Origin of the sequence: Paraburkholderia sp. J67 (genome assembly GCF_905220265.1) — a bacterium.
Classification (GTDB): Bacteria; Pseudomonadota; Gammaproteobacteria; order Burkholderiales; family Burkholderiaceae; genus Paraburkholderia.
The window spans coordinates 1-114,563 of sequence record NZ_CAJMZK010000024.1 but is presented as its reverse complement, the minus strand read 5'-3'; the positions used below and the strand labels follow the sequence as shown (position 1 = coordinate 114,563).

General features: G+C 63.6%; 104 protein-coding genes (1 of these 104 running past the window's edge). 56 read left to right on the top strand and 48 right to left on the bottom strand.

What is annotated here, in order from left to right; all coding sequences use genetic code 11:
- Positions 1 to 495: the end of a quinohemoprotein amine dehydrogenase subunit beta gene (gene peaD, locus U5782_RS31465; protein ID WP_322047776.1), read on the top strand. 660 nt of this gene lie to the left of the window's left edge; only the last 495 of its 1,155 coding nucleotides appear in the window; the start codon falls outside the window, past its left edge; the stop codon is at positions 493 to 495.
- 34 nt (positions 496 to 529) lie between these two features.
- Here peaD and U5782_RS31460 read toward each other — a convergent pair whose 3' ends face one another.
- The 6 genes from U5782_RS31460 to U5782_RS31435 form a co-directional block, all read right to left on the bottom strand.
- Positions 530 to 1,645 carry a purine nucleoside permease gene (locus U5782_RS31460; protein WP_322047775.1) on the bottom strand — a complete coding sequence of 372 codons (1,116 nt, stop codon included), beginning with the start codon at positions 1,643 to 1,645 and terminating at the stop codon, positions 530 to 532.
- Between the two features lie 113 nt (positions 1,646 to 1,758).
- Positions 1,759 to 2,538, bottom strand: a complete 780-nt coding sequence (locus tag U5782_RS31455) for an ABC transporter substrate-binding protein (protein WP_322047774.1) — start codon at positions 2,536 to 2,538, stop codon at positions 1,759 to 1,761.
- A gap of 33 nt (positions 2,539 to 2,571) precedes the next feature.
- Entirely contained in the window at positions 2,572 to 3,726 is a 1,155-nt protein-coding gene (locus tag U5782_RS31450; RefSeq protein ID WP_322047773.1) for a pyridoxal phosphate-dependent aminotransferase, read from the bottom strand.
- Between the two features lie 175 nt (positions 3,727 to 3,901).
- Positions 3,902 to 4,792: a LysR substrate-binding domain-containing protein gene (locus tag U5782_RS31445; RefSeq protein WP_322047772.1), complete on the bottom strand. Its 891-nt coding sequence runs from the start codon at positions 4,790 to 4,792 to the stop codon at positions 3,902 to 3,904.
- 7 nt (positions 4,793 to 4,799) lie between these two features.
- Positions 4,800 to 5,759: a substrate-binding domain-containing protein gene (locus tag U5782_RS31440; protein ID WP_322047771.1), complete on the bottom strand. Its 960-nt coding sequence runs from the start codon at positions 5,757 to 5,759 to the stop codon at positions 4,800 to 4,802.
- 114 nt (positions 5,760 to 5,873) lie between these two features.
- A complete protein-coding gene (locus U5782_RS31435; RefSeq protein WP_322047770.1) occupies positions 5,874 to 6,788 on the bottom strand; it encodes a LysR family transcriptional regulator in 915 nt (304 codons plus the stop codon).
- A 155-nt stretch (positions 6,789 to 6,943) separates the two neighbouring features.
- Between U5782_RS31435 and U5782_RS31430 the strand changes: the two genes are divergently transcribed.
- The 4 genes from U5782_RS31430 (at position 6,944) to U5782_RS31415 (ending at position 11,547) form a co-directional block, all read left to right on the top strand.
- A complete protein-coding gene (locus tag U5782_RS31430; protein ID WP_322047769.1) occupies positions 6,944 to 7,909 on the top strand; it encodes a hydroxymethylglutaryl-CoA lyase in 966 nt (321 codons plus the stop codon).
- Between the two features lie 7 nt (positions 7,910 to 7,916).
- Positions 7,917 to 9,083, top strand: coding sequence for a CaiB/BaiF CoA-transferase family protein (locus tag U5782_RS31425; RefSeq protein WP_322047768.1), 1,167 nt, complete (start codon positions 7,917 to 7,919; stop codon positions 9,081 to 9,083).
- Positions 9,084 to 9,165: 82 nt separating this feature from the next.
- Positions 9,166 to 10,605 (top strand): MFS transporter, encoded by a 1,440-nt coding sequence (locus U5782_RS31420; RefSeq protein ID WP_322047767.1) that lies wholly within the window; start codon positions 9,166 to 9,168, stop codon positions 10,603 to 10,605.
- Positions 10,606 to 11,097: 492 nt separating this feature from the next.
- Positions 11,098 to 11,547 carry an ester cyclase gene (locus U5782_RS31415; RefSeq protein ID WP_322047766.1) on the top strand — a complete coding sequence of 150 codons (450 nt, stop codon included), beginning with the start codon at positions 11,098 to 11,100 and terminating at the stop codon, positions 11,545 to 11,547.
- Positions 11,548 to 11,630: 83 nt separating this feature from the next.
- Here U5782_RS31415 and U5782_RS31410 read toward each other — a convergent pair whose 3' ends face one another.
- The 4 genes from U5782_RS31410 to U5782_RS31395 form a co-directional block, all read right to left on the bottom strand.
- Positions 11,631 to 13,574 carry an alkyl/aryl-sulfatase gene (locus U5782_RS31410; RefSeq protein WP_322047765.1) on the bottom strand — a complete coding sequence of 648 codons (1,944 nt, stop codon included), beginning with the start codon at positions 13,572 to 13,574 and terminating at the stop codon, positions 11,631 to 11,633.
- Positions 13,575 to 13,654: 80 nt separating this feature from the next.
- Entirely contained in the window at positions 13,655 to 14,140 is a 486-nt protein-coding gene (locus U5782_RS31405; protein ID WP_322047764.1) for a PaaI family thioesterase, read from the bottom strand.
- Positions 14,141 to 14,167: 27 nt separating this feature from the next.
- Positions 14,168 to 15,850, bottom strand: coding sequence for a GMC family oxidoreductase (locus U5782_RS31400; protein WP_322047763.1), 1,683 nt, complete (start codon positions 15,848 to 15,850; stop codon positions 14,168 to 14,170).
- Between the two features lie 182 nt (positions 15,851 to 16,032).
- Positions 16,033 to 18,864: a LuxR C-terminal-related transcriptional regulator gene (locus U5782_RS31395; protein WP_322047762.1), complete on the bottom strand. Its 2,832-nt coding sequence runs from the start codon at positions 18,862 to 18,864 to the stop codon at positions 16,033 to 16,035.
- Positions 18,865 to 19,335: 471 nt separating this feature from the next.
- On the opposite strand from U5782_RS31395, the gene U5782_RS31390 reads away from it, so the two are divergent.
- Entirely contained in the window at positions 19,336 to 20,457 is a 1,122-nt protein-coding gene (locus U5782_RS31390) for a porin (protein WP_322047761.1), read from the top strand.
- A 70-nt stretch (positions 20,458 to 20,527) separates the two neighbouring features.
- Here U5782_RS31390 and U5782_RS31385 read toward each other — a convergent pair whose 3' ends face one another.
- The 3 genes from U5782_RS31385 to U5782_RS31375 all read right to left on the bottom strand — a co-directional run bounded on the left by U5782_RS31385 (position 20,528) and on the right by U5782_RS31375 (position 24,424).
- Entirely contained in the window at positions 20,528 to 21,961 is a 1,434-nt protein-coding gene (locus tag U5782_RS31385) for an aldehyde dehydrogenase family protein (RefSeq protein WP_322047760.1), read from the bottom strand.
- A 39-nt stretch (positions 21,962 to 22,000) separates the two neighbouring features.
- Positions 22,001 to 23,302 carry an MFS transporter gene (locus U5782_RS31380; RefSeq protein WP_322047759.1) on the bottom strand — a complete coding sequence of 434 codons (1,302 nt, stop codon included), beginning with the start codon at positions 23,300 to 23,302 and terminating at the stop codon, positions 22,001 to 22,003.
- A gap of 129 nt (positions 23,303 to 23,431) precedes the next feature.
- Complete coding sequence (locus U5782_RS31375; RefSeq protein WP_322047758.1) at positions 23,432 to 24,424, bottom strand: nitronate monooxygenase; 993 nt, start codon at positions 24,422 to 24,424, stop codon at positions 23,432 to 23,434.
- A gap of 232 nt (positions 24,425 to 24,656) precedes the next feature.
- Between U5782_RS31375 and U5782_RS31370 the strand changes: the two genes are divergently transcribed.
- The 9 genes from U5782_RS31370 (at position 24,657) to U5782_RS31330 (ending at position 33,045) form a co-directional block, all read left to right on the top strand.
- Entirely contained in the window at positions 24,657 to 25,475 is an 819-nt protein-coding gene (locus U5782_RS31370) for an enoyl-CoA hydratase/isomerase family protein (RefSeq protein WP_322047757.1), read from the top strand.
- Between the two features lie 126 nt (positions 25,476 to 25,601).
- Positions 25,602 to 26,351: an electron transfer flavoprotein subunit beta/FixA family protein gene (locus U5782_RS31365; protein ID WP_322047756.1), complete on the top strand. Its 750-nt coding sequence runs from the start codon at positions 25,602 to 25,604 to the stop codon at positions 26,349 to 26,351.
- A 24-nt stretch (positions 26,352 to 26,375) separates the two neighbouring features.
- On the top strand, positions 26,376 to 27,308 hold the full coding sequence (locus tag U5782_RS31360; protein ID WP_322047755.1) for an electron transfer flavoprotein subunit alpha/FixB family protein: 933 nt from the start codon (positions 26,376 to 26,378) through the stop codon (positions 27,306 to 27,308).
- 63 nt (positions 27,309 to 27,371) lie between these two features.
- On the top strand, positions 27,372 to 28,124 hold the full coding sequence (locus tag U5782_RS31355) for an SDR family NAD(P)-dependent oxidoreductase (protein WP_322047754.1): 753 nt from the start codon (positions 27,372 to 27,374) through the stop codon (positions 28,122 to 28,124).
- 37 nt (positions 28,125 to 28,161) lie between these two features.
- The gene (locus U5782_RS31350) at positions 28,162 to 29,310 is read left to right on the top strand and encodes an acyl-CoA dehydrogenase family protein (RefSeq protein WP_322047753.1); all 1,149 of its coding nucleotides are present in this window, start codon (positions 28,162 to 28,164) and stop codon (positions 29,308 to 29,310) included.
- Between the two features lie 9 nt (positions 29,311 to 29,319).
- Positions 29,320 to 29,820, top strand: a complete 501-nt coding sequence (locus U5782_RS31345) for a MaoC/PaaZ C-terminal domain-containing protein (RefSeq protein ID WP_322047752.1) — start codon at positions 29,320 to 29,322, stop codon at positions 29,818 to 29,820.
- Between the two features lie 14 nt (positions 29,821 to 29,834).
- The gene (locus tag U5782_RS31340; protein ID WP_322047751.1) at positions 29,835 to 30,629 is read left to right on the top strand and encodes a citryl-CoA lyase; all 795 of its coding nucleotides are present in this window, start codon (positions 29,835 to 29,837) and stop codon (positions 30,627 to 30,629) included.
- 70 nt (positions 30,630 to 30,699) lie between these two features.
- Complete coding sequence (locus tag U5782_RS31335) at positions 30,700 to 31,893, top strand: acyl-CoA dehydrogenase family protein (RefSeq protein ID WP_322047750.1); 1,194 nt, start codon at positions 30,700 to 30,702, stop codon at positions 31,891 to 31,893.
- 9 nt (positions 31,894 to 31,902) lie between these two features.
- Positions 31,903 to 33,045, top strand: a complete 1,143-nt coding sequence (locus U5782_RS31330) for an acyl-CoA dehydrogenase (protein ID WP_322047749.1) — start codon at positions 31,903 to 31,905, stop codon at positions 33,043 to 33,045.
- Between the two features lie 101 nt (positions 33,046 to 33,146).
- Here the strand turns inward: U5782_RS31330 and U5782_RS31325 are convergent, their stop codons facing one another.
- Entirely contained in the window at positions 33,147 to 33,893 is a 747-nt protein-coding gene (locus tag U5782_RS31325; RefSeq protein ID WP_322047748.1) for an SDR family oxidoreductase, read from the bottom strand.
- A gap of 217 nt (positions 33,894 to 34,110) precedes the next feature.
- Between U5782_RS31325 and U5782_RS31320 the strand changes: the two genes are divergently transcribed.
- A complete protein-coding gene (locus tag U5782_RS31320) occupies positions 34,111 to 35,007 on the top strand; it encodes a LysR substrate-binding domain-containing protein (protein ID WP_322047791.1) in 897 nt (298 codons plus the stop codon).
- 72 nt (positions 35,008 to 35,079) lie between these two features.
- Here U5782_RS31320 and U5782_RS31315 read toward each other — a convergent pair whose 3' ends face one another.
- From U5782_RS31315 to U5782_RS31295, 5 genes are all read right to left on the bottom strand, one after another.
- Positions 35,080 to 35,901, bottom strand: a complete 822-nt coding sequence (locus U5782_RS31315) for an SDR family NAD(P)-dependent oxidoreductase (protein ID WP_322047747.1) — start codon at positions 35,899 to 35,901, stop codon at positions 35,080 to 35,082.
- 28 nt (positions 35,902 to 35,929) lie between these two features.
- Positions 35,930 to 36,346 carry a MaoC family dehydratase gene (locus U5782_RS31310; RefSeq protein ID WP_322047746.1) on the bottom strand — a complete coding sequence of 139 codons (417 nt, stop codon included), beginning with the start codon at positions 36,344 to 36,346 and terminating at the stop codon, positions 35,930 to 35,932.
- A gap of 13 nt (positions 36,347 to 36,359) precedes the next feature.
- Complete coding sequence (locus tag U5782_RS31305; protein ID WP_322047745.1) at positions 36,360 to 36,800, bottom strand: MaoC family dehydratase N-terminal domain-containing protein; 441 nt, start codon at positions 36,798 to 36,800, stop codon at positions 36,360 to 36,362.
- 28 nt (positions 36,801 to 36,828) lie between these two features.
- On the bottom strand, positions 36,829 to 38,013 hold the full coding sequence (locus tag U5782_RS31300) for a lipid-transfer protein (protein WP_322047744.1): 1,185 nt from the start codon (positions 38,011 to 38,013) through the stop codon (positions 36,829 to 36,831).
- A gap of 201 nt (positions 38,014 to 38,214) precedes the next feature.
- Complete coding sequence (locus U5782_RS31295) at positions 38,215 to 40,095, bottom strand: feruloyl-CoA synthase (RefSeq protein ID WP_322047743.1); 1,881 nt, start codon at positions 40,093 to 40,095, stop codon at positions 38,215 to 38,217.
- Between the two features lie 361 nt (positions 40,096 to 40,456).
- Between U5782_RS31295 and U5782_RS31290 the strand changes: the two genes are divergently transcribed.
- Positions 40,457 to 41,746 carry an MFS transporter gene (locus U5782_RS31290; RefSeq protein ID WP_322047742.1) on the top strand — a complete coding sequence of 430 codons (1,290 nt, stop codon included), beginning with the start codon at positions 40,457 to 40,459 and terminating at the stop codon, positions 41,744 to 41,746.
- 7 nt (positions 41,747 to 41,753) lie between these two features.
- Here U5782_RS31290 and U5782_RS31285 read toward each other — a convergent pair whose 3' ends face one another.
- Positions 41,754 to 42,446: a Crp/Fnr family transcriptional regulator gene (locus U5782_RS31285; protein WP_322047741.1), complete on the bottom strand. Its 693-nt coding sequence runs from the start codon at positions 42,444 to 42,446 to the stop codon at positions 41,754 to 41,756.
- Between the two features lie 174 nt (positions 42,447 to 42,620).
- Here U5782_RS31285 and U5782_RS31280 point away from each other — a divergent pair, with 174 nt between their 5' ends.
- The 5 genes from U5782_RS31280 to U5782_RS31260 all read left to right on the top strand — a co-directional run bounded on the left by U5782_RS31280 (position 42,621) and on the right by U5782_RS31260 (position 48,560).
- Positions 42,621 to 43,376 (top strand): class II aldolase/adducin family protein, encoded by a 756-nt coding sequence (locus U5782_RS31280; RefSeq protein ID WP_322047790.1) that lies wholly within the window; start codon positions 42,621 to 42,623, stop codon positions 43,374 to 43,376.
- 129 nt (positions 43,377 to 43,505) lie between these two features.
- Positions 43,506 to 44,393 carry an alpha/beta hydrolase gene (locus tag U5782_RS31275; protein WP_322047740.1) on the top strand — a complete coding sequence of 296 codons (888 nt, stop codon included), beginning with the start codon at positions 43,506 to 43,508 and terminating at the stop codon, positions 44,391 to 44,393.
- A gap of 232 nt (positions 44,394 to 44,625) precedes the next feature.
- Entirely contained in the window at positions 44,626 to 45,618 is a 993-nt protein-coding gene (locus tag U5782_RS31270; protein WP_322047789.1) for a D-glycerate dehydrogenase, read from the top strand.
- A 259-nt stretch (positions 45,619 to 45,877) separates the two neighbouring features.
- Positions 45,878 to 47,461, top strand: a complete 1,584-nt coding sequence (locus U5782_RS31265; protein ID WP_322047739.1) for a methyl-accepting chemotaxis protein — start codon at positions 45,878 to 45,880, stop codon at positions 47,459 to 47,461.
- Positions 47,462 to 47,678: 217 nt separating this feature from the next.
- Positions 47,679 to 48,560, top strand: a complete 882-nt coding sequence (locus U5782_RS31260) for an AraC family transcriptional regulator (RefSeq protein WP_322047738.1) — start codon at positions 47,679 to 47,681, stop codon at positions 48,558 to 48,560.
- On the opposite strand, the gene U5782_RS31255 is transcribed toward U5782_RS31260, so the two are convergent.
- The 7 genes from U5782_RS31255 to U5782_RS31225 all read right to left on the bottom strand — a co-directional run bounded on the left by U5782_RS31255 (position 48,557) and on the right by U5782_RS31225 (position 56,238).
- Positions 48,557 to 49,570 (bottom strand): D-aminoacyl-tRNA deacylase, encoded by a 1,014-nt coding sequence (locus U5782_RS31255; RefSeq protein ID WP_322047737.1) that lies wholly within the window; start codon positions 49,568 to 49,570, stop codon positions 48,557 to 48,559. The two genes, U5782_RS31260 and U5782_RS31255, sit on opposite strands and share 4 nt — an antisense overlap.
- 16 nt (positions 49,571 to 49,586) lie before the next feature.
- Complete coding sequence (locus tag U5782_RS31250; protein ID WP_322047736.1) at positions 49,587 to 50,180, bottom strand: LysE family translocator; 594 nt, start codon at positions 50,178 to 50,180, stop codon at positions 49,587 to 49,589.
- Entirely contained in the window at positions 50,180 to 51,007 is an 828-nt protein-coding gene (locus tag U5782_RS31245) for a formyl transferase (RefSeq protein ID WP_322047735.1), read from the bottom strand. Before U5782_RS31245 ends, U5782_RS31250 begins: the two co-directional genes overlap by 1 nt.
- Positions 51,007 to 53,577 (bottom strand): lyase family protein, encoded by a 2,571-nt coding sequence (locus tag U5782_RS31240; RefSeq protein WP_322047734.1) that lies wholly within the window; start codon positions 53,575 to 53,577, stop codon positions 51,007 to 51,009. The genes U5782_RS31245 and U5782_RS31240 overlap by 1 nt, the downstream gene beginning before the upstream one ends.
- Before the next feature lie 3 nt (positions 53,578 to 53,580).
- On the bottom strand, positions 53,581 to 54,585 hold the full coding sequence (locus U5782_RS31235) for a pyridoxal-phosphate dependent enzyme (protein ID WP_322047733.1): 1,005 nt from the start codon (positions 54,583 to 54,585) through the stop codon (positions 53,581 to 53,583).
- Positions 54,586 to 54,594: 9 nt separating this feature from the next.
- A complete protein-coding gene (locus U5782_RS31230; protein WP_322047732.1) occupies positions 54,595 to 55,506 on the bottom strand; it encodes a GHMP kinase in 912 nt (303 codons plus the stop codon).
- A gap of 171 nt (positions 55,507 to 55,677) precedes the next feature.
- Positions 55,678 to 56,238, bottom strand: coding sequence for a hypothetical protein (locus U5782_RS31225; RefSeq protein ID WP_322047731.1), 561 nt, complete (start codon positions 56,236 to 56,238; stop codon positions 55,678 to 55,680).
- Between the two features lie 331 nt (positions 56,239 to 56,569).
- Between U5782_RS31225 and U5782_RS31220 the strand changes: the two genes are divergently transcribed.
- On the top strand, positions 56,570 to 56,773 hold the full coding sequence (locus U5782_RS31220) for a DUF3079 domain-containing protein (protein ID WP_322047730.1): 204 nt from the start codon (positions 56,570 to 56,572) through the stop codon (positions 56,771 to 56,773).
- On the opposite strand, the gene U5782_RS31215 is transcribed toward U5782_RS31220, so the two are convergent.
- Together U5782_RS31215 and U5782_RS31210 are read right to left on the bottom strand one after the other, a co-directional pair.
- Entirely contained in the window at positions 56,770 to 57,180 is a 411-nt protein-coding gene (locus U5782_RS31215; RefSeq protein WP_322047729.1) for an SRPBCC family protein, read from the bottom strand. The two genes, U5782_RS31220 and U5782_RS31215, sit on opposite strands and share 4 nt — an antisense overlap.
- Positions 57,181 to 57,254: 74 nt before the next feature.
- A complete protein-coding gene (locus U5782_RS31210; protein WP_322047728.1) occupies positions 57,255 to 58,316 on the bottom strand; it encodes a DMT family transporter in 1,062 nt (353 codons plus the stop codon).
- Between the two features lie 159 nt (positions 58,317 to 58,475).
- Between U5782_RS31210 and zigA the strand changes: the two genes are divergently transcribed.
- On the top strand, positions 58,476 to 59,705 hold the full coding sequence (gene zigA, locus U5782_RS31205) for a zinc metallochaperone GTPase ZigA (RefSeq protein WP_322047727.1): 1,230 nt from the start codon (positions 58,476 to 58,478) through the stop codon (positions 59,703 to 59,705).
- Positions 59,706 to 59,717: 12 nt separating this feature from the next.
- A complete protein-coding gene (locus U5782_RS31200; protein ID WP_322047726.1) occupies positions 59,718 to 60,278 on the top strand; it encodes a carbonate dehydratase in 561 nt (186 codons plus the stop codon).
- A gap of 16 nt (positions 60,279 to 60,294) precedes the next feature.
- On the opposite strand, the gene U5782_RS31195 is transcribed toward U5782_RS31200, so the two are convergent.
- Positions 60,295 to 61,461 carry a rhomboid family intramembrane serine protease gene (locus U5782_RS31195; RefSeq protein ID WP_322047725.1) on the bottom strand — a complete coding sequence of 389 codons (1,167 nt, stop codon included), beginning with the start codon at positions 61,459 to 61,461 and terminating at the stop codon, positions 60,295 to 60,297.
- Positions 61,462 to 61,905: 444 nt separating this feature from the next.
- Between U5782_RS31195 and U5782_RS31190 the strand changes: the two genes are divergently transcribed.
- The gene (locus U5782_RS31190; RefSeq protein ID WP_322047724.1) at positions 61,906 to 62,697 is read left to right on the top strand and encodes an MHYT domain-containing protein; all 792 of its coding nucleotides are present in this window, start codon (positions 61,906 to 61,908) and stop codon (positions 62,695 to 62,697) included.
- Between the two features lie 60 nt (positions 62,698 to 62,757).
- Here U5782_RS31190 and U5782_RS31185 read toward each other — a convergent pair whose 3' ends face one another.
- Positions 62,758 to 63,399 (bottom strand): LysE family translocator, encoded by a 642-nt coding sequence (locus U5782_RS31185; RefSeq protein WP_322047723.1) that lies wholly within the window; start codon positions 63,397 to 63,399, stop codon positions 62,758 to 62,760.
- A 460-nt stretch (positions 63,400 to 63,859) separates the two neighbouring features.
- Here U5782_RS31185 and U5782_RS31180 point away from each other — a divergent pair, with 460 nt between their 5' ends.
- Positions 63,860 to 64,093, top strand: coding sequence for a hypothetical protein (locus U5782_RS31180; protein WP_322047722.1), 234 nt, complete (start codon positions 63,860 to 63,862; stop codon positions 64,091 to 64,093).
- Between the two features lie 142 nt (positions 64,094 to 64,235).
- Here U5782_RS31180 and U5782_RS31175 read toward each other — a convergent pair whose 3' ends face one another.
- Both U5782_RS31175 and U5782_RS31170 read right to left on the bottom strand, forming a co-directional pair.
- On the bottom strand, positions 64,236 to 64,682 hold the full coding sequence (locus U5782_RS31175) for a hypothetical protein (protein ID WP_322047721.1): 447 nt from the start codon (positions 64,680 to 64,682) through the stop codon (positions 64,236 to 64,238).
- Positions 64,683 to 64,794: 112 nt separating this feature from the next.
- The gene (locus U5782_RS31170; RefSeq protein WP_322047720.1) at positions 64,795 to 65,667 is read right to left on the bottom strand and encodes an aldo/keto reductase family oxidoreductase; all 873 of its coding nucleotides are present in this window, start codon (positions 65,665 to 65,667) and stop codon (positions 64,795 to 64,797) included.
- A gap of 104 nt (positions 65,668 to 65,771) precedes the next feature.
- Between U5782_RS31170 and U5782_RS31165 the strand changes: the two genes are divergently transcribed.
- Positions 65,772 to 66,707, top strand: coding sequence for a LysR family transcriptional regulator (locus U5782_RS31165; RefSeq protein WP_322047719.1), 936 nt, complete (start codon positions 65,772 to 65,774; stop codon positions 66,705 to 66,707).
- On the opposite strand, the gene U5782_RS31160 is transcribed toward U5782_RS31165, so the two are convergent.
- The gene (locus U5782_RS31160) at positions 66,685 to 67,632 is read right to left on the bottom strand and encodes a DMT family transporter (protein WP_322047718.1); all 948 of its coding nucleotides are present in this window, start codon (positions 67,630 to 67,632) and stop codon (positions 66,685 to 66,687) included. The genes U5782_RS31165 and U5782_RS31160 overlap by 23 nt on opposite strands.
- A gap of 118 nt (positions 67,633 to 67,750) precedes the next feature.
- Here U5782_RS31160 and U5782_RS31155 point away from each other — a divergent pair, with 118 nt between their 5' ends.
- Positions 67,751 to 68,527: a helix-turn-helix transcriptional regulator gene (locus tag U5782_RS31155; protein ID WP_322047717.1), complete on the top strand. Its 777-nt coding sequence runs from the start codon at positions 67,751 to 67,753 to the stop codon at positions 68,525 to 68,527.
- 20 nt (positions 68,528 to 68,547) lie between these two features.
- Here U5782_RS31155 and U5782_RS31150 read toward each other — a convergent pair whose 3' ends face one another.
- Positions 68,548 to 69,054, bottom strand: coding sequence for a GAF domain-containing protein (locus U5782_RS31150; protein WP_322047716.1), 507 nt, complete (start codon positions 69,052 to 69,054; stop codon positions 68,548 to 68,550).
- Positions 69,055 to 69,173: 119 nt separating this feature from the next.
- Complete coding sequence (locus tag U5782_RS31145; RefSeq protein WP_322047788.1) at positions 69,174 to 69,776, bottom strand: LysE family translocator; 603 nt, start codon at positions 69,774 to 69,776, stop codon at positions 69,174 to 69,176.
- Between the two features lie 538 nt (positions 69,777 to 70,314).
- On the opposite strand from U5782_RS31145, the gene U5782_RS31140 reads away from it, so the two are divergent.
- From U5782_RS31140 to U5782_RS31095, 10 genes are all read left to right on the top strand, one after another.
- On the top strand, positions 70,315 to 70,839 hold the full coding sequence (locus tag U5782_RS31140) for a spore coat U domain-containing protein (RefSeq protein ID WP_415914438.1): 525 nt from the start codon (positions 70,315 to 70,317) through the stop codon (positions 70,837 to 70,839).
- Between the two features lie 17 nt (positions 70,840 to 70,856).
- Positions 70,857 to 71,591, top strand: a complete 735-nt coding sequence (locus U5782_RS31135) for a molecular chaperone (protein ID WP_322047715.1) — start codon at positions 70,857 to 70,859, stop codon at positions 71,589 to 71,591.
- Positions 71,592 to 71,684: 93 nt separating this feature from the next.
- The gene (locus tag U5782_RS31130; protein WP_322047714.1) at positions 71,685 to 74,162 is read left to right on the top strand and encodes a fimbria/pilus outer membrane usher protein; all 2,478 of its coding nucleotides are present in this window, start codon (positions 71,685 to 71,687) and stop codon (positions 74,160 to 74,162) included.
- The gene (locus U5782_RS31125; protein WP_322047713.1) at positions 74,159 to 75,157 is read left to right on the top strand and encodes a spore coat U domain-containing protein; all 999 of its coding nucleotides are present in this window, start codon (positions 74,159 to 74,161) and stop codon (positions 75,155 to 75,157) included. The genes U5782_RS31130 and U5782_RS31125 overlap by 4 nt, the downstream gene beginning before the upstream one ends.
- A gap of 167 nt (positions 75,158 to 75,324) precedes the next feature.
- On the top strand, positions 75,325 to 76,224 hold the full coding sequence (gene rbsK, locus U5782_RS31120; RefSeq protein WP_322047712.1) for a ribokinase: 900 nt from the start codon (positions 75,325 to 75,327) through the stop codon (positions 76,222 to 76,224).
- Positions 76,225 to 76,258: 34 nt separating this feature from the next.
- The gene (gene rbsD / locus U5782_RS31115; RefSeq protein WP_322047711.1) at positions 76,259 to 76,657 is read left to right on the top strand and encodes a D-ribose pyranase; all 399 of its coding nucleotides are present in this window, start codon (positions 76,259 to 76,261) and stop codon (positions 76,655 to 76,657) included.
- Between the two features lie 10 nt (positions 76,658 to 76,667).
- On the top strand, positions 76,668 to 78,176 hold the full coding sequence (locus U5782_RS31110; protein WP_322047710.1) for a sugar ABC transporter ATP-binding protein: 1,509 nt from the start codon (positions 76,668 to 76,670) through the stop codon (positions 78,174 to 78,176).
- A gap of 48 nt (positions 78,177 to 78,224) precedes the next feature.
- On the top strand, positions 78,225 to 79,184 hold the full coding sequence (locus U5782_RS31105) for an ABC transporter permease subunit (protein ID WP_322047709.1): 960 nt from the start codon (positions 78,225 to 78,227) through the stop codon (positions 79,182 to 79,184).
- A 122-nt stretch (positions 79,185 to 79,306) separates the two neighbouring features.
- Complete coding sequence (gene rbsB, locus U5782_RS31100; protein ID WP_322047708.1) at positions 79,307 to 80,287, top strand: ribose ABC transporter substrate-binding protein RbsB; 981 nt, start codon at positions 79,307 to 79,309, stop codon at positions 80,285 to 80,287.
- A gap of 142 nt (positions 80,288 to 80,429) precedes the next feature.
- Complete coding sequence (locus U5782_RS31095) at positions 80,430 to 81,443, top strand: substrate-binding domain-containing protein (protein WP_322047707.1); 1,014 nt, start codon at positions 80,430 to 80,432, stop codon at positions 81,441 to 81,443.
- Between the two features lie 29 nt (positions 81,444 to 81,472).
- On the opposite strand, the gene U5782_RS31090 is transcribed toward U5782_RS31095, so the two are convergent.
- Positions 81,473 to 81,751 carry a hypothetical protein gene (locus U5782_RS31090; protein WP_322047706.1) on the bottom strand — a complete coding sequence of 93 codons (279 nt, stop codon included), beginning with the start codon at positions 81,749 to 81,751 and terminating at the stop codon, positions 81,473 to 81,475.
- A 133-nt stretch (positions 81,752 to 81,884) separates the two neighbouring features.
- Between U5782_RS31090 and U5782_RS31085 the strand changes: the two genes are divergently transcribed.
- Complete coding sequence (locus U5782_RS31085) at positions 81,885 to 82,499, top strand: HAD-IA family hydrolase (RefSeq protein WP_322047705.1); 615 nt, start codon at positions 81,885 to 81,887, stop codon at positions 82,497 to 82,499.
- Positions 82,500 to 82,567: 68 nt separating this feature from the next.
- The gene (locus U5782_RS31080; protein ID WP_322047704.1) at positions 82,568 to 83,233 is read left to right on the top strand and encodes a DUF4410 domain-containing protein; all 666 of its coding nucleotides are present in this window, start codon (positions 82,568 to 82,570) and stop codon (positions 83,231 to 83,233) included.
- Positions 83,234 to 83,272: 39 nt separating this feature from the next.
- Here U5782_RS31080 and U5782_RS31075 read toward each other — a convergent pair whose 3' ends face one another.
- The 4 genes from U5782_RS31075 to U5782_RS31060 form a co-directional block, all read right to left on the bottom strand.
- Positions 83,273 to 83,977: a glutathione S-transferase C-terminal domain-containing protein gene (locus U5782_RS31075; protein ID WP_322047703.1), complete on the bottom strand. Its 705-nt coding sequence runs from the start codon at positions 83,975 to 83,977 to the stop codon at positions 83,273 to 83,275.
- 193 nt (positions 83,978 to 84,170) lie between these two features.
- On the bottom strand, positions 84,171 to 84,785 hold the full coding sequence (gene gstA, locus U5782_RS31070) for a glutathione transferase GstA (protein ID WP_322047702.1): 615 nt from the start codon (positions 84,783 to 84,785) through the stop codon (positions 84,171 to 84,173).
- 110 nt (positions 84,786 to 84,895) lie between these two features.
- Positions 84,896 to 85,663, bottom strand: a complete 768-nt coding sequence (locus tag U5782_RS31065) for a hypothetical protein (RefSeq protein ID WP_322047701.1) — start codon at positions 85,661 to 85,663, stop codon at positions 84,896 to 84,898.
- A 113-nt stretch (positions 85,664 to 85,776) separates the two neighbouring features.
- A complete protein-coding gene (locus tag U5782_RS31060) occupies positions 85,777 to 86,709 on the bottom strand; it encodes a LysR family transcriptional regulator (protein ID WP_322047700.1) in 933 nt (310 codons plus the stop codon).
- A 138-nt stretch (positions 86,710 to 86,847) separates the two neighbouring features.
- Between U5782_RS31060 and speB the strand changes: the two genes are divergently transcribed.
- From speB to U5782_RS31040, 4 genes are all read left to right on the top strand, one after another.
- Positions 86,848 to 87,813: an agmatinase gene (gene speB / locus U5782_RS31055; protein WP_322047699.1), complete on the top strand. Its 966-nt coding sequence runs from the start codon at positions 86,848 to 86,850 to the stop codon at positions 87,811 to 87,813.
- A gap of 95 nt (positions 87,814 to 87,908) precedes the next feature.
- A complete protein-coding gene (locus U5782_RS31050) occupies positions 87,909 to 88,355 on the top strand; it encodes a nuclear transport factor 2 family protein (RefSeq protein WP_322047698.1) in 447 nt (148 codons plus the stop codon).
- Positions 88,352 to 89,863, top strand: coding sequence for an aldehyde dehydrogenase family protein (locus U5782_RS31045; RefSeq protein ID WP_322047697.1), 1,512 nt, complete (start codon positions 88,352 to 88,354; stop codon positions 89,861 to 89,863). Before U5782_RS31050 ends, U5782_RS31045 begins: the two co-directional genes overlap by 4 nt.
- Before the next feature lie 104 nt (positions 89,864 to 89,967).
- Entirely contained in the window at positions 89,968 to 91,494 is a 1,527-nt protein-coding gene (locus U5782_RS31040; RefSeq protein ID WP_322047696.1) for a purine-cytosine permease family protein, read from the top strand.
- Positions 91,495 to 91,576: 82 nt separating this feature from the next.
- Here the strand turns inward: U5782_RS31040 and U5782_RS31035 are convergent, their stop codons facing one another.
- Together U5782_RS31035 and U5782_RS31030 are read right to left on the bottom strand one after the other, a co-directional pair.
- Positions 91,577 to 92,290 (bottom strand): dienelactone hydrolase family protein, encoded by a 714-nt coding sequence (locus U5782_RS31035; RefSeq protein ID WP_322047695.1) that lies wholly within the window; start codon positions 92,288 to 92,290, stop codon positions 91,577 to 91,579.
- A gap of 104 nt (positions 92,291 to 92,394) precedes the next feature.
- Positions 92,395 to 92,814 (bottom strand): secondary thiamine-phosphate synthase enzyme YjbQ, encoded by a 420-nt coding sequence (locus tag U5782_RS31030; protein ID WP_322047694.1) that lies wholly within the window; start codon positions 92,812 to 92,814, stop codon positions 92,395 to 92,397.
- Between the two features lie 158 nt (positions 92,815 to 92,972).
- On the opposite strand from U5782_RS31030, the gene nfsB reads away from it, so the two are divergent.
- Complete coding sequence (gene nfsB / locus U5782_RS31025; protein WP_322047693.1) at positions 92,973 to 93,626, top strand: oxygen-insensitive NAD(P)H nitroreductase; 654 nt, start codon at positions 92,973 to 92,975, stop codon at positions 93,624 to 93,626.
- A 97-nt stretch (positions 93,627 to 93,723) separates the two neighbouring features.
- A complete protein-coding gene (locus tag U5782_RS31020; protein ID WP_322047692.1) occupies positions 93,724 to 94,170 on the top strand; it encodes a PACE efflux transporter in 447 nt (148 codons plus the stop codon).
- A 147-nt stretch (positions 94,171 to 94,317) separates the two neighbouring features.
- Here U5782_RS31020 and U5782_RS31015 read toward each other — a convergent pair whose 3' ends face one another.
- On the bottom strand, positions 94,318 to 94,611 hold the full coding sequence (locus U5782_RS31015; RefSeq protein WP_322047691.1) for a hypothetical protein: 294 nt from the start codon (positions 94,609 to 94,611) through the stop codon (positions 94,318 to 94,320).
- 573 nt (positions 94,612 to 95,184) lie between these two features.
- Between U5782_RS31015 and tssF the strand changes: the two genes are divergently transcribed.
- The 7 genes from tssF to U5782_RS30980 all read left to right on the top strand — a co-directional run bounded on the left by tssF (position 95,185) and on the right by U5782_RS30980 (position 102,826).
- Positions 95,185 to 97,107 carry a type VI secretion system baseplate subunit TssF gene (tssF, locus tag U5782_RS31010; RefSeq protein ID WP_322047690.1) on the top strand — a complete coding sequence of 641 codons (1,923 nt, stop codon included), beginning with the start codon at positions 95,185 to 95,187 and terminating at the stop codon, positions 97,105 to 97,107.
- Between the two features lie 13 nt (positions 97,108 to 97,120).
- Positions 97,121 to 99,763 (top strand): type VI secretion system Vgr family protein, encoded by a 2,643-nt coding sequence (locus U5782_RS31005; RefSeq protein WP_322047689.1) that lies wholly within the window; start codon positions 97,121 to 97,123, stop codon positions 99,761 to 99,763.
- An 11-nt stretch (positions 99,764 to 99,774) separates the two neighbouring features.
- Positions 99,775 to 100,749 (top strand): 3D domain-containing protein, encoded by a 975-nt coding sequence (locus tag U5782_RS31000; RefSeq protein ID WP_322047688.1) that lies wholly within the window; start codon positions 99,775 to 99,777, stop codon positions 100,747 to 100,749.
- A 2-nt stretch (positions 100,750 to 100,751) separates the two neighbouring features.
- Positions 100,752 to 101,204, top strand: coding sequence for a hypothetical protein (locus U5782_RS30995; RefSeq protein WP_322047687.1), 453 nt, complete (start codon positions 100,752 to 100,754; stop codon positions 101,202 to 101,204).
- The gene (locus tag U5782_RS30990; RefSeq protein WP_322047686.1) at positions 101,201 to 101,452 is read left to right on the top strand and encodes a PAAR domain-containing protein; all 252 of its coding nucleotides are present in this window, start codon (positions 101,201 to 101,203) and stop codon (positions 101,450 to 101,452) included. The genes U5782_RS30995 and U5782_RS30990 overlap by 4 nt, the downstream gene beginning before the upstream one ends.
- A gap of 75 nt (positions 101,453 to 101,527) precedes the next feature.
- On the top strand, positions 101,528 to 102,544 hold the full coding sequence (gene tssG / locus U5782_RS30985) for a type VI secretion system baseplate subunit TssG (RefSeq protein WP_322047685.1): 1,017 nt from the start codon (positions 101,528 to 101,530) through the stop codon (positions 102,542 to 102,544).
- A gap of 3 nt (positions 102,545 to 102,547) precedes the next feature.
- Positions 102,548 to 102,826 (top strand): hypothetical protein, encoded by a 279-nt coding sequence (locus U5782_RS30980; protein WP_322047684.1) that lies wholly within the window; start codon positions 102,548 to 102,550, stop codon positions 102,824 to 102,826.
- Between the two features lie 23 nt (positions 102,827 to 102,849).
- Here U5782_RS30980 and U5782_RS30975 read toward each other — a convergent pair whose 3' ends face one another.
- The 4 genes from U5782_RS30975 to U5782_RS30960 are packed head-to-tail and all read right to left on the bottom strand — an operon-like array spanning position 102,850 to position 112,261.
- Positions 102,850 to 104,391 (bottom strand): efflux transporter outer membrane subunit, encoded by a 1,542-nt coding sequence (locus tag U5782_RS30975; RefSeq protein ID WP_322047786.1) that lies wholly within the window; start codon positions 104,389 to 104,391, stop codon positions 102,850 to 102,852.
- Between the two features lie 32 nt (positions 104,392 to 104,423).
- Complete coding sequence (locus U5782_RS30970) at positions 104,424 to 107,738, bottom strand: efflux RND transporter permease subunit (RefSeq protein ID WP_322047683.1); 3,315 nt, start codon at positions 107,736 to 107,738, stop codon at positions 104,424 to 104,426.
- A complete protein-coding gene (locus U5782_RS30965; RefSeq protein ID WP_322047682.1) occupies positions 107,735 to 110,908 on the bottom strand; it encodes an efflux RND transporter permease subunit in 3,174 nt (1,057 codons plus the stop codon). Before U5782_RS30965 ends, U5782_RS30970 begins: the two co-directional genes overlap by 4 nt.
- Positions 110,909 to 110,926: 18 nt before the next feature.
- Complete coding sequence (locus U5782_RS30960; RefSeq protein ID WP_322047681.1) at positions 110,927 to 112,261, bottom strand: efflux RND transporter periplasmic adaptor subunit; 1,335 nt, start codon at positions 112,259 to 112,261, stop codon at positions 110,927 to 110,929.
- A 521-nt stretch (positions 112,262 to 112,782) separates the two neighbouring features.
- On the opposite strand from U5782_RS30960, the gene U5782_RS30955 reads away from it, so the two are divergent.
- Positions 112,783 to 113,700, top strand: a complete 918-nt coding sequence (locus tag U5782_RS30955; RefSeq protein WP_415914437.1) for a class I SAM-dependent methyltransferase — start codon at positions 112,783 to 112,785, stop codon at positions 113,698 to 113,700.
- A 248-nt stretch (positions 113,701 to 113,948) separates the two neighbouring features.
- On the top strand, positions 113,949 to 114,146 hold the full coding sequence (locus tag U5782_RS30950; protein WP_322047680.1) for a hypothetical protein: 198 nt from the start codon (positions 113,949 to 113,951) through the stop codon (positions 114,144 to 114,146).
- The last annotated feature ends 417 nt before the right edge of the window (positions 114,147 to 114,563 follow it).

Here is a 114,563-nt window from a genome sequence, read left to right as displayed (position 1 = left end):
AACTGGACGCGCCCGCTTTACGGCCGCCCGGATGTGCTTTACGTGTGGCCGCAACAGCGTCCGCAACATGCGTTCAATCTGCTCTACACGGCCGACCGCTTCCCCGACGAGAAAAAAGACCCGTCGAAAGCGCAGACGATGTACGGCTACGTCGATATCGACCTGAAAACCGGCAAGGCGGCGCTCACGGATTTCGCGCCGGTCACGGAGGTCTATTTCACGGGCGGTCGCTCGCCGAAGGACCCGAATGTGATGTACGGCGTGCTCAACCGGCTCGTGAAATACGATATCAAGAACGAGACGATGACCGCGAGCGCGGCGCTCGACCACTCGTATTACTGCCTGTCGCTCGACAAGGCCGGCGACAAGATCTATCTCGCGGGCACCTTCAATACCGTGGCGGTCTATGACGCCGACTCGCTCAAGAAGCTCAAGGACATACCGTTGCCCGGCGGCGATATGGCGATCACCACGGCGCAGATCTTCACGCGTTGAGCGTGCCGGTTAGCGCCGCAGTGGCGGGGGCGCGTCAGCGTGAGGGGACGCCGGCGCGCCAGTCGTCCCAGTGCGCGACGATGTCCTGCACGAGCGGATTGCCCGTGCGGTAGAGGTTTTCGAGTGCGGGTGCGAAGCCGCCCTGGCCCGCATAGCCGAGCAAGTTCGCGGCGCTCGACTGGCCCTTGTAGGGACGGTCGAAGTCCGAGCCCGCGCGCAGCACCGCCACACGGTTCAGGTTCACTCGCTGCGTGGCGGCCGCGCGCTTGAGCGCCTCGAAGGTGGCGTTGTCTTCCTGCTGCGTCATGCAGTAGACGCCTTTGTTGTCCGTGAGCTGCCGTGTGAATTCGGTTGCGCGCGCACCGAGTTCGGCGCCCGACCACCAGGTATCGCCCGCGATCGAATCGCAGCGGATCACCGTGGGCGCATGGTTGGCGGGCGCGTAGCGGTATTTCGCGCGGGCCGCCTTGGCTTCCGGGCTATCGGACAGCGCCACGTCGCGGCTCAAGTTATAGGCGGCCGAAGTCAGCTTCGCATTGAGTTGAAACACCTCGGTGCGATAGTCGAGCGCGGGCTTTTCGCCGGGGTTCTTCGTATTGATGCCGAGATAACCGGTGTGCCAGCCCTTGGGGCGATGGTCCGGGTCGATCTCCCATTGCAGGCCGAAATCCACCAGCCAGTCCGACCACGCGGCCGAGCCCACGGTGCCTTGTTGCGGATTCACGCCCGCAATGCCGGCCACGAGGAAATACGTCTGACGCAGATCGAACTGCGGCGCGAAGGCCAGCGCCATCGTCGAGGCCGCGGCATTCGTGTGGCCCATGCCGGTCGTCATTACGCAGACATCGTCGTGATTGCATTGCACGGCCGGATAGTCGGGCGAGAGACCCGCGACCGGGATGCTGTCCCACGGGCCGAGCCGGTCGAGCCAGGTCTTGGCCTCGGGCGCGAACATCGTGACGATCATGACCTTCACGGGCCGCGCGCCGGCTGGCGTGCCCTGCTGCACGAAGGCGCCCGATGCGGGCGCGGACGCCTGCGGGCCGGACGGTGTGTTGCTGGCGGCACAGCCAGCGAGAGCGAGTGCCAGTGCGGCAAAGAGGCTGGTGAGGCGAAAGCGGGTAACGAAAGGCGTGATGTTCTTGTTCATATGCGCGTTGGATTTCGTGACGTTCGAGGTCGTGGCGACCCGCCATCATATGATGCGAATGTCCCGGCGCGCTTAAAACATGCCTTCGTCCATGCTACCCACGCTCCTCGCGCTTACTTTGGCGACACGTCGATATCGCCGAAATACTTGCGCGCGAGCGACGTGACCGTGCCGTCGCTTTCGAGCTTCGCAATGGCCGCGTTCAGGCGTTCGCGCAGCGCGCTGTCGCCCTTGCGGATGCCGAAGGCCACGCCGCTGCCGAGGATCGCATCGTCGCGCACAGGCGCGCCCACGAACGCGAAGCCCCGGCCGTCGGGCTGGGACAGAAAGCCCTTCTGCCCGGCGGGCGCGAGCAGCAGCGTGGCGTCCAGCCGCCCGGAGGACAGATCGGCGTAAATCTGGTTCTGGTCCTGGTAAGGTACGACGGTCACGCCATTCGGTTCCCAATGCACCTTTGCATAGGTTTCCTGAATAGAAGATTGCAGCACACCCACGCGCTTGCCCTTGAGCGATGCTGCCGTGGCCACGAGGCCGCTGTCACTGCGGGCGATCAGACGCGTCGGCACGCGATAGATCACGGTGCTGAAGTCGATGGCTTCGCGGCGCTTCGCCGTGGCGTTCATTGCCGAGTTGATGGCGTCGAACTTGCGGCCGTTGAGCGCGGGAATCAGGCCGTCGAACGACGTCTCGACCCATTTGCAACTGACGTGCGCCGTGGCGCACACGGCATGACCGATGTCGATATCGAAGCCTTGCAGGCTGCCGTCGGCGGCTTTCGATTCGAACGGCGGATATTGTGCTTCCACGCCAAAGCGCAGGGCGTTGGTATCGGCGTGCGCAGGCAGCATGGCGAGCGCATACGCGCAGGCCAGCAGGGTCTTGAATGGCTTCATGAGGTAGTCCTGGCGAGAGTGATCGGGTCTGGATCAGATCGAGCAAAGCCGCCGCGCGCCTTCCAGCAGCGTGTCGTCGTCCTTGGAAAAGCTCAGACGGATCAGACCGTCGTCGGTGCCGTCGGAGTAGAAGGCCGAGAGCGGAATGGTCGCCACGCGCGCGTCGCGGATCAGGCGCAGCACGAAATCGCTGTCGCGCTCGTTCGAGAAGCCGCGAAAACGCGCGAGCATGAAGAAGCTGCCCGCGCTCGGCAGCAGTTCGAAGCGCGAGCCTTCCAGGGCGCGCGTGAGCAGATCGCGCTTGCGCTCGTAAAAGGCGCCGAGGCCCAGATAGCTTTCCGGCTGCGCGAGCGCGGCGGCGAACGCGTGCTGCATCGGCGTGTCCGCGGAAAACATCATGAACTGATGGACCTTGCGGATTTCCTCCATCAGCTCGGCGGGCGCGAGGCAGTAGCCCACGCGCCAGCCCGTGACGTGATACGACTTGCCGAACGAGGAGACAATCACGCTGCGCTCGGCCAGCGCGCGATGGCGCGCCATGCTGTGGTGATGCGCGCCGTCGAAGACGACGTGTTCGTAGACCTCGTCCGAGAGGATCACGATATCGGTGTCGCGCGTGAGCGCCGTGAGGCGCGCGATGTCCTCTTCGTCGAAGATCGTGGCCGTGGGATTGTGCGGCGTATTCACGATGATCATGCGCGTGCGGGGATTGATGGCCGCGGCCACTTCGTCCCAGTTCACGCGGAAGTCGGGCTGCGCGAGCTTGATCGCCACGGGCGTTGCGCCTTGCAGTCGCACGATGGGCGCGTAGCTGTCGAACGAGGGCTCGAAGTAGATGACTTCATCGCCGGCATGGACGAGCGCGCTGATCGCCGCATAGAGGCCTTCGCTCGCGCTTGCGACCACGGTGACTTCGCTGGCGGGATCGTAATGCGCGCCGTAGAGCGTTTCGGCTTTTGCGGCCAGCGCTTCGCGCAACGCATGCGTGCCGGCCATCGGCGCGTACTGGTTGTGGCCTGCGCGCATGGCGTCGGCCACGTGCTCGATCAGGTGCGGGTCGGGCGCGAAGTTCGGCGCGCCTTGCGAGAGGTTCAGCGCATCGTGCTCGGCGGCAAGCTGGCCGATGACCGTGAAGATGGTAGTGCCCACATCGGGCAGTTTCGAGCGTGAGCGGGCGGCGCTGTGCATGGAGTCGGGTTCCCTCGTGCGGGCGGCCCGGCCCGTCGGCTCGCGCGCCGCGCACCCTGCAACCGCCCAGATCGAAAGCGTCCATTAGGCCCAAATCATATTGGCGCGGCAATCGAATAATTCTCATGCGCGCCATGCAATCGGCTCATGGCGCTTCAAGGCGTATCAAGGCGTATCAGGGCCCGGCGGCGAGCAGCGTGCGGTCGTGGGCGAGCCAGTCGCAGAAACGTTGCACCTTTTGTTGCTGCGCCACGCAGTCAGGGTAGACGAAGTAATAGCGCGAGCCGGTTGGCACGGCCAGCGCGAAGGGCATCACGAGGCGCTTCGCGGCCACGTCCTCGCACACCAGCGTGCGGTCGCCGATAGCCACGCCAAAGCCCTGCATCGCCGCGCTGGTGGCGAGGTCGAGCGATTCGAAGGTGGGGCCGGCGTCGGCGTCGAGACCGCTCGCGCGCGCGTGCTTTAACCAGAGCTTCCAGTCGCGATGGTCGCGCGTGGGATGCAGCAGCGTGTGGCGCGCCAGATCCTCCAGATGTGCGAGCGGGCGCTGCTGCAGCAACTCGGGCGCGCATACAGGCGTGAGGTATTCGTCGAACAGCGGCAGGGCGTTCACGCCGGTGCCGGGGGCGCTCGCATAGACGATCGCGGCATCGAAGGGCTCGGCCTGGAAATCCACTTCGTGCTGCCAGGTGGTCGTGATCTGTACTTGCAGTTCGGGGTGCTCCGCCTGAAAGCGCATGATGCGCGGCAGCATCCAGCGCATCACGCAGGTGGGCACCTTGAGGGCGAGTTCGGTGCGCTGGCGCGTGAGCCGCATCGAAGCTTCTTCGATGCGCGCGAAACCTTCGCGCACGGCGGGCAGCAGTTGCTCGCCTTCGGGCGTGAGCGTGAGCCCCTTGGGCGAGCGGCGGAACAGCGGCAAGCGGTAGTAGTCTTCGAGCGCGAGAATCTGGCGGCTCACCGCGCCCTGGGTGAGGCACAGATGCTCGGCGGCGCGCGTGAAACTGCCGTAGCGCGCGACGGTCTCGAAGATCTGCAAGGCGTTGAGTGGCGGAAGATGTCTCATGCGGGCGCTACGGCATGTCCTTCGCGACCAGCACGACCGGCGTTTCGATGAAGTCGGAGAGGTCGTCCTGGCTGCGATGCTCCACGCAGGCTTGCAGCGCCACGTCGAGGCCGTAGACGGCCTGCTTTTCCGCGAACTGGTTGAGCGTGGCGAGCACGCGGCCGTTTTTGATCATGGGCTTGATCGCGTCGCTGTCGTTGAAGCCGGTGATGAGCACGCGACCCGTGAGTTGCGACTCGCGCACGGCGTCCACGGCGCCGCGCGCCATGTTGTCGTTCGCGCACAGGAGCGCGCGGATGCCCGGCTGCGCGGCGAGGATCGAGGCCGCCGCAAGACGCCCCTGGCCATATTCCCAGTTGCCGGCCTCGACGGCGGCGACGTCGATCTGGGCGGCCTGCATGGCCTCGCGAAAGCCCGCGGTGCGCTGCTGCGCGTTGAGATCGGTCGACACGCCTTCAATGATGCCGACGCGATCGCCCGCATGCAGGCGGCGCGCGAGATAGTCGCCCACGCGCCTGGCGGCGCGGCGGTCGTCGGGGCCGACGTAGGGCACGTGAATGCGCGCGTCGCGTAGCGCGTCCGCATCGAGCGGATTGTCGATCGCGATCGTGAGGATGCCGTGCTGCACGCAGCGGCGCGCGGCGTTGACGAGCGCGCGCGAGTCGGCGGGCGCGAGCACGATCGCGCTGACGCCCTGCTTGATGGCGGTATCGACGAGGCGGATCTGCCCGGCCGCATCGGTCTCCGACTGGATGCCGAGCACGACGAGTTTGAACGGGTAGGGCGCGTGCGCCTGGAAGACCTTGGCGGCGGCGATCATTGCCGTCGTGAACGGGTCGGGCAAGGCCTTGAGCACCAGCGCGATGGTGATGTCGCGCGTTGCGCCGTTGCCGCTGCGGGCATGCGCGGCGCCGATCGCGGCAAGCACGCTTGCAAGCACGAAACGGCGGCGTTGAGGTTGGTGCATGGCGTGGGCGGTGGTGCAGTTAAAGACGCAATTAAAGGCGCGATGGTGGAAGTGTAAACGAGGCATGCTGGCTTCGGCGAGGACCGGCTGGCCGCCGACGTGGCACGCCGCGTTTCAGGACGCCCCGGCGGCCTGCGCCCGCGCGACCAGATGCTCCACCATGCGTTGCGCCGCAGGCTGCAGGGCGTCGAAAGCGCGAAAGCAGACGATGAAGCGCCGCTGCGCCCACGCGTCGCTCAAGGGCACCAGCCGCACGTTCATGATGCGCGTATAGCTCTGGCCGACCTCCTCGGGCACGACGCTGATGCCAAGATTCGCGGCGACCACCCGGAACGCCGCGTCGAAATTCGACACGGTCGCGCGGTAGTCGACGGTGCGCCCACTGCGCGCCGCCGCGCGTTGCAGCAGCGTGTGCACGGCGGTGGAGGGCGGCAGGCCCACATGCTCGTAGCCGAGCGTATCCGCGAACGCGATCGCCTTGCGGCGCGCGAGCGCATGCCCGGCGGGCACGGCGAGCGCGAGCCGGTCGGTGCGCCACGGCCGCGCCTCCAGACCGCCCAGTTCCACGTTGTCCCAGCACACGCCCACCGACGCCACGCCGTCGCGCACGCGCTGCACGAGTTCCTTCGAGGTGCGCTCGTCAACGTTGACGCGGATGTTCTCGTGCGCGGGCAGGCGCATGAACGAGGCCAGATCGTCGAGCAGGGATTCGGCAATCGCCGAGGCCGACGCACACACGCTCACGCTGCCGCGCAGGCCGCTGCCGAACGCGGCGATGTCGCTCATCGCGCGCTCCAGCGTAAAGATCACGCTGCGCGCGTGCTCCAGCAGCGCGACGCCCGCCTGAGTGGGCTGCACGCCGCGCCGCGAGCGCGTGAGCAGCGGCACGCCCAGATCGGCTTCGAGCTGGGCGATGCGCTTGCTGATGGCCGAAGGCTCGATATGCGCGTCGCGGGCCGCGTGGCCCATGTTGCCGTGCTCGCAAACGGCCACCAGCAGGCGCAGGGTCTTGATGTCGATGTCGTGCATGAGGGTTTCCAAAGCGGAATCATGAGGCTTCCAAAATACCGCTTTATGTATGGTCGGGAATGTCTAAAGTTAGCACATCGGTCTTGAATCTAGCGACCGCGACGCGCCGGCAAATCATGAACCGGCGCTGTGCCGAATCATCAGGAGACATCCCCATGCCCCTCAACCAGGCCTATCCGGCCTATCCTGCCAGTGCCACGCTGCGCGAAGTCGGCTTGCGCGACGGCCTGCAAAGCCTCGACACCGTGCTGCCCACCGAACACAAGCTCGCGTGGCTGCGCGCCGCACACGCGGCCGGTCTGCGCGAGATCGAAGTCGGCTCCTTCGTGCCCGCGCGCCTCTTGCCCCAACTCGCCGATACGGCCGAACTGGTCGCCTTCGCGCGCTGCCTGCCCGGCCTGTTCGTCTCGGTGCTGGTGCCCAATCTCAAGGGCGCGGAGCGTGCGCTCGAAACCGGCGTCGATCTGATGCTCGTGCCGCTCTCGGCGAGCGAAGCGCATAGCCGCGCGAATCTGCGCAGGACGCCCGACGAAGTGGTCGCGGAAGTCGCGCGCATGCGCGCCGCACGTGATGCTTCGGGCGCGAAGACGTTGATCGAAGGCGGCATCGGCACGGCGTTCGGCTGCACGCTGCAAGGCCACGTGGCACCGCAGGACGTGCTGCGCTATATGCAGGCGCTGCTCGATGCGGGTGCGGACCGCGTGAGCCTCGCGGATACCGTCGGGTATGCCAATCCGCGCGCCGTGCGCGGGTTGTTCGAGCGCGCACGGGCCATCGCGGGCGAGCGACTCTGGTGCGCGCACTTTCACGACACGCGCGGGCTCGCGCTCGCCAACGTTCATGCCGCGCTGGAGACGGGCGTGACGCGCTTCGACGCGTCGCTCGCCGGTATCGGCGGCTGCCCGCATGCGCCGGGGGCGAGCGGCAATGCGGCGAGCGAGGATCTGGCCTTCATGCTCGCCGACATGGGCATCGAAACCGGCATCGACATCGACGCCTTGCTGGCGCTGCGCGCCCAGGTCGCGCAATGGCTCGCTCACGAGACGCTGCACGGCGCGCTTTGGCGTGCTGGCTTGCCCAAAACCTTTCGCGCCGCTCAGCCGGTCGATTCGTTATCCTGAGGATGATATGAACGCAGAACATAGGGACGCAGCCCGACGGCTACCGCTAGAAGGCGTGCGCGTCGTCGAATTCAGCCACATGGTCATGGGCCCGACCTGCGGAATGATCCTGGCCGATCTGGGCGCCGAAGTCATCAAGATCGAGCCGCCCGGCGGCGACAAGACGCGCAATCTGCCAGGACTCGGCATTGGATTTTTCCGCTCTTTCAATCGCAACAAGAAGAGCGTCGTGCTCGATATCAACACGGAGGAAGGCCGTGCCGCGGCGGTCGAACTGATCGGTCAGTGCGATGTGATGCTGGAGAACTTCCGGCCCGGGCTCATGCAGAAACTCGGGCTCGACTACGCCACGCTCTCGCAGCGCTACCCGCAACTCATCTACGTTTCGCACAAGGGCTTTCTGCCCGGCCCCTATGAAAACCGCCTCGCGCTCGACGAAATGGTGCAGATGATGGGCGGCCTCTCGTACATGACCGGCCCCGCCGGGCGACCGCTGCGCGCGGGCACTTCGGTCAACGACATCATGGGCGGCATGTTCGGTGCGATTGGCGTGCTGGCAGCGCTGCGCGAACGCGATTCCAGCGGGCGCGGGCAGGAGGTGCAGAGCGCGCTGTTCGAGAACTGCGTGTTCCTGAGCGCCCAGCATATGCAGCAATACGCGATGACGCACGAAGCGCCGCCGCCCATGCCCTCGCGCGTGTCGGCGTGGAGCGTGTACGACGTGTTCACGCTGGCCGAAGGCGAGCAGCTCTTTATCGGCGCGGTGAGCGACAAGCAGTTTATTACGCTATGCGAAGTAATTGGCTGCGCGGAGATGGCGCGCGAGCCGCAATATGCGAACAACGCCGCGCGCGTGGCGCTGCGGCCGGAACTGCTCTTGCGCCTGGGTGACGTGCTCAAGACCCACCGCATCGATACGCTGATGCCGCGGCTGGAAGCGGCCGGCATCCCCTACGCGCCGATCGTTCGCCCCGATCAATTGCTCGACGACCCGCATCTGAAGGCCAGCGGCGGCCTCGTGCCGATGCAGACCGACGACGGCGGCGAAACCGATGTCGTGCTGCTGCCGCTCATGATGGACGGCCGCCGCCCCGGCGTGCGTCAGCCGCTCGCGAAAGTGGGCGAGCATACGGAGGAAGTGTTGGCGCGGTTGGGCGCGCATGCGCCGGGCTAGCGGCGCGCAACGACTGAAGCGAACGACACGGTGAAACGCGGACCAAAGCAGTCCGCGCACCAGAACAACATGGAGACAGACAATGCAACGCACCCTCATTACGGACGATGCGCTAGCCTTGCCGGAACAGATCAAACCCGGCCAGGCGGCAGCGGCGGCGCTCTCCGCGCGCCTCGATCGGTTGCCCGCCACCTGGCAATTGTGGAAGCTGGTCCTGCTGATTTCGCTGGGCGGCTTCTTCGAAGTCTACGATCTGATCTTCACGGGCTATATCGCGCCGGGCATGGCGAAGAGCGGCCTGCTGCAGACCACGACGTCGAGTTTCTTCGGCTTCAATGGCATCGGCGCGTTCGTGGCCGCGACCTTCGCGGGCCTGTTTGTCGGTACCTTCTTCCTCGGCTGGTTACCCGATAGGTTCGGACGACGAAGCGTTTTTACATTCTCACTGCTGTGGTATTCGATCGGCTCGATTGTCATGGCGTTCCAGCATTCGTCCGAAGGCTTGATCCTGTGGCGCTTCATTACCGGCATCGGGGTGGGCATCGAGATCGTGACGATCGACAGCTACGTGACGGAGATGGTGCCGCAACAGATGCGCGGGCGCGCGATGGCCTTCAATCAGGCGATCATGTTTGCCGCCGCCCCGGCTTCCGCCTTGCTGTCGTGGTGGCTCGTGCCGATCGCGCCTTTGGGTGTCGATGGCTGGCGCTGGGTGGTGCTGGCGGGGGCGCTGGGCGCAGTGCTCGTGTGGTTCGTGCGCCGTACGGTGCCGGAAAGCCCGCGCTGGCTCGCCACGCACGGACACACCGAGGAGGCCGAGAAGGAGATCGCGCGTCTGGAGCAGGCCGCCGTGCGCGAGAGCGGGCGCGAGTTGCCGCCGCCCGCGCCCGTCCTGAGTCCGCCCGCGCATCGCCGCGCGTCGCTCGCCGAATTGTGGCAGCCGCCGTATCGCGCCCGCCTAATCATGCTGGTTGCGTTCAATCTTTGCCAGGCCATCGGCTATTACGGTTTCGCGAACTGGGTGCCGACCTTGTTGATCGAGCAGGGCGTGCATGTCACCCGGAGTCTGCTTTATGCCTTCGTGATCGCCATCGCGTTGCCTTGCGGCCCGCTGCTCGCCATGCTGGTGGCCGACCGGATCGAGCGCAAGTGGTTGATCGTCGGTTCGGCTTTCGCTGTGCTGGTGTTTGGGCTGCTATTTGCACAGGCACGAGGCGCGACGGCGCTGATTGTGCTCGGCATTCTGATCAGCCTCGCGGGCCAGATGATTTCGGTTTGCTATCACGCGTACCAGGCCGAATTGTTTCCGACCGCGGTACGCTGCCGCGCGAACGGCGTCGTTTATTCAGCGAGCCGGGTGGGCGCGATGATGTCGGGTTTCACGATTGCGGCGTTGTTGCGGGATTTCGGCGTGCAGGGTGTGTTCGCAGGCATTACCTGCTGCATGATCGCGGTGATGGTGTCGATCGGCGCGTTTGGGCCGCGCACGAACGGGATGTCGCTCGATGAGCTTTCACATTGAGCGACGAAGGCGATGCTCACTGGTTGCGCTCGCGTAAAGATGCAACGCAAGCCGCCGATTCATCGTTCCCGGGTTTCACTGGTACGGCTTGCACTTCCGGTAGCGAAGTTTCTTCGAGCGGCTCGATGATTGCCGCGAGTCCCGTCGCCGGTCGCGCACGGCGTTCGAGTAACGCTTTAAGTTCAGGGCGAAGTCCATCACCGCGTTGGGCTGCGAGCGAGTGAAGCGACAGTAAAGGCAACATGATTGGGCTCCTGCGACTGAAGCTAAGTCGGTCCTTACATCGGACTTTGGCTACCTCATGACCGTACGGCCACGATACGGCGGCCGCCCCGCGCGAACACTCCGATTGTTGCTGTTTAACTGGCTATTCGAATCATCGAGTGGGGTAGCAAGAAACGGGAGGCTCGCGATGGCTTGGATCCCTATCGTGCAGGCAGAGGGAAGCGATGGCGTTTCCTTCGCCCAACTTCATTCGATGAGGAATTCACCATGTCCACGCAAGATGACAACAAAGCTGTCGTGGGGCGCTGGTTCGCCGATTTCTGGGGTGAGAGGTGCAATCTCGCCGTAGTCGATGAACTCGCTGCGCCCGATATGCTGCTTCAATACTCGCTGCACGAACCGCGGCGCGGCCGCGCGGATATCAAGGCATTCATGACTGGCTTCCGCGAAGCGTTCCCGGACCTCAACTTCTGGGGCGCCGCCGATCTGATCGCAGAGGGAGACTATGTCGTGGGTCGCTGGGAAGGCGGCGGCACGCATACCGGCCCGGCGTTCAGCGATTTCCTTATCGGATCGCTACCGGCTGCGACCGGGCGGAAAATGCGCTTCACCGGCACCACGGTGCTTCGCCTCAAAGACGGCCAGATCGTCGAAGAAGTCGGGCTGGACGACGGCGTAACCGCGCTACAACAGCTTGGACTTATCAAGGTGGCGTGATAGAAGGCGACAGGCCGGGGGCGTCCCCGGCCTGTCACGTTCGCGCGGCGGCTAAGCGTTGCGTCAATGCGCTCGCAAGAAAATCACGGCTCGACAACGTTGAACTGCCCGGTGAACGTATCCAGCGAGCCGAGCAGCGCATGAAATACGCCTGCGTCGCCATCGATCAGCAGTTGGCGTTGTTCGATCGCTGCGCCGAAATTCGTCTCTCCCAGCAGGATGCGGTCGAGCGTTTGCCGCGACATCGCGACTTGAACCTGCGCTGGCCGCGTATCGGACGCGCTCGAACAGGTCAGCGCACCGTGCTGGATATTCAGCGTGTAGCGCCGGTCGGTGTCGGTAAAGCGCCAGTCAATACGTGCCGCGAGGTTCTGCACTTTCAAGCCGTCCAGACGAATCGCCAGATAGTCAAAGAACATTTCATCGGTCATCGCGCGCACCATGTCGGCGCTGCGCGAACCATAGGCCTTATCGCTCGGTAGACCCTCGCGCAACTCCCGCGCCCCGAGCAGGAACGCGTTGCGCCATGTCGCGGATTCAGCCTGAAAACCCATTTGTTCGAGCGCTGCGGCGCCCAACTCCCGCGCGGCGCGCAAGGACGGCTGCGCGAACACCAGATGATTCATGACCTGCGCAACCCAGCGATATTCGCCGCGCTCGAAGTCGCGGTGCGCACGTTCCAGAACCGCATCGGCGCCGCCCATGTAGTCGATGTAACGCACAGCGGCCATTTCCGCAGGCAATGCATTCAGGTGACTGGGATTACCGTCGTACCAGCTCAGGTAGTGCTGATAAATCGCCTTGACGTTGTGCGAGACGGTGCCGTAATAGCCGTGCGCATGCCACTGGGCGGCGAGGCTATCGGGCAAGCGCAACTGCTCCGCGATTTCGGGGGCGGTGAAGCCATGATTCATCAGGCGTACCGTCTGGTCGTGCAGATACTTGTAGAGATCGCGCTGCTGTTCGATAAAGCCGCTCAGGCGAGCGTTGCCCCAGGTCGGCCAGTGATGCTGGGCGAACACGACATCCGCGTGAGGCGCATAGCGATCGAGCGCCTGGGCGAGATAGTGCGACCACAGCTTCGCATTGCGCACCTGCGCGCCGCGAAGCGGGCAAAGATTGTGCAACGTGCGCGTGCCGTTTTCCGCCAGGTTGAGCGCGCGAAATTGCGGAAAGAAAAAGTGCATCTCCGCGGGCGCTTCGCTTTCCGGCGTCAATTGAAAGACGATTTCCACACCGTCGATCGTGTGCGTTTCGGTTTCCTCACGAATCAGCATCGTCGGCGCGATGAGCGTGAGTGTCCCGCGCGGGATGTTCTTGCCCAGGCCCGAATCGATCTGGCAGCACGCGCTTCTCGCCAGCGTATGCCCGAACTGGAATTGCGCGCGTCGCGCCATCGCTGTGCCGACCATGATCTGCTCGGAGACGGTCTCTTCCATGAAGCCGTCCGGCGCGATGATGGCGACCTTCCCGGCCTTCACATCGGCCTCGTCGACAACCCCCTTCACGCCGCCGAAGTGGTCCGTATGACTGTGGCTGTAGATCACCGCGATCACCGGTTTGGCGGGACGGTGCGCGAGGTAGAGCGCGAGCGCTGCGTGCGCGGTTTCCTTGCACGTCAGCGGGTCGATGATGATCAGGCCCGTGTCGCCTTCGATGATCGTCATGTTGGCAAGGTCGAAGCCGCGCACCTGGTAAATGCGCGAGGTCACTTCGAACAAGCCGTGATGCCGGTTCAGTCTTGCCTGGCGCCAAAGCGAAGGATGCGCGGTCGAAGGCGCTTCTTTCGCGTCGAGAAAGCCATAGTCGGCAAGACTCCAGACGAGACGGCCATAGGCGTCGCGCACTTCGGCATCGGCAATCGTGCCGATGAAGCCGCGGGTCGCTTCGGCTTCGTCCAGGCCGTCCTCGTGCGGTAGTTCAGCGAGCGCTTGGCGGTGGGCGAGAACGGTCGCGGCGGTTGCCGTACCAGTTGCAATCGAAGTGGGCGCGCAGGCGGATGGCGCGGTGTCTGGGAGAGTTTGCATGTCGGTATCGGAGGCTTTGAGCGGGAGCGCGCGAGCGGTCGCGGCGTGCTTCCCGCCTGAGTGAATGAGTTGGTGGCGTATCAGGCGTCGGCCGGATCAGGCGCAGCGTGGTGTGGCGCGCCCATATAGAAGACGCCGTTCGCGTGCAACACGGTGCGTCCCTCGGCGGTCGCGACGCATGTGGCGTTAGTGAGCCGTCTGCCGGCCTTCACGAGCGTGACGTGCGCTTCGAGCCAGACGCCCGGCCGCACGGCGGCGATATAGTCGACGCCGAGATGCACCGTGGGCGTCGCCATGCAATGTGTCTCGCGGCGAATGATGGCGCCGAACGCCGTGTCGGCGAAGGTTGCGAGGAAGCCGCCGTGGGCGATGCCGAGCACGTTGAGGTGCTCGGGCAAGACCTTGACCGCGAGAACCGGCCGCTCGCGATGCAGAAAGAATCCGCCGCAGGAAGGAATAAAACCGGTCGTCACGCGCAGGGGTTCGAAGCCTTCCGGTAGGCAACCGGACGGCGTCCCGGTATGCGCCAGCGAAGCGGGCGAGTCCGGCATAAGAAGCGTGGTCATCGAAAGTGCTCCAGTTCGGCGCGTGTTCTAGCGCGTGGCTTGTGCGAAGGCGTCGGCATTCGCGGCAACCGGCGGTGCGTTGCCGAGCATCAGATCGGCGGCCTTTTCCGCGATCATGATGGTGGGCGCGTTGGTGTTGCCGCTCACGAGCGTCGGCATGATCGACGCATCGACGACGCGCAAGCCGTCCACCCCACGCACGCGCAACTGCGTGTCGACCACCGATTCCGGGTCGCTGCCCATCCGGCACGTACCGACGGGATGAAACGCGGTTTCCGCGCGCGAGCGGATCCATGCACGGAGTGCTTCGTCGCTGCTGTCGTGCGCGTGCAGCCAGGGATCGAGAGGTTTGCCGCCGAAGCGTTGTAGCGCGGGCTGGTCGAGAATCGTCTTGAGCAGACGCACGCCGCGCACGAGCGTATCCATGTCGCGCGCGTCCGTGAGCATGTTCAGATCGATCAGCGGCGCTTCGCGGCAGTCGCCCGAGCGCAGCGTCACCTGGCCGCGGCTATGAGGCCGCAGCAGGCAGACGTGTGCGGAATAGCCGTGGCCCGACTTCATCGGCACGGTGATGGCCGCATTCGCGAAGTGCACCTGCAGATCGGGATCGGCGAGATCGGGACGGCTTTTGAAGAAGCCGCCTGCTTCGGCTACATTGCTCGTCAGCATTCCTGATCGTTCGCGACGGTAGCGCCTGAGCGCCTGCCACATGCGCAAACCGCCGCGAAGCGAAACGCCCAGCAGATCGCGGCTCGGCACGTTGCGCTGTACGAGCAGCACATCGGCATGGTCCTGAAGGTTTTGGCCGACACCGGGTGCGTCGTGGATCACCTCGATGCCGAGTTCACGAAGATGCGCCGCGGGGCCGATGCCGGATGCCATCAGCAATTGCGGCGTGCCGATCGATCCCGCGCTGAGCACGACTTCGCGGCGTGCGGTGAGCCGTACTTCGTGGCCGTCGCGCAAGATGATGACGCCCGTTGCGCGACCGTTCTCAACCAGAATGCGCATGACCTGCGTATCGGTCAGCACGCTCAGGTTCGGCCAGCGGCTGTTTGCATGGCCGTTGCTGGCCGGATCGTCTTGATGCAGATAGGCGCGCGCGGCGTTCCAACGCTCGCCGTTGCGCTGCGTGACCTGGTAGTAGCCGACGCCCAGTTGCGTCGCGCCATTGAAGTCGTGGTTGTAGGGATGTCCGGCGGCCAGGGCCGCTTCGATGAAGTAGCGCGAGAAGGGGCCGGGCGAGCGCAGATCGACGACCGATAGCGGGCCCACGCCGCCATGCAGTTCGTCTTCGTTGCGGCCCGCGAGGCGCTCGTTGCCTTCGGCGCGCTTGAAGTAGGGCAGCACGTCCTGCCACGCCCATCCGTTGCAGCCTTGCGCGGCCCACGCGTCGTAATCGGCCGCATTGCCGCGGATATACACCATCGCATTGATCGACGAGCTGCCGCCGAGGCCCCGGCCGCGCGGCACACGCACCTGGCGGTTGTCGAAATGCGGCTGCGGTGGCGTGCGAAAGCCGTAGTTGAACGGGCCGCGCTTTGGCGCCGTGAGCGCGAAGCCCAGCGGCGTGGTGATCTTCGGATGATGATCGTGCGTGCCGGCTTCCAGCAGGGCAACCGTGTGCGTCGCGCCCTGCGCGAGTCGGCCGGCGATCGCGCAGCCGGCCGAGCCGCCGCCGATCACGATGTAGTCGTAACAAGTGTCCATTGAGGTTCCGCGACGTTGAGCGTGCCGCAACGCGCAATCGAATGAGGCGTCGTTGCGGCCGATACGGCGATGAACCAGTAGACCATTGCCCCGCGCGCGCTGCCCCCACCCGAAAGCAGGGGGCGTGGCGCTGGGGGGACGGCTGTGGAAATACGGCGTTGGGTGCAGGCGCGCGCGTCAGGTCACTCGGCCGGCTTCGCGCGCACGAAGCCGGGCCCGGAACCCCACTGGATATCGCGCAGGCGGTCCAGTGCTTCGTCCCGCCCGGAAACGCCCAGCTTGCCGTAGATGTTCGCCAGGTGCCACTTCACCGTTTCGGGCGAGAGGCCGAGCGTGCGAGCGATTTTCTTGGCCGTGAAGGCTTCCGCGAGCAGGCGCACGACATCCGTTTCGCGCTGGCTCAGCTTGGGGATGCTGGCGCCTGGCGCGTGGGCGTCCGGTAGGGGCGCCTCTCGCGCCGCGCCCTGTGCGGCGCGTGCCTGGAGCCGCTCGACATAGAACGTCACCACGGGATCGGTGGCCCCGTCCTGATTCACGGCGACGATCAGGGCCAGCGCGTCGGGGGCCGCTTCCATCAGGGTTCGGCATAGCCCAAGGCGATGGCCGCGCTGCAAGGCGTCCACGACGTCGGCGCGCGCGGCGGCATGCCTTCCCAGCCGCGAGAGCGTGACGCCGCGCTGCATCAGCGCGCTGACCCGCTCGCGTTGACGCCCGTGCGTTTCGCACCAGGCGATCAAGGGGGCAAGACGCTGCACGGCCTGTTCGAGATCGCCCGTCGTAAGGCAACGCTGGATCAGCGCGCTTTGCGCGACGAAATGAATCTCGCTGAACACAGGGCCCGTGCCGCCACGATGCGCATTGTCCAGCGCGCCAAGGCGCTCGAGTGCCGCCAGCGCCGCGTTGGATTCGCCGATGGCAAGGCGGCAGGCGATCTGTGCGCCCAGGCTGTGCGCGATCAGCCGGTCGAGGCCGAGCTGGGCGGCGTACTCTTCCAGCCGCTCCAGATAGGCGAGTGCGTCGAGCCGGTGGCCGCTGCCCCAGTGCGCGTTGGCGAGCGCCATCATGATGCGCAGCACCGCATCGGGCAGCGAAACCCGTTCGAGCGTATCCACGCGGTTTTCGAGCAGGTCGCGCGCGGCGCGAAATTCATTGCGCTCGACCAGGATCTCGCCGAGCAGGGCGGTGGCGAGGTTCGCCGCTTCGTGACAGGCCCGGCCCTTCAATTGCGCGTCGCGCAGCACGGAACGGTAGAGCGGTTCGGCCTGGGCCAGGTTGCCTTCATAGGCATAGGCCAGACCCGCAAAGCAGCGTCCGAACAGCGAGCCGGCAATGCTGCCGATGAGCGGCGCACCGTCGATCGTGACCACGGGCGCATCGAACTGCACCTCACGGGCGCGTTGATATTCGCCGCGCTGCAAATAGAGCCAGCTGAACACGTGCCGGGACATCGTCGTGATGATTTGTTCGGCGGAGTCCGGGATCGCCGTGAGCGCGGCTTCGAGCCTCTGGACGCCGTCGACGTTGTCGCGGTGGATTTCCAGCCCGGCGCGCAGCACCGTCGCCGTGAAGCGCGCCCGCGTCCTGTCGGCGGACAAGGTGGCATCCAGCGCATCGAGCGTGGCGGCGCAGGCGTCGAATTCCCGCCAGTACATCTGGACATGCGCCATCCACGAACGCAGCGGCACGCTGGCCTGCACGTGCTCGTCGGGCAATTCGCGCATCAGGCGCATCAGCTTGGCGCGATCGCCGCAGAGGAACAGCGTCTGCGCGGATTGCTCGATCATGGCGGCGGCGCGCGCGGGCTCGCCCGCGCTGAGCGCGTGGCGAATCGCTTCGTCGAGGTGGCCGCGCTCGTGGAACCACTGGGACGCTTTGGCGTGGATGGCGTGGCGCGCGGCTGCGTCCCAGGCGTCAAAGCGCTCGGTCAACGACTCGCGCAGGAGCGGGTGCAGTGCGTACCACGTTTCCCACTCGCTGCGATCGACCGTCGAGACGAACAGATTGTCGGCTTCGAGGCGCTCCAGCGTTCTGTTGACGTCGAGGTTCGCGCCAGCGTGCGCGTCGTCGCGCAACGCGGCGCAGAGCGAGGCGCAAAAGCGGTTGCAGGCGCTCACGCAGACCAGCAGGTCCAGGTCGTCCGGGGCGAGACGGTTGAGCACTTCCTCGTCGAAGTAGCGGGCGAAGGCGCGGGTGTCGCGCAACTGGTTGTGGAAGAACCGGCTCGTGGCGCCAGGCTTGGGGGCGCCGCGCCGCCTGCGCTTCCAGGCGACCGAAAACAGCTGGAGCCCGGCTGCCCAGCCGTCCGTCAAGGCGTGCAGATGTTGTGCGCTGGCGTCGTCGATGGAGCCCAGTTGCGCATTGAGGAACTGCGTGGATTCCTGCTCCGAGAAGCGCAGATCGGCAGCGCCGAATTCGAGGACCTGGCCCTCGACGCGCAGGCGGTCGAGCGAAACGGGCACCGACGAGCGGGACGCGAGGACGAGATGCAGATTGTCCGGCGCATAGTCCAGCAGCCATTGCAATGCGGTGTGGATCGCACGGTCCTTCAGATAGTGGAGATCGTCGAGCACCAGCACGAGTTCGCGTCGATGCTGCGCGATACCCCGCACGAGCGCGATGACCGTGCGCTCCGCGGCGGCTTCGTTGTTGCCCGTGTCCTCCAGTTCCTCCGCTTCGCGCGTCATGGCGGGCGAGACGGCGGCCACGCTTCTCGTCACGTAGCGCAGCCAGACCGGCAGGCTGTCGTCCTCGGGGGCGAGCGACAGCCACGCCACGTCGTAGCCCAGCGGCATGAGCGAGCGGCACCAGGCGGCGAGCGTGGTCGTCTTGCCGTAGCCGGCCGGACCCTGGAGCACGAAGCAGCGTTGGCGGCGCGCCTGGGTGAGCCGCGTGAGCATCGACTCGCGCGTCACGACGCCCCGCACGATGCGCGGCGGCACGAGCTTCGTGTCGATGACGGATTTGAGCGGGGCGTCGTCCGCGGCAGACCGGGCGCCATCAGGACTCTCAGGCATGCGCGAGGGGCGCCCGTGATCGCGGCGCAAGTCATTCTGAGAAAGCAAATCTAGCATATCCGGACAGCGTTGAAGACCGGGGCTCGCGCGGCCCGGTTTGACGGCGCGCGGCAAGCGCGACATGCCGGGGCGGGCGCGCGAGGGCCCTTGCGCGCTGGGGCGCACCGGCGTGACTGGCGCGAACAGGTCGGCGCCACTGCTCCCGAGCATAAGCCGGCGGGCGCGGCGCAAACACCACCGCATTTGGGGGGGGGCGGTCCGGCGCGGTGCGCGGAGCCTGGCCGCGCAAGCCCGTCCATGCCGGTAGGGAGGAACACAGCGCGGCCCGGCGGGTATTCCCGCCCCCTCACCTTAGGTAGGTTTTTGCCGGACGCTCCCTGAAACACTGCTATCAGACGGGGCCGGCGCACGCCGGACGAGTCCGCGTGACCGGACCCCGTCGAATGCGGAAAACACAAAGAGGAGACATGCATGCGAGGTATCAGCAAGGGCAAAGGCATTTGTGGCGTGACGTTGGCTCTGATGGCGAGCGGTGCGGCGGCGCAGTCGAGCGTCACGCTGTACGGCGTGGCAGACACGTTTTTCCAGTACCTCGACAACGGCGGCAATCATGCGTATTCGATGCGCAGCGGCGGCAACTCGGGATCGATGTTCGGCCTGAAGGGCGGCGAAGATCTCGGCAATGGCCTGAAGGCCGTGTTCGATCTCGAGAACGGCTACAACGTCAACAACGGCACGTCTTTCGTGGACTCGACGGCGTTGTTCTACCGCCAGGCGTGGGTGGGCGTCGCCAGCGAAAAATATGGTTCGCTTACCTTCGGCCGCCAATATCAGCCGACGTTCTGGGCCGTGTATCCGACCGATCCGTTCCGCGCCAACGAGATCCTTTCGCCGCTCTCCGCAGCCGTGCTGGCGGTCGATCGCAACACGTTGTCGACGCAATCCCCGACGGGGCGCACGAGCAATTCGGCGCTCTACAAGTCGCCCAATGTTGGCGGGTTCCAGCTCTACGCGATGTACGGCCTGGCCGCAACGGTCACACAGCCGGTTCCCGAGAGCATCGGCAATTCGCTCGATCTGGCCGCAACGTATTCGGGCTACGGGCTCTATGCCGCGATCGGCTATCAGTATCAGCATCCGGCCACGGAGACGGTGCCGGGTTTGCCGGCCGCCTTGAACCTCGTCGGCACGCAGCACTTCATGGGCGCGCTCGCCTACCGCATCGGCATCGTGAATCTTCAGTTTAACTACGCGTATAGCCAGCCGAAGGACCCCGCCGCGCATTCGCTGGCCGCGCTGCTGGGCACGGCCAGGTCGAACAGCATCATCGAGCTTGGCGCGACGATCCAGGCGAGCTCCGCCGACACTGTGGAGATCGCCGGCATCGAGCGTGACGTGCGCGGCGTGCACGACAACACGATCGGCGTTCAGGTCGGCGCGGATCACAGTCTGTCCAAACGCACGTCGCTGTACATGCGTGCGGGCTACCTCAAGAACAACGGCGCGGCGACGATGAGCTGGCCGGGTGTGTCGGTGACGAGTCCCGGCACGAAGCAGACGCTCGTCGTGCTCGGTATGACGCATCGGTTCTGATCAAGTAGACGTTGCAAACGAAAAACGGGACCGTTGGGTCCCGTTTTTTATGATTGGGTATCCTGATGAATCAGGTGGGCGAAGTGGATGTAATCGACTTGTATTCGAGGAACTCCGCGAAGCCTGCGGCGCCGAATTCGCGCCCATTGCCCGAGCGCTTGTAGCCGCCGAAGGGCGCGGCAAGATCGAACGACGCGCCGTTGATCAGCACCGTACCGGCGCGCAGACTGGCCGCCGCACGCTGCGCGCGCGCCGGATCGCCGGATGCCACGTAGGCGGCCAGGCCATATTCCGTGTCGTTGGCGATCTCGATGGCCTGCGCTTCGGTGGCGTACGGAATCATCGCGAGCACTGGGCCGAAGATTTCCTCGCGGGCAATGCGCATGTCGTTGCGCACATCGGCGAACACGGTCGGTCGCGCGTAGAAGCCCCGCTCGATGCCGCCCGGGCGGCCAGGTCCGCCCGCCACGAGGCGCGCGCCTTCGTCGATGCCGGCCTGGATCATCGCCTGCACGCGCTCGTATTGCGCTCGGTTCGAGATGGGGCCGAGTTTCGTTGCCGGGTCGTCGGGATCGCCTGCTGTGATCGCGTTCGCCACGTCGGCGGCGATCGCGACGGCCTGCTCGTAACGGTCGAACGGCACCAGCATGCGCGTCGGCGCGATGCAGGTCTGGCCGGCGTTCGTCATGCATTGCATCACGCCGGTCGCGACGGCCGTGCGGAGATCGGCATCGTCGAGAATCACGAGCGGCGACTTGCCGCCGAGTTCCTGCGTCACGCGCTTGAGCGTCGGCGCGGCATGGAGCGCGACATCGACCCCGGCGCGTGTCGAGCCGGTAATCGACACGACGTCGACCGACGGATGAGCGGCGAGCCGCGCGCCCACGACGCTGCCTTCGCCAAAGATCATGTTGAAGACGCCGGGTGGGGTGCCTGCTTCATGAAAGATCGTTGCCAGCATGATGGCGTCGAGCGGCGCAATCTCCGATGGCTTCAGGACGACGGTGCAGCCTGCGGCGAGAGCTGGCGCGACCTTGGCCATGATCTGGTTCAGCGGCCAGTTCCACGGCGTGATCAGTGCGGCGACGCCAATCGGCTCGCGCACGACGCGGCTTCTGCCGCGTTCGGTGCTGAACGCGAAGTCGCGCAAGGTCTCGATGGCCGCGTTCAAGTGGGCGAGGCCCAGCGGCGCCTGGAGGGTGCGCGCGAGGGTGATCGGCGCGCCGATCTCCTGGCGCACGGCTTGGGCGAAGTCTTCGAGACGTGCCTGATAGCGCGCGGCGATACGTTCCAGCAACGCGATGCGGGTTTGGCGATCCGTTGCAGACCAGGCCGGGAACGCGGCGCGCGCAGCATTGACGGCGCGGTCGGCGTCGGCGCGGGTGCCCATCGCTAGATGGCCGGCCGGTTCTTCTGTGACGGGGTCGATCATTTGCCACTGTGTCGCGCCGTCGAGCGGGCTGACCCATTCGCCGCCGATATAAAACGGGTTGAGCGTTTCCAAGGCGTACTTCCTTCTGGTTTGAGAAAAGAGGGGACGTGTTCAGACCGTCGCGGCAGACGCGAGCGGGTTGAGGGCGAGCCGCGAACGCTCGGGATGCAGCCAGCACAGCGCCGCGAGCGCGGCGACGATGAGCAGCACGGCGCCGAGGGCGAAGCCAAGCTCGTAGGCATGTGCCGCGCTGGCGCTCCTCGTTTGCACGAGGTGGCCCATGACGATGGGCGCAATGGCCGCGCCGAGGCTGGAAATGGCGGTCTGGATCGCCATCAGCGCGCCGCGCCGGGATTCGGGTACGACTTGCGCGAGCAGGGGCGGCGCGAGCGAAAAGCAGAGTGTCGGCAATGCCGCTGCGATCGCGTACAGCGTGACCTTCTGAAGCGGTGACAGCGCAACGAGCAGGAGCAACGCGAACATCGCGCTGCTCGCGATGAATGCGCCCGCAACGAGTTGCACTCGCGCGCGGCGCGGGCCGATCCCGCGTTCGATCCACTTCTGCGACATCCAGCTCAGGCCGATGTTGACGGGCGAAGCCGTGCCGATGATGACCGCGAACCAGCGGCCGGATTCCAGGCTGCTGAATCCCACGCCCTTCTCCAGATAAGTGGGCAGCCAGGCGATGCCCTGGCCTAGCGCCCAGTAGGCCGCGAAGCCGAGCAGAAGGATGGACAGCACAGAGGGGTCGGCCATGATGCGCCAGTAGGACAGGCGCTCGCCGGGGGCCGCCGGCTGTGCCGCGTCATGATCGCTGCGAGGGTGCGCGCCGATGGAACCTTCACGTCCCAGGCACAGCCACAGCACGCTCCACGCCGCGCCGATGGCCGCGAGCACCAGAAAGTTGCTGCGCCACCCCCACGCGCGGGTGATCGCCGGAATGGCCAGTCCGGCGACCAGCAGCCCGAATACGGCGCCCTGGTTGACCACGGCCACGGGCAGTCCACGCTTGCTGTCCGGGAACCACTTGAAGAGCGCATGCACCGAGGTCGGGAAGGACGGCCCTTCGGCGGCGCCCAGTATGACCCGGCACGCCAGCAAGGCCGAGGCGCTGGTCGTGAGGGCTTGCGGTAGCTGCATCACGGCCCAGCTGACGCCCATGACGAGCAGCAGCCAGCGCGTACGCATGCGGTTGGAAAGCAAGCCGACAAGAATCGTCGAGGTCGAGAACAGCCAGAAGAAGCTGCCGGCAATCAAGCCGAATTGCTGCGGCGACAGATGCAGATCGGCCATCAGCGGCACGGCGATCATGCCGAGCACGACTTTGTCGAGGAAATTGATCAGCGCGAGGGCCGTCAGCAAAAGCGTCATGGTCCAGGCTGACCGTGGCGCGTAGCGGGGGGATTCGGTCATGGAGAGTCTCGATGGAAGGCCTGCGCGCAAGACGCGCTGCCGTCACTGTCACCGTTGTGAGGCGGTGATAGCGGCTGCACGCCTTCGCGCCGCGATGAAAGGCACGCTGGGTTGAGCGAACTTGAGCGATCAGGCGTAGTGATTCGTTAAGGCATCCGAAGCCTTGAGCGCGGCCCCGAGTGCTGTGCGGCACTGCGCGACCATGCGCGAGACCAGTTCCTCGCAAGACGGAATATCGTCAATCAGGCCGATCGTCTGGCTGGCGCAGATCAGGCCGCCATGCACGTCGCCGGAACGCATGGCCGCGCGGCCGCGGCTGCCGGCCAGCAGGTGCTGAATATCTTCGTAGGTGGCACCTTGCGGCCGGTGCTCCATCGCGACGATTTCCTCCGACACCGCGTTTTTGTAGAAGCGGCCCGTATGCCTGAACGTCCGCTTGATGAGGATCGTGTCCCGTTCATTCGCGCCCAGCAGCGCCTGCTTCACGTTTTCATGGATCGGCGATTCCTTCGTCATCATGAAACGCGTGCCGATATTCACGCCGTCCGCACCCAGACTCAGCGCGGCCGCCATGCCGCGGCCATCGGCAATGCCGCCCGAGGCCAGAACCGGCGCGTCCAACTGCTCGCAGGCAAGCGGCAGCAGGACCAGCCCCGGCACGTCGTCCTCGCCGGGATGGCCGGCGGCCTCGAACCCATCGATCGAGATGATGTCGGCGCCATAACGCTGCGCTGAAAGCGCATGCCGGATGGACGTGCATTTGTGCACGATCGTGATGCCGTGCTCCTTGAACGCCTCGATCAGTGCGCGAGGATTGTTGCCAGCCGTTTCGACGATCTTGACGCCACTGTCGACGATGGCGCGAACCCAGTCACCGTAGGCCATGTCGCGCGCGGCGAAGGAGAGCGTCAGGTTGACGCCGAATGGCTTGCTGGTCAGCGCCCGGGTCCGATCGATCTCGTGGCGCAATTCATCGGGAGAAGGCTGGGTGCGCGCCGTGACCATGCCGAGCGCTCCGGCGTTGGATACCGCTGCGGCTAGCTCCGCACGGCCGACCCATTGCATGCCGCCTTGAACGATCGGGTATTGAATGCCCAGTAATGCCGATAGTTTGGTTTTCACCGTCTGTCTCCCTCATTTTGTGACCGAACCGATGGCGCCCGTCGAGTGCGCGCCCCTTCCAATCTGGGCAGCCTAGCAGCGCCCGGTTGCGCGGCGACCACCCGACTGCGGTAGGTGACGCGCCTGCCTCAGGGGCCCCCATTCGAGGGGGGGGAGTGCGGTGAGAAGGGTGCGAATAATGGCTTCATCGCGCATCGCCGCAGCCCGATCTTCGCCCGATCCAGGACGCTTCATGAACGCAGCAAAAACACCGTTACGCCACGCCACGCTCGTCATCGACGATGGCATCGCCGTCTTCACGCATCAGCGCCCCGAGGCGCGCAATGCGCTCTCGCCGGAGTTGCTCGAAGACTACGCGGACATGCTCGACGCCGTGGAGAGGGACAGCAGTGTCCGCGCGCTGGTTTTAATGGGGTCCGGCGGCAGCTTTTGCGCGGGGGGCGATCTGAAGTCGCTCAAGGCCGCACAGGCTCAGCCGCCGGATGCCATTCGCCGTCGCGTCATGAATGCGCATGCCTGGATGCAGCGGTTGCGCAATCTGGAAATGCCGGTGATCGCAGCGGTGGACGGTGCGGCCATTGGCGCTGGCTTTTCAATCGCGCTGGCCGCGGACTTTATCGTGGCTTCCTCGCGTGCGCTCTTTTCATTGTCGTTCGCGAAAGTGGGACTCGTGCCCGACCTGGGCGCGGCCTATATCCTGCCGCGCCTCGTGGGTCTGGCCACGGCGAAGGAGTTGGTGCTGAGCGCGCGCCGGATCGATGCCAATGAGGCAAAGCGGCTTGGCATCGTGTACGCGATCCATGCGCCTGATCGCCTCGCCGAGGAAACCACGGCGTTCGCGCGTCGATTCGTTGCCGGGCCGCGCGAGGCGATGGGCTTCAGCAAGCGCCTGCTCAATATGAGCTTCGAGTCGCCCTACGCCTTGCTGGCGGAACTGGAAGGGGCCACACAGGCGCTCGCTTCCAGCTTGCCGTATCACGCCGCGTCGATTGCCGCGTTTCTCGACGGGCAATCGGCCCCTTACGATTGGGATCGCCAGCCAGGCGTTTGAGCACATCGACTGTACGTATTCGTAAATCAATGGAATGCCATTTAATCAGGCATCCGAATGATGTGATCGGTGAAAGGAATGCTCGTTCCGCATGCAGGGGCGGGCGAAGAACAGAGGAGACGAAGAGTGAAAGTGCTGGTTGGAGTCAAGCGGCTCGTTGATGCAAACGTGAAAGTGGGCGTGCTCTCGGACAACACGGGCGTGGACGTGTCGAACGCGAAGATGTCGATGAACCCGTTCGATGAGATCGCCGTGGAAGAAGCCGTGCGTTTGAAGGAAGCGGGCGTTGCGACGGAGGTCGTTGTGATGTCGGCGGGCGTCGCGGCATGCCAGGAGACGCTGCGCACGGCGCTGGCCATCGGCGCCGACCGCGCGATTCTCGTCGAAACCCAGCAGGATTTGCAGCCGCTGGCGGTGGCGAAGCTGCTGAAGGCGCTGGTCGACAAGGAGCAGGCGCAACTCGTGATCCTCGGCAAGCAGGCGATCGACGACGACTGCAACCAGACCGGCCAGATGCTCGCCGCGCTCGCGGGCCTGCCGCAGGCGACGTTCGCATCGAAGCTAACGATCGCTGACGGGCGGGCCACGGTCATGCGGGAAGTCGATGGTGGAACGCAAACGCTCTCGCTTCAGCTTCCCGCCGTCGTCACCACCGACCTGCGTCTGAATGAGCCGCGCTATGTGACGCTGCCGAACATCATGAAGGCGAAGAAAAAGCCGCTGGAAATCCTGAGCCCTGAAGAACTGGGCGTGGATGTGACACCGCGCGTGAAGACGTTGAAGGTGGTCGAGCCGCCGAAACGTGCAGCCGGCGTGCGGGTGCCCGACGTGACGACGCTGGTCGAGAAACTGAAGACGCAGGCCAAGGTGCTGTAAGCAAGAGAAGCGGAGACAACAGACATGACGATTCTGGTAATGGCGGAACACGACCACGTGTCGATCAAGGGCGCCACGCTGAACACGGTGGCCGCGGCGGCCAGGCTGGGCGGCGACATTCACGTGATGGTGGCGGGGCACAACGTTCAGGGGGCCGCCGACGCGGCGGCGAAGATCGTGGGCGTGACGAAAGTGCGGGTTGCCGATGCGCCGCAACTGGCCCAAGGCCTGGCGGAGAACGTCGAGGCGACCGTGCTGACTATCGCGAAGGAGTACTCACACATCCTCGCGCCGGCGACGGCCTACGGCAAGAATATCGCGCCGCGCGTGGCGGCGAAGCTCGACGTAGCGCAGATCAGCGAGATCACGGCCGTGGTGTCGGACGATACCTTCGAGCGCCCGATCTATGCGGGTAACGCAATTGCGACGGTTTGCTCGAGCGATCCCGTCAAGGTGATTACGGTGCGCGCCACCGGCTTCGACCCGGTTGCCGCCGAGGGCGGCAGTGCGCAAGTGGAAGCGATCGCAGCGGCGCCCGACGCGGGCATGTCGCAGTTCGTAAGTTGCGAAGTGACGAAGCTCGAGCGCCCCGAACTGACGAGTGCGACGACCATCGTATCGGGTGGACGAGGCCTCGGAAGCGGCGAGAACTTCGCATCGGTGCTGGAGCCGCTGGCGGACAAGCTTGGCGCCGCGCTGGGCGCTTCGCGTGCGGCAGTCGACGCAGGGTACGTTCCGAACGACTACCAGGTTGGCCAGACGGGCAAGGTCGTCGCGCCGCAACTGTACGTGGCCGTGGGCATTTCGGGCGCGATCCAGCACCTCGCAGGCATGAAGGACTCGAAGGTGATCGTCGCGATCAACAAGGACGCGGAGGCGCCTATCTTCAGCGTGGCGGACTACGGTCTCGTTGGCGATCTGTTCGCCGTGGTGCCTGAGATGACGGCAATCGTCTGACCCAAGGATCTCGCCCGCGAGCACGGGCGGCGAGTAGCAGACAGACATGAAGGAGCGGGGAACATGGATCTCGGATTGACTGGAAAGGTCGCGCTCGTGACGGGCGGCGGCCGTGGGATAGGTGCGGAAGTCGCGCGCACGCTTGCACGCGAAGGCGCGCGCGTGGTGGTGTCGGATATCGATCTCGACGCTGCCGTCCAGGTGGCCGACGAGTTGCGCGCGAGCGGCGCCGAAGCCATCGCGGTGCGCTGCGACGTGTGCGACAAGGACCAGGTGGAGAAGATGACGGCGGACGTTGCCGAAGCCTTCGGCGGCGTGGATATCCTCGTCAACAACGCCGGCTTCAACAAGGACCGTTACCTGACGAAGATGGACGAGTCCGAATGGGACGCGGTGGTCGATACGATCCTCAAGGGCGCGTTTCATTGCAGCCGCGCGGTGCTACCGGGCATGATGGCGCGCCAATGGGGGCGCATTGTCAACATCTCGTCGCGCTCGGTGTTCGGCAACCCGGGGCAGACCAACTACAGCACGGCCAAGCTCGGGCTCGTCGGCTTCACGCGGGCGCTCTCGCTTGAGCAGGCGAAGTTCGGGATCACGGTCAACGCCATCGCACCGGGCTTCGTCGAAACCGAATTGATGCGTGCCAACCCGACCTACGAAACGCTGCGCGACGCGGCGATTGCAAAGAATCCCGTCGGCTTCCTGGGCGCACCGGACGACATCGCGTCGGCGGTCGCTTTCATGGCTTCCGCGCGTGCCCGCTATATCACGGGCGTCACGCTGTACGTAACGGGTGGACGCTTCTCTTCGTGATACGTCACGTGTTTCAGGCTACAACACAGGATTACTGATGAATTTCGAGTTCGACGCGGATCAGATCACCCTGCGTGACAGCATCCGCCGCTACATGCGCAAGGAAGTGGCGCCGAGGATCGACGAATGCGAGAAGGCGCGCGGCATTCCGCTCGACATGCTTGCAGGCGTCAGCCAGTTCGGCTATATCGGCGGATTGCTGCCTGAAGACGCCGGCGGCATGGACCTCGATTTCGTCACATGGGCGATGATGCTGGAAGAGGCCGGCTATGTATGGGGCTCGCTGCGCACCATCGTCAACATCACGAACGTCTTCCTGCGACTCGTCAGCGAGTACGGCACGCCCGAACAGAAGACGCACTTCCTCGCACCGGTTCTTGCCTCGAAAAAGGCCGCATGCGTGGCCTTCAGCGAGCCGAATCACGGCTCGAATCCGGCTGGCATTGAGGCGCGGGCCGAAGACAAGGGCGACCACTATCTGCTCAACGGCAGCAAGCTCTGGATTACCAACGGCGTAGCCGCCGACTACGTGATCGTGCTCGCGCGCACCTATAGTGCGACCTCGGACGGCGGCCACACGCTGTTCCTGATCGACAAATCGGTCACGCCGATCGAGGCTCGACTCGTCGACAAGATGGTGCTCAAGGCGTCGGGTACGTCGGAATTATTTTTAGAAAATATTCGTATTCCGAAGGAAAACAGATTGGGCGCAGAGGGTAGTGCGCTCAAGTCGATGGCGATCGGCCTCAATTACGGCCGGATGAATATCGCAATGGGCGCGGTAGGCGCGGCTCAGGCGGCGCTCGATCTGTCGATCGAATACGCCAGGACGCGCAAGCAGTTCGGCAAACCCATCGGCCAGTTCCAGCTCGTGCAGAAGCATATCGTCGACATGATGGTGCGCACCGAGGCGGCGCGCGCGCTCGGCTACAAGGCTGCGGCTTCGCTGCAAAAAGGACTGCCATCGCGGGTCGAATGTTCGATCGCGAAGCTCTATGCGGCGGAGGCGGCGCACGAAGTCGCGAGGATCGCGATTGCGGTGCATGGCGGTCTGGGCTATTCGACCGAATACCCGCTCGAGCGGATTTTCCGCGACACGAGTGGCGGCGTCATTCCGGAAGGGACGGCGGAAGTGCAGACGCTCATCGTGGGCCGCGAAGTGCTCGGTATGTCGGCCATCACCTGAGGGGCCGCGATGACAACGATGAACAGTATCCCGCCCGACGCGCTTGGCGCCTTGCGCTACTACTGGGAAGACATGGCGCCGGGCCTGCAGTTCGAAACCTCGAGCCGGACCGTGACGGAAGCCGATGTCGTGAGCTTTGCGGCACTGAGCGCCGACTATAACCGCGTGCACGTGGACGCCGAGTACGCGGCTGGCACGCGCTGGGGCAAGCGTATTGCGCACGGCATGCTGGTCGCTTCGATCATGTCCGGGCTGAACACGCGCACGATCGTCAACCAGCTGCTGGAGCCCTCGCTAATTGGCATGCTGGAGGTGAGCTATCGCTTCCCGAAGCCGACGCTGATCGGCGACACCATCAAGGCGAGGATCGAAGTGACGGGGCGGCGCGAGACGTCGAACCCCTCGCACGGCATCGTCGAATTTCGCCGCGTGGCCATCAACCAGCACGGCGACGCCGTTTGCGAGTGCCAGGTAAAGATGATGGTGAGCAGAAGACCTGCGGCACATTGAATACGGAACGCCTCATGATCAAGACGGAAATTGGTTACACCACAATCGACAAGATCACCGTTCGCGAACGGGACTTGTCGAACGAGATTCTCCCGACGATGGATTTCGTCGACACGATGATGCTGACGATCCTGAATCGCGTACCCAGCGCGCAGGAGAAGCGGATGATCAACCTGATTCTCGTGACCGCATGCGACCACGGCCTCACGCCGAGCGCGATGAGTGCGCGGCTGACTTACCTCGGCGCGCCCGAGGCGATGCAGGCTGCCGTCGCGGCAGGGTTGCTCGGTGCGGGTAGCGTGTTTCTCGGCACCACGCAGAACGCGGCGGAATTGTTGATCGAAGCGGCGAAGCCTCTGGCCGACGACGCGAGCGACGAAGCGTTTCGCGAGTGCGCGCGTGCGACCGTGCTGCGGGCAAAGGACAAGAAGCAGCCGATCTACGGCGTGGGGCATCCGATCCACGTGAAGGGCGACCCGCGTGTGTCGACGCTCGCTGCGGTGTCGCGGGAGAACGGGGTCTTCGGGAAGCATTGGCGCCTCATGTACGCCATCGAGAGCGTGTTTCGCGAGGAACTGGGCAAGCCGCTACCCATCAACGCAGTTGGGGCGATCGGCGCGGTTATCGGCGACATGGGGCTCGACCCGCTGCTCGCCCGTGGGTTCATGCTCGTGGGCCGCGCGGCGGGGCTGATCGGCCATCTCTACGAGGAACGGCAGAACCCGGTGGGGCAGGCGCTGTGGGATCTCGTCCTGAGTCAGGACCCCCGTAACGAGCTACCCGTGCGCACGCCGAAGCAGGCCCGCTAGCGTAAGGCAAGATGCCCGATACGCAGGCGAAGGCATTGACGATCGCGGCGCGACGAAATAAGGATTGCATATGAAACTGGATTATTCACCGGAAGACCTTGCATTTCGCGACGAGGTCAGACGCTTTGTTCGCGCCAATTTGCCGGACTCGCTGCGCGACAAGGTGCTGGGGCACCACCATCTTGGGCGCGAGGAGCAGGTGCAGTGGCAGAAAATCTTGCATCAGCGTGGCTGGGGTGCGCCAGGATGGCCAACGTCGCTGGGCGGAACCGGATGGACGACGTTGCAACGACATCTGTTCGAGGTGGAATGCGCCATCGCGGGGGCGCCGCGGCAGTTGCCGTTTGGCTTGAGCATGATTGGCCCCGTTCTGATCAAGTTTGGCAACGAGACGCAGCAGAAGCGCTTTTTGCCGCGTATTGTGTCCTGCGACGACTGGTGGTGCCAGGGTTACTCGGAGCCTGGAGCGGGTTCCGATCTGGCTTCGCTGAAGACGCGGGCCGTTCGCTCGGGCGACCACTATGTCGTCAATGGCCAGAAGACCTGGACCTCTTTTGCGCAGCACGCCAACTGGATTTTCTGTCTGGTGCGCACCGATCCGCAGGCGAGGCCGCAAGCGGGCATTTCCCTGTTGCTGATCGACATGAACACGCCGGGCATCACCGTGCGCCCGATCACGACGCTCGAAGGGGCAAGCGACGTCAACGAAGTCTGGTTCGACGACGTCAAGGTGCCGATCGAGAACCGGGTGGGCGAAGAAAACGCCGGCTGGACCTACGCGAAATATCTGCTCGGTCATGAGCGCACGGCCATTGCCGGCCTTGGCAATTGCCGTCGCGAACTGGGCCTGTTGAAAGCGTTTGCCGCCCGCGTGCAGCAGGGCGGCAAGCCGCTGAGCGCCGACATTCGCGTGCGGGAAAAGATCGCTCGCATCGAGATGGAAATCATGGCGCTCGAAATGCTGCTCTTGCGCGTTGCCACGGAGGCCCGCAGCCGGACTGCGGGACCCGAGGCATCGATTCTCAAGATCCGCGGCTCGGAACTCCAGCAGGAAATCTCGGCGCTTCAGCTCGACGTGATGGGCCCCGATGCCTGGCCCTATGCGCCGTCGTGGCTCGCGGGAGACTTCGATGGCTGGACGCCTGGGACGCTCCACGGCGCCGGCGCCGCAAGCAGCTATATGGAAATGCGCAAGCCCACCATTTATGGCGGCACGAATGAAGTGCAACGAGAGATCATCGCGAAGGCGATCCTTGAACAGTGAGGCAGAAACATGGACTTCTCCTATAGCGAAGAACAGCGCCAGCTTTCCGACAGTCTGCGACGCTTTGTCGAAAGCCGATACACCATCGAACATCGTCGCAAGATCGCGCGGGAACACAATAGTTTTTGCCGCGATGCGTGGCGCGCGTACGCCGACTTCGGCGTGCTAGGTCTGACGATCCCCGAGGCGTACGGCGGCTTTGACGGCAAGGCCGTCGACACCTTTGTCGTGCAGTACGAAGCCGGGCGCGCGCTGCTGCTCGAGCCGATCATTGCGAGCAGTGTGGTGAGCGCGGCACTCTTTACCGAATTTGGCAACGATGCGATGAAGTCGGCGTGGCTGCCCTCACTCGCCGATGGCAGCAAGGTCGTCACGCCAGCCTGGCAGGAACGCCACGCACGTTACGATTTCGATGCGCCGCAAACCAGCGCGTCGACGCTTGGCGCGGGCTATCGGCTCGACGGTTGCAAGCTGCATGTCTGGCATGGCGGCTCGGCGGACGCTTTCATCGTTCCCGCGTGGAATACCGCATTGGCATGCGTCACGCTATTCGTCGTGCCGGCTGGCACCGCTGGCGTGACGGTTCGTGCTTATCCGACCGTGGACGGGCAAAGCGCCGCGGAAGTCAGGTTCGATTCGGTGTTCGTTTCGTCCGAAGACGTGCTAGGCGATTCGCGCGCGGGCGTCGAGATGCTCCAGGCCGGACTGGATCGCGGTATCGCGGCGCTGTGTGCGGCGTCGGTCGGGGCCATCGACAAGCTGATCGAAGCGACGGCCGAATATCTGCGTACGCGCAGGCAGTTCGGTCAACCGCTTGCGGCATTCCAGGCGCTTCGTCATCGGCTCGCGGACATGCTGGTGCAAAAGGAGCTTGCGCTCTCGATGGCGCATCTTGCAGCCGCCGCAATGGAGGCGGCGCCAATGGAGCGTCGCAAGATGATCTCCGCGGCGAAAGTGATCGTCGCAAAGGCGGGGCGCTTCGTGGGGCAGAACGCTGTGCAGTTGCACGGTGGCATCGGCGTGACGGCGGAACTGGCTGTTGGCGATTATTTCAAGTTTCTGATGGCCGCCGGGCAATTGTTTGGCGATGCTGATCATCATACGGACGCTTTTGCGAGCCTGCCGCTTGAGGAGGCGGATAGCCTGGCGTAGTGGGGCGAGGATCGGCGCGCAGGAAGGCTCGCGAGATGCCGCGTTCCTGCCTGAAAGGAAACGGCCAGGTGCCCGGCTCGTCGAGTACGGTTACGCGGGCTTCACAGCGTCTGGCCATTCTCCACTTTGATAATCTGTCCCGTCATCGATTCTGCTTTAAGCAGCATCAAGGCCGTTTCGGCAATGTCCTCCGGTGTGGAGACCCGCTGCAAGGCCAGACTTCCCGCTAGCATTCGCATTTTTTCCTCATTCCCTGCCCACCATCTTGTTGCGACTGCCCCGGGCGCCACGCAATTGACCCGGATCGCGGGAGCCAGTGCGCGCGCGAGTGATTTGGTGAGCCCATGAACGGCTGATTTGGATACCGCATACGGAAGTGAAGACCCGTAACCGGTCTCGCCGGCTATGCTGCCGATGTTGACGATGGCGCTGCCAGGGTTCTCTCTGAGGTAAGGTGCAGCGGCCCGGCAGCAATGAAACGTACCTTTCACGTTGACTGCGATGAGGGTGTCCCACGTCTCGTCGGAGATTGCATCGAGATCGTCAAAGCGAAGCTGTCGCGTGATCCCGGCATTGTTGACCAGATAGTCAATCCCACCAAAAGCGTCAACGGCAGCGAGTGTCATCGCCTGCACGGCCGATTCATTTGCGACATCCGCTTTCAGCGCGATAGCCCGGCCACCGTTTCCGGTAATCAATTCTGTGGTCTCCAACGCCTCGTGTTCGCTTTGCGAATAGACGACCGCCACGGCAGCGCCTCTCTTTGCCAGCGCGATGCTGATTGCCCGTCCAATACCTGTGCCGCCACCCGTGACGATTGCGGATTTACCGTGAAACTCATCGCGCATACTTAATCCTTGCGTTTCGATTGACTTAACGATGACGACGATGAAGCGCCTTGTTCTGAGCCTGCTTCTCGCTTGCCGCGGTGCATGTTCAGGAACGGTACGCCGGGTTCGCCGTTGGCTTCGCGGGAGAGTTGACGTCGCTATTGTTCCGCAGCATCATCATCCTGAATATCAATATTTTTTTGATGAATCGTTCGAAAAAACAGGATCAATTGAAGTGGCTCGTACTAACTTCGATATTGCCTCGCTACGCACCTTCGTGACAGGCGTGGACCTTGGAAGCTTCGCAAAGGCAGCGAGTCGCATCGGGCTTTCTACATCGGCGGCAAGCGCGCAAATCAAGAAGCTGGAAGAGCAGGCCGGAACGGCTCTGTTCAGGAAAGCGGGGCGCAACCTGGCCTTGACCGAAGAGGGCGAAACCATGCTGACCTTCGCGCGGCGGCTAATTGATCTGAACGACGAAGCTGGTGCGGCTATCCACAGTGCCGGCCTTGAAGGCTGGGTGCGACTAGGGCTTCAGGAAGAATTTGGCGAATCCATCCTTCCGGATGTGCTCGGCCGGTTCGCACGTCAACATCCGAAAGTTCGCATTAGCGCACGCGTAGCGGGCAATGCCGAGCTTCTTCAGCGCGTTGACTCAAACGAACTCGACCTGGCGCTCCTGTGGGGAAGCGCTGGTTCGCAGGGGGCGGCCCCTCGTGCGAATACGCACGTGGAGCAGATTGCCGAACCGTCTATGTGCTGGATTGGTTCGGCGGCGTTTCCGTGGCGCGCGGACTGCGGTGAGCCGTTACCGCTGGTGGGATTCGATCGTCCGTGCCGGTTCTTTGGCGAGGCGACCGCGGCGCTCGATGCCATGAACATTCCGTGGCGTTTGGCATTCACCAGTCAAAGTCTGGCGGGTTTGTCGGCAGCAGTCGCTGCGGGTCTCGGTCTGACTGTTCGCACGCGATACGGTTTAGGGGCTAACGTGCGCGTACTCGATGCCTCTGCGCTTGGGCTTCCGGCACTCCCATCCCTGCCACTCGTACTGGTGCGTAACGCGGCAATTCAAGCATCTCCAACAGAACGGCTTGCCTCCATCATTGTGGAATTGCTGCGTGACGGCCCCTGAAAAAAGCTCCGGCTGGCGTTTCATCACCAACCGGAGCGTGTGCCCGCAGAAACCCTGTCGCGTTTCGCCGCGTTATTGCAAACTGCCCGCCACGGCAATCGTCTGGCCGGTGATGTAGTTCGACTCGGGCGAGCAGAACAGATACACGCCGCCCGCTGCTTCCTCGGGGCTGCCGCCACGGCCGAGTGGGTTGCGCTGGGCATGGGCCTTGAAGAAGTCGGCGTTCAGGCCGACGCGAATATCACGCCCTTCGATCTGCACCGTTTCCGCCGCTTCGGTACTCACGGTCATGCGCGTGTGGATCAGACCGAACGCCACGCAGTTCACGTTGACGTTGAAGCGGCCCCACTCGCGCGCGAGCGCGCGCGTCATACCGATCACGCCCGCCTTGGCCGACGAGTAATTCATCTGGCCGGCGTTGCCGTTGAGCGCGGAGGTCGACGAGATGTTCACGATCTTGCGATACACCTCGCGGCCTTGCGCTACATCGGCCTGGTGCAGCGCCTTGATATGCGGATACGCAGCGCGCAGGATGCGGAACGGCGCGGTCATATGGCAATCGAGGATCGCGTACCACTGCTCGTCGCTCATCTTCTGGATCACGTCGTCCCAGGTATAGCCCGCGTTGTTGACGATGATGTCGATGCCCTTGTAGGTCTCCATCGCCGTGTTGACGAGTTGCTCGCCAAAGTCCGGCGCCGTCACGTTGCCAACACACGCCACCGCCTGCGCGCCCATTTTCCTGAGCGCTTCGACCGTTTCGTGCGCCGGTTCGGCGTCGAGATCGTTGATGACGAGGCGCGCGCCTTCGCTCGCGAGTTTTTCGGCGATTGCGCGGCCGATGCCGCGTCCCGATCCGGTGACGAGCGCCACCTTGCCGTCAAGCTTTCCCATTTTGCAGTCTCCTTTGCGTCGATGCGATTTACAAGGCAACCACGGCGTCGCCAACGACGCGCGGTTCACCATATTGATTGGATGTCTGGACTTCGAGACGCACGCGCGACTCGCCATCCACCTTGAACTTTTCGACCACGCGCGCGGTGCAGGTGATTTGATGTCCGAGATGCGTGATGCCGACGAATCGCACACCGAACTGACGCAATTGCCGCTGATCGACCCACTGCGTGAGCAGGCGGCCAAGCCACGCCATCGAGAGCATGCCGTGCGCGAACACGTCGGGCATGCCTGCTTCGCGCGCATAGTCAATGTCGATATGCACGGCGTTGTGATCGCCCGACGCGCCCGCGAAGAGCGCGAGCATCGTGCGATTCACGGGCGGCAGCGTCAAGGGCGGGAGTGTGTCGCCTGGCTGGATGTCGTCGAAGTGAATAGGGCTCATCGTATTCTCCGGTTCAGCCGTTGCGTTGCACCAGCACGCTGCGCAGATCCGCCACGTGTTCGCCGTGCTGGTTGGTCACGCGCGTTTCGCGCACCACGAATTCGAGTGCGCCGCCTTTCTTGTCGTAGATGTCCGCAATGCGGCACTGAAAGCGCAGCACGTCGCCCGCGTAAGCCATGCGATGGTAAGTAAAGGATTCCTCACCATGCAGGATGCGCGCCATCTGGATGCCGACTTCCTCGCGCCAGCCGGTGTTGGGTTGTTCGAGTTCCAGCGAGAACAGGAAGGTCGGCGGCAGTGGCAGGGCAGGGTGGCCCGCGTCGCGCGCCGCGGATTCGTCGAAGTAAATCGGATTGGTCTCGCCGGTCGCCTTCGCGAAAAAGCGCAGTTGTCCGGCTTCCGCCGCGACGCTGAATTCGGGCATCGTCTTGCCGATGAATTGCTTGTCGATCATGTCGATCGCTCCTCTAAGGCGGGGCAGGTCAAGCCGACTTGTAGACGGTCACGACGCACGCGCCGCCAAGGCCCACGTTGTGCGCGAGCGCAACCTTCGCACCCTCCACCTGACGCTGATCCGCCGCGCCGCGCAGTTGCTGCGTGAGTTCATAGCATTGCGCGAGGCCGGTCGCACCGAGCGGATGGCCCTTGGAGAGCAGGCCGCCCGACGGGTTGACGACCCACTCGCCGCCGTAGGTGTTGTCGCCGTCGTCGACGAGCTTCGCGGCTTCGCCTTCGGGGCACAGGCCCAAGGCTTCGTAGGTGATCAGCTCGTTCTGCGCGAAGCAATCGTGCAATTCGATCACGTCGATGTCCTTGGGGCCAATGCCGGCCTGTTCGTAGACTTGTTCGGCGGCCATGCGCGTCATGTCGAAGCCGACCACGCGGATCATGTCGCGCGCGTCGTAGGTACTCGGCAGATCGGTCGTGAGCGATTGCGCGGCGATCATGACGTCGGTGCGCAGGCCGCGCTTCCTCGCGAATTCCTCCGACACCACGATTGCCGCAGCGGCGCCGCAGGTCGGCGGGCAGGCCATCAGGCGCGTGAGCACGCCTTCCCACAGCATGGGGGCGGCCATGACGTCCTCGGCAGACACGATGTTGCGGAACACGGCGAGCGGATTGCGCGCGGCGTGCTGGCTCGCTTTCGCGCGGATCTTCGCGAAGGTTTCGAGCTTCGTGCCGTACTTCTTCATATGGGCGTGGCCCGCGCCGGCGAACTGGCGGATCGCGCTTGGCAGGTCGGGGCGGTCGACCAGTTCGTCGACGAGGTTCAGCGCGCGTTCGAGCGCGCGTTCACGATCGTCCCAATGGCCTTTGAGCGCACCCGGCTGCATGAATTCGAAGCCGACTGCAAGCGCGCAGTCGACCGCGCCGCTTTGCACGGCTTGCCGGGCGAGAAAGAGGGCGGACGATCCCGTCGCGCAGTTGTTGTTCACGTTGATGACCGGAATGCCGGACATGCCGACCTGGTAGAGCGCCTTCTGTCCACAGGTCGAGTCGCCGTAGACGTACCCGGCATAGGCCTGTTGCACGTCGCGGTAATCGAGACCGGCATCGGCGAGCGCCTGGCGCGTGGCGACGGCGCCCATCGTGTCGTACGTTTCGCTCGTACCGGGTTTCTTGAACGGGATCATGCCGACACCGGCGACATAGACATTTCGGCTCATGGAGCGACTCCTTCGGATTAACAGGTTAGGGTTGGAGCGGGCGCGCGGCGGCAGATGCGCGGGCCGCGGGTACTTGATCGGGTGGTCGTAATCCGTGCATCGAATCACGGAAACTGATTCGTCATCCTGATTAGTTTCGCCGGACGGTTTTTCGCAAGCCGTGTCGTGCTGTCTCGAACGACGCGGCTCGGGGCGAGGAATTTAGCGAAGGCTGGCGATATGCGCGTCGGGCTCGGCGCGATAAAGCGCTTCGACCAGATGCGCCCGGCGCGAGCGGGTGACGGCCTGATTGACGTAGCCCTTGTCGGCGATCTCGTTGGCGTCCATCGAAGGCGGTTCGTCCATCAGCATCAAACGCTCGACCCTTAGGCTCGCTGCCCCAGAGCCGGTTTTAGCCAGACGATTGCGCAGTTCGCCGACCAGCACGGGATGCCGCACGAGCGTGGCGGCGTCCAGTCCGGCGAGTTCCGGGAAGGCGCGCTGGCAGGCGCCGATATTGGGCCACGCAAGCGCCGCCAGGAAACCGCGGTCGTGGCCGCAGATCACGGCGTCGCTCAGGAGCGGCGCACATTGTTCCAGCAGCGCGAGACGCACGGCGCCGGTACGCACCCAGGTGCCGTTGGTCAGCTTGAAGTCCTCGACGACACGGCCCGCGAACACCAGGCCGGCTGAGATGTCGTCGGGATCGACGAGCCGCACGGCGTCGCCGAGGCGGAAAAAGCCTTCTTCGTCGAATGCCGCTGCGTTCAACTCGGGATTCTTGATATAGCCGCCGAATACATGCGCGCCACGCATGCGGAATTCGTAGCGTCCGTCGCCGCCGTCGAGCGGGCAGAGCTTGACCTCGGCGCCGGGCACGGGTGTGCCGATATTGCCGACGTGTTCGGTCGGCCAGCTGCAATAGGTGCCCATGCCGGTGGTCTCCGTCGCCGCGAGACCCGAGCAGAACATGATGCGCGAGCCGATCGTCTGCTCGGCGACGCGCTGGATACGCTCCCAGACGTCCGCAGGGAGGCTCGCGCCGCCGTAGCCGAAACATTGGGCGTTCGAGAACACGCTGCGGGCCAGCGCCGGGTCGCGCTCCAGTTCGTTCGCAAGCACCGCCCAGGCGGAGGGCACGCTCGTGAGCAGTGTCGGCGAGATTTCGCGCAGGTTGCGCACGGTTCGCTCGATCATGCCCGGCAGCGGGCGGCCATCATCGATGTAATGGGTTGCGCCGAATTCGACCGAGCGCCCGAGGTTCAGGACGCCGCCAAGCGCATGATGCCAGGGCAGCCAGTCGAGGAACACCGGTTGCGAATCGTGCAGCCATGCAAGATTGTCGGCGTAATAGGACGCGACCGCCCGGAAGTTACGATAGGTCAGCGCGACGCCTTTGGGCGTGCCGGTCGAACCGGATGTGAACAGCACCCGCACGGTGTCGTCGAGCCGGTTCGCGGCGTGCGCGCAAGCGACGGCGGCGCGACGCTCGGGCGTAAGTGGGGTGCCCGCGAGGGCGGCCCACGTCAGTTGGGTATCGCTTTGGCCTTCGACGGCAATCACGGGCGTGCCGTTGTGCTTGAACACCGCCAGCGCGCGCTCGAAGGCGCTCACCGACTGGACGAAGATCGCGGCGGGCGGAACGAGTTCGGCAATGCCCTTGAGCCTCGCGAAGTCCTGGCTGTGGAGCGCGTAGGCCGGGCACACCGGCGCGGTGGGCACGCCCACATATTCGGCCGCGAGGAGCAGGACGGCCTGCTCGAGTGAGTTGCCCGAAAGCAGCATGAGCGGGCGCGTGCGGCCCAGACCGAGTTCGAGCAAAGCCGCGCCAACCGCCTGGACCTGCTCCCACAGTTGCGCCCACGTAATCGCGCGCCAGGCGCCGTCCTGGGCGCGTTGGCAGAAGGCCGCCGTGTCGGCGCGCTGAGCGGCCCACTGGGGGATGAAATCGGCGAAGCTCTTCTGGCTGATATCGGGCGGCGGGTTGGCGGAGCGCAGAATCAGCGTGCCGTCCACGCGGCGCTCGACCAGCGTGCGCCGTTGAGGAAAGCGGGCCGCACGCCAGGGGGCTGCCGCGTGTTGTGGGTCGATGAGCTTGGTCACTACGCCTGTCTCCTTGGCATCCGGACGCGCCGTGTCGCGGTCCGCGTCTTGTTCTGTCCTGTGTCGCCCGTTTCACCTCTTCTGCGCCGGTTTGCGCGGGAGGCTTTACGGCTTCTAGGATAGTCGGTGCGTGGCGGGGGCGAGCCCCCCCTAAACTGGTGGTGCGGGCTGGGGGCGACTCCGACGATGCCCCAGTCCCTTTCGATACCGGGCAAACCCGCAATTGCAAACTATCTTGCAGTTGCGGGTTCAGGCCCACTCTACGCTTGCCTGACGAAATGGCACCGGCATGACGCCTGCGCCAGGATCAAGGCCCGCATAGCGGCTAGTGTGAACTGCCCATTTAACGATGGACTCCTGAATGTCAGACATTGCCGCATTCCAGTGCGCGAGTTCCTCGACGGATCTCGAAAGGATGTACCAGAAGATCACGCGAAGAATCGTCCCGTTACTCTTTCTCTGTTACCTGTTTGCCTACCTCGATCGAATCAATATTGGCTATGCGCAGTTGCAGATGCGCTTCGATCTGCATTTTTCCGATGCGGTGTATGGCCTGGGCGCCAGCATGTTCTTTGTCGGCTATGTGCTCTTCGAAGTACCCAGCAATGTACTCTTGAAGAAAATCGGCGCGCGCAAAACCGTGCTTCGCATCATGCTGTGCTGGGGGCTCGTTTCCATGAGCACCCTGTTCGTAACGAGTCCACTCGAATTCTATGTAGCCAGATTCTTCCTTGGCGTGTTCGAGGCTGGCTTCTTTCCTGGCATCCTGTTTTATCTGACGCTCTGGTTTCCAGCCGATCGCCGGGCGCGCATCGTCGCGTTCTTCATGGCCGCCACCGTCGCGGCGGGATTGATCTCGGGTCCCGTTTCCGGCTACTTGCTGCAGGGCATGAACGGCGTTCATGGGTTGCGAGGGTGGCAGTGGGTGTTTCTGTTGGAAGGCATGCCAACTGTATTGTTAGGTATGCTGACGTATTGGATGCTCGTCGATGCACCGTCCAATGCCCGGTGGCTTTCGGCCACGGAGAAAGAGGCCATTGCGCAAGATCTCGCCGATCAATCGAGCCGTGCGCCTGCTGAAACGGCTCGTATCCGCGAGGTGTTTCGCGACAAATCTGTCTACCGGCTCTCGGCGCTCTATTTTTCCATGAGTTGCGCCGCTTATGCCTTGAGCTTCTGGATGCCGTCGATGCTGGAACGAGCCGGCACGGTTGGCGTGCAACGGATCGGTTTGCTCTCTCTGATTCCCTACGCATGCGGTGTCGTGGCGATGATTGGCTACAGCCGTCACTCCGACAAGACCGGGGAACGGCGCTGGCACTTCGTGTTTGCCGTGTTGCTTTGCGCCTTGGCGCTTGTGTTCAGCAACTGGACGCACGGATTGCTGTGGCCCTCCGTCGCGCTGATTTCCGTGGCTCTCGCGGCCGTGATTTCCTCTTTTCCGGTCTTCTGGGCCGTGGCGACGTCGGTGCTGCGCCGGGAATCGGCGGCTGTCGGCATCGCCATCATTACCAGCCTGGGCGCGGTGTCGGGAATTGTCTGTCCGTATGCGATCGGTCTCATCAAGACTTCGACAGGAAGCCTCGATGCCGGGCTCTATGGCTGCGCGGTGCTACTTCTGGTGGCAAGTGTGGTCATGCTGCGTGCTTGAGACGTTTTCAGTCGTCCTCTTGCAGCGTCGAAAGGATGTCTCTCGAAAGGATCTGGATGCGGCCGTAGTGAAGGGAAATCGCGCCTTTGGCGACCATCGCCTTCAATTCGATCGCGAGCGTCTGGCGCGTGATGTCCAGCATCATCGCGAGCATTTCCTGTGACAGCGCGATCTCTTCGCGACCCGCAGCCCCCATGCTCATGTCGCCGGAGGCCAGCAGAACCAGCCTCCGGGCGATCCGTGCCCGTGTGGAATAGGCGGCGGAGTCGTCGATAATCCGATAGAGCCAGCTCGTGTGGATCGACTGTAGCTGGGCGATCGCTCGTGCAAAAACCGCATCGTTCATCAGGGTTTCGAATGCCTGAGGCCTGACCGCCAGAACGGTGGTGTTCTCCAGGGCGACGACATCATGCGCGTGGGGCGCCCCACTGATCATCGACATCTGACCAAACCAGTTGCCCGCTTCGATAACGGCGAGGATAGCCTCCCTGCCGTTTTCCCTGAGCGTCGAAGCCTTCAGGCGCCCCTTGCTGACGCAATAGAAGCCGTTACGCCGATCGCCGCGCCGAAACAGGTATTCGCCGGACTTGAGCGGAACGGTTCGGCAACCGGCGAGCAATGCGTTCTGCGCGTCCCCAGGTAGCGAGCTGTACCAGGGATTCGCGCGCATCCCGGCCGATGCCTGTGCAATGAAAGTCATTTGAAAACTCAAAAAAGCCAGAAGAGACGCGAAAAATGGAAGATATCTTGCGGTGCGAAGATAGGCGTTTTTGTACGCTATGGTCAAGCTGACGGCCGGCACAAGAGTGTTGCACCGGCGTGTTGCACCGATCCGCGAGTTCTGATTCCGCCCCCACAATTTCAAGGAGACATCATGCGAATCCCTTCGCTGAAAAATAGCGTCAGTGCTGAAGAGTGGCAAATCCGTTGTGACCTCGCGGCCTGTTATCGCCTCGTGGCGCTTCATGGCTGGACCGATCTCGTCTTTACCCATATCAGCGCGCGGATGCCCGGGCCCGATCATCGGTTCCTGATCAACCCGTATGGACTCCTGTTTGACGAGATCACCGCGTCGTCGCTCATCATGGTCAACACCGAAGGCGAGAAACTGTCGAACTCGGAGTTCGAGGTCAATCGCGCGGGTTTCGTGATCCACAGTGCGATTCATGATGCGCGCGAGGATGTGCAATGCGTTCTGCACACTCATACCCGCGCTGGCGTAGCCGTAAGCGCCCAGAAGAACGGCCTGTTGCCGATTTCCCAGCAGTCGACTTTCGTGCTCGATTCGCTGGGGTACCACGATTACGAAGGCGTCGCGCTTCGCGACGACGAAAAGCCGCGCCTCCAGGACGATCTTGGCACGGCCAACTATCTGATGCTTCGGAATCACGGGTTGCTGACGGTCGGGAAAACCATTCCCGATGCGTTCCTGAACATGTATATCTTCGAGACTGCGTGCCAGATCCAGTTGTCCGCGCAGGCGGGGGGCGAATTGACGCTGGTGGACCGGGACGTTATGGCGACCGCGTCGGCGGCGAAGGACGCGCAGACGGACGGCGTGGGTGGCAACTTCGTGTGGCCAGCGCTGATCCGCAAGCTCGATCGTATTGACGACAGTTACCGTTCGTAGGAACGCGCTTTCAGGCGAAGACGAAGCCTGTTTCGGGACCGGGCATCACCTGCCGGATGGCCGGTATGGCGATGTGCGGCCCGGAACCCAATAAAAACCCATCCGGTTTTCCATTCGGAGGAGCGAGACATGACACAGAGCACAGACGCATGGAAAGCCCAAGGTAACGAATTCATCTACCGTGGCCACAAGATTTTCTGGCGTGAAGAAGGGCGCAGCGATGCGCCTGTCCTGTTGCTGATTCACGGCTTTCCGACGGCCTCGTGGGACTGGCTCCACGTCTGGCCAGATCTGCTCAAGCGTTACCGATTGCTCACGCTCGACATGATCGGCTTCGGTTTCTCGGACAAACCGCGCAACTACCCATATTCGATCCTCGATCAGGCCGATCTGTTTGATCATTTCCTGGCATTGCGCGATATCGACGAGTTCCATATTCTGGCCCATGACTATGGCGACTCGGTCGCTCAGGAAATGCTGGCCCGGGATAGCGAGCGCGCCGGGAGGCCGAAGCTCCAAAGTGTTTGTTTCCTCAATGGCGGCCTTTTTCCAGAAACGCATCGGCGTGTGCGCATTCAGTCGCTTTTGCTCTCGCCGATTGGGCCGCTCGTGTCGTTGCTGACGACCAAAAAGAAGATTTCACAAAACATGAGTGCGGTGTTTGGGAAATCCTATCCTCCAGATACCGAAACACTCGACTCGATGTGGGATCTTTTACGCGAGCAACACGGCGAGCGAATCATGCATAGACTCATCAATTACATTCCCGATCGTATCGAGCATCGGGAAAGATGGGTAGGCGCGCTCCAAAGGGCAGATATTCCACTTAAACTGATTGTCGGTCCCATCGATCCCATCTCCGGCCACCACATGGTCGAGCGCTATCGTGAACTGGTGCCCCATGCCGACGTTTCGGAATTGCCGGGCGTCGGCCACTACCCGCAAGTTCAGGCGCCCAAGGCGGTGACCGGCTGTTACTTTGCGTTTCGCGATCGTCTTGCAACGGTGTGTTCGTGAATCCGCATTGATCGCAGTCTCAAGCGCGATTGCCACGATGGTTCTACGGCAATGCATGCGTAAAAAGCCCCGGTTTGGAAGTTTCCTTGCAGTTGTGGGGCAGGCCAAACGTTACTCTCGATACAGGCATTCAGGCTCTCGCGCAGGGATAGGCCGGCGCGGCGGGGCGAGTTTGCCGTTTCGTTTAATAGCGCGCTGCTTTTTGGCGCTGTGCGTGGTGTGGAGATCAAGCATGCAGAAGATCCTGGTAGCTGGCCCGACGTTTCCCGACGTAATCGAGCGGCTCAAGCAGTATTTCGAAGTGGACTGGAACCAGGGCAATGCGCTCAGCGGCGCTGAACTGACGCAGCGCCTGGCAGACAAGGATGGCGCGCTGACCGCGGGCGAATTGATCAACGCTGCCGTGCTCGCCGCGGCGCCACGCTTGCGTGTCGTCTCGAACATGGCAGTGGGTTTCAATAACTTCGACATGGGAGCATTCAACGCAGTCAATGTTCTGGGTACCAATACGCCGGACGTATTGAATGAATCGGTGGCCGACTTCGGCTGGGCGCTGATGATGGCCGCGGCGCGCCGTGTGGTCGAGTCGGAGCACTGGCTACGCGCCGGCGAATGGCAGAAGTTCCAGTACGACGCTTTTCTCGGGGCCGATATTCACGGCTCGACGCTCGGCATTGTCGGCATGGGCCGCATTGGACAGGCGCTGGCCCGTCGCGCGCGCGGTTTCAACATGCGCGTTGTCTACCACAATCGTTCGCGCGTGGCGCCGCAGATCGAGGCGGAGCTAAATGCGGAATATGTGTCGAAGGAAGCCCTGCTGCGCATCGCGGACCATGTCGTTCTCGTTCTGCCCTACACGCGCGAAAACCATCATACGATCGGCGCGGCTGAACTTGCGCTCATGAAGTCGGGCGCGACACTTACCAACATCGCGCGTGGCGGCATCGTCGACGATGCGGCGCTTGCCGAGGCGCTGCGGGCGAAACGTATCGGCGCGGCCGCGCTTGATGTGTTCGAGGGCGAACCGCGCGTGCATCCGGACTTGCTTGCCGTACCGAATGTCGTGCTCACGCCGCATATCGCGAGCGCCACCGAAGCGACGCGCCGCGCGATGGCGAATCTCGCCGCCGACAATCTGATGGCGGGACTCGGCGAAGGGCCGCAGGCGGGCCATCCGCCGAATCCCATCAATCCTGATGTGCTCGGCAAAGCGCGCCGGTCTTAACGACTAAAAACAAAAAAAATACATTAATTTCCACTGCCTGGCCTGCCCTAGCATGAGCCTCCAACTACAAAGGAAACAGCACCGCTGCGTGCTGTCGACCAACATTCGGGGCAATGATGAGAACCGGCTCAACAAGCAGGCCATTGGCAAATCCCATAAGCATTACAGGCATTGTTCGCGCATGCCCGGCGGCATCGAAGTCATACGATGCCGCACGGGCCAACGCGCCCCTGCGGCTTTCGACGCTACGGTGATCGACATGGCCCAGACTCGCGTTGCCACACGGCTGGCAGTTGGCTTTGGTGTCGTGCTCGCCATGCTCGTCGCCTTGTCGGCGGTGGGCATGGCCGGCATGGCCAGTATCCGCAACAAGCTCGACGACATCGTGCACGTCCATGATGCCGAGACGATGCGTGCGACGAATCTGCGTGGCGCAGTCAGCGGTATTGCGATTGCCATTCGCAACATGGCGATCATGACCAATGAAGCCGATGTCGATGCACAACAGGCGACGATCAAGGCGCTGGAGGCTTCCTATACGGAAAACTATCGCGCACTCGGTCATCTGTTCGATGCCTCGCCGCTGACTACGGCTGACGAGCGCCGTCTTTACACGGCGCTGCGTGACGAGGAGGCGCAGACTTTGCCGCTCGTCGAGAAAGAGGCCATGAACTGGGCGCTTGCCAACGATCAGGATGCCGCTCTCAAAGTACTCCTGAACGAACTGCGGCCGAAGCAGGTTGCCTGGCTGGACACGCTGGATCAATTACTCGCGCTCGAGCAGGGACGCGCACGCGATGCCGCCAATGCCGCGGCCGCAACGTGGTCGCGTCTGGCGGCAGTCACCGTGGCTGCCGTGGTTGCGGCGCTCAGCGCGGGGGTGGCGGCTGCGATCCTGATCACGCGCAGTCTGCTGCGGCAGCTTGGCGCCGATCCGGGCGAGGCGCAGCGTCTCGCCAGCGAAATAGCGGGCGGCAATCTTGCGGTCGCGGTGACGCTACGGCCCAATGACAGCCACAGCCTGATGGCCTCGCTCGAATCGATGCGTCTGCAACTGATGTCGATTGTCGGGCAGATCAAGACTTCGTCGGAATCGATCGCGGTGCGTGCGGGCGAGATCGCGGCCGGCAATATGGACCTCTCGCAGCGCACGGACGAGCAGGCCGCCGCGCTCGAACACGCTGCGGCCAGCATGGCCGAACTGACCACGGCCGTGACGCAAAGCTCGACCGATGCGGCACACGCCAGCAGTATTGCCCGCGCGGCGTCCGAAGCGGCGGGCCGGGGCGGCGAGGTGGTCGGGCGAGTGGTCTCGACCATGCAGGACATTGCGGGCAGTTCGGCGCGCGTGGCGGAGATCATCAACGTCATCGAGGGCATTGCGTTTCAGACCAACATCCTCGCACTCAATGCGGCGGTCGAGGCCGCACGGGCCGGCGCCGAAGGACGCGGATTCGCCGTGGTGGCGGGCGAGGTGCGCACGCTTGCCCAGCGTACGGCGCAGGCTGCGAAGGAGGTCAGGGCGCTGGTCGGCACATCGGCCGGGCATGTCGAGGCGGGGTCGCGTCTCGCTGCGAACGCGGGCGAAAGCATTTCCGGACTCGTGCGCTCGGTGCACGAGCTGACCGGCATCATGGGCAATATCGCCGCTGCGTGCGCCGCGCAGAAGACGGATATCGAGCAGGTCAATCGCGCCGTGACGGAAATGGACGAGGCGACCCAGCGCAATGCGGCACTCGTCGAGCAGGTCGCCGGCGCTGCGCAAACGCTTGCGGGCGGCGCGGCGGGTTTACGTACGGCGGTGGCCGTGTTCAACATCGCCGGAGTGCATCTGGAGGCATGATTTAATTGTTATGCACCCGGTATATTTTGTATTTAACGTGAAAATATCATGATGTCGGGTAGGCCGATCGAGCGGCTATGACCGGCGTTGCATGTCGCAAGGCGAGACCGGAAACTTTTTCGGTAATATGGTAGATCGCGGCATTTCTCTCCGGGTGCACCTGTTCTGGTGCGCCGCTGCCGCGCTTTCGCCTCCTGACACGACTTGCAGCGACGACATGCAGCGATCTGATTCGGTTAATTTACGGGGCGCACTGACGACGGCGGGCGCCGAACTGGTCCGTACGGCGCGCCTGCCCTCGGGCGTCGTGCTTTCCGAATGGACGGGCAGCAATACCTTTACGGCTTATGAAGGTTCGCCGGAAAATGTATTGAGCATATATTTGTCGGATGGAGAGAACTGTAGCCAGATTCGCGGCGACAAGATCGTGCGCCGTGGCTTCAAGGACGCCATCTGCCTGTTTCCGGTCGGCGAGGGGCGCTCGCAGTGGCGCATCAGCGGCCGGCTGAATTTCCTCCATCTGTACTTCGATCCGCGTGGCTTCGAAACCGGGTTGCTCGAATCGCTCGGCGGCTCGGTCGATGCGCTGCGTTTTCGCGAGGCGTTCCAGGAAGCCTCGCCGGTCATCAGTGCCGCCGCGCGCAGCGTCGCCCACGCGGACTGGAGCGATTCGTCGATGTCGCTTGGCATCGACGGCGTGGTGAGCTGGATTCTGCTCAATGCCGTCAAGGCGTATTCCTCGACAGGTCTCGAAGCGCACGGGCGCGCCGCACGCGGCTGCTTCACCCTGCGCCAGCGCGCGCTGATTCGCGACTATCTGGCCGACAATCTCGCGGAAACCGTGCGCCTCGAACAACTCGCCACGCTCGTCAACGTCAGCCGTTACCACTTCCTGCGCAAATTTACCCAGACCTTCGGTCAGTCTCCGCACGCCATGCTCACGCAGATGCGCATGCAGCGCGCGCAGGAGTTGCTCGGCACCTCGAACCTGAAAATCTCGATGATCGCGCTCGAATGCGGTTATGCGCAACATAGCCAGTTTTCCACGGCATTCCGGCGTCACTTCGGCTACGCGCCGAGCGAGGTTCGCGAGCGTTAGCCGGGTTGCGCTGCGAATGCGTTCATGGATTCGCGGATCACGCCGCGCAGATCCGGCGTGCGCAGTTTGCGGTGCGAGAGTGCAGGCACGCCCAGATGTGCCGCGAGCCGCTTGCACTGCTGCTTGAAACTCCCCTTGAGATTGTCGTGATAGGCGATGGCGTCGACGCCGCCGCGGATCGATTGCGCGCACGCGAGCAAGGCGTCGAAGCGCGCTTCGCTGTCGTACTCGTGCGCGACCAGCCAGTGGTTCGGGAGGATATGCGAGAGCGCCAGCCGCTGACTTTCGCCGTGCTCGAGCAGCAATTGCGTAAAAGCGGGCTCGAAATGGATGCCGCCCACGCAGAGCAACGAAACGAGCGCATCGGACGCCGTACTCGTCCCAATCGGCCCGATCGGCCCATCGCAGACCGCGAGCAGCGCGCGCGCAAGGACCTGGGCTGCGCGGCGGTTCGACCACGCATCCGGGGCGCTGCCGATTTCGAGGTCGATCACGGGCATGGCCAGCGCGCCGATCAACTCGCCGGGCTGCGAGGCGAACAGGGTGCCCGACCAGTGCGTCGCCTCCATCCAGGTGGAAAACGTGTCGAGTTCCGCGCGTTGGCGCTCGTGCTCGACCGCGAGGAACAGCGCGCGCGTGAAGGCCGGGTCGACGGGGCTGAACGTGCCGCTCGCCATGTCGCCGGTCGTCTGGATCGTGAAGATGTTGTCGGGTGCGCGGCTGCCCTCATGCCAGTTCACCACGACGACGGCTTCGGCGTGCGGGTAGGCGGCGGCAAGCGTTGGCGCGTAGCGGCGATAGTCGTGGCTCAGCACGGTGTCGAGCCGCAGTATTTCGAGGCGACGCCGGGCGCGCTGCGTGTAGAGCGCGGGGCGGCCATCGACGGTGACGGGGCTGTCGGTGAGCGTGGCGGCCTGTTCGAGCGCCGCAAGCACGGAGGACGCAACAGGGTCGAAGCGTTCGTCCACGCACATCGCGAGGACGAGGGTGGGGGTGGTGCGATCGGTCATGATCGGGATGATTTCATCAGTACAACAAAAAGAGAATGGACGAAGCCGTGACGAGCGCCATGACGCGCTGGAGGGAGCGGCCGCGCAACGCCTGGCGCATCAACAGGCCAAATAGCGCCCAGAGCGAATTGCAGGGAAAGAAGATCACACCGAGCGTGAGCGCGAGTATGGTTGCATCAGCAACAAAGTGGCCCGTGAGCGGCAGGAACGTCGAGCATGCGGCGAGCGCGAGCAGCCAGATTTTCGGGTTGACGATCTGCAGGAGCGCAGCCTGTGAAAACGTCACGGGACGCTCGCCGGCTTCGGCGCCGCTCGCGGACCCGCGCGCCGAAAAAAGCCGCCACGACAGATAGAGAATGTAGGCGCTGCCCACGGCCTTGAGGGCGATATGCAGTTGCGGATGCTCGATGAGCACGCCGCCCAGCCCCAGTGCGACCAGCAGGAACAGCGCGATGACGCCCGCCGACACACCGGCCAGCGAAGGCAGCGTGCGCCGGTAGCCGAAGCGCGCGCAATTGGCCGTCATCATCAGATTGTTGGGCCCGGGCGATAGCGTGAGCGGGATCGAAAACAGCGCGATCTGCGCGAGCTGGGGGATCAGCTTGTCCATCAGTGCAGGCCTTCCGTTTCGGTGCTGCCCGCGCGCGCGAGCGCACGCGCTTCGTGTCGCGGGCGACGCACGAGATGGTGGGTCAGTTCGACACGGGGACCGCGGTCGCGCATGCGCCATGTCCTGCCAACGGGCGCTTGCGCTTCGCTGGGCCAGCGGCTCACGTCGGGTTCGCGCACGAGCCGCTCGACCAGGCGGTCGATTGCGCCGCGCTCGGCGCGAGAGTAGAGCGATTCCGAACTATCGCCCGCCACGTATTGCACCGAATGGCGAAACACAATCTCGCCGGTATCGAGCCCGGATGCAACGCGATGCACGGTGGTGCTGAGTTTGTCGAGATCGCCGTGATGCAACGCGAAGAAGAAGCAGTGATTGCCTTTGTACTCGGGCAGATGGCCGCCGTGCAGGTTGACGATGTGGCGCGTGGGAATTTCGGCCAGCACGGTTTCGCCGATGCGCTTCGTGCCCATCACGATGTACGCGTCGGACTGCGCGGCGCGCAAGGCCTCGGTCACGCTTGCATGGTTGATCGAGGTGGCTTCGATGTAATGCACGCCCGGATGCGCGCGCAGTTCCCGCCATGTGCGCGGGCCGCGCGTGTGGCGGAAGTAGTCGCGCCGCAAGCGATCGTAGCCAAACAGTTTGCGGCGCAGATCGTGATAATGCGTCCAGAACCACGAACGATAGAGACCGCGGCGGCGCAGCTCGCGTGCCTGCGCATGCGATGGTTCGACGATGATGCGTAGCTCTCCGAAGGTTTCCAGAATGGCTGCGGCGAGGTACAGGTGATGGGGACCGTCGGAGCAAAGTACGGTGATGGAAGGCATCAGCTTGCAGTCCTGAATCGTTGATCGAGTGCGGCTCGCGCGGCCGCGCGGCGCGAGCGATGGGCCAGATGGTCGCGCCGCGCGGCGTGCAGGCGCGCGCCGATGCTGTCCAGATGCGCGGACGTGGGCTTGCGGCCAGGCCCTGCGCCGTAGGCCAGACGCTCGGGCAGCGTGTCGGTCTGCAAGGCGTGTTCGGCGTCGTCGAGCGCGCGCGCGGCGTCGAGCAGCAACGGCGTGGCGTCGATTTCGGCGGCCGTTGCCGTGAGCGCTTGCGCGACGGCGCCGTGTGCGTCGCGGAAGGTTGCAAAGCCTTGCTGCACGAGCGCTTCGGCCGCGAGCGTCGCGCAGGCGTTGCCGTTGAAGAGTGCGTCGCGCGCGGCATCGGCGTCGAAGCGGATGCCGTCGAGCGCATAGGTCAGCACGCTCAGCATGTCGAGCACCTGGGTGGCGATCTCGACGACCGTTTCCAGCGCCGAACGGCTTGCCTGATACGAGTTGCCGGTCGGCAGATGCGAGAGTGAGGAGATCGCCGCGATCAGCTTGCCGAAGTTCTGCTCGTGCGCGAGCCGCAGCCATTCGAGCAGCCAGGGATTGCGCTTTTGCGGCATGTTCGAGGAGCCGCCGTACATCGCATCGGGCAGCACCGCGATGCCGACTTCGCGCATGGTCCACAATTGCAGATCGCAGGCGATGCGGTTGAGATTGCCGCTCAATTCGGTCAGCGCCGCCGCGCCGCGCTGGGCGAGATTCTTGTCGCTGATGGCGGCCAGCGAGTTGAGCGGGCCGCCCGCGAAGCCGAGCAGCGCGGCGGTGCGGGCCGTATCGGTGGCGAAGCTGGTGCCCGCCCCCGCGCAAGCGCCGAGTGGCGAAGTCTGAGGTTGATCGCGCAGTGCGGTCAGCGCATCGAGTGTGCCGAGCAGGATTTCGCATTGGGCCGCCAGATAGTGCGCGACCGATCCCGGCATGGCGGTCTGGTACTGGCTGTAGATCGGCAGCAGCGTGTCGAAGCCGTCTTCGGCGCGGCGCGCGGCCGTATCGGCGAGTGTGAGCGTGCGGGCCACGACCGCCGCCAGGGCGGCTCGCAGGGTCAGGTGCAGATGCGCACTGTTGATGTCGTTGCGCGAGCGCGCCGTCTGGATCGCGCCGCCCGTGTCGCGCCCGCAGCGCGCGATCACGTAATGCTCGTAGTCGAAGTACACGCCGCGTCCCGAACGGTGGGCGTCCAGAAGCTGCGGATCGGCTTCAAGCGCAAGCAGGGCTTCGCGTAGCGCCGCGAAACGGTCGGCGTCGAGAAGCTGTTGCTCGCGCAACATTGTCAGATGCGCCTTTTCGATGGGGATCAGGCTATCGATCAGCTGTCCGAAGCGGGGCGATCGGGCGTCGTAGACGATCGAATGAATGGTTGCGGCGTCGGGCAGGGCGTCGTCGGCTTCGAGATACAGCACTTGCGTGCGATCGCGTAGCGATTCGGCGCGGTTCAGCGCTTCATCCGGCGTGCGCGCCGTGGCGATCACGTAGCCGGCGCGGTCCGAGAAGTCGAACTTGCCCACGTTGATGCCGTGCGTGGCGAATAAGCCCGCTTCGTCCGCATCGACGGGAAAGTCGAGACCCGCATAGCTGCGGCAGATCTCCGGCACGATGAACGCGACGGCGCTATGCAGCGGCGGCTCGGGCACGATGAACTGGCACTGCGCCGTGAGATGGCTGCGGATGTAGAGGTCGGGCATGCACCAACCGTACGAGCGCTCCATGAGGCGCGGAATCATGCCGCCAGCGAAGCGCGCGTTGATTTCGATGAGGGTGACGCTGGCGCCGTCGACCTTGAGTTCGGTATGCGCGGGGCCGAAGCGATAACCCACGGCGTCGAGCGCGCGGCGCACAGTGTCGGCGATGCGCGTGTGCGTCGTGTCGTCGAGTGCGGCCGGGAAGACATGCGCCAGTTCGAGGAAATGCGGCGGCGCGGTCACGCTTTTGCGCGTGACGCCCAGCACATGATGCCCGCGTGCATCGCTGAAGGTCTCCACCGAGTATTCGGCACCTGGCACGAAGTGCTGGCAGATCGTGTCGCCCCGGAAATGGCGCTCGAATTCCTGAACGGTTTCGACGAGCCGCACGCCGATGCTGCCGGTGCCCTGGCGCGGCTTGACCACGACGGGCCAGCGTAAATCCTGTGTGTCGTCGGGAGTGCGAACGGCGCGGGTCGCGGGGTAGGGCACGCGCGCTGCGCGCAGCGTGTCCTGCATCAGCAGCTTGTCGCGGCATAGCGCGACCGTGGCGGCCGGGTTGCCTGGCAGGCCCAGGCGCTCGGCTACGCGTGCGGCCATTTCGATGCAGGCGTCGCTCGTCGAGGCCACGAGGCGGATGCCGTCGAGGCGCTGGAGGACGTTCCAGACCGCATCGAACGATGTAGTGTCGCAATCGATTACGCGGATCGTCGCGTCTAGCTGCGCGCAGAACGCGTAGCGGGCGCGATCGCGCACGAGGAAATAGACGTCGTCATAGCGCGCCGACGCTGCGAGCAATTGCTGGCCGAAGCCGGTCGTGTTCGATTCCAGATAGACGATGGCCATGTCTTAGCGATAGTGGTTGATGTCCGCCCGGTTCCAGTGCATCCAGGCCCAGTGCGTGTCGGGCGCATACGCGCGCGGCTCGGCGATGCGCACGGGCACGGTGCCCGCGAATTCGGCCCCGCCGGGATCGCTTGCGTAGGTGGTGTCCACATAACGCGTGCCGTCGTCGGGGCTCAGGAACACGATCGGCTGGCCGGGGTAGTGCACGCGCGCGTAGTGGGCGGCGGCGCTGGCGGCGCCCGTCGTCGGGCCGCGAAAGTGGCCGGCTTCGCGGTAGAGCGTGCGCGTGTAATGGTCGGCGAGTTCGGCGCTGACCCAGTGCACATCGTCGAACAGCGTGTGGCGCAGGTTCTTCGGCATGATGGTGTTGCCGAGTCCACGCAGCTTGCGCGGGCCGTCGGCCTGGCCGAACAGGATGCTGTTGAAGGTGTCCACGCCGATCAGCGTGCATTGCGCACCGGACTCGCGCAGCGCCGTGGCCATGCCGCAGCTCGATCCGCCGGAGCCCACCGGCGCGACCAGCACCAGACGCGCGCCGATCGCACCGAGCAGTTCGCGCGCGACGCTGCTATAGGCGCGCGCGTTGTCCTCGTTGTCGTATTGCCGGCACCAGAACGCGCCGGGTTCGCCCGCGAGAATTTCTTGCAGACGGTCGAGCCGCGCTTGCTGATAGCCCTGGCGGCCTTTCTTGTCCGTGATGATCTCGACGCGGCCGCCGAGCATTTCGAGTTGACGCCGGTAGGCCGGGTCGATGGCCGGATCGCCGATCGCCACGAAGGGATGGCCGAGCCGGTTGCAGACGATCGCCATGCCCAGCGCGAAATTGCCGCTGGAGGTTTCCACGACCGTCGCACCCGGTTGCAGGTCGCCGCGTTGATACGCTGTCCTGATGATGTAGTTCGCCGGGACGATCTTCATTGCCTTGAACGCCAGCATATGCAACTGCGCGTCGATGGGGAACAGCGTCGCGTCGCGCATCGCGTCGAGCGATGACTCGTAGCGGAGCATGAAATCGTCCTATGCAGTGGTGAATTGGCGGGTTTCGATGCCGTGCCACGCGAGCCGATCGAGCGCGATGCTGGCCTGCTGTGCGGCCTCGCGTTCGGCGCGTTTCGTGTTGGCGTCGAGCAGCAGGCCGAGGCAGGTACCCGAATGCGTGGCCACGAGGCCCAGCGCGCCGAGGTCGGCGCAGAGCTTTTGCATCACGCCCAGATGCGGGTGAGGATTGGCCGTCTGCGACAGCTCGCAACTGCGCGTGGCGATGACGCCGATGCTTCGCATGTCGTGCGCGCGCACGGCGGTCTTCAGTCGTTCGAGCAGTTCGGCATATTCCTGCTGCACGACGGGCGGCGTTTCGCGGCGGATACGGTTGAATTGCAGCGTGTTGCATTCACCGCCGCGATCCGCGCTGACGATGGTGAAGCGCGGGGCCGGGCCGATTTTTTCGTCGAGCATCACTTCACGGTGGAAGAACGACACGATGCCGTCGTACATCACGCCGTCGGTGGGCTCGATGAAGCGCAGGATCAGCTCGATGATTTCGGGCGCGGCTTCGAGCCGGTAGTGCTTCGCGGCTGCGCGAATCGCGGCGACCATATCCGACGACGAACTCGCGAGCCCTTTGCCCACCGGCAATCCGGACATGAAATGCAGCACGCCGCCCGGCGGCATGCCGAAGATGCGCAGAAAGTCCTGCACGGCGCGGCATGACTTGGTTTTATGGCCGATGCTGGCGGTGATGCGGTCGGTGGGCGCTGGCTCGAATTCGACCACGCTGCGCGCGGCGATCGGCAGCGTGACCAGAAAATGCCGGTTGTCCGGCAACACGCCCTGCAAGAGTTCGCCAAACGTGCCGGGGCATTCCCCGCGGGTGCGCGTGGCGCAGTCCGGCTGGCGCAATGAGTCCTGTTGTAGGGATGCGGTATCCACAATCTCTCCTGAGATTCCTGCGAAAAGCGGTCTGGCGAACCGACCCTAGCTTAGGAAATGGGGTAGCAGTCCGTCCTGGGCGAGGTTGCGGTCTGCTTTGGAGAAATTGCGGTGAGGGGGAGGGTGTTTGATATCGGGCGACTGGCTAAGCCGCCCGCCTGCTCAACGGTCTCAACGGCATTGCGCCGTCTTGTCGCGTGGTCGCAGAAGCATCAGCAAGCCCTTTGCGGAGTAGAGCACGATGATCGCGCCGGCCAGATCGCCGCACACCATGACGAAGAAGCGCTCGGCGAAATGCTGTGTGTCGCCGCACAGGGCGAACCAGAGATGGTGCAGGAGCGGGCTCGCGATCGAGTAGGCGCAGGCCAGCACGAGCAGGCGTCTGGGTGTGAGATTCGCAAGCGAGGCCTTCAGGTCGAAGCGCTCCAGCGCAATCCGGTAGACCGCATACGGTGCGCTCGCGCCGATGAAGGCGCCGACGATAGCGCGCAAGGGATCATGCGGAAAGAAGTACGCGAAATCGACGATCAGGCCCGCGACCAGCAGGCCGAGCGCGCCATCCGCGCCAAGCAGCAGTGTGCTCAGCAGGCGGATGCCAGAGGGCAGGTAGATCCAGTTCACGCCGCGCACGAATTCGGAGTGCGTGAAGATCACTTCGTTGAGCCACAGCGAAAGGATGAATGCGATAGCCGTACCGGCCACCGAGGCGAAATGCAACCGTAAGCTAGACATCGGGTGAACCGGGACGGCCGTTTTGCAGAGCGTCGCATGATAGCGCGGGCTCCGAAATTTCGCGTTCGAAGACGCTGGACGTGGAGATGGGGAATGCTTGCCGTTCAGGCGAAAAGTGCAACTAACAGTCAAGCGCGCGAACCTTCCGCGAATAGGGTAAACGTAGTGGTATGCAAACGTTATTTGCACGCGTCCGTAAGGCATGCACGGCGGAACCGCGATGGACAGTGGCGGCGAAGGTACGCAAAACGCATGCGGCAATGCGTCTCTGGAGCAGCCCGGAGGGCTTCCTAAAATGAATGACTGTCCACCATGCACCCGCTTACCCATCATGGCCAAAAAGATTCCGCTTCGTCCCGCGCATCCCGAACGCGTCTGCTGGGGCTGCGATCGCTATTGCCCTGCGAACTCGCTTAGTTGTGGCAATGGTTCATCGCGCACACAGCATCCTGTCGAACTACTCGGCGAGGATTGGCTCGAACATGGCGATTGGGGTTTCGCTACCGAAGCGGAAGAAGAAAGGGCGGTGCACTAACCCCTCTCTATAGAAAGACTACGCGCTGCCGCTGCGCAGCCCGCGTCCATCAGCGGTTCGACCAGTGCGCGCCGCTCGTCGGGCAGAAAGTCGCAGACCCACAACAGGCGGCAACGCTCGCCCTGTTCGTCAGCCTCATCCGCCACTATCTGCATCGATGCCGCATGTTGCTCGAAGTTCGGCCCGCACACCGTATAGGCCACGCGCATGCGCGCATCGTCGACGGTCACGATGCGCTCCTGCACCACGTTGCCGTTCGCAAACGTCACATTGCGCATATCGCCCTCCACCTGCACGTCGGTGAGCACGCCCGCGAACACGCGCGCGATATTGCGCGAGTCGCGCAGCGTGGCCCAGGCGCGTGCCGCGTCGCTGGCCAGCGGAATTTCGCGGTAGAGGGAAGCCATTGTGGCGTTTCCTGGTCGAATGGTCCGAATGCCCGGGAAGGCGTCAGTATGCGCGCTCCGGCAGGCAGCGGCGACTAGTGCGAATGGCGGTGATGCACATCCGGAAAATGCGCATGTGTATGCGTGATCGGCAGATGCCGGTGCGCATGCGTGTGCGGTTCGGTGCCGTCCCAGTCGAAATCGTGTTCATGCCGATGATGGGCGTCGTGCCGATGTCGGTGCGTATGGTCGAGCAGATCGTGCGTGTGTTCGTGCTCGTGACGCTCACGCACGTGCAGCCAGACGCCCAGCGCCATCAGCGCCAGCGCGGCCCAGAACGTCAGCGCCGGCCGTTGCGGCCAGAGCACCAGCGAAAGCGCCACGCCAAACAGCGGCGCCACCGAGAAATACGCGCCGGTGCGCGCCGTGCCAAGGTTGCGCAGCGCGACTACGAACAGCACGAGGCTCACGCCGTAGCCCGCGAACCCCACGGCCATTGCGGCTGCGATGCGCGCGCCATCGGGCCAGTGCGCGCCCAGCCAGAAGGCCACCAGCAGATTGACTGGCCCGGCCACGAGCCCTTTGAGGCAGGCGATCGTCATGGCGTCGTTGGCGGACACCTTGCGGGTGAGGTTGTTGTCGATCGCCCAGCACAGGCACGCGCCCACCACGAACAAGGCGCCAGGCGCCACGCCCGCGTGCGGCCCGCTCCACGAAAGCAGCACGCCGCCCGCGACGATGGCGGCCATCCCCAGCGCGATCTGCGCGTCGAAGTTTTCGCGAAAGCACACCCAGGCGATCAGCGCCGTCAGCACGCCTTCGAGGTTGAGCAGCAGTGCGCTCGTGGCCGCGGGCGTGGTGACGAGCCCGAGCATCAGCAGGGCGGGGCCGGCTACGCCACCTGCGACGATTGCTCCGGCAAGCCACGGTGCTTCGGCGAGGCGCAGCGGCGCGTGGTCAGGCGGGGCGCCGACGCGGCGGCGCAACCTGCGCACGAGCATCGCGAGCGCAAGCCCGACACCGCTGCCCAGATAGAAGAGGCCGGCCACCATGAAGGGCGTCAGCGAGCCGAGCAGCGCCTTGGCGAGTGGCGTGGCGGCGCCGAACAGGGCGGCGGCGGCCAGTGCCGTGGCGATGGCGTGGAGATGCGATTTCATCGGTGTGAAGGGGGCGGCGTCAGACAGGGAGACATCAATTATCGCCGATGGGCGTGACGCGACGGGGCGTCGGCCAAGGCAAGTGGGTGGTGTTCTTTTTTGTTATGTTATAACATTTCCGAAATTGCCATCCCACACAGAACGAAAAGGAGCCGCCTCATGGACTCTCGACTGCCGGTGACGGTGCTTTCCGGCTTCCTCGGCGCCGGCAAGACCACGCTGCTGAACCACATCCTGAACAATCGCGAAGGGCGCCGCGTGGCCGTCATCGTCAATGACATGAGCGAGGTGAACATCGACGCGACGCTCGTGCGTGACGGCGGCGCGCAGCTCTCGCGCACGGACGAAAAGCTCGTCGAAATGAGCAACGGCTGTATCTGCTGCACCTTGCGCGAGGATTTGCTGCTGGAGGTCGAACAGCTCGCGAAAGCGGGGCGTTTCGACCAGTTGGTGATCGAATCGACAGGTATTTCGGAGCCGCTGCCCGTGGCCGAGACCTTTACCTTCGCCGACGAACACGGTCAGAGCCTGTCCGATATAGCGCGGCTCGACACGATGGTGACCGTGATCGACGCGTTCAACTTCCTGAACGACTATGGCTCGCAGGACAGCCTGGAGGCACGCGGCGAGTCGCTGGGCGAAGAGGATCAGCGCACCGTGGCCGATCTCCTGATCGAGCAGATCGAGTTCTGCGATGTCATGGTCGTCAACAAGATCGATCTGATCGACGCGGCTGGCCGCGCGCGCCTGATCGCCATTCTGCGTGGGCTGAATCCGCGTGCGCGCATCGAGATCGCCGAGTTCGGCCGGGTGCCGCTCGATCGCGTGCTCGACACGAAACTGTTCGACTTCGATGAGGCTGCGAAGGCGCCAGGCTGGCTTCAGGAATTGCGCGGCGAACATACGCCGGAGACCGAGGAATACGGCATCGGCAGCTTCGTCTGGCGCGCGCGTCGTCCGATGCATCCGCAGCGTTTCTGGGCGCTTGTGAATAGCGAATGGCCGGGCGTGGTGCGCTCAAAGGGTTTTTTCTGGCTCGCGAGCCGGCCCGCGCATGCGGGTTCGTGGTCGCAGGCGGGCTCGGTGTGCCGCCACGGTGCGGCCGGCCTCTGGTGGGCCGCCGTGCCGAAGGCGCATTGGCCCACCGATGAGGAGTCTCTCGCGTTCATCGACGAAAACTGGGACGAAAGCGTGGGCGATGCGCGCCAGGAGTTGGTGCTGATCGGCATCGATATGGACGAGACGGCGCTGCGCCGCCGCCTGGACGCCTGCCTGCTCGACGACGCAGAAATGGCAACCGGGCCGCAGACATGGGAGAGCTTTGACGATCCGTTCCCGGCGTGGGGCGGCACGGTGCCCGAAGCACACGCAAGCAACGTCATCTGGTGAGGACACGGAGACATGATCAGAAAGAACCCGCGTGGCGATCTGCCCGTGGTGCATGAAAGTGCATTCGTCGACCCGACCGCGATCCTGTGTGGTCGTGTAGTCGTCGCGGAAGATGTCTTTATCGGCCCGTATGCGGTGATTCGCGCCGACGAAACCGATGCGCGCGGCGAGATCGAGCCCATCGTTATCGGCGCGCATTCGAATATTCAGGATGGCGTAGTGATTCACTCGAAGTCGGGTGCGGCGGTGACGATCGGCAGCCATACGTCGATTGCTCATCGTGCGATCGTGCATGGCCCGTGCAGTGTGGGCGATCGCGTGTTTATCGGCTTCAATAGCGTGCTGTTCAATTGCTCGGTCGGCGCGGGGTGCGTGGTGCGCCACAACGCGGTGGTGGATGGCTGCGATCTTCCCGCAGGCTTTTATGTGCCCTCGACACTGCGCATCGGACCCGCGACGGATCTGGCGACGATCCCGAAGGTTTCGGCGAGCGCCGCTGAATTTTCGGAAGACGTCGCGCAGACGAATAATCGCCTCGTGCGCGGCTACCGGCGGATTGCGAACGAGCTTTGAGCGCTTGCGCGCGGGTTCAACGGTTGAGCGTCAGGCTCATCGCGGTCGACTCCTGAGCCTGCGCATCGCGCAGCAAGGCCTTGAGTCGTTCGACCGAGGCGGCATGCCTCGCATTCTTGAGCGTGGCGAGGTCGGCCATGATCAATACGGCCTGCCGCATGTCGTCGTAGTAATTCAGCTGTGCGTTGCGAAATGGCGCGAGACGTGAACCGTCCGGCAATTGAGCGTTCGAGACCATTTCGAACAGACGATTCCATTTTGGCCAGACATTCGCATGAATGAATGGGGGAATCTGATCCAGTTGATCACGCGCTTTAAGCATTGCCGCGAGCGTCGACATCTCTTGCTTGAGGGGGCTTTCGATCACCGATACCCGTTCCTCGACGAGCGCGAATGCAAGGACCTTTTGACCGTCGGGAGACGAAGTTTCGAGCAGCGCCTGGCTGCCGAGTCCGCAAATAACGATGGCCGCGATTGCGCCGGCTCGGATAGCGGTGTCGATTTTTCGTGGACGTTGGTCGATGTCCGTTGTAGAGGGCGCCAGGATCCACCCCATGATCAGGCCGGAAAACAAACCGCCGAGATGGGCCGCGACATCGACCAAAGGGCGATTGAATCCACAGAATAGCGAATAGGCAAGCATGTACAGGCCGATCCAGAAGAGCCGGTCGTGTTCCGGGCGGCGCATTGGCGAGCGGGAGTGCAGCACATACGCCACCAGCGCGCCGAGTACCCCGAAGATCGCACCGGACGCACCGACGCCGCTTAGCCAATAGTGCGCGCAAAGGCTCGTGAGACTGCCTGCCACAGCGGCAAATAAATAAATGATTGCGAATCGGGCGCTGCCATACAGTCGCTCGACCTTGCCTCCGAACCAGGCAAGAACCAGCATGTTGAAGAAGAGATGGGGGAAATTCAGATGCAGAAACTCGCCCGTCAACAAGCGCCACACTTCGCCGTTCAGCGTGTACGGGCCAAAATTCGCACCGAAAGCAATTAAGGTAGACGGGTCGATATTCCTGTGAAAGCTCGCCCCTTGAGCCATCATGAGGAGGTACACGGACACGTTCAAGGCGATGATCGTCCCGGTCATCCAGACGCGTTGCGCATTCTTCCCAGGTTGAGTGTGCGATTCCGGCGAGACGGTGTGGCTAAACGTAGGCAGTTCTTCAACCTGGTTCATCCCCAATCCCCGTTTATTTTGTGTCGTGCGGTCTGATTGCCAACGGAGGCAACTGCGCGCTTTCGGCGCGCCTTTTGGCCCGTGCTGCGCTAACGCTTCAATTCTAGACTCGCCCGCTACGCACCGCCCATCAAAACCGCGCCAATGTCATGACACGCGGCACGCAACAATTAACTAAACATCGACTGAATGCCACTTCTAAAAGATTAATGCGAGGCGCATAGAATGAGCGCCGAATCTTTCCGATACCTTTAAAAAGCGGTCATATCTACGTATTTCGGGTATTTCCAGTTGCAACTGATTCGGGTTCTGCCTTGCTATTGCGCGCAATGGTTTCTATGTATACTCATTGCGTTTCTTAAGACAAAAAAAGGACGCACGGGGAAGCAGTGATCGCGTCCTGGCCCAAGCCTCGCACACGCAGTTCACACGAGTTGAACGAAAATGACCGGCTACTACGATCCCTCGCTTGTCGTCCTCTCCTGCTTCCTTGCGATCTTCGCGTCGTTTACGGCATTGGATATATCCGATCGCCTCGACCAGATCGGCAAACGACCGCTCCTGCCGTGGATCGCATTCGGCGGTTGCATCATGGGGCTCGGCATCTGGTCGATGCACTTCATCGCGATGCTCGCGTTTCATCTGCCGATCGCAGTCGGCTACAACATTCCCGCGACACTGGCTTCGCTCCTGATCGCCATCGTTGCGTCCGCAATTGGTTTTATGCCCTTGTGCCGCTATGAGCTGAGCATGTCGCATCTTGCGGGCGCCGCCGTTGCGATGGGACTCGGCGTAGCCGGCATGCACTATCTCGGCATGTGGGCGATGGATATTTGTCCCGCCATCCACTACCAGACCTGGTTAGTCATCCTGTCCGTCATCATCGCCATTATTGCTAGCGGAGCAGCTTTGCTGCTGGCGTTCGACCTGCGTCGCCGCAGCGCGCTGCGACGCACGCGTCAGATCAGCTCGGCGGTCGTGATGGGCGTGGCGGTGTGCGGGATGCATTACTGCGGCATGGCGGCAGCGCATTTCGAGGCGGGCAGCTATTCGGTATCCGATCTGCGCAATATGCCGGTGCCGTGGCTGGCCGGTATTGTCGTGACTTTCAGCTTATTGATTTTTGGGGCGTCTATCGCGATTGCGATGCTCGATGCCCGCTCAAGCGCGAAGGCGCGGGCGATGGCCGACGCCATCCTCGACGAACATATCAATCGTCGCAGCCCGGCTCGCTGAGGTTCTACTAACGTTTTTCTAAACGTGATGAAAAGGGCGGCGCGATGCCGCCCTTTGCCATTACTGGCGGATGAGCGCCATCATCGCGCCGAAACCGACGAACACGCCGCCCGTCACGCGATTGAAGGCCTTGGCCACGCGCTGGCTTTTGAGCGTCGCGCCGATGCGCGTGCCGAAGCTCGCGTAGACCAGATACCAGCTCACTTCGCACACGGCGAAGGTCGCCACCAGCACGCCGAATTGCGGCAGCGTGGGGCGGCTCGCGTCGATGAACTGCGGCAGCAGGGCGGCGGCGAACAGGATCGCCTTCGGGTTGCTGCTCGCCACCAGGAAGCCGTTGCGAAACAGCGTGAGCGGCGCGCGCGCCGGGCGGACGGCGAGCGTTTCCGTGGCGGCATCGACGCCGTTGTTTTGCTGGACGGGCGCGCTCCATGCCTTGATGCCCAGATACACGAGATAAGCCGCGCCGATCCAGCGCAACACGTTGAACATCGTCGGCCATGCCTGCAGGAACACGCCCAGTCCGGCGGCGGATACCGCCAGCATCAGCACGAGCGCGGACAGGCAGCCGCCCATCGTCGCGCTCGTGCGGCGCAGACCGTACTGCGCGCCGTGCGACATGATGAGCAGCATATTGGGACCGGGAATGGCACAAACGAAGAAGACAGTGGCGAGGAACAGCCACCAGGTATGAAGGTTCATTGCGACGGCTTGGCAGGCAGAGAAAAAGGGAACCCGGATTATGCCAGCGCGCGCGGCGCGGCAGGGCCGTGCTCAAGGATGACGTGCGCTGCTGGCCGCCCGGCAGAAAAGAAAAAAGCCCGCGCAGAGGCGGGCTTGAACCACGTCAAGGAGACATGGAGGAGACAACTTCACTATAGGGAAGGTTTTGATGCATCGCAATAAACATACGAAGATTGAATCGTTAACCATTGTCAGATTTGGCGATTTATGATTGCTGTGCCTGCTGCGTCCATCGACAATGCATCAACGCCAGCGCCTCGCGCGAGTGGGGCCAAGGGCAGCAAACGATGGGAGAACGGTGCGCCGGCAACGGAAGGACAGGGCGGCGCACCTCGACAGGCAAAACACAGGGATGTATTGGCATGCGCTCTGGGGCCTCGCGCCCGGAACGTCAACTGGCATGAACCGGAGGGGTCAAATGGGCATTCTGGACAAGGTGGGCGAAATCGCCGGCGCAGTCGCCGCGGTCGAAGCGGCGGAGAAGGTCGATCCGGACGCCGGCTTCTTGACGAAGGCGGCCGCAGCGGTCGCGGGCTTTGAAGGCGCGGGGGCGCTGGAAAAGATGGTTGAGAAGAAAGAGGACGAAAAGCCGGCCGACGACGGTACGCAGCAAGCCGATACGGGCGACGCGTCGGCGGATCCGCAGGCCTGACTGGCGGATCGAGTGCAGTTTCCACGCGCGCCGTTTGAGGGAGCGACGCGCGCCGGATGAGAGTGGCAGCATTGGATAAACCGCGATTTCCGGATCGCGGTTTTTTTTCGTCCGCCGGTTTCTCGTTGGTGGGATCGAGTCGTTATTGCTTTGCGAACACGAAGTCGCATTTGCGCGTGGTGGTGCGTGAACCCGTGCCCGAAGTCGCATCGAAATGCGCGCTCACCTGGTACTCGTAGGGCGTGTGCGGATCCAGGTGGCCGACCACGTAGCCGGGCGCGTTCGTCAGGCCCTGGCCGATCAGCGTGGCCGTGCCGTCGGGCTCGATCTTGCCGTCGAGCTTGAACCAGCCGCCACGGTCCTTCACGCCGCGCTCGCCGTGCAGCACGCCTTCCACGACCGTCGCCGGGAAAAAGTAGGTGTAGCTCCAGGCGCCGTCCGGGCCCGTCTCGCACGTGAGCGTGACGTTCCACGTGCCGTCGAACTTGCCGGCGGCCGTCGCGTCTTGCGTGGCGAGCGCAGCAAGGCCTGACAGCGCGACCGCGAGTGCCGCCGCGCGGGCGTGCCGCCAGAGATGAAGTGCAGGCATGGTCGGTTCCTCCGGGCGTCACGCGCGAACACGCTGAAATCATTCTGGACGCAAGGTCCATACCTGCGTGTGCGGCGGCTCACCTTGGGAACGAACGATCCCGCTCGGCCTTTTAAGCCCCGATCGCGTTGAGCTTGCCGAGTACCTCGTCGCTCAATTCAAGCGTCTCGGCCCGCATGTTCTCGCGCAGATGCGCCAGCGACGAGGTGCCCGGAATCAGCAGGATATTGGGTGCGCGATGCAGCAGCCAGGCGAGCGCGACGGTCATTGGCGTCGCGTCCAGCGACTGCGCGATGTCCGAGAGCGCCGACGACTGGATCGGCGTGAAGCCGCCCAGTGGGAAGAACGGCACGTAGGCGATGCCCTGGGCGGCGAGGGTGTCGATCAGCGCATCGTCGGCGCGGTTCACGAGGTTGTAATGATTCTGCACGCAGACAATCGGGGCGAACTGGCCCGCATCGGCGATCTGCTTTGCGGTGGCGTTCGACATGCCGATATGGCGCACGAGGCCGCGCTCGCGCAGCGCGGCGAGCGCTTCCATCTGGCGCTCGATCGGGCCTTCGGACGGCTGGTGCACGTCGCCCATGATGCGCAGGTTCACCACGTCGAGCGCATCGAGCCCCAGGTTGCGCAGGTTGTCGTGCACGGCGCGTTCGATATCGGCGGGTTCGAGCGCGGGCAGCCACGCGCCCTTGTCGTCGCGCACCGCGCCCACCTTGGTGACGAGGGTGAGATCGGCGGGATAGGGGTGCAGCGCCTCGCAGATGATCTGGTTGGTCACGTGCGGGCCATAGAAGTCGCTCGTGTCGATGTGGTTCACGCCGAGCGCGAGCGCCTCGCGCAGCACCGCGACGGCCTGCGCGCGATCCTTCGGCGGGCCGAACACGCCGGGACCGGCGAGCTGCATGGCGCCGTAGCCCATGCGATTGACGGTGCGGCCGGCCAGCGTGAAGGTGCGTGCGGGGGAATTCGTCGGTTGCGACATTGCGTTCTCCTCGAAAAGGGATGGCGTAAGTATGGGCGTCCACGCGCTGTTGGATAATCCCATCCGATCTGCACGGGTTGTGCAAAATTTTGCACAATGGAGGGATGACCCAGGACACCCGCCCCCAACCGAATCTTGCGTTCGAGATGAACGACCTGGCCGCGTTCGCCGCCGTCGCGCGAGCTGGCGGCTTTCGCGACGCGGCGCGCGCAGGCGGCGTATCGGCCTCGAGTCTCAGCACCGCCGTGCGGCGGCTCGAAACGAAGCTCGGGCTGCGTCTCCTGAACCGCACCACGCGCAGCGTCGCGCCCACCGAGGCGGGCCAGCGCCTGCTGGAAACCATCACGCCGCTATTCGCGGAGATGAAAGCGGCCCTCGACGTGCTGAACGGCTATCGCGACCGGCCGGCTGGCGTGCTGCGCCTGAACGTGCCCGCCAATGTGGCGCGCAGCGTCTTGCCGCCGATCCTCACGCCATTCGCGCGGGCCTACCCCGAGATCCGCGTGGAAGTGGTCGTGGAGGACGGTTTCGTCGACGTATTGCAGGTGGGCTGCGACGCAGGCATCCGTTACGACGAGCGGCTCGACCAGGACATGATCGCGCTGCCGATCGGCCCGCGCACGCAGCGCTTCGCCACGGCGGCGTCGCCGGCCTATCTTGCGTCGCGCGGGGTGCCTAAGCATCCGCGCGATCTGCTCGAGCATGCGTGCCTGCGCATCCGCTTCGCGGGCGGCGCGATGGCGATCTGGGAATACCAGCGCGACGGCGAGGTCTTGCGGCTCGATCCGCCGGGGCAACTGGTCGTGAAGCCGGCTGGGTCGCTCGATCTCGCGCTGGAAATGGCGGTGCGCGGCGCGGGCGTGGTCGCGCTTTTCGAGGACATGCTCGAACCGCATTTCAAAAGCGGCGCGCTCGTGCCGCTGCTGTCTGACTGGTGGCCCGAGTTTTCCGGGCCATTTCTCTACTATCCGGGGCGGCGTCACGTGCCCGCGCCGCTTCGGGCCTTTATCGATTTCCTCAAATCGAACGATGCTTCGTAATCCTGCCTGATGTGGCGCGACGCCACCCGAGCGGCGCGCGCCAGGTCTGGGCGAGCAGCACGCCTGCGAGCGCCGTGGCGCCGCCCAGCAGATGGTAGGCATGCAGCTGCTCGCCGAACACGCCCACGGCCAGCGCCGCCGTGAATACGGGCAAGAGATTCATGAACATGCTGCAACGGTTTGGCCCGAGGTGCTTCACGCCCTGCATCCAGAAATACGGCAGCACGACCGAGGCGAGCGACCCCGCATAGGCGATCAGCGGCAGGCTCGCGCGATTTGGCAGCGCCTCGGCCAGCGGCAGGCGCGAGAGCGGCACGAGCATAAACAGCAGGGCCGCGATCGCCTGGCACCAGGTCGATTGCCACGACGGCAGCCCCACGTGCCAGCGCCGCAGCAGCACCCCATAGAGCGCATAGGCGAGCGCTGCGACCAGCATCAGCAGATCGCCCGTGTGCACACCGCCCGCGAGCAGCGCGGCGGGGTGGCCCGCCGTGATGAGCCAGACCAGACCCGCGAACGACAGCACGCCGCCGCCGGCCATGCCTGCGGTGGGCGGCTCGCCGAGCAGCGCGACCGAAAGCAGCATCGTCAGCAGGGGCACGAGCGCGGTCATGATCGACATGTTGGTGGCCGTGGTGGTCTTCGCCGCTGCATAGGAAAGGCACTGGAACAGCGCCATGGCGAGCAGGCCGAGAAAGGCGAGTTTCGGCAATTGCGGCAGGATCGCGGCGCGATTGCGCCAGGCGGCGACGGGCACGAACAGGCTCATCAGTGCGACGGCCAGCACGAGGCGCCAGAAGGTGATGGCGTAAGGATCAATGGTATGCGCGGAGAGCCGCGACGCCATCACGTTGCCGGACCAGAGCAGGATGGCGATGAGCGGAAAGAGCGCATGGCGCGCCGAGGTGGAAGAAGCGGTGGACATCGTGCAGGGACTCATGAGGGTCAAAAGAACCCCGATGATGCTGGCGAACAGGGGTGCCAGTCGCGCGCTAGAATGGCGAAAGATGTCGCAAAACTGCCACCTTCAAACGGCTCAACCGATGATCGCCACTCCGCCTGCCGACGTCCACCTGCCGTTCGAAGACACGCCCATGCCCGTGGCGGCGCTGGCCGCCGACTATCCGCATGGCGCGTTTATCGCCGCGCATCGGCATCGGCGCGCGCAACTGCTCTATGCGAGCGAGGGCGTGATGTTGATCGAGGCCCAGACGGGCCGCTGGGTCGTGCCGCCCACCCGGGCGGTGTGGCTCGACGCCGGGCTGGAGCATACGGTGCGCATGAGCGGCAACGTGCACATGCGCACCGTGTTCGTCGAACCGGGCGCGGCCGAGGGCCTGCCGCAAGGCAGTTGCGTGGTGGACGTCCCGCCGCTGCTGCGCGAGCTGATTCTCGCGGCCGTGGAGGTGCCGCTCGACTATGCGCCGGACAGCCGTCACGACCTGCTGATGCGTTTGTTGCTGGCGCAACTGGCGGTGATTCCGCGTCTGCCGTTGTACCTGCCGTGGCCCGCCGACGCGCGCCTGCGGCGGCTGTGCGACGCGATCGTGGCCGCGCCCGACGCCCCGCATGAAGTGGCGCACTGGGCGGGCGAACTGGGGATGGCCGAGCGCACATTGCACCGCACGTTCCAGCGCGAGACCGGCATGACGCTCGGGCGCTGGCGGCAGCATGCGCGGCTATTTCTGGCGCTGGAGCGCCTTGCGCACGGCGAGAAGATTGTGACGGTCGCGCTCGATCACGGCTACACGAGCCAGAGCGCATTTGCCGCGATGTTCCGGCGGCATTTTGGCGTCGCGCCCTCGGCGTTTTATCGCTGAGGGCGCGGCCTGGCCGGCGCTCAGCGCGCGGCAGCCTTGTTCCAGCCGAATTCGACGAACACGCGGCACAGCTCGGCCATGCCCTTCGCGTCTTCAGCGTCGAAGCGCGCCAGCAGCGGGCTGTCCACGTCCCACACGCCGATCAGCGAGCCGTCGGCGGCGACCAGCGGCACGACGATTTCCGATTGCGAGGCCGAATCGCAGGCGATATGGCCCGGGAATTCGTGCACGTCGCGCACGACCTGGGTTTCGCGCGTCTGGGCGGCCGTGCCGCACACGCCCTTGCCGAGCGGAATGCGCACGCAGGCGGGCTTGCCCTGGAACGGGCCGACCACGAGTTCGGTGCCGTCGAAGAAGTAGAAACCGGCCCAGTTGAGCCCTTCGAGCGAGTTGAACACGAGCGACGAAAAGTTCGCGGCGTTCGCGATCGCATCGGTTTCCCCCTCGATCAGCGAGCGCGCCTGGGCGGCGAGCGTCTCGTAGAGGGCGGATTTGTCGGCGGGCAGGGCGTCGGAAAGCGAAAACATGGGCGAAATACCTGAAAAACCAAGTTGAGCGGCGGCGCACAGGCCGCCGCGACGTGCGAGGGCGCCAGTTTAGGCCACTTTGAGGGTTTTTGCCGAGAGGCGTGGCGCCGCGCGGGTCACTAGCGCCCGACCAGCAGGCGTGCGCCCAGGCCCATCAACAGCGTGCCCGCTACGCTGTCGAGCACCGCTTTGCGCCGCACTAGCACGCTGCGCACCACAGGATGCGAAGCGAGCAGCGCCATGGCGCAATACCACGCGCACGACATGCCGATGGCGATCGCCACGACCGTCGCCTCGAACCACACCGGCGCGTGCGCGGGCACCATCAAGGCGAAGATGCTGCCGTAAAACGCGATCGATTTCGGGTTGGTCATGCTGACGACGTAGCCCTTCTTCGCGGCTTGCCAGCCCGATTGCGCATGAACCGCTGCGGCGGGCAGGGGATGACGTGCGGTCGCGATCATTTTCAGGCCGAGCCAGATCAGATAAACCGCACCCGCAATGCGCAACGCGAGCGCAATCCACGCAGCCTGCGCAACGAGCAGGCTCAGTCCGGCGATGGCGGCGAACGCCCAGGTGCCCGACGCCGCCGCGAGGCCGAGGCCCGTCATCACGCCGGCACGCCGCGACGCGACGGCCGTGGAAGTCACGATCACGAAATTCGGCCCCGGGCTCGCCACGCTCAAAAACAGCACGCCAGCCAGTGCAATCAGCATATTCATTTCGTTCAATGAGGGACTCCTTTTTATCGCATACGTTTGCGCCGTGGGCGCAATAAGCTAAAACGCCAAAATATGATAACCGCATGCCGCAGGGCTTTCCCGGACAGTAACTTTTTCTGGTCTTGAATATCTCTTGTGGATATCGAATCAAAACACAGATTTCGCAATCCGAATGGCATACGTCATGGTCATTTCCGTCTGACGGACTGTGAGGTGATTGGCCGAAGTGCCCGCATAAATCACGTCTAATCGCCGGACTGCACCTGAAAACTCTCCTTAGAATTCTCTAAAAGGTAGCGAAATCAAGGTGTGCGGACCACCCAGCGATGCCGGTTGATTTAAAGCCCGAGTGTGCTTTTCTTCAGGAAAAATTTTCGCACGCCGTAAACCTTGAATAGATGCGTGAGCAATCATTCCGATTCCGAACTGACGCATTATCAACCGGACGAGTTTCGTGGATTCTCCTCGATGAGAGCCGGGAAAATGAAAACATGACGCGTCGCCAAAAGACGCGGATGCCTGAGAGAGGGCCGAAGCAATGAAACAGAAACTCGTGATAAGCGCCTTGAGCGCGGCGCTCGTTTGCGGGCCGATGGCGTCGTTCGCCGACGCCGCGACCTATTCGACCGGCACCGCCACATCGACCTTCACGGTTTCGCTGACGCTGCAGGCGAACTGCACGATCACCGCCACGGCGCTCAATTTCGGCACCAATGGCGTGCTCACAACGGCGCTCAACCAGCAAACCACGGTGGCCGTCGATTGCACCAACACCACGCCGTACAACGTCGGCCTCGATGGCGGCACGGTGAGCGGTTCGACCGTGACGAACCGTCTGCTCGCGGGCACCGCGACCGGCAATACCACCACCACGGTGGCGTTCCAGCTCTATCAGGACTCGGCACACACGACGGTGTGGGGCACGACGCAGGGCACCAACACGATAGGGGGCACCGGCACGGGCAGCGTGCAGACGATTTCCGTCTACGGACAGATCCCCGTTCAGACCACGCCGAAGCCCGACACGTATCAAACGACGGTGACCGCGACGGTCTACTTCTAACCGGTGGGGAGAACAAGATGCGCGCGCTCCATCGTCTTTTGAACCTCGTGCTGGCGGCAGCGCTCACGGCGGCGTGCCTCGGCGCGGCGCAGGCCGCCACGCTGCAAATCTCGCCCGTGATGATCGACCTGCCCGCGGACGCCAACGCTTCGGGCCTCACGCTGCGCAACTCGGGCAGCAAGCCGATCTACGGCCAGGTGCGCGTCTATCGCTGGAGCCAGGCGGACGGCGAGGACGCGCTCACGCCCACCCAGGACGTGGTCGCCAGCCCGCCGCTGATCCAGATCAGCGCGGGTGCCGAACAACTCGTGCGTCTCGTGCGCACGACGCCGGCCGCGACCAACGCCGAGCAGAGCTATCGCATCCTCATCGACGAGTTGCCCGAGCCCGATGCCACGCCGTCCAACGGGGTGGCGATCCGGCTGCGCTACTCGGTGCCGGTCTTCATCGACCCGGGCAGCGGCCCGACTCGCCAACCCAATCTCGCGTGGCATGTTCGTCATGGCGAAGCGGGCTGGACGCTCGAAGTCGCGAACACGGGCGGCCGCCGCGCGCAGATCGCGGCGGTCGAGATCGTCGATGGCGCGGGCAACGCGATACCCGTCAACAAGGGGCTGCTCGGCTATGCGCTGGCCGGATCGATCCGCCAGTGGCATCTCGCGCTGCCGGTGTCCGCCGATCTCAACGGCCCGCTCAAGGTTCGCGCGGCGATCAACGCGCAGCAGACCGAAGCGGCTGTGCAGAGTCACTAAGCGCACGCGCAGGGTCGTGGGATCGCCACCCCGTCCGCTGCTTGCGATGCAGTATTGATTGGATGCCATCATGCGAAAAGGATTGCGAATCAATTGACGTGGCGCACGAGCAGTGGAACGGCGCATGAACTGAAGGCGATTGCGCTCGCCGCGGCACTCTGCTTCTTCGCGCAAATGTGCGCTCGCGCGCAGGACGCCGCAGACACGCCGGATTCGCCATCGAGCCGCGCACCCGCCGTGCTGCCCAATACCGTGCTCAATCCGCCCGCCGAACCCAACGCCTCGCTGGCGGGCGACCCGCAGCGGGACGCGCTGCCGCCGCAGGGCGATCTGTATCTCGAAGTCACGCTCAATGGCGATCACACGGCGCTGATCGCGCATTTCCGTCAACGCGACGGAAGGCTTTATGTGTCTGCCGCCGATCTCGATACCATCGGCTTGCGCGTGCCGGAACTGCCCATGGGTACAGCTGAAAAATCGCCTGGCAACGAGATCGCACTCGATAGTTTGCCGGGCCTGCGCTACCACTACGACGCCACGACCCAGTCGATCGCCATCGAAGCGCCCGACGCGTTGCGCAAGGCCTATGTGTTCGACACGCGTGCGCTCGAAAAGGCGCCGCAAGCCAGCGCTTCGCGCGGCTTCGTCTTCAACTACGACGCCTACGTGGAGCAGGCAGGCGACACCCAGTCCGCGCTCTGGTCCGAGGAGCGTTACTTCGACTCGCATGGCGTGTTCAGCAATACGGGCACCGCGTATCTTTATCGCACGATGCACCACTACGTGCGTTTCGATACCTCGTGGCAGACCTCGAATCCCGCCACGCTTTCGACCACGCAGGTGGGCGACACGATTTCGTCGTCGCTCGACTGGAGCCGTTCGCTGCGCATCGGCGGTTTTCAGTGGCGCAGTAATTTCGCACTGCGACCCGATCTCGTCACGTTTCCGGTGCCCGCGCTATCGGGTTCCGCCGTGGTGCCGTCCTCGGTCGATCTCTACGTGAACAACGTCAAACAGTATTCAGGCTCGGTGCCGGGCGGCCCATTCGTCATCAGCAACGTGCCCGGCATCACCGGCGCGGGCGAGGCAACCGTCATCACGCGCGATCCGCTCGGGCGCGCCGTCGCGACCACGGTGCCGCTCTATATCGACACGCGCCTGCTCGCGGCCGGCCTGTCGAGCTATTCCGTCGAAGCGGGCTTTCTGCGCCGCGACTACGGCGTCGAATCGTTCAGCTACGATCCGCAGCCGGTCGCGAGCGCATCGTTACGGCGCGGCATCAGCGATCGCTTGACGGTGGAGGCGCATGCCGAGGTCACGGGCGGCCTTTATGACGCGGGCGCGGGCGCGCTCGTGCGCATCGGCCAGTTCGGCGTGATCAACGGTTCGCTCGCGGCATCGACGGGCCATCTCACGGGCGCGCAGGTAGGGTTGGGCTATCAGTTGATCACACAGCGGTTCTCGGTCGAATTGAGCACGCTGCGCGCGACGCGCCATTACGGCGATCTGGCCGCGCGCGATGGCTCGCCGGTGCCGCTCGCCACCGATCGGGCGACGCTGAGTGTTCCGCTGCCGGGCGCCCAGACGGTGGCGCTCAGTTATATCGGCTATCGCTATCCGGATGTGGCGGCTTCGCATATTGGTTCGCTATCCTACACGGTTAGTCTGCGTAGCCTGGTGTCGCTGAGCCTGTCGGCGTTTCGCGATTTCTCTTCGCGTAGCTCGTCGGGCGTGTTCGTGAGCGCGAGCATGGGGCTCGGCGACAAGACCTCGATCAATGCCAGCGCGGGTCGCCAGAACGGCCTGGGCAACTGGAACGTCAACGCCTCGCGTGCGCCGGACTACGACGGCGGTTGGGGCTGGACCGTGCAGGACGGCGGCAGCAATGCGGCGCACTACCAGCAGGCGCAGCTTCAATATCTGGGGCGTTATGGCCAGGCGACGGCGCTGGGTCAGGCGCTCGACGGACGCATGGCCGGCTCGCTCGACCTGACCGGCGCGCTCGTGGTGATGGACGGCGCGGCGCTGCCCGCGCGACGCATCGACGACGGCTTCGCGCTCGTCTCCACGGATGGCCTCGCGGGCGTGCCCGTGCTCCATGAAAACCGCGTGATCGGCACGACGGATTCTCACGGCCATCTGCTGGTGCCCGACCTCAACGCCTATCAGAACAACCTCATCAGCGTGGACAGCATGGGCTTGCCCGCCGAGGAGCGTATCGCCAGCACGCGTGCGAACGTAGTGCCGCAGGCGCAATCAGGCGTGCTCGCGAGTTTCAGGATCACGCAGTACCGCGCGGCTTCCGTGATCCTGCGCGGCACGGATGGCGCGTTTCTGCCGCCGGGCACGCGCGTGCACCACGAGGAAAGCGGCACGGACACGATCGTCGGCTACGACGGCCTCACCTTCATCGAAAACCTGCAAGCCGATAACCATTTGAGCGTGACGGCGACTACGCGCGCGGGCGCGATCCATTGCACGGCCAGCTTCCGTTATGTGCGACCCACCAACGGCTCGCTGCCAACCTATGGCCCGCTCACGTGCCAGACCGTTTCCGGAGAAAAACTATGAACCGTTCCCAACATCGCCTCATGATGCTGTTCGCCAGCGTGCTGCTGTGCGTGGCGGCCACGTTCATGCCGGGCCGCGCCCAGGCGCAGACCTGCACGGCCAACGTCTCCGCGATGAACTTCGGCACGGTCAGCCCGATCACGCGCGCCGCCGTGAACGGCTCCGGCACGATCACCGTGACCTGCTACTGGACCGTGGTGTCGCTTTCGCCAACGGCGCTCGTGTGCCTGAATCTGAGCGCGGCGCAACCGCGTCTGCTGACCCAGTCGGGCGGTACGGCGACGATGCAGTACGACCTTTACAGCGATCAGGCGTATTCGATCTCGTGGGGTTCGACAGCGGCGGGGACCACGCCGATCTCCGTCAACGTTCAACAGCCCTTGCTCGGCACCAGCGCCTCGGTGACGATCCCGTACTACGGGCAGATTGCGGCGAACCAGCCCACGGTGCCCACAGTGAACAACGCGGACACGACCTATTCGCATACCTTCAGCGCGAGCGACAGCTCGCTCATGTACGGCTATTACCTGCTCGGCATTCTGGGCCCGCCTGGGTGCTCGTCGCTGACTTCGAGCGGCGGTGGACTGAACTTCACGGCGACGGCCAACGTCACCAACAACTGCAACATCAGCGCGAGCAACATCGTGTTCCCGGCGGCAGGCGTGCTTAAAAGCGCGTTGACGGCCACCGGCACGATTGCGGCGCAATGCACGAATGGCGACGCGTTCAGGATCAGCCTGAACGGCGGATCGAGCGCTCAGGTGAATGCGCGCACGATGGTGCTGTCAGGCGGCAGCGCCACAGTGGGCTATCAGATCTACACCGATGCAGCGCATACGACCTTGTGGGGCGATACGACCAACGGGACGAGTGCAGTTTATGGAACCGGTTCCGGTAATACGGCCTCCTTCACGATGTACGGCGTCGTGCCTGCGCAGAACACCCCTCAGCCTGGCAATTACAGCGACAGCGTGACCGCGACGATCAGCTTCTAGCGCGCTTTTTTCTTCGTACTTATCGGGTAATACCCTGGGATCTATTTCCCGTCCGTGAGGACTCTGGTATAAATGCGCTCCCAAGCTGAGTACGTTTTAGCACGGTAAAAATCCACGGTCTGCGACGCTCGTAAGCGAGCGGGCCGCAAGCGGTGAAGAGGAGTGCCATGGCGCGCGTGGTAGTGGTGGGCAGCATCAACATGGATATGGTCGTCACGACCGATACGTTTCCGCGACTCGGCGAGACGCTGTTCGGCACGCGTTTCGCGACCTTCCCGGGCGGCAAGGGCGCGAACCAGGCGGTGGCCGCCGCGCGTCTGGGCGCACAGGTCACGATGATCGGCTGCGTGGGCGACGATGCGTTCGGCGAGCAGATGAAGACCACGCTCGCGCGTGAAGGCATCGACATCGGCCATATCCGCACGGGCCAGGAAGCGACCGGCGTTGCGTCGATCACGCTCTCGGGCGGCGACAACGCGATCATCGTCGTGCCGGGCGCGAACAACGAACTCTCGCCCGAGGACATCGACCGCGCGAGCGAGGCGTTCGCCCAGGCCGACGTGATTCTCGCGCAACTCGAAGTGCCGCTCGACACCGTGCTGCACGCCGCGCGTCGCGCCCGCGAACATGGCAAGCCCTTCTTCCTCAATCCTGCCCCTGCGGTTGCGCTGAGCGAAGAACTGGTTTCGCTCACGACGCTCCTCACGCCGAACGAACACGAACTTGCGACCGCGTTGCAGACGCCTGCCGGCTGGTGGGCCGAAGTGCTCGCGCGCATGCCTGGCCGCATTGCAATGACGCATGGCAAGGACGGCGCGTACTACACGCAGGCCGACGGCACGCTCGTGCATCAAGGCGGCTTTACGGTCGAGGCGGTCGATTCGACCGGCGCGGGCGATACCTTCAATGGCGCGATGGCGGCGTTCTGGCATCTCGGCATTGGCGAGGCCGTGCGGCGCGCGAATGCGGCCGGTGCGCTCTCCGTGACGCGCGCGGGCGCGCAGGGCGGCATGCCCACGCTCGCCGAACTCGAACAGTTTCTGAATCAGCAGGCCCAGCCGTCGTAAGCCGGCAGCAAGAACGCAGCAAAAAGAAAGCGCAATGAAAAAGCAAGGACATCTGAACCGCGACATCGCCCGTGTGCTGGCCGGCATGGGCCACACCGACAGCCTCGTGATCGCCGATTGCGGCCTGCCGATTCCGGCGGGCGTGGAATGCATCGACGTGTCGCTCTCGCTCGGCGTGCCGGGTTTCTTCGACGTGCTCGACAGCGTGCTCGCCGATTTCAAGGCCGAGCGCGCGGTGTTCGCGAGTGAGGCGCAGACGCACAACGCGGCCGTGGTCGCGAAGGGCCGCGAGATGGCCGCCGCGCAGATCGTCATCGAAGAAGTGCCGCACGAAGAATTCAAGCGCCGCTGCCGCGAGGCAAAAGTGGTGATCCGCACCGGCGAATGCAGCCCCTATGCGAATGTGATCCTGCATTCGGGCGTGATCTTCTGAGAGGTCCAGGATGCAAGTGATGATGCAGGGCATCGGCAAGGCGTTCGGCCCGGTGCGAGTGCTCGAAGGCGTCGATTTTCATATCGGCGCGGGGGAAATCCACGCGCTGATGGGCGAGAACGGCGCGGGTAAATCGACGCTGATGAAAATTCTCAGCGGCGTGTATCAGGCCGACGCAGGCCAGATCCTCATCGACGGGCGCGCGGCGACGATCCGCAACACCGTGGATGCCGAACGCGCGGGCATTGCCATCATCCACCAGGAACTCAATCTCATCCCGCAATTGACGGTGATGGAGAATCTGTTCCTGGGCCGCGAGCCGCATCGCTTCGGCATGGTCGATACCGCGGCCATGCGCCGTGAAGCGCGCAAGTGGCTCGACAAGGTCGGCGCGCAGCGCATCGACCCGCAGACCGAGGCCGGTCATCTTTCGATCGGCCAGCAGCAGCTCGTGGAGATTGCCAAGGCGCTCTCGCTGAACGCGCAGGTGCTCGTGATGGACGAGCCCACGGCAGCGCTCACCAATCGCGAGATCGACACGCTGTTCGAGATCATGGCGTCGCTCAAGGCGAGCGGCGTGGCGATCGTCTACGTGTCGCATCGCATGGAAGAAATTTTCCGCATCTGCGACAAGATCAGCGTGCTGCGCGACGGCCACTTCGTGGGCGAGCGCAAGATCGCCGAAACGAATTTCGACGAAATCGTGCGGCTGATGGTCGGGCGCGAACTGGGCGAGCGTTTTCCGAAGCGTAGCCACACGCCAGGCGACGTGCGCATGCGCGTGAACGGTCTCGCCGACGAAGGCCATATCGCCGGCATCAGCTTCGAGGTGCGCGCGGGCGAAGTGCTCGGCATCGCAGGGCTGATGGGCGCGGGGCGCAGCGAGATCCTGCGCACGCTGTTCGGCGCGAATCGCAAGACCGCAGGCAGCGTCACGCTCGACGGTCAGCCGCTCGACGTGCGCGATGCGTCCAGCGCGATTGGCGCGGGCATCGGCTTCGTCACGGAAGACCGCAAGCGCCAGGGGCTCGTGCTCGGCATGTCGGTGCGTGAGAACGCCACGCTCGTGCATCTGGACCGCTACGCGAAGCTGGGCTTCGTGAGCGAGAAGGCCGAACGCGAGGCGGTCGACGGCCTCATCAAGCAACTGCGCGTGCGTACGCGCGATGCGGAACTCGACGTGAAGTCGCTCTCGGGCGGCAACCAGCAGAAGGTGGTGTTCGCCAAGTGGCTCGCGAAACCGCCCAAGGTGCTGCTGCTCGACGAACCCACGCGCGGCGTGGACGTGGGCGGCAAGGCCGAGATCTACACGATCATCAACCAGCTCGCAGAGCAGGGCGTGGCGATCGTGATGGTGTCGTCCGAACTGCCCGAGGTGCTGGCGATGAGCGACCGCATTCTCGTGATGCATCAGGGCCGCCAGAACGGCCTCTTCGACGCGGCTACGGCCACCCAGGAACAGATCATGACGGCCGCAGCCGGCGGTCAGGCATCGGCAGCAGCGGCGGCAGCGGCCTGAGCGCGGCGCGCGCTCACACCTCATTCCAGGCAACCAGCGAGACATTCCATGTCGCAACTCACCATGACCCCCAGCAGCCGGGCGACGCTGCAAAAGCTCGGACCGCTTATCGCGCTCCTGATCATCGCCGTAGCGCTGTCGATCGTGAGTCCGAACTTTCTCACGCTCGACAACCTGCTCAACGTGATGCGCCAGGCGTCCATCAATGCGCTGATCGCCTTTGGCATGACGCTCGTGATCCTGCTGGGCGGCATCGACCTCTCGGCGGGCTCGGTGCTCGCGCTGTCCTCCGTCATCATCGCCACGCTGCTCAGCTCCGGCACGAACGCGGTGGTGGCGACGTTCGCGGGCCTGCTCGCGGGCGGCGTGATGGGCCTTGCCAATGGCCTCGTCATCAGCAAGGGCAAGGTTGCGCCGTTCATCGCCACGCTCGGCTCCATGACGGTGCTGCGCGGCCTCGCGCTCGTCGTCTCGAACGGCAGCCCGATCAGCAGCTTCAGCAGCGACTTCTTCTCGCTGCTCGGCGGCGGTTATGTCGCGCGCCTCGTGCCGATTCCGGTCGTGCTGATGCTGGTGATGTTCGGCGTGTTCTGGGTGCTGCTGCGCAAGACCGTGTTCGGCCGCCATATCTACGCGACGGGCGGCAATGCCGAATCGGCCAAGCTCTCGGGCGTGAAGGTCGATCGCATCCAGTTGTGGGTCTACACGATTTCCGGCGTGATGTCGGCGCTTGCCGGTGTGGTGCTCACCTCGCGCCTGAACTCGGCGCAGCCGACCGCGGGCACGGGCTACGAGCTCGACGCGATCGCCGCCGTGGTGCTGGGCGGCACGAGCCTCACGGGCGGGCGTGGCTGGATCTTCGGCACGCTCGTGGGCGCGCTGCTGATCGGCGTGCTCAATAACGGCCTGAACCTGCTCGACGTGTCGTCGTTCTATCAGCAGGTCATCAAGGGCGGCGTGATCCTGCTCGCCGTGCTGATCGACCGCGGCAACAAGAAGTCGTCGTAACTCTGCTTTAAACGTATTTTCCGCATCGCGCGTTCGGCTCGCGCGATGCGTCGATATCAAATTGGTAGCAATCCTGAAGATTTTCGATCCACTCCCTATACATCAAAACGAGGAGGAAGACTATGCACAAGCCGTTCCAGCCGTCGCTGTCCAAACTGTTCTCGGCGCTCGTCGCCGGTTCGCTCGCTCTGGGCCTCGCAGCCTGCTCGAAGGAAGGTCCGGGCAGCACGCCGGCCGCGGACGCGGGCGCAAGCGGCGCATCGGCCGCCGCTCCCGCATCGGGCGCACTCACGGTGGGCCTGTCGATCTCGACGCTGAACAACCCGTTCTTCGTGTCGCTCAAGAAGGGCGCGGAAGATGAAGCGCAGAAAGACGGCGTCACGCTCATCACCGTCGATGCGCAGAACGACCCGGCCAAGCAACAGGCCAGCGTGGAAGACCTGATCGAGAAGAAGGTCAACGTCATCCTGATCAATCCGACCGATTCGTCGGCGGTGGCCAACGTGGTCAAGGAAGCGACCAGCAAGGGCATCAAGGTGATCTCGCTCGACCGCAGCGTGAACGGCGCAGAAGTCAGCTCGCATATCGCCTCGGACAACAAGGCAGGCGGCAAGATGGCGGCCGACTTCCTCGCCGACAAGCTGGGCGGCAAGGGCAATATCGTCGAACTGCAAGGCATTCCGGGTTCGTCGGCGGCCAACGAGCGCGGCGCAGGTTTCGATGACGAAATCGCCGCGAAAGGCGGCGTGAAGATCGCCACGAAGCAGCCGGCCGACTTCGACCGCGCCAAGGGGCTTTCGGTGATGGAGAACATCATCCAGAGCAACAAGGACATCCAGGGCGTGTTCGCGCAGAACGACGAAATGGCGCTGGGCGCGGTCAAGGCGCTCCAGGCAGCGGGCCTGAAGAACGTGGCCGTGGTGGGCTTCGACGCCACCGACGACGCGATCGCCGCCGTCAAGGGCGGCCAGATGGCGGCAACCGTGCAGCAACAGCCCGAACTGATCGGCCAGTATGGCGTGCAGACCGCGAAGAAGCTCGCGGACGGCCAGACGGTCGACAAGTTCATCCCTGTGCCGCTGAATCTCTACAAGCAGCAATAACACTGATGTGCATAAAGCGCGCCCCGTTTTACCAGGGGCGCGCCATTCTGTTGTACGCTCTCTTGCAGCCGCCTCGACGCAACGTACGTCGAGGCCGGTTCCGAATCATCCCCCAATCCCCCAAGCCAGCAGGAAGCCCCGCGTGTCCCAGTTCGAGCGTTTGACCATCGACGACATTGCCCGCCTCGCGGAGGTCTCGCGCACCACGGCCAGCATGGTGCTCAACGGCAATGCCGAGCGTTACCGTATTTCGGCGGCGACGGTCGAACGCGTCTTGCAGGTGGCGCGGGAGAATCACTTCACGCCCTCGCAGTCGGCGCGCTCGCTGCGCTCGCGACGCAGCAACACGATTGGCCTCGTGATCCCCGATCTCACCAACTCGGCGCACGCGGCGCTCGCGCAGGCGATGGAAACGCAATGCCGCGAGCAGTACCGCTATCAGCTGGTGATCGTGACGAGCGACGAAGACCCCGTGCGCGAGACCGAAGGCATCGCGCATCTGGTCTCGCATCAGGTGGACGGCGTGGTGGTGGTGCCGTGCACCGCCGACGCGCCGCGCTATGAAAAATGGGTCAAACGTTTGCCGCTGGTGTTCGCCGATCGTCGCGTGGAAACAAGCGCGATTCCCTATGTGGTGACCGACGCTACCGAAACCGTTGCGACATTGGTGGGCGAGACGCTAGCCCGTGGCGCGCGCGAAGTGGTGTATTTCGGCGGTCAGCCTGAACTCTCGGCAAGCCGCGATCGTCTTGCGGGTTATCGGCTTGCGCTGCAAGGCCACGGTATGACCGAGCAGCCGGACTGGGTGTTCCAGCGCGACTATCAGCGCGAGTCGGGTTATTCGCTCATGAAGGCATGGTTCGAAGCGCACGGGCGCTATCCCGAGGCGCTGTTCGCGGGTTCGATCACCTTGCTCGAAGGCGTGCTGGAATTCGTCAATGAAGCGCATGCGCTCGCGCAGTCGCCGGGCCGCATGATGACGTTCGACGATCATCAACTGCTCGACTGTCTGCCGCTGCGTATCGACGCCATCGTGCAGGACAGCGCGCAACTGGCCGCGCATAGTCTGCGCTGTGTATTCTCTCTGCTCGACGGCGACACGCCGCCCGAATCGCTACAGGTGCCCGCGCAAATTCACTACCGGCACAAGCGCTGAGCGTTCTTCGTATTCCTGATCAATGAAATTCAGACGTTGTCCGAACCGCCTGCCTTATCGGCGTTTTCGAGCGCCTTGAGTTCGCGGCGTTCCTCGTTGCCGCGCCGCGCACGCAAGCGCTGGCGTGACAGCACATGGATGATTTCGCCCGTGCTGGCCTGAGCGGGAATCTCGTTGCGAATCACGTTGGCTACCATCGGCAGGCCGCGACGCTGACGCTGTAGCGCACGCGCAATCGCGTTGCGGCAGGCCTGACCGTGGCAATCCCACTCGTCGCGCATCTTTCCGCAGTATTGGCATGGGTTCATCCATTCAGTGTAACCGGAATCGTCTGACGCTTTCGGGGCACGATCCCGCGCGCAATCCTGGCTGCAACGTGTGGATCGAGCCGCAGTATCATCGATTGCTGAACCCAAAGAGCGCATGCGACGGGAGTGTCAGATGACGATCGGCGTGGTCCTGTTCGACATGGAGGGCGTGCTCTCCCATTACGACCGTGCGGCGCGCGCGGCCCGTCTGGCGGAGCTAACCGGCACCACACCGGAGGCCGTGCGCGAAGCGATCTGGGATTCGGGCCTCGAAGCGCGCGCCGATGCAGGCGAACTCGCACCGGACGTCTACCTGCGCGCGCTCGGCGAATTGCTTGGCTGCGCGATGGACCGCGATATCTGGCTCGCGGCGCGCCAGGCCTCGATCACGCCGAACGACGCGGCGATCGCGCTGGCCGCGCGCGCGGCGCAGCGCTGCCGCATTGCCGTGCTGACCAATAATTCCCGCCTCGTCACCGATCATCTCGACCTGTTGAATCCGCCCGTCGCGCGGCTCTTTGGCGAGCGCGTCCATGCGTCGGCGTCGTTTGGCGCGGTGAAGCCCGCGGCGCGTGCGTATCTCGGCTGCATCGAGCAACTGGGCGCGACGCCGCCGCAAACGCTCTTTATCGACGATAGCGAGACCAACGTGCAGGGCGCGCGCGAGGCGGGGCTGCATGCGTGCTGTTTCGTCGATGTGGAGACACTGGAGCGCGACCTGCGCCGCTTCGGCGTGCTCGACGATTGAAGGGCACGCAAACATGAGCCGCCGCGTGGGGCCGCTATGATAGGCGCGCAACCGAGGAGAGACGCGCAATGATCGACCGCCGAAGACTTTGCATCAGGATGCTGCTGACCGTCGTGCTGGGCGCTGTGGCTTCAACGGCGTTCGCACAGACAGGCGGCACCGCGCCCATCGTCTACGTCAGCGATTTCGAACTGGACGATGCGAGCGTCACCGCCGATCAAAATCCAGTCGACAACACGCGCCGTTTTGCAGGCGGTTTGCTGCCCCGGCCGCTATTGCGTCGCGACGATCCGCATAAGCGCGCCAGCGACATCGTCGAGCAGATGGCGCAAAAGCTGGTCGCCGATCTGCAACACGCCGGTCTGGACGCACGCCGCCTGCCAGTTGGCGCCACGCCGCCCGCACAGGGCTGGCTTGTGCGCGGCGTGTTTCTCGATGTCGATGAAGGCAACCGTTTGCGGCGCGCGATCGTGGGCTTCGGCTCGGGCGCCACCGAAGTGGATCTGGCCGTCGCTATCGACGATCTCTCGAAGCAGGCGCCCGCGCCGCTGTACCAGGTTATCGAGAGCCACTCGAGCACGTCGAAGCCGGGCGCGGGGGCCGCCATCGCGCTCAATCCGTATGTCGCCGCCGCGAAGTTCGTGCTGGCGCGCGGCGACCAACGCAAGACTGTCGAGCGCGCGGCGGGCGAGGTTTCGGACGCGGTCGTGGCCCGCGTGAAGTCCGCGCAGTGAATCGACGTCACGCGCGGACTTTCATGCAACAGCCAGGCATCACGTACGCGCCGGAATCTCCAGCCCGCGCTTGACGGCCGGACGCGCGACGAACGCCGCGAGCACGCGTTGCACGTTCGGGAAGTCCTGGTAGCCGACCAGGTCGCCCGCCTCGTAGAAGCCCACCAGATTGCGCACCCACGGGAAGGTGGCGATATCGGCGATCGTGTAGTGATCGCCCATCAGCCACGCGCGGCCCGCGAGACGCTGTTCCAGCACGCCCAGCAGGCGGCGCGACTCGGCGATGTAACGATCGCGCGGGCGCTTGTCCTCGTACTCCTTGCCGGCGAACTTGTGGAAGAAGCCCACCTGGCCGAACATCGGCCCGATGCCGCCCATCTGGAACATCACCCACTGGATGGTTTCGTAGCGCTCGCGGCCCTCGCGCGCGAGCAACTGGCCGCTCTTGTCAGCCAGCCAGATCAGGATTGCGCCCGATTCGAACAGCGCGAGCGGCTCGCCGTCCGGGCCCTGTGGGTCGATGATGGCGGGAATCTTGTTGTTGGGATTGAGCGAGAGGAACTCGGGCGAAAGCTGATCGTTGGTGTCGAAACGCACCAGATGCGGCTCGTAGGCGAGCCCGGTTTCCTCGAGCATGATCGAGACCTTCACGCCGTTGGGCGTAGGCAGCGAATAAAGCTGGATGCGCTCGGGATGAAGCGCTGGCCACTTGCCGGAAATGGGGAAGGCGTTGAGATCGCTCATGGACGGTCCTGTAACGAGGCGGGATGAGGAGGGCGGCCCGCGCCGCGCGCGCCATGCGCGCGGTGCGGGAAACGCTCAGGCGGGACAGTGTAGAGGAAACGGCGCAAGTTCGCCGAGGGCGCTCGGGCCGTGGTCCTGCACTGTGCAGCCTCGCTGCTTGCTCCCTCGTTGCCGCCTTCGTTTGCGTCTTCACTCAGCCCTGCGGGATCAGCCCTTCCTCAACCATCGCGGCCTGCACGGCAGGACGGTCGAACACGCGCTTCTGGAGCGCCAGCACGGCGGGGAACGGCGAAAGATCGACGCCCACGTGGCCCGCCCAGTTGTTGACCGTGAAGAGATAGGCGTCTGCCGCCGTGAAGTGATCGCCGACGAGCCATGCGTGTTCGGCAAGCCGCTTGTCGAGCAGGCCATACTGACGCTGCAACGCGGCGATGGAGTCGGCGCGCACGCTATCGGGCGTGTTCGGGGCAAACAGCGGCGAATAGCGCTTGTGCACTTCGGTGCTGATGAAGCCGAGCATTTCTTGCAGGCGATAACGTGCGAGCGTGCCGTTGGCGGGTGCGAGGCCGCGCTCGGGATTCTGGTCGGCAAGATACTGCATGATCGCCGGGCCTTCGGTGAGGAGTTCGCCGTTATCGATTTCCAGCGCGGGCACCGAACCCTTCGCGTTGATCGTACGGAAGTCCTTGCCGCTGGCCGTGGATTTGTCCGCGAGATTGACCTTGTCGAGTTCGAGTGCGAGACCGGCTTCGCGCGCGACGATATGCGAGGCGAGTGAGCAGGCGCCCGGGAAGAAGTAGAGTTTCATCGTGAGTCCTGGTTTAACGGATGCACCGCGCGCAGCGAGAGGGGCGTGCGGGCTCACGATGTTAGCGTGGCTGCCAATCCTCAGTCCATATCGAATGACCCACGTATGACTCAACCGGGTGTTGGTATCGACTGTTGCAGGCTCAACAGATTCAGCGGCGCCACGCGGATCAACCCGGCGCGGGGGCTGTCGATATCGGCGATCAGCGTGAGCGAGAGCGAGACCGTAATGGGCAGCACGAACATCAGCACGCGCCGCCCGCTGTCGCCACGTGCGCCATAGCCCTGCATGAGGTTGCTGAAGAACGCGATGACGATCATGAGCACCCACACGGCCACGGGGATGCGGTTGATCCATGCGGCCTGCGTATAGCCTTGCGTGTTGAGCACGTCGTTCATGCCCGCGACGGCCAGCGCCGTGACCGGATTCGGCTGCGCCGCCGCGGCTTCGCGCGCGCTGTCCCAGAGTTGCGCCTGTAACGCGCTGGTGGTGCGATTGTTGGCATCGAGCGTGGCTTGATCGCGTGTCTGGTAGTACTCGATGCGCGCTTCGAGGTAACGCGCGAGCAGCGCCTTGGTCTTTGCCGCGTTCGCGCCGATCAGGTCGGCACGCAGATACTCGGTGCCGATCGCATTGGCTTCTTCTTCCTCATAGTTCTTGCGCTGGTCGTAGCGGCTCACCGCCATCGAGAGCGTGAAGCCGATCAGCAGCGCCAGCAGCGTGAGCGTAGCGCCTTGCACGACGTTGTAGTTCTCTCGCGCCTTCTCGGAAAGCGGCGCGCGCTTGTGCAACACCACCGCGCCGAGCGCGGCGGCGATCGGCAGGCAGATAATCAATATGAAGAACAGGACGAGCGGATGCTGAATCAGTTGCGTCATGATGGCTCCGGTGGCGAAGGCGCATGAACGGCAAGATCAATAGCGGGGAGTGCGAAATGTCGGTGAGGCCGAAGCGATTCTACGGCAATCGCTGCGTGCGCGACGCGGCGATGCTATACCGCGGCGTCCTGTGCCATCTCGTTCAGATGCACGGCGCGCAGGTCGTCGACGAACGCACGCTGGATATCGCCCGCATGCGGCGCGCGGCGCGTGACCATATGGAACGTCACGTCGTAGCGCAGCGCCGCCGGATTCACGGCGCGCAACAAGCCGCTTTCGACATAAGGCTTGGCGAAGTGCACCGGCAGATAGCCGAGGTGATGCCCCGAGAGAATCAGTAGCGCGACGGCCTCCATGTTGTCGGCGATGGCGGTGACGTTGCGCTCGTGGGTCGAATGCTGCGCCTCGGGCAGCGGATAGCTGCGCCATGCCCATTCGCAGGCGGCGGCTTCGTCGGCGCCCACGGCGTCGGGCTCGCCCGCGCGTGCGAACAGCGGATGGCGCGCGCCGCAATACGCGTACTGGCGCTCGATAAAGAGCGCGGTGTAATCGAGGCTTGGCACGCGGTGCCAGAAATAGCCGATGGCGATATCCACCTTGCCGTTGAGCACCTGCTCCTCCAGTTCCCCCGGCGAGCGGATCTGGATATTGAAGCGCACGGCCTGGTCGCGCTGGCGAAAGCGCGCGATGGCGTCGGAAATGCGCGCGTTCTGGCTGAACGGCGTGTGGCCGATCAGGCCCAGATTCAGTTCGCCAACCAGTTGACGGTCCATGTTCGCGGCCTCGGCGCAGAAGCTGTTGGCGGCAACCAACAGCCGGCGCGCCGACATCGCGAAGCGCTCACCCTTGGCGGTGAGCCTGAAGCCGCCGCGCCCGCGCTCGCAGAGCCGGAAGCCCACCCGCGTTTCGAGCGATGAGAGTTGCGTGCTGATGGTCGACTGGCCCACGTTGAGCGCCGCCTGGGCGGCGGTTAGCCCGCGTGCGTCGACCACGGCGAGGAAAACGCGGATCAGCCGCAGGTCGAAATCGGTCAGGTTGGCAAGCATGGGACACCTCTTACATTGATGCGGCTAGATGTAAACATCATCAGCCCGTCATTTTATCCAAAAATATTTCCCTCTAGCATTGCCAGCATTGGGTTTGCACCCACTGCTCCGATCGATGTTTACAGGGTTTTTACGGATATGAACGACTCCCACAACACCACGCTGAACCAGCCGCTGTCCGGCAACGCCATGCCGCGCTTTGGCGGTATCGCCTCGATGATGCGTCTGCCGATCGCCGAAACCAGCGCGGGGCTCGACGCTTGTTTCGTCGGCGTGCCGTTCGATCTGGGCACCTCGAACCGCAACGGCGCGCGCCTCGGCCCGCGCCAGATCCGCGCCGAATCGGTGCTGCTGCGACCCTATAACATGGCCACGCGCGCCGCGCCGTTCGATTCGCTCCAGGTGGCCGACATCGGCGACGTGGCGATCAATCCCTTCGACATCCACAAGGCCATCGCCGATATCGAAGCAGCCTACGACGGCATCATCGCGGGCGGCTGCAAGCCGGTCACGCTGGGCGGCGATCACACCATCGCGCTGCCGATTTTGCGCGCGATGCACAAGAAGTACGGCAAGGTGGGTGTGGTCCACGTGGACGCGCACGCCGACGTCAACGACACCATGTACGGCGAGAAGATCGCGCACGGCACGCCGTTCCGCCGCGCCGTGGAAGAGGGCCTGCTCGATTGCAATCGTGTGGTGCAGATCGGTCTGCGCGGCACGGGCTATCACGCCGACGACTTCGACTGGTGCCGCGATCAGGGCTTCCGCGTGGTGCAGGCCGAAGCCTGCTGGAACCGCTCGCTCGAAACGCTGATGAAGGAAGTGCGCGAGCAGATGGGCGATGGCCCTGTGTATCTGAGCTTCGATATCGACGGTCTCGACCCCGCTTTCGCACCGGGCACGGGCACGCCGGAGATCGGTGGCCTGACCGTTCCGCAGGGGCTCGAAATCATTCGCGGACTGCGTGGCCTGAACCTGGTCGGCGCGGATCTCGTGGAAGTCTCGCCGCCCTACGACCCGCAAGGCACGACCGCGCTGCTGGCCGCCAATCTCGCCTTCGAGATGCTGTGCGTGCTGCCGGGCGTGGCCTATCGCGCCTGAGCGCCTGAGCGAGCCTGCGCTGGCGGATCGAAACGATTCGATTCGCCATCCGAAATAAAAAGACATAACCAGACGAGATTCCCCGGAGAGTGTTCATGAGCGAGACCGAACGCGACACTGAAAAGCAGGTGCTGGCGGCTGCCGACGCCCTGATCGACGCTTTTGCGCGTCACGCGCGCGACGCCTATTTCGCGGCCTTCGCGCCCGACGCGAGCTTCATTTTCCATCACGTGAGCGAGCCGCTGCCGACGCGCGCGGCCTACGAGGCGCTGTGGCGTCAGTGGGAGCGCGAAGACGGCTTTCGCGTGCTGGGCTGCGAGTCGCGCGCGCGCAGCGTGCAATGCATGGGCGACGTGGCGCTGTTCGTGCACAACGTGCGCACGCGTGTGGCGACGCATGCGGGCAGCGAAACGCTCGACGAACGCGAGACCATCGTGTTCGCGCGGCGCGGCGATCAATGGCTCGCGGTGCACGAACATCTCTCGCCGCACGCCTGCGTGGCGGTGCATGACGAAGTGAACGAAGGCGAGGTGTGCGCATGAAACGCGAAGCTTCTTGCGCTGTGACGCTGGCGATCGAGCCGGGCGTTTTTATCGACGGCGCGTGGCGTCAGGGTGAGGCCGCGCCGCTCGAACTCGTCGATCCGTGCAGCGCGCAGCCGTATGCGCGCGTATCCAGCGCTTCGGCCGCTGATGTCGACGAAGCCGTTGCCGCTGCCACGCGTGCCTTGCGCGCCTGGCGCACCACGCCCGTCGCGCAACGCGGCGAGCGACTGGAGCGCATCGCGCAAGGCATCGAAGCCCATGCGCGCGCGCTGGTCGATCTGCAGATGCGCTGCAACGGCAAGCCGCGTTTCGAAGCCGAACTCGATGTGAGCGACGCCGCCACCACCTTCCGTTATTACGCGCAGTTGTGCAGCGAAGGCCAGGTGGCTGAAAGCACGCCGGTCGCCTTGCCCGATGCCGCCTTCGAAGCCGATGTTCGCCACGAGGCCGTGGGCGTCTGCGCGCTGATCGTGCCGTGGAATTTCCCGCTCGTGACGGCGGCGTGGAAGCTTGCACCCGCACTCGCGGCGGGCTGCACGGTGGTCATCAAGCCTTCGGAATTGACGCCGATGGCCGAGCGCGCGCTCGTCGATATCGTCACCGCTGCCGAGGTCCCCGCAGGCGTGGTGAATCTGGTCGTGGGTGGTCGTGACGTGGGCGCTCAACTGGCCTCGCATCGCGGCGTCGCGAAGGTTTCGTTTACCGGCAGCACAGCGGCGGGCCAGGCGGTCATGCGCGCCGCTGCCGAGCGCATGCAGCGCGTCTCGCTCGAACTGGGCGGCAAATCCGCGCTGATCGTATTCGACGACGCCGATCTTGACGAAGCGGTCGAACTCGCGTTCAACGGCGCGTTCTTCAACGCGGGGCAGATGTGCTCGGCCACGTCGCGTGTGCTGGTGGCGCGCGGTTTGCACGATGCGTTCGTGGAAAAGCTGGTGGCGTTGGCGCGCAGCGCCGTGGTGGGTGCGCCGCACGAAGCTGACATGCGCGTTGGCGACGTGCGTGTCGGGCCGCTGATCAGCGCGGCGCAGCGCAAGCGCGTGCTCGACCTGCTGGCGCGCGGCAAGGAGCAGGGCGCGCGTCTGAACTGCGGTGGCGCTTCGGCAACGCAGCAGGAAACCGGCTTTTTCGTGGCGCCGACGGTCTGCACGAATGTCGCGCCCGACAACGTGCTCTGGCGCGAGGAAATCTTCGGCCCGGTGGCACTGGTTCGCGCATTCGATACGGAGTACGAAGCCATTGCGCTTGCCAACGACAGCGACTACGGACTCGTCGCCACCGTGGTGACCGCTGACGCCGCGCGTGCCGCGCGCGTTTCGGACGCCTGCGAAGCGGGCACGGTCTGGGTCAACGCACCGCAGGTGATCTTTCCGCAAACCGGTTGGGGCGGACGCAAGCTAAGCGGCCTTGGCCGCGAACTGGGGCCCTGGGGCGTGCGCGCTTACCAGGAAATCAAACATGTCATCCGGGCGCGCGTTGGCGCGGCTCATCCGCAGCAGTTGTAACGCACGGCCGTAACGCACTGCGCTTCACACGGAATCCAACAGTAACCCCGCATGGGGCCTGAGTCGGGGCGAACGCCCGGGCTCCGGTCGACAGGAAGAGACAGATGAGCACCGACAACGTCAATGGCTGGGCACCGCCCGCCGCCGCGCCGGCTTCGGCGCCCGAAAGCGGCGAAGCCCGCAACGCCGCCTCCGGCAAGTGGCGCAAGATCGAGGTCCGCTCGATCGATTACGTTCCCGCGCACGAACGCCACGGCAGCGTGGCCGGGCAGGGACCGTTCTGGTTTCTCGGCAATTTCCAGTTCTTCACGATCGCCATTGGCTTCGTGGGACCGAGCATGGGTCTCTCGCTCGGCTACACGATTCTCTCGGGCGTGCTCGGCATTCTGTTCGGCACGCTGTTCATGGCGTTTCACGCCTCGCAGGGCGCGCACCTCGGCCTGCCGCAGATGATCCAGTCGCGCGCGCAGTTCGGCTATCGCGGTGTGGTGCTGATCCTCATCGCCACGCTGTTTACGTTCATCGGCTTCAATGTGGTCGATACCGTGCTGATGGCGAGCGGCGTGAAGGGTATCTTCGGCTGGTCGCCCACACTCGTGACCATCGTGACGGCGCTGATCGCACTGGCGCTCGCCATCTACGGGCACGACTGGCTGCATCGCGTGTTCAAGTGGCTGCTGGTGGCAAGCCTGCCGCTCTACGTGCTGCTCACGCTGTGGATCATGTTCGGCGCAGCAGGTGTGAAGCCGAGCGTCGCGCATGTGGGCGGTTTCTCGCTCGTCGCCTTCGCTGCGCAGTTCGCCGCGAGCGCGAGCTACAACATCACTTACGCGCCGTATGTGTCGGATTACTCGCGCTATCTGCCGCGTGACACCAAGCCGCGCGCGATCATTGCGGCCGTGTTTATCGGCGCATCGGCATCGGCGATCTGGCTGATCGCGCTGGGTGCGTGGCTCGCGACGCGTCTGGGTGCGTCCGATGGCCTCGTCGCGCTTTACGACGCGGGCAACGCGATGTTCCGCGGTTTCGGCGTGCTGATCTCGCTGGCCTCGGTGGGCGCGATGGTCGCGACGATGGGCCTGAATGCCTACAGCGCGATGCTCACGGTGGTCACGGCGGTGGACTCATTCAAGCCCGTGCGGCCCACGTCGGCGGTGCGTGTGGTGACGGTGCTCGTGCTGGGTCTCGTGTGGGTGGTGATCTCGCTGGCGCTCTCGGGCAATGCCATCGACATCCTGTTCGCGGCGCTCACGATCATGCTGTATCTGCTGGTGCCCTGGACCTCGGTGAACCTCGTCGACTTCTTCTTCGTGCGACGCGGCCACTATGCGATCACGCAACTCTTTACGCCGAACGGTCTTTACGGTGCATGGGGTGCGCGCGGACTGATCGCCTACGCGGTGGGCTTCGCCTCGACGGTGCCGTTCTTCGTGCTGCCGGGCATTTACACCGGCCCGCTGGCTGCGCGTATCGGCGGCGTGGATGTGGCCTGGGCCGTTGGTTTGCTGGTGTCGGCGGTGGCGTATCTGATCCTCGCGCGTTCGATCGACGCGGAGGGTGAACGCAAGGCGGTGCTGCAAAGCGAGCGTGAAATTGCGCTGCTGGATGGCGCGGCAGAGCGCTCGCACTAACACAGCGGTTGTCTGCAAACAAACGCGGCGCACGCCTTCCAGCGTGCGCCGCGTTTTTTACGTCTATCTCAAGCGCTGGCGCTTAGCCCTGCTTCCAGAGCGTGCGGCCCCAGAACGTGAGCGTGCGGTCCCATGCACGCTGCGACCAGACCGGGTCGAACTGCGTGTGCGCGATGCGCGTCGGGCCGACTGCCGTTTCGTTTGCGAACGCATGGTAGGCGAGGTAGCGGTGAAACTCGACACTCACGCCGCCATCCTTCAGCTTCTTTTCCAGCTCATCGACGGTTTCGAGCTTGAAGAACGCATCCTGCGTACCCCAATGGCCGAGCACCGGCACGGTGATCTTGCTCGCATCGAGATATTCGAGCGGAGGGAAGCCGTACCACACCACCGCGCCCGAAAGGTCAGGAATCTGGTTGACGGCCAGCAGCGTGAGCGCGCCGCCCATGCAGTAGCCGGTCACCCCGATACGGTCGGTCAGCGTGCGGAGATGGTCGACAGCGCCTCGAATGTCTTGCGAAGCCGCGTCCCCGAAATCGAGGCCCGTCATCAGGTGGTGGGCTTCTTCTTCCTCGACGGTGCTCTTGCCGCGAAAGAGGTCGGGCACGAGCGCGTAGTAGCCAGCTTGCGCGAGGCGGTCGGCCACGCCACGGATCTGGTCGTTCAAGCCCCACCATTCCTGGATCACGACGATGGCGGGCGCGCCTTCGGTCTTTTCAGGCGTGGCCAGGTAGCCCTGGAGCGATTTGCCGTCGGGGCGGTTGAAACTGATCATGGAGCCGGCGGACTGTTTCATGATGATTCCTCGGAGGATCGGTCGATCGGTTGAAGGGAAAAGAGCAAGCCGTAGCATAGCGCCTGAGCGGCGGCTTTGCTCGCAGGCGCCAAGCCGATGCGACGCTATTCGCCGATGAGGTGCAGCACGACTTCGCGCGCCTGCGCGTGCCGGCGGTGCTCGAACAGATAAATGCCCTGCCACGTGCCGAGCAGCGGCGCGCCACGCTCGACGGGAATCGACAACTGCGTCTGCGTGAGGGCGGTGCGTAGATGCGCGGGCATATCGTCGGGGCCTTCGGTGTCGTGCTCGTAGCGCTGCGGGTCTTCGGGCGCGAGTTCGTCGAAATAGCGCTCGATGTCGCGGCGCACCGAGGAGTCCGCGTTCTCCTGAATCAGCAGCGATGCCGAGGTATGGCGGCAGAATAGCGTCAGCAGGCCAGTGTCGATGCCGCTTTCGCGCACGAATGCGCGAACTTGCTGGGTGAATTCGACAAGGCCGCGAGCGCGCGCGTGGACGTGCAGATGATGAAGGGTCTGGCGCATGGTGGGGGACTCCGGTGTCGTGGCGGCGGCGAGTGGCGCGCCTTCTGGCGCATTTTACGGCCCCGCACGCGAAGCGGCCCAGGCTGGTAGGATACCGGCCTCGTCTGGGTTACAGCCGCGGTTGCAACCCGATTACCGCCCAAATCAGGAGTATGTCGTTGAATCTCACCCGCTTCGCCAAGGCCCGCCACGCCACCAAGGCTTTCGATTCCGCCCGCAAGATTCCCGCAGCCGTCATCGATGAACTCAAGGAACTGATCCGCTTCAGCCCGTCGTCGGTGAACTCGCAGCCCTGGCACTTCGTGGTGGCCGAAAGCGACGCCGCGCGCGCACGCGTCGCGAAGTCGATGCAGCCGGGTTACGCCTATAACGAAGCGAAGGTCACGCGCGCCTCGCACGTCATGGTGCTGTGCGTGCGCAAGGACATGGACGAAGCGCATCTGAACGCCGTGCTGGCGCAGGAAGAGACCGATGGCCGCTTCGCCAGCGCCGAAGCGAAGACGACCCAGCAGAACACGCGCGGCTTCTATGTCAACCTGCATCGCGAACGCGACGATCTTTCGGCGTGGATGGAAAAGCAGGCGTATCTGGCGCTGGGCACGCTGCTGATCGGCGCGTCGACGCTTGAAATCGACGCCTGCCCGATGGAAGGTTTCGATGCCAAAGTGCTCGACGAAGAGCTGGGTCTTGCCGAGCGTGGCCTCACGGCAATCGTGGTGGTGGGTCTCGGCTACCGCAGCGACGACGACTTCAATGCGAAGCTGCCGAAGTCGCGTCTGACCACGCAAGCGGTCTTCACGGAACTCGCTTAAGCGTCCGCGCGTACGCCGCCTGCGCGGGCGGCGTACGACGGTTCGGCGCGCTCGTGTAATATCGTCGCTTCCCGTGACGTGCAGGAGCGTTCAGAGTATGCAGGGCATCAAGCGCCGGATCGTCTATCTCACGCTGTTCGAGGGACTCGCGATCCTCATCACCAGTACGAGCTTTGCCTCGCTCTCGGGCAGCGGCATGGACCGCGCGGGAGCGGCGGCCGTGTTCTCGTCGATTATCGCCGTGGCGTGGAACGCGCTCTACAACTGGCTGTTCGAACGCTGGGAAGCGCGCCAGACGAAGCGTGGGCGCAGCCCTTTGCGGCGCGCCATGCATGCGCTCGGTTTTGAAGGTGGCCTGGTGATCTTCCTCGTGCCGATGATTGCCGTCACGCTGCGCCTGCCGCTCGGCCAGGCCTTCGTCATGGACATCGGGCTGACGGTGTTCTTTCTCGTCTACGCGTATATCTTCAATCTGATCTTCGACGCGGTGTTCGGCCTGCCAGCTTCGGCCATGCCGTTGCCGACCAAAACGCCAGCGCCTTAAAACGGTGCGGTGTAATCGACCGTGTTTGCTGTCGCGGTTCGGTGCAAGGATTGTAGTTTGCAATCCTGATTAATTCTTGCGCTGAAACGATGTTGTTGCGCAGCGACTTGACGGGGGCGCGGCCCCCGTCGTCACAATGCACCTGGATTACTTCGCGGCGTGATGCTTGTGGTGGGTGTACGACTTCTTGCCATGCGAGTGCTTCGCGCCGTGCGAGTGGTGGCTGGTCTTGTGAACAGCCGGTGCAGACTTCATCGTGGCCGAACCTTCGTCGAATTGCACGCTTGCCGGTTGCGCCTGCACGTTACGTGCGTGGGCTTCGACCTGTGCGGCGCGTGCCGGGTCCTGGCTCATCTGGACGCCGCTATTGGCGTCCTGCGCCGAGGCGATGCTCGCGAGCGCGGACAGGGAGACCAGAACGGCGATGGCTGACTTCTTCATGTGATTCCTCTTGATCGGTGTTGGCTTGACGGATCGACGCAATGCGCGCCTGCGCTGATAAACGTGCCGTCAAGCGCCGCCGTTGACGGCGCCGCGAGGAGTTGACTTTTCTTTACAACGTGGGGCGGGGGTGCAGCCGTCATGCTGTTTCACCACTGATATATCAAAGTCGGCCAGCACGCAGGAGTTGTTGCGTGATGATGTCGACCGCAGTCGCGATTACTCGTAGGGCTTCTTTCTCACGAGCCGATTCTCGGACCGGAGCGGATGCTATGCGCGACAGGCCCATTTTCTCCACGGGATATGTTCGCGAAGTATTGGCTGCGGGAGCTGGGCCGGCTGGCTGAGCGCACCATCAGTGATCACGCATACCCAGGGGCAGGGATGAGGCGTGCCGCTAGAAACTGGCTCGAATAGCCGTCAGCCGCTGATCACGATTCATTTTTCTGATCGACCGCAAACTTTCCCCTTGGCTTTGAGCGGCAGGTCAGTTGCTGCATCACATAATCAACCGTCGGTCGACATGTCATTCATCCAATTCAATCTGCATAACTAAGTATATTAACGGGGGTAATGATGAACCCGGAATTTCTCGGCTATTACCAGAAAGAACTGTCATACATGATGGCGTCTTTCAAGGTATTCGGAATCGAATATCCGAAGATTGCTGCACGGCTCGGAGTGCAGGCGGGCGAAGTGGCCGACCCCTACGTGATGCGCCTGATCCAGTCGGCAGCATTCGTCAACGCGGGCTCGCAGATGCATATCGACCAGTTTGCGCAGTGTATTCCAATGAGCCTGCTTGACGGTGTGGATATCAACTACACCGCGCCGCAGCCCTCGGCAGGCGTGGCGCGTTTTCGGCCCGACCCCCAGGCGGGACATATACCTCAGGGGCGGGTGCTGCCCCGTGGCACGCGGTTGACGATGGGACCGCCCGAGGCCGGGCGGTCGGCGTGTGTATTCCTCACGACCCAGCCCGTTACGATTTTCCCGGTGGAACTCCAGCGCGTGAAGCCCACGGGTATCCCCGCCGATATCCCGGCGCTCTACCACTATGTCCAGGGACGCCAGGAGGCATCACGCGTGCGTGGTGCGCTGCGCCTGCGCCTGGCGACCACGAACGGCGCGGCGTTTTGCCAGCTCACGGGGCTGGACGATCTGCCGTTCTACCTGTGCGGCAAGGAGGCGTTGGCCTCGCAACTCTTCGAGCTGATCCATACCAGTGTGATCGGCATCGTCCTGGGCGTGCCTGGCGAGTTCGAGAAGGGGGACCTCCACGGCATGCGCTTTCCCGGCAGGCCCGCCATGTCCGTGCGGCACGAGGGGCTGGAGCCGGAACACAGCCTGCTGCGGCCCACCTCGGAAAGATTTCATGGGCACCGGCTGGTGCATGAGTTCTTCATGCTCCCGCAGCGCTATGGCTTCTTCACGATCACGGGACTGGCAGCGGGTCTGAAACACATCGAGGGCACCGTGGTGGAAATCGTGCTGCTGCTCTCGCGTGAGGTTGCTATGCTCGACCAGGAGATCGATGCGTCGGATATGGCCTTGTACTGCTCGCCCATCACCAACCTTTTCCCCCTCACACCCGAGCGGACTGCCATTGATCCTGACAAGCGTGAGCATCCTGTCAGGCCTGTGCTGGACGACACCATGGATTTCGAGGTGCATTCCGTGGACCGGGCAGAGGGACAGGTGGATGAGAATGCGCCCCCCGTCGATTACCAGCCGTTCGACGCGGCGATTCCAGACGACACCCACCCCGATCCCCATTACTTTTCCCTGCGGCGTGAACTGGAAGTGGCTGCGGACAACGAGCGCCGCTACGACACCCACCATGAGTTCGTGCGCACGCACACCCGGATGGTGCTGTTCGGATCGGATCGACAGCCGGACAACAGCGGCATGACCTTGCTGGCGCTCGACGCCTGGCTGACCAACGGGGACCTGCCGTGCGTCCTGCCGCGCAACGGCCTGACCGACCTGAACGTGAAGGGGGCCAAGGCGGTGCAGGGCGTAGGACTCGTGCGGGGTCCAACTGCGCCACGGCCGCCGCTGGCGCTCGGCAACCGCGGCTTGGCCGCGTGGGCACTCCTGCGCCAGCTTCACCTGGAACTGGCCGTGTTCGATGACCCCTGGCACGAGCCGAATCCCGGTGAAGGGCTGCGTCTCATGCTGCACCCGTATCTCGCCGCCGGCGAGCCACTGATGGCGCGCTACCTGGAGAGCCTGGTGGGCGCGAGCGTGAAGGTAGTTCATGCGATGCACCTGTGGGTGCAGAACCTGCATCTGACGCGTGGCATCGAGGTGACGCTCACGTTCGATGAATCGAGGCTCGATGGCCTGTCGCCCTTCGCGTTCGCACTGGTGCTGGAGCGCTATGTTGCGCGCCACGTCTCGGAGTTCTCCTTTACCCGCACTGTGTTCTGCACCCTTCAGCGCGGAACGGTGTTCACCTGGCCGACGGGTAACGGTACGCGGGCCGCATTCTGATGGAGGTTCATGAATGACATGGAATACGCAGACGCGTGTGCTGGAGGTCGTCAGCGACGCGATTCCCGAACACTACGGGAAGAAAATTTTTGAGGTGCAGCGCTGCAAAGGGGTGGACAAGCTCGGCCGTCTCTTTGACTACCAGATCGACGTGCGGACCATCGAGGCGAACGGACTGTATGTCCAGGACATGGAGAAGCTGGTTGATGTCAACAAGATGGTGGGCCGCAAGCTGACAGTGTGCATTGCCATGGAAGGCAACGGCACGTCGGCGGACGGCGAGGTAAACGTCGGAGCCGGAGTGCGTGAAATCACTGGCGTCATCTCGCGATTCGAATGCATGGGCGCGGACGACCGGCGGATGTACTACCGCATCCGGCTGCGATGCCTGCTCTGGCTCGCGACCCAGAACCGTAACAGCCAGAAGTTCCTGGACATGGATGTCTGCGAGATATCTTCGGCGATCCTGAAGAAGTACCCGATGCAGGTTCGATGGGACAAGGTGATTGGTGCGGGCGATGGCGAGCGGCGCTATCCGAAGCGGGACTACCAGCGGCAGTTCTGGGAGTCGGACTGGGAATTTCTGAATCGCATCTGGCAGGAGTGGGGGCTTTCCTTCTACTGGGAGAGCGGCACGCTGGTGATGATCGACAACCACGCTTACCCCGGCCAGGACCCGGCCTACAAGACGGTGCGCTACATGGAGCGTGGCGGGCAGCGCATTGACGAAGAGCACATCCACAAGCTGAAGTATTCGCGCAAGCTGACAACGGGTGCGGCGGAAGTGGTCGATTACGACTACACCATTGGCGATGACGACCAGTTTGGGACCAGGGTGTCCCGCCCCAGCGACGCCGCGAACGACAACGCGGTGGAATACACGTGGGCCGATTTCGCGCAACCGCTGCAAGGCGAGATGGGGCTGAATGCCCAGCGCAACGATCACGAGTTCGAGGGCAGTCATCTTGCACGCGTGCGGGCCGACGCGCATCGCAGCAAGTCACTTGTCATCACGGCGAAGGGGAACCTGCGCGGGGTTGCGACGGGGCGCCAGATCATCATCACCGAGCATCCGTTCAGGCCGGTCAACCGCAAGTACGTGGTGACGGGCACAAAGATCGACTTTACGAACAATGCTTCGGTCACGCAGGGTGGGGAACAGCAGCGGGAGTATGCCTGCAGGACCGAATTCACGGCGATTCCGTCGCCGTACTACTACCGCATCCCGCTGAAGGCGAAAAAACCACGCGCGTTTGCGGAGACGGCCATCGTGACGGGCTACGAGCGTCACAGCGGTGTGCTGACCGATGCGATGGGGCGCGTGCGCGTGAAGTTCAGCTGGGACCAGTGGAGCAAGCGTGACGAGGATGCGTCGTGCTGGGTTCCGCTCATGCAGGTGTGGCAGGGCACGCGGTATGGCGGCATGTGGATTCCGCGCGTGGGCGATCACGTCTATGTTGGCTACATCAACATGGACCCTGACCGGCCCTTCATCCTCGGCAGTCACACCACGAATGACAACATGGTGCCGTGGGACCTGTACCGGAACCATGCGCTTGCGGGCTGGCGTAGCCAGGACCTGAGCGGCCCGATGAAAGGTGCGAACGCCGTGATGACGGATGACACACCCGATCAACTCCAGGTGCAGGTGACGAGCGACCATGCCAATTCGCGGTTCGTGGCGGGCTACAACGTGCGCATCGACGGGGACTACGGCCGCGCGCAGGCGCGGGGAGTCGGCATCGAGATTGCCACCGACGCAAACGCCGTTATGCGTGCACCCGGCATGCTGATTACGACCGAAGCCCGCAAGGGAGCGACGGCACCGATGAAGGACATGGGCGAGACGGTGGCGCGTCTGACGGCAGCTCGTGAACTACAGGAAAGCCTGCTGCAGCAGGCACAGTACCAGGACGCTCAACAGGCAGGTACAGACCAGGCTGAAATCTCAGAAGCATTGAAGGCGCAGAACAATGCCATCAAGGGTGGGGCGAGAACGAGTAGTAACAAGTTTCCGGAGCTTTCAGAACCGCAACTTGTACTGGCAAGTGCCGCTAGTACGGCATTGACTGCGGAACAAAGTACACACATTGCCAGCAACGAACATCTTGCGTTGACGACGGGGCTGAGTGTAGGCATCGCGGCGGGTAAGTCGTTGCTTGCATCAGTACAGGAGCGATTTAGCGTCTTTGTACAGCGCATGGGTATCACGATGATTGCGGCGGCCGGGAGAATCTTGTTTCAGTCCAAGACGGACGGCATGAGCCTGCTTGCACAGAAGATGATCGAGATTGTTAGTGCGCAGGGCGTGATCAACATCAAGACCCCGAACGAGATCACCCTGAACGCTGGCGGTACGCAACTGACGTTGAATGCGAGTGGTGCGTTCATTCATACCGATGGTCAGTGCTTGATTCATTGTGCAGATTTTGATACGCCGGGGCCTGAAAGCAAACCCCTTGAGATGCCAAAAAAACCGCATGATGAGCAATTTACGCTCGTCAACAAGGCGACCGGGAAACCTCTGGTTAACATGAAATATAAGGTCGTAAAAGAAACCGGAGAGGAAATTGAGGGCATCACTGACGCCGAAGGAAAGACCATGCGCGTGATTACCCACGGTGCTGAACAACTTATGATTCATTTGATTCATTGAGGCTAATTTCCATGAGTGATACGGAAGTAACACCGGTCAGTACGCCTACTGCCCAGGCTTCCCCTTTATCTACTTCGGTTGGTTCGGCTGTTTCCAACCCGCACCCAGCGTCGAATGTCGTGGTTCCCGTGGCAGATATTGCCTTGAGATGGGATATTCAATTAAATCTGTTTGGTGATAATTTACCTATAATTCCTTCTGCGTCTCATGTGCAGAATGGCAGAATACTTTATCAATATAAAATAAAGATTACGCTCACGCAGGTGGCGGATGGTGGTGCGGTCTCAGGTAAATCTGTGAAGATTAAAAGTAATCGTGGAGGAGACGTAATACTGCCTGATGTTGTATCGAGTGGGGCTGATGGAACTGCAATTATTACGCTTGAGAGTCGAAGTTCGGGCGATCTTTATCTTTGGGTTGAAAATTCTGACATTACCGCAGAGCATCTGTCTATTAGCCTCAAAGACGCATGGTATGAAGGGACATTTCTTATCACCGGATACCATGTCTGTAATGAAGAGGATTTTAGTGGCCAGTTGGCAAATGGCAATGGATTGAGTAGTCAGCATAGGTGGAATTTTCTTTACAAGGCCACTGGTGTAATCATGCAGGGTACAGGTAAGGCGTTGAATGGAAGATATGTTAGATTCGTTTCTATGAATACTACATGGGTTTTAAATAGCAATGGAAATCGTGATTACATTCAAAACCCTTCTCAGGTTAATTTCGCATACTCGGACAGTGTTCTTGGTGCCTTTGGTCCAGTAACGGAAAATCATTCAATTGCAGTGGATCGGAATGTTATACCGCCGCGATCCCATGTTCAAATAGATGGTGTTGGGGATAGGTATGCTGATGATCGCGGCAGTGCTATTGTCGGTCATCATGTTGATAATTTCTTGGGAGCAGGAAACGCAGTAAAGCAGGCTTGGATTCAGGGGGAAATAAACGGAACTCAGCGTCGTGTTAAGTATATTGGGGGGTAGATATGAGGAAGATGGTTGTTGTTTTTTTTGCTGTATTTTCATTGTCTTTTTATGCGATTAATTGCATCGCGGACGGTTCTGTAAGTTTTTCATCAGATATTGTTCCAATTTTAAATGCTCGTCCTTTTTTTGAAAAATTTATAGAGAAAACATTTTCTGTTTCCGATGTCGGTTGGGGTGTCAGAATAGATGGGCCAGTTATGCCTCATCTTGGAGGCGCGCGCATGGGGCCGTATAGTTTTAATGCTATTTGGCATAACGCTGATGGGGATGTGCCGGTGGTGTTAAAAATAAACACAGTAACCAAATTTTTCGATATTCTACACCGCGAAATTTCTGGTGGTGATTTGAGCGAAGCTAGGTCCATTGAAGAAGTATTGGATTCCATCGAAATAGACCCACAGCCGAATCGAGGTTCAGTAAATTCACAAAGTACGAGTGAGGGCGGTAAATGAAGGATGTAATTCGTCTTGGTGATACAACAGATCACGGCGGTGAGGTTATCACTGGATCGCAGTGGATGAAGTTCCGAGGGATATCTGTTGCTCGCCTTGGTGACCAGGTGACGTGTCCGCAGCATCCTGACACAAGCCCAAATGTCATTACAGAGGGCGATCAAAAATTCAAGGATCACGGCGTACCCGTCGCGCGTCATGGCCACCACGCCACGTGCGGGTGCAGTCTGATCTCTAGCATCACGTGACCAGGCGGGCCGCGTGGGTACGCGGCCCCTTTTCTGCGAGGTGTGTTTGTGGAACGTGCAGCACGCAATATTGGAATGTCGGTACAACTGATTGATGATCTGGTGGACAAGCCGTGGAATCATGGATTCTTCTCACTCCTGCGCCGCCTCAACGCCAATCCTGCCATCGATCTCGTTGGCACGGCGCTGCGTCCGCAGAACGAAACATTTCGCGTCGGCCAGAAGCCCACCCTGATTTTCGCGCCCAGCGAGGTTGCTGAAGCCTCGGTCAAGGACGGCAAAGTGCACATGCGGATCTACAGTCAGGGAATGCTTGGCCCGAATGGCCCGCTGCCCATCCACATCACGGAGATTGCGCGTGAGCGTGAAGAGTTACGCGGCGATACCACGCTGTCCAGTTTTCTTGATATCTTCCATCACCGTTCGTTGACGATCCTGTTCCGCGCCTGGGCGAACGCGCAGGCCGTGGTGAGTCTTGACCGTCCGGATCGTGACCATTTTTCGTTCATGTTCGGCTGCATGACTGGCGTGTCGCCACGGCGGGACCGCACCGTGGCACTGCCCGCGCACGCGCGCCTGGCTGCGTCCCCTCTCCTGTTAAACGAGCGCCGCAATTCTTCCGGGCTGTGCCAGTGGATCGGCCATCATTTTGACGTGCCCGTGGAAATGGAAGAACCCCGGATGTACTGGGTCGAACTGCCACCGGAACTTCAATGCCGCTCGGGTGAAGAACATATGACCCTGGGTGGCGGGGCGATGCTGGGCGAATACGTACCCTGCATGACACAACGCCTGTGCCTGATTCTCGGGCCGCTCGACATCGATACGTACCACCGCTTTACACCGCGTGGCGAGGACCTGTTGCGACTCGTGGCGATGGTGCGGGCGTATCTGGGGCTGGAGTTCGGGTGGGAGCTGGAACTACGGATCAAGCCGAATCAGGCGACGCCCGTGGAACTGGGGGACAACCAGCAACTCGGCTGGACCTCTTGGCTGGGTGAGTCGCCCAACGACGAGCCGGTTGTGGGCATGCGGTTCGAGCCGGAACTGTATGTCGATCAACTGGTGCGAAACATGAAGAAGGAGCCGTAACCGATGAACATTGACGTACTCGAAGAGTTGTGGCGAGAGCTTGGCCCCATGCTTCTGGCGTTTGAGAAGCAGCATGGTTGTAAACCTACGGTGGCCATCGTACCGGCAACACTGATGCGCAGGCTGGTGGGACCTGTGCCGAATTGTGTGGTGTACGTGAGTAACCTGGTCGTGCTGGCCGATCCCACTGTGGACGTACCACGGCTGACCGCGCTGGAGATACCCGATCCGATCCGGGCGTCGCCCTCGAAGCCAGCGCCTGACACGAGCACGCTGCACTGATCGGAAAGATGCCAGAACACGACTCACGGCGTAGTCACGGCCGGGTTGGTGTTAGTGTTCGCGTTAGCACCCGCATTGCCCCCCGGATCAACACTTACCTTCTGCGGATGACTCGCATCGTGCAGCACGCCGGTCCACCCGCCACCCAGATCGCCGATCAACGCCGCCGCATCCAGCAACCGCGATTGCTGCACCGTCAGCGCACTTTGTTGCGTACTCAACTGAGTGGCCTGCGCAGTGGCGACCGTCGTGTAATCAACTGTGCCGGCCTCGTACTCGTTCTGCGCGATCTGCGCGCCGCGAATCGAATCGCGCACGGCCGCATCCAGCGCGTCGCTTTGCTGCGCCAGAATGCGCAGACCCGAAAGATCGTTCTCCACGCTCTGGAACGCGCTCAGCACGGTGCCGCGATAGTTCGCCACCGACGCATCGTAAGTCGCGCGCGCCGCCGCAACTTCGGCGCTGCGCTCGCCGCCGTCGAAGATCGTCTCGGTGGCGCTCGCGCCGAGCGACCACACATAGTTACTGATATGCAGCAGCCCCGCGAGCGGCGCCTGGGTGAAACCATCGAGCGCCGAGAGCGAGATCGTCGGGTAGTAAGCGGAAACGGCCACGCCAATCGCCGCGTTCGCGGAGGCCATCTGGCGTTCCGCCGTGGCGATGTCGGGCCGACGTTGCAGGATGGTCGAGGGCACGCCGGCCGGAATCGTCGGCAGGATCGGCAACTTGCCATTGTGCGGAATCGTCATGTCCTCGGGGTTGCGCCCAACCAGCACGGCGATCGCGTGTTCGTACTGCGCGCGCGCGACGCCCAGCGCGATCAGGCTTGCCTGCGCGTTCTCCAGTTGCGTGCGCGCCGTGATGAGGTCGGACGGCGCGACGGTGCCCGCCGTGTCCTGGTTGCTCACCACGCGCAGCGAGTTCTTGTACGCCTCGACGGTTTGCGTGAGCAGGTCGATATCGGCATCGGTCACGCGTAGATCGATCACGTCATTGGCGAGCGCAATCTGTTCGGACAACTGGGCATTCGCGAGCGTGGCTTCGCTCGCTTGCGCCGTAGCCGACTGCTCTTCGATCTGGCGGCGCACTTGCCCCCAGAAGTCGATCGTCCAGCTCACGTTCGCTTCGAGCGTGCCCGCGTTGACGATGCGCGCGCCGCTGCTGTTCGAGACGCTGCTCACGCTGCTGATCGTGCCGGTGGCGGAGCGCTCGCGCGTGGCGGACCCGGTCAGGCCCACCGTCGGAAACAGGCTTGCGCGCGCCACGCGCACTTCAGCCAGCGCTTCCTGATAGTTCGCGTAGCTTTGCGCGACGGTCTGGTTGGCGACCGGAACAAGCGGTTCGAGCTCGTCGAGCAACGGGTCCTGGAAGGCAGTCCACCAGTCCCCTTTGGGGCCGGCGGCCGCGGACGGATCGGCCTGGGTCCAGCCGGGCAGCTCCTTCCATTGTGTGGGCACGGCCACCTGCGGGCGGTGATAGTCGGGACCGACCATGCAGCCGCCCAGCAACAAGGCGAGGCCGAGCGGCAGCAGGCGCACAGGACGCAGCGCGGGACGGGCTTTCATGGCATTGGCGGGTTCGAACGGGTGAATCGTCTTCATGATGCGCTCTCATCGGCCTGGCGGTTCCAGGGCAGGCGTGCAGCCCAGCGTGCGAGGCGCGCGCGCAGGCGGTCGAGGAACAGATAAATCACGGGCGTGGTGTACAGCGTAAAGACCTGGCTCAGGAGCAGGCCACCCATCACGGTCACGCCCAGCGGCTGACGCAGCGACGCGCCCTGGCCAATGCCGATCGCGAGCGGCACGGCGCCCAGCACCGCGGCAAACGTCGTCATCATGATCGGGCGCAGCCGCACCACGGCGGCTTCGTGGATCGCATCGCGCGCGTTGCGGCCTTCGTTGCGCTGCAACTGGATCGCGACGTCCACCATCATGATGCCGTTCTTCTTGACGATACCGATCAGCAGGATGATGCCGATCATCGCGATCACCGAAAACGGCGTGCCGAAGATCAGCATCGCAAGAATCGCGCCGATGCCCGCCGAAGGCAACGTCGAGAGAATCGTCAGCGGGTGGATGGTGTTCTCGTAGAGTACGCCCAGCACGATATACACCACGACCAGCGCCGCCAGAATCAGGAGCGGCACCGTGCCCATCGATTGCGCGTAGGCTTGCGCCGCGCCTGCGAAGGCGCCGTGGATCGAGGCGGGCATGCCGATGTCGAGCTGCGCCTGCTCGATGATCTTGCTCGCCTCCGAGAGCGAGCCGCCCTGGGGCAGGTTGAACGAGATCGTGCCCGCCACTTCGCCGCTCTGGTGATTGACCTGGGTGGCCGTGTGGCCCGTGGTCCAGGTCATCAATGCGTCGACCGGCACCATGGTTTCGGCGGCGGTACTGTCCGCGCTACCGCTCGAACTGCCGCCCTTGCTGTTGGAGATCGAGTTGTTCTGCTGGTTGGCCACCGCGTTCGCGTTGCGCGAGTTGGTGTTGCTCGAGCTCGTGGAGGAGGTGCTTTCCGCCGTGTAGGCGGTGACCCCCGAGACCGTGCTGCTCGACATCTGCGTGGACGCCGAACCGCTCGCATTGCCCGCCGCCGTGCTCATCCAGATACGGCTGAACGACTGCGGATACTGCCAGTATTGCGGCGCCACTTCCATCACCACGAAGTACTGGTTGATGGGGTTGTAGATGGTCGATACCGTGCGCTGGCCAAAGGCGTCGTACAGCACGCTGTCGACCTGGTTCGGGTCGAAGCCATAGCGTTTGGCGGTCGCGCGGTTCACCGTCACATAGGCTTGCAGGCCGTTTTGCTGCAAGTCCGAGTTCACGTCGGTGAGCGTGCCGTGATACTTGTTCAGCGCATCGACAAGCTTAGGTGTCCATTCGAATAGCGCGTCGGCGTCGTCGCTGGTGAGCGTGTACTGATACTCGGCCGCTGACTGTCGCCCGCCGATCTGCAGGTCCTGTTGCGGCACCAGGAAAAGACGCGCGCCCGACACCGCGTTGAGCTTCGGCCGCAGACGGTTCACGACCTCCGTGGCGGACAGCTTGCGCTGCGCGAGCGGCTTCAATTCGATAAAGACGTTAGCGGTGTTGAGTGCGCGTCCGCCCGTGAAGCCCGCCACCGAAGCCACGGCCGGGTCTTTCTGCACGATGTCCTGCAACTGCGCGAGCTTTTTCTCCATCGCCGTAAACGAGATGCTCTGGTCGGCGATGATCTGGCCGATCAGGATGCCCGTGTCCTGCTCGGGGAAGAAGGTGCCGGGCAGCAGGCGCGCAAGGAACACGTTGGCGACCAGCAGCGCGACCAGCAGCCCGATCACCAGCAGCGCATGATCGAGCACGGCGTCGAGCGTGCGCGAATAGAACTGCTTGAAGCGCTCGAACTGCGCATCGATCCACGCGGCCACGCGTGAAGGCTGGTGCTGTTCACGTTCGCGCTTGAGCACATAGGCGCACATCGTGGGCGTGACCGTGAGCGAGACGATCAGCGAGATCACGATGGCGATCGAGAGCGTCATCGCGAACTCGTGGAACAGCAGGCCGACGATGCCCGGCATCAGCAGGATCGGCAGGAACACGGCGATCAGCGACAGGCTCATCGACAGCACCGTGAAGCCCACTTCGCCCGCGCCGCGCAATGCGGCTTCCTTGGGATCGAGCCCGGCTTCCATATGCCGCACGATGTTTTCGAGCACCACCACGGCGTCGTCCACCACGAAGCCGGTGCCGATGGTGAGCGCCATCAGCGAGAGATTGTCGATGCTGTAGCCGAGCAGGTACATCGGCCCGAAAGTGCCGACGATCGAGAGCGGCAGCGCCACGGCCGGAATCAGCGTGGCGCGCGGCGAGAGCAGGAACACGAACACCACGCCGATCACGAGCAGCACGGCGATAAAGAGCGTGCGCTCCGTATCGGCCACCGAAGCGCGCACCGACTCCGAGCGGTCGACGGCCACGTTCACCTTGATGGTGGCGGGCAGGGCGGCCTCGATATTGGGCAGGCGCGCCTGGATCTGCTGCACGGTCTTCACGACGTTGCTGCCGGGCATCGGATAGACGATCACGAGCACGGCCGACTTGCCGTTGTAGAGACCGGCGTTGCGGATGTTTTCGTTGGAGTCGCGCACCGTGCCCACGTCGCGCAGATAAACCGGCGCGCCGTCGCGATAGGCGATCACCACGTCGCGATAGGGCGCGGCGCTGCTGATCTGGTCGTTCGAGGTCACCACGAAGCGCTGGTCGCCCTGGTCGAGATGGCCTTTGGCGCTGTCGGCATTGGCTGCGCCGATGGCCGCGCGCACGTCCTCCATGCCGATGCCGTAGCTATTGAGCTTGCCCGGCTCCAGCTCCACGCGCACGGAGGGCAGCGCGCCGCCGCCCAGCGTGATCTGGCCCACGCCGTCCACCTGCGAGAGCTGCTGCATGATCACGGAATCGGCGGAGTCGTAGAGCTGCGCCTTGGTGAGCGTGTCCGAGGTGAGCGCGAGCACCATGATCGGCGCGCTCGCGGGGTTGTACTGGCGGTACGTGGGGTTGCTGCGCAGCGTGGTGGGCAGGTCGGCGCGCGCGGCCTGGATCGCGGCTTCCACGTCGCGCGCGGCGCCGTTGATGTCGCGATTGAGGCCGAACACGATCACGATCGTCGAGGTTCCCACGTTGTTGATCGAGGTGAGCTGGCTCACGTCGGCGATGGTGCCCAGGCGTCGCTCCAGTGGTTCGGCCACGGTGGAGGCCATCGTGTCCGGGCTCGCGCCCGCCATGTTGGCCTGCACCACGATCACCGGATAGGCGATGTTGGGCAGCGGCGCAACCGGCAGCCGGAAGAACGCCAGCGCGCCAGCCAGCAGGATCGCGATCGCCAGCAGCGAAGTGGCGACCGGGCGGCGGATGAAGAGCGCCGAGAGATTCACGGCGTGCCCTCGGGCGCGGGGTTGCGCGGCTCATCGCCGCCGTTGGTCGGGCCCGTGCCGCTCGCATCGGCATCGCCATCGTCTTCAGGCTTGTTCTTGCGGCCGAAGCGGATCGCCAGGCGGTCGAAGTACAGATAAATCACGGGCGTCGTGAAGAGCGTGAGCAACTGCGAAACCGTGAGGCCGCCAATGATCGCGAGGCCGAGCGGGCGGCGCAGTTCCGAACCCGTGCCGGTGCCGAGCAGCATCGGCAGCGCGCCGAGCATGGCCGCGAGTGTGGTCATCAGGATCGGGCGGAAGCGTAGCAGGGAAGCTTCGAAGATCGCCTCGCGCGGCGGCTTGCCGTGCACGCGTTCGGCCTCGAGCGCGAAGTCCACCATCATGATGGCGTTCTTTTTGACGATGCCGATCAGCAGCACGATGCCGATGATGCCGATCACGTCCAGGTCCTTGCCCGCGATCATCAGCGCGAGCAGCGCGCCAATCCCCGCCGAGGGCAGCGTCGAGAGAATCGTCACCGGATGCACGTAGCTCTCGTAGAGCACGCCCAGCACGATATAGACGGCTACCAGCGCGGCAATCAGCAGATAGACCTCGGAGGAGAGCGAGTCCTCGAAGGCCTGCGCCGCGCCCTGGAACGACGAGGTGATCGAAGGCGGCAGGTTGACGGCGGCTTCGGCCTTGCGCACGTCGCGCACGGCGGCGGAGAGCGATGCGCCATCGGCGAGATTGAACGAGATCGTGACCGACGGGAACTGCGCAAGGTGGCTGATCGTCAGCGGCGAGCGCGTGATGCGGATCGTCGCGATGCCTTTGAGCGGCACCTGGCCCGAGGTTGCGGTCTGGCTTGGCAGATAGATGTCGCCGATCGAATCGACCGTGGGCAGCGACTCCGGCTTCGCGACCAGGATCACGCGGTACTGGTCCGACTGCTGGAAGATGGTCGAGACGATGCGCTGGCCCAGGGCGTCGTAGAGCGCGTTGTCGATGGTCGCCGCCGTGATGCCGTAGCGCGCCGCGAGCTGGCGGTTCACCTGGACATCGACGGACAGGCCGTCGGTGTTCAGATCGCTCGTGACGTCGGTGATCGACGGAATCTGCTTCATCTTGTCGATGAGCGCGGGCACGTACTGATTGAACGCCTGCTGGTTCGGGCCGCGCAGCACGAAGTTGTACTGGTTGGGCGAGACCGTGGTGTCGAGCGTCAGATCCTGTTCGGGCTGTAGATACAGACGAATGCCCGCCACCTTCGCCACCGACTGCTGGATGCGCCGCGCGATTTCCTCGGCGCTGCCGGAGCGGTCGTCGTGCGGCTTCAGGTTGATCAGGAAGCGGCCGTTGTTGAGCGTGTTGTTGATGCCGTCGATGCCCACGTACGAGGTGAGCGACACCACATCGGGATCTTTGAGGATTTCCTCGGCCAATGCCGACTGGCGGCGCACCATCGCCTGGTACGAGACCGAGTTGTCGGCCACGCTGATCGCCTGGATCACGCCTACGTCCTGCACGGGGAAGAGGCCCTTGGGGATCACGACGTACAACAGGCCCGTGAGCGCGACGGTCACCACGAACACGATGAGCGTGAGCACCTGGTGATCGAGCACCCAGCGCAGGCCGCGTTCGTAGGCGTTGAGCGTCTTGTCGAACAGACCTTCGCTGATGCGTTCGAAACGGCTCGGATGGCGTTCGGCCTGGGCGCGCAGGATACGCGCGCACATCATCGGCACGACGGTCAGCGAGACCACGGCGGACAGCACGATCGTGACCGCGAGCGTGACGGCGAATTCGCTGAACAGACGGCCGATTACGCCGCCCATGAAGAGCAGGGGAATCAGCACGGCAATCAGCGAAATCGTCAGCGACAGAATCGTGAAGCCGATCTGCCCCGCGCCTTTTAGCGCTGCCTGCAAGGGCTTTTCGCCTTCCTCCAGATAGCGCACGACGTTCTCGATCATCACGATGGAGTCGTCCACCACGAAGCCCGTGGCGATGATCAAGGCCATCAGCGAGAGATTGTCGATCGAGTAGCCCAGCTCGTACATCACGGCGAGCGTGCCGATCAGCGAGACCGGCACCGAGATGCTCGGGATGATGGTGGCAGGCAGGTTGCGCAGGAACACGAAGATCACTGCCACCACCAGCGCGACGGCGAGCACGAGTTCGAATGCGGCGTCATGCACGGAGGCCTGGATCACGCCCACGCTGTTCGAGACCACCGTCACCTTCATGCCGGCCGGCAGCGTGGCTTCGAGCTGCGGCAACTGGCGCATGATCTGGTTGACCGTGGCGATCACGTTCGCGCCGGGCTGGCGCTGCACGTTGAGCACGATCGCGGGCTGCTTGTTGTACCACGCGCCGCGCTCGACATCCTGCGCCGCCGTGGAGACGCGCGCGACGTCGCGCATGAAGACCGGCGAGCCGTTCTGATAGGCGATGACCGTATCTTCGTAGTCCTTGGGATCGGAAATCTGATCGTTGGAGTTGATCGTGTAGTCAAGCTCGGGGCCGTCGAAATTGCCCTTCGGCGCGCTCACGTTGACGTTGGCCAGCAGCGTGCGCAGATCGTCGAGATTCAGGCCATAGGCGGCGAGCTTTTGCGGATCGGCTTCCACGCGCACGGCCGGCACATTGCCGCCCGCCGTGCTCACGAGACCCACGCCCGGCACTTCGGAAATCTTGGTGGCGAGGCGGTTGTTGGCCGCGTCCTGCAACTGCGTGAGCGACATCGAATTCGATGTGATCGCGAGCGTGAGGATCGGCTGGTCGGCCGGGTTGACCTTGGCGTAGGTCGGCGGCGCAGGCAGACCGCTCGGCAGGTAGCTGTTGGCGGCGTTGATGGCCTGCTGCACGTTCTGCTCGGCCACGTCCAGATTCAGCGAGAGATCGAATTGCAGCGTGATGACCGAGGCGCCCTCGGAGCTATAGGAGATCATCTGTTGCAGACCCGGAATCTCGCCGAGCTGCACTTCGAGCGGCGCCGTCACGGTGGTGGCCATGACGCTCGGGCTCGCGCCCGGATAGAAGGTCTGGACCTGGATGGTCGGGTAATCGACTGCGGGCAGCGACGAGACCGGCAGGAACTTCATCGCCACGAGGCCGATCAGCACCATCGCGATCATCAGCAACGATGTCGCGACGGGCCGCAGAATGAAAAGACGCGAAATATTCATCGGCGCGGAAACGGCAGGTCAGGAGGCCTGGGAGGCGGCGTCGGCCGTCTCGGCCGCGGAGGCGCCCGAAGCCGCAGGCGTGGCCGATGCAGCCGAACCAGTCGACGCAGCGGCGTTCGCATGCGCGTGCGAGGCGTTGCCCATGCGCGCCGCGCTCGCGCCATGCGCCGAGCCGGGTTTGCCGGTCGAGGGCTGGATTTTCGTGCCGTCGTTGAGGCGGTCCAGACCGTCGGTCACCACTTGCTGCCCGGCGGTGAGCCCGGCCGTGATGACGGTATGCTGGCCGTCGCTCGGGCCGAGCGTGACCTTATGGACCGAGACGGTGTTGTTGGCGTTGACGAGGTACACGTAGTCGCCCGGCGCGCCCGATTGCACGGCGGGTGTGGGCACGAGCACCGAGTTCTGCATCGTGTCGACGAGCAGGCGCACGTTGACGAACTCGTTGGGGAACAGGGCTTCGTCGTCGTTGGGGACGCTCGCGCGCAGCGTGACCGTGCCGGTGGCTGTCGCCATCTGGTTGCTGATGGCGTAGAGCGTGCCCGTCGCCAGTTGTTTGGTGTTCTCGCTGTTGAAGATGGTGATCGGCAACTTCGCCCCCGCGTTGACGCGCTGCAACACGCTAGACAGCGAGTTCTGCGGCACCGTGAACTGCACGGTGGTGGGCTTCATCGTCGTGATGACGGCGATACCCGTGGAACTGGACGCCGTTACGTAATTGCCCGGGTCGACCAGTCGCAGGCCCACGCGGCCCGACACCGGCGCGGTGATGTGGCAGTAGATCAGATCGAGCTCGTATTGCTTGATGGTGGCGAGGTCGGACTTCACGGCCGCCTCGTCCTGGGCGACGAGGAACTTCTGGTCGGAATACGTTTGTTCGGCGATCGACTTCTTCTCGTTGAGCTGCGTGTAACGATCGAGGTCGGCGCGCGCCTGGGCGAGCGAGGCGCGGTCCTTGGCGAGCTGCGCTTCGGCCTGCTCCTTGCTGATTTCGTACTGGCGCGGATCGATCTGGGCGAGGAACTGGCCTTTGACGACGTCCTGGCCTTCGCGATAGCCCACTTCGGTGAGATAGCCGCTCAATTGCGGCAGCACGGTAACGGTGGCGGTCGGCGTGACGGTGCCGAGCGCGTCGAGCGTGACCGGCATCGAGCCCAGCGTGGCCGGCGCCACCGTCACCACCTGAGGGGCCGCACCGCGCGCGGGTTTTTTGCCCCGCAGCACGTGGACGACCACGAGGGCGATCAGCGCCAGCAGGATCAGTACGAGCACGATCCAGCGTCCGCGATGCTTGCGCGGTGGCGCAGCGGGAGGCGTGGGGGAAGCGGGGGCGGGGCGATTGGGCGTGTCGCTCATGCGGGTCTCCCGATGCGGCCGACGAGGCCAGGCTTGCCAGAGCGTTGGGCGGTGCGCGCATCGGCACACCGGCTGGGGCCGTGGGGGGCACGCGGCAAACGGGCCAGCGTGGCACCGTGCCGGTTGTCGTCGGTTCGCATACGAATTCTCTTTGGTTGTTGTGTGCAGCCGCCGCCCGAACCCGGCGCGCGCCAGGCTGCGAAGGCTAAGACTTGCAGTCTAACCAAATCGCGCGCTAATTTCGAAACGTTGGGTAATTGAAAGGTTTTGGCGCGTTACAAGCGCCGGTTTTCGTCATCGCGCGTTACGAATGGCGGGGTCGCGGGTGAATTTCGTAAGCGATGGAAAACGGCGGAAAAATAGCCGTCATCGAAACGACTGTATTGCGCTCGATGGCGAACTTGCCGGAGGCTTTCGTTTGAGGTTCGATTGAAGACAGTCCATGCATACCCTGCTTTAAGGTCTTCTTCAGGTGCGGGCTTGTAGCATCGCGGCGCCCATACTGATTCGGAGCCCTCATTTTGCTGCAGCCCACAAGCGATGCCAGTCACGACAACTGGTCGAGATGGATTCTCGAGCAACGCCACGGAGCGGATGGCCACTGCGAGCGCGAGGTCGGTGTCGAGATAACCCGCTACGCCGACCGCGTGCTGGATTTCGCGGGCCTGCGCGCTGGCATGACGCTCGTGGATGTCGGGACCGGCGATGGCCTTGTGGGCCTGCGAGCGATCGAGCGGATCGGCGCGTCTATCCGCGTGATCATGACCGATGTGTCCGCCCGCCTGCTTCAGCACGCGCAAGCAAGGGCGCAGGCTAGCGGCGTGAGCGGGCAATGCACGTATTTGCACTGCGCTGCGCAAAGACTGGACGGTATCGCCGACAACGCCGCCGACGCGCTGACCATGCGCGCGGTCCTCGCCTATGTGGACGATAAGCCTGCTGCCATGCGCGAAGTGTTCCGCGTGCTGAAGCCGGGCGGCCGCTTTGCGATCGCCGAGCCGATCCTGCGCGACGAAGCACTTGAGGTCTGCATGCTCAGGCAACTGATCGATTCCGGTTCGATCGACAACAGCGATCCGTTTTTTCCGCTGTTGCTACGCTGCCGCGCGGCTCAGTTTCCCGATACCGAGGAACAAGTCCGGGCGCTGCCGATCACGAATTACGGCGAACGCGATCTGGTTCGCTTTGCGATCGACGCGGGATTTACCGATATCCACCTCGAATTGCATATCGACGTGAAAACCGCAGACTGCGTCCCGTGGGAGACCTTTCTTCGCATGGCGCCTCATCCGCTTTCGCCTGACCTCGAAACCATCCTTCAAACCCGATTCACGCGCGAGGAGCGTGATTATCTGGAAGTGCGCATGCGTGCAATGTTTGAAAGTGGGAAACAACCTGGCGCCTCGCGCATCGCCTGGTTGACGGCGAGAAAGCCTTGATAGCTGGTAATGTAGTTTCGCGGCATTCCGTATGCGGGTACGGATGTCGATGTATCAAGGATCGGGCCTGTTCCGCCCGATTCTAAATAACAACTTTTCTCATTCAAAAACAATAAAACACGCCGCGTGAAATAGCTTGTAAGGATATCCATTTGCGGCCTGTAGCTCCCGGCATCATATCCCCGTCTGATCGCTATGCTCTCGACCTGCTAACAGGTAACAGATCGTATCGGGACGGAGATCGGAACATGTCAAAAGAAAGCTCTGCATTTCGGCGCGCGTTGAATCGCTCGGTGTTGGGCCTCGCGCTGGCTCTCGCGATGGGGCTTCAGGGGTGTTCGACGACGCTTGAAAATATCGCGTTGGGTACGGGCATTGGCGTGGCGGGGACCATTTCGGCCCTGGGATGCCTGCTGGCCTGCCAGGACAAGGGGCCGGGGTGGTAAGCGACGCATCGCTCGATGCCAGATAGCTTGCGCGTCCTTGTTTGTCATATTCATCGCCGACACTAGCGTGTTGACGGCGCGATGAATCATCGCGGCGATATGCCGTAACGCGTTGTAATGATTCAATCCTCGACGTGAGGCAGTGATGCGCTTTCATTCGAAGCGAGCTAAGGTTCTCTTCAGGAAGCGTCAGTAGGCTCGATCGGTTTGAGGCCGTTGTTATCCGATGCTTTCAGTCGAATGCTTATCTGCCTGAATGGAAGGGCGATTGCATGACGAATGAAATGCATTTGGAAGATTTTATTGAGGCAGCCGCGCTGCGGCATTGCCTGATGGCACGACTTGAAACGTTTTACGGTCCGATCCGGAACCCTCACTTAGGCGTAAGTCCGCGAGCCGTCGCGGCAGTATCGACGA

Coding starts and splice junctions, on each gene's coding strand:
- U5782_RS31460 (WP_322047775.1), bottom strand. CDS start 1,645: ATGAACAAGAACATCACGCCTTTCGTTACCCGCTTTCGCCTCACCAGC.
- U5782_RS31455 (WP_322047774.1), bottom strand. CDS start 2,538: ATGAAGCCATTCAAGACCCTGCTGGCCTGCGCGTATGCGCTCGCCATG.
- U5782_RS31450 (WP_322047773.1), bottom strand. CDS start 3,726: ATGCACAGCGCCGCCCGCTCACGCTCGAAACTGCCCGATGTGGGCACT.
- U5782_RS31445 (WP_322047772.1), bottom strand. CDS start 4,792: ATGAGACATCTTCCGCCACTCAACGCCTTGCAGATCTTCGAGACCGTC.
- U5782_RS31440 (WP_322047771.1), bottom strand. CDS start 5,759: ATGCACCAACCTCAACGCCGCCGTTTCGTGCTTGCAAGCGTGCTTGCC.
- U5782_RS31435 (WP_322047770.1), bottom strand. CDS start 6,788: ATGCACGACATCGACATCAAGACCCTGCGCCTGCTGGTGGCCGTTTGC.
- U5782_RS31430 (WP_322047769.1), top strand. CDS start 6,944: ATGCCCCTCAACCAGGCCTATCCGGCCTATCCTGCCAGTGCCACGCTG.
- U5782_RS31425 (WP_322047768.1), top strand. CDS start 7,917: ATGAACGCAGAACATAGGGACGCAGCCCGACGGCTACCGCTAGAAGGC.
- U5782_RS31420 (WP_322047767.1), top strand. CDS start 9,166: ATGCAACGCACCCTCATTACGGACGATGCGCTAGCCTTGCCGGAACAG.
- U5782_RS31415 (WP_322047766.1), top strand. CDS start 11,098: ATGTCCACGCAAGATGACAACAAAGCTGTCGTGGGGCGCTGGTTCGCC.
- U5782_RS31410 (WP_322047765.1), bottom strand. CDS start 13,574: ATGCAAACTCTCCCAGACACCGCGCCATCCGCCTGCGCGCCCACTTCG.
- U5782_RS31405 (WP_322047764.1), bottom strand. CDS start 14,140: ATGACCACGCTTCTTATGCCGGACTCGCCCGCTTCGCTGGCGCATACC.
- U5782_RS31400 (WP_322047763.1), bottom strand. CDS start 15,850: ATGGACACTTGTTACGACTACATCGTGATCGGCGGCGGCTCGGCCGGC.
- U5782_RS31395 (WP_322047762.1), bottom strand. CDS start 18,864: ATGCCTGAGAGTCCTGATGGCGCCCGGTCTGCCGCGGACGACGCCCCG.
- U5782_RS31390 (WP_322047761.1), top strand. CDS start 19,336: ATGCGAGGTATCAGCAAGGGCAAAGGCATTTGTGGCGTGACGTTGGCT.
- U5782_RS31380 (WP_322047759.1), bottom strand. CDS start 23,302: ATGACCGAATCCCCCCGCTACGCGCCACGGTCAGCCTGGACCATGACG.
- U5782_RS31370 (WP_322047757.1), top strand. CDS start 24,657: ATGAACGCAGCAAAAACACCGTTACGCCACGCCACGCTCGTCATCGAC.
- U5782_RS31360 (WP_322047755.1), top strand. CDS start 26,376: ATGACGATTCTGGTAATGGCGGAACACGACCACGTGTCGATCAAGGGC.
- U5782_RS31355 (WP_322047754.1), top strand. CDS start 27,372: ATGGATCTCGGATTGACTGGAAAGGTCGCGCTCGTGACGGGCGGCGGC.
- U5782_RS31350 (WP_322047753.1), top strand. CDS start 28,162: ATGAATTTCGAGTTCGACGCGGATCAGATCACCCTGCGTGACAGCATC.
- U5782_RS31345 (WP_322047752.1), top strand. CDS start 29,320: ATGACAACGATGAACAGTATCCCGCCCGACGCGCTTGGCGCCTTGCGC.
- U5782_RS31340 (WP_322047751.1), top strand. CDS start 29,835: ATGATCAAGACGGAAATTGGTTACACCACAATCGACAAGATCACCGTT.
- U5782_RS31335 (WP_322047750.1), top strand. CDS start 30,700: ATGAAACTGGATTATTCACCGGAAGACCTTGCATTTCGCGACGAGGTC.
- U5782_RS31330 (WP_322047749.1), top strand. CDS start 31,903: ATGGACTTCTCCTATAGCGAAGAACAGCGCCAGCTTTCCGACAGTCTG.
- U5782_RS31325 (WP_322047748.1), bottom strand. CDS start 33,893: ATGCGCGATGAGTTTCACGGTAAATCCGCAATCGTCACGGGTGGCGGC.
- U5782_RS31315 (WP_322047747.1), bottom strand. CDS start 35,901: ATGGGAAAGCTTGACGGCAAGGTGGCGCTCGTCACCGGATCGGGACGC.
- U5782_RS31310 (WP_322047746.1), bottom strand. CDS start 36,346: ATGAGCCCTATTCACTTCGACGACATCCAGCCAGGCGACACACTCCCG.
- U5782_RS31305 (WP_322047745.1), bottom strand. CDS start 36,800: ATGATCGACAAGCAATTCATCGGCAAGACGATGCCCGAATTCAGCGTC.
- U5782_RS31300 (WP_322047744.1), bottom strand. CDS start 38,013: ATGAGCCGAAATGTCTATGTCGCCGGTGTCGGCATGATCCCGTTCAAG.
- U5782_RS31290 (WP_322047742.1), top strand. CDS start 40,457: ATGTCAGACATTGCCGCATTCCAGTGCGCGAGTTCCTCGACGGATCTC.
- U5782_RS31285 (WP_322047741.1), bottom strand. CDS start 42,446: ATGACTTTCATTGCACAGGCATCGGCCGGGATGCGCGCGAATCCCTGG.
- U5782_RS31280 (WP_322047790.1), top strand. CDS start 42,621: ATGCGAATCCCTTCGCTGAAAAATAGCGTCAGTGCTGAAGAGTGGCAA.
- U5782_RS31275 (WP_322047740.1), top strand. CDS start 43,506: ATGACACAGAGCACAGACGCATGGAAAGCCCAAGGTAACGAATTCATC.
- U5782_RS31270 (WP_322047789.1), top strand. CDS start 44,626: ATGCAGAAGATCCTGGTAGCTGGCCCGACGTTTCCCGACGTAATCGAG.
- U5782_RS31265 (WP_322047739.1), top strand. CDS start 45,878: ATGGCCCAGACTCGCGTTGCCACACGGCTGGCAGTTGGCTTTGGTGTC.
- U5782_RS31260 (WP_322047738.1), top strand. CDS start 47,679: ATGCAGCGATCTGATTCGGTTAATTTACGGGGCGCACTGACGACGGCG.
- U5782_RS31255 (WP_322047737.1), bottom strand. CDS start 49,570: ATGACCGATCGCACCACCCCCACCCTCGTCCTCGCGATGTGCGTGGAC.
- U5782_RS31250 (WP_322047736.1), bottom strand. CDS start 50,180: ATGGACAAGCTGATCCCCCAGCTCGCGCAGATCGCGCTGTTTTCGATC.
- U5782_RS31245 (WP_322047735.1), bottom strand. CDS start 51,007: ATGCCTTCCATCACCGTACTTTGCTCCGACGGTCCCCATCACCTGTAC.
- U5782_RS31240 (WP_322047734.1), bottom strand. CDS start 53,577: ATGGCCATCGTCTATCTGGAATCGAACACGACCGGCTTCGGCCAGCAA.
- U5782_RS31235 (WP_322047733.1), bottom strand. CDS start 54,585: ATGCTCCGCTACGAGTCATCGCTCGACGCGATGCGCGACGCGACGCTG.
- U5782_RS31225 (WP_322047731.1), bottom strand. CDS start 56,238: ATGTCTAGCTTACGGTTGCATTTCGCCTCGGTGGCCGGTACGGCTATC.
- U5782_RS31220 (WP_322047730.1), top strand. CDS start 56,570: ATGGCCAAAAAGATTCCGCTTCGTCCCGCGCATCCCGAACGCGTCTGC.
- U5782_RS31215 (WP_322047729.1), bottom strand. CDS start 57,180: ATGGCTTCCCTCTACCGCGAAATTCCGCTGGCCAGCGACGCGGCACGC.
- U5782_RS31210 (WP_322047728.1), bottom strand. CDS start 58,316: ATGAAATCGCATCTCCACGCCATCGCCACGGCACTGGCCGCCGCCGCC.
- zigA (WP_322047727.1), top strand. CDS start 58,476: ATGGACTCTCGACTGCCGGTGACGGTGCTTTCCGGCTTCCTCGGCGCC.
- U5782_RS31200 (WP_322047726.1), top strand. CDS start 59,718: ATGATCAGAAAGAACCCGCGTGGCGATCTGCCCGTGGTGCATGAAAGT.
- U5782_RS31195 (WP_322047725.1), bottom strand. CDS start 61,461: ATGAACCAGGTTGAAGAACTGCCTACGTTTAGCCACACCGTCTCGCCG.
- U5782_RS31190 (WP_322047724.1), top strand. CDS start 61,906: ATGACCGGCTACTACGATCCCTCGCTTGTCGTCCTCTCCTGCTTCCTT.
- U5782_RS31185 (WP_322047723.1), bottom strand. CDS start 63,399: ATGAACCTTCATACCTGGTGGCTGTTCCTCGCCACTGTCTTCTTCGTT.
- U5782_RS31180 (WP_322047722.1), top strand. CDS start 63,860: ATGGGCATTCTGGACAAGGTGGGCGAAATCGCCGGCGCAGTCGCCGCG.
- U5782_RS31175 (WP_322047721.1), bottom strand. CDS start 64,682: ATGCCTGCACTTCATCTCTGGCGGCACGCCCGCGCGGCGGCACTCGCG.
- U5782_RS31170 (WP_322047720.1), bottom strand. CDS start 65,667: ATGTCGCAACCGACGAATTCCCCCGCACGCACCTTCACGCTGGCCGGC.
- U5782_RS31165 (WP_322047719.1), top strand. CDS start 65,772: ATGACCCAGGACACCCGCCCCCAACCGAATCTTGCGTTCGAGATGAAC.
- U5782_RS31160 (WP_322047718.1), bottom strand. CDS start 67,632: ATGTCCACCGCTTCTTCCACCTCGGCGCGCCATGCGCTCTTTCCGCTC.
- U5782_RS31155 (WP_322047717.1), top strand. CDS start 67,751: ATGATCGCCACTCCGCCTGCCGACGTCCACCTGCCGTTCGAAGACACG.
- U5782_RS31150 (WP_322047716.1), bottom strand. CDS start 69,054: ATGTTTTCGCTTTCCGACGCCCTGCCCGCCGACAAATCCGCCCTCTAC.
- U5782_RS31145 (WP_322047788.1), bottom strand. CDS start 69,776: ATGAATATGCTGATTGCACTGGCTGGCGTGCTGTTTTTGAGCGTGGCG.
- U5782_RS31140 (WP_415914438.1), top strand. CDS start 70,315: ATGAAACAGAAACTCGTGATAAGCGCCTTGAGCGCGGCGCTCGTTTGC.
- U5782_RS31135 (WP_322047715.1), top strand. CDS start 70,857: ATGCGCGCGCTCCATCGTCTTTTGAACCTCGTGCTGGCGGCAGCGCTC.
- U5782_RS31125 (WP_322047713.1), top strand. CDS start 74,159: ATGAACCGTTCCCAACATCGCCTCATGATGCTGTTCGCCAGCGTGCTG.
- rbsK (WP_322047712.1), top strand. CDS start 75,325: ATGGCGCGCGTGGTAGTGGTGGGCAGCATCAACATGGATATGGTCGTC.
- rbsD (WP_322047711.1), top strand. CDS start 76,259: ATGAAAAAGCAAGGACATCTGAACCGCGACATCGCCCGTGTGCTGGCC.
- U5782_RS31110 (WP_322047710.1), top strand. CDS start 76,668: ATGCAAGTGATGATGCAGGGCATCGGCAAGGCGTTCGGCCCGGTGCGA.
- U5782_RS31105 (WP_322047709.1), top strand. CDS start 78,225: ATGTCGCAACTCACCATGACCCCCAGCAGCCGGGCGACGCTGCAAAAG.
- rbsB (WP_322047708.1), top strand. CDS start 79,307: ATGCACAAGCCGTTCCAGCCGTCGCTGTCCAAACTGTTCTCGGCGCTC.
- U5782_RS31090 (WP_322047706.1), bottom strand. CDS start 81,751: ATGAACCCATGCCAATACTGCGGAAAGATGCGCGACGAGTGGGATTGC.
- U5782_RS31085 (WP_322047705.1), top strand. CDS start 81,885: ATGACGATCGGCGTGGTCCTGTTCGACATGGAGGGCGTGCTCTCCCAT.
- U5782_RS31080 (WP_322047704.1), top strand. CDS start 82,568: ATGATCGACCGCCGAAGACTTTGCATCAGGATGCTGCTGACCGTCGTG.
- U5782_RS31075 (WP_322047703.1), bottom strand. CDS start 83,977: ATGAGCGATCTCAACGCCTTCCCCATTTCCGGCAAGTGGCCAGCGCTT.
- gstA (WP_322047702.1), bottom strand. CDS start 84,785: ATGAAACTCTACTTCTTCCCGGGCGCCTGCTCACTCGCCTCGCATATC.
- U5782_RS31065 (WP_322047701.1), bottom strand. CDS start 85,663: ATGACGCAACTGATTCAGCATCCGCTCGTCCTGTTCTTCATATTGATT.
- U5782_RS31060 (WP_322047700.1), bottom strand. CDS start 86,709: ATGCTTGCCAACCTGACCGATTTCGACCTGCGGCTGATCCGCGTTTTC.
- speB (WP_322047699.1), top strand. CDS start 86,848: ATGAACGACTCCCACAACACCACGCTGAACCAGCCGCTGTCCGGCAAC.
- U5782_RS31050 (WP_322047698.1), top strand. CDS start 87,909: ATGAGCGAGACCGAACGCGACACTGAAAAGCAGGTGCTGGCGGCTGCC.
- U5782_RS31045 (WP_322047697.1), top strand. CDS start 88,352: ATGAAACGCGAAGCTTCTTGCGCTGTGACGCTGGCGATCGAGCCGGGC.
- U5782_RS31040 (WP_322047696.1), top strand. CDS start 89,968: ATGAGCACCGACAACGTCAATGGCTGGGCACCGCCCGCCGCCGCGCCG.
- U5782_RS31035 (WP_322047695.1), bottom strand. CDS start 92,290: ATGAAACAGTCCGCCGGCTCCATGATCAGTTTCAACCGCCCCGACGGC.
- U5782_RS31030 (WP_322047694.1), bottom strand. CDS start 92,814: ATGCGCCAGACCCTTCATCATCTGCACGTCCACGCGCGCGCTCGCGGC.
- U5782_RS31020 (WP_322047692.1), top strand. CDS start 93,724: ATGCAGGGCATCAAGCGCCGGATCGTCTATCTCACGCTGTTCGAGGGA.
- U5782_RS31015 (WP_322047691.1), bottom strand. CDS start 94,611: ATGAAGAAGTCAGCCATCGCCGTTCTGGTCTCCCTGTCCGCGCTCGCG.
- tssF (WP_322047690.1), top strand. CDS start 95,185: ATGATGAACCCGGAATTTCTCGGCTATTACCAGAAAGAACTGTCATAC.
- U5782_RS31005 (WP_322047689.1), top strand. CDS start 97,121: ATGACATGGAATACGCAGACGCGTGTGCTGGAGGTCGTCAGCGACGCG.
- U5782_RS31000 (WP_322047688.1), top strand. CDS start 99,775: ATGAGTGATACGGAAGTAACACCGGTCAGTACGCCTACTGCCCAGGCT.
- U5782_RS30995 (WP_322047687.1), top strand. CDS start 100,752: ATGAGGAAGATGGTTGTTGTTTTTTTTGCTGTATTTTCATTGTCTTTT.
- U5782_RS30990 (WP_322047686.1), top strand. CDS start 101,201: ATGAAGGATGTAATTCGTCTTGGTGATACAACAGATCACGGCGGTGAG.
- tssG (WP_322047685.1), top strand. CDS start 101,528: ATGTCGGTACAACTGATTGATGATCTGGTGGACAAGCCGTGGAATCAT.
- U5782_RS30980 (WP_322047684.1), top strand. CDS start 102,548: ATGAACATTGACGTACTCGAAGAGTTGTGGCGAGAGCTTGGCCCCATG.
- U5782_RS30975 (WP_322047786.1), bottom strand. CDS start 104,391: ATGAAAGCCCGTCCCGCGCTGCGTCCTGTGCGCCTGCTGCCGCTCGGC.
- U5782_RS30965 (WP_322047682.1), bottom strand. CDS start 110,908: ATGAATATTTCGCGTCTTTTCATTCTGCGGCCCGTCGCGACATCGTTG.
- U5782_RS30960 (WP_322047681.1), bottom strand. CDS start 112,261: ATGAGCGACACGCCCAATCGCCCCGCCCCCGCTTCCCCCACGCCTCCC.
- U5782_RS30950 (WP_322047680.1), top strand. CDS start 113,949: ATGTCAAAAGAAAGCTCTGCATTTCGGCGCGCGTTGAATCGCTCGGTG.